This window comes from Dechloromonas aromatica RCB (assembly GCF_000012425.1).
Genome location: NC_007298.1, coordinates 138765 through 254107, shown reverse-complemented (window position 1 = coordinate 254107; position 115343 = coordinate 138765). Strand labels below are relative to the sequence as shown.

General features: G+C 60.1%; 108 protein-coding genes, 3 tRNA genes and 3 riboswitches (2 of these 114 cut by a window edge). Of the genes, 42 read left to right on the top strand and 69 right to left on the bottom strand.

Going from position 1 to position 115343, the window contains the following annotated elements; genetic code table 11:
• Positions 1–928: the 5' portion of an acyl-CoA dehydrogenase C-terminal domain-containing protein gene (locus tag DARO_RS01215; RefSeq protein WP_011285996.1), read on the bottom strand. 851 nt of this gene lie to the left of the window's left edge; the window shows 928 of its 1779 coding nt (coding positions 1–928); it begins with the start codon at positions 926–928; its stop codon lies beyond the left edge, outside the window.
• A gap of 90 nt (positions 929–1018) precedes the next feature.
• Positions 1019–2656 (bottom strand): acyl-CoA synthetase, encoded by a 1638-nt coding sequence (locus tag DARO_RS01210; RefSeq protein ID WP_011285995.1) that lies wholly within the window; start codon positions 2654–2656, stop codon positions 1019–1021.
• 162 nt (positions 2657–2818) lie between these two features.
• On the opposite strand from DARO_RS01210, the gene DARO_RS01205 reads away from it, so the two are divergent.
• The 3 genes from DARO_RS01205 to DARO_RS21440 all read left to right on the top strand — a co-directional run bounded on the left by DARO_RS01205 (position 2819) and on the right by DARO_RS21440 (position 9535).
• Positions 2819–4840, top strand: a complete 2022-nt coding sequence (locus DARO_RS01205; RefSeq protein ID WP_011285994.1) for a PAS-domain containing protein — start codon at positions 2819–2821, stop codon at positions 4838–4840.
• A complete protein-coding gene (locus DARO_RS01200) occupies positions 4837–5568 on the top strand; it encodes a response regulator transcription factor (RefSeq protein ID WP_011285993.1) in 732 nt (243 codons plus the stop codon). The genes DARO_RS01205 and DARO_RS01200 overlap by 4 nt, the downstream gene beginning before the upstream one ends.
• Positions 5569–5890: 322 nt before the next feature.
• A complete protein-coding gene (locus DARO_RS21440) occupies positions 5891–9535 on the top strand; it encodes a response regulator (RefSeq protein ID WP_011285992.1) in 3645 nt (1214 codons plus the stop codon).
• Between the two features lie 101 nt (positions 9536–9636).
• On the opposite strand, the gene fusA is transcribed toward DARO_RS21440, so the two are convergent.
• The 13 genes from fusA to DARO_RS01130 form a co-directional block, all read right to left on the bottom strand.
• Positions 9637–11688, bottom strand: coding sequence for an elongation factor G (gene fusA / locus DARO_RS01190; protein ID WP_011285991.1), 2052 nt, complete (start codon positions 11686–11688; stop codon positions 9637–9639).
• Between the two features lie 36 nt (positions 11689–11724).
• Positions 11725–12048 (bottom strand): hypothetical protein, encoded by a 324-nt coding sequence (locus tag DARO_RS01185; protein ID WP_011285990.1) that lies wholly within the window; start codon positions 12046–12048, stop codon positions 11725–11727.
• Positions 12048–13406 carry a bifunctional UDP-N-acetylglucosamine diphosphorylase/glucosamine-1-phosphate N-acetyltransferase GlmU gene (gene glmU / locus DARO_RS01180; RefSeq protein ID WP_011285989.1) on the bottom strand — a complete coding sequence of 453 codons (1359 nt, stop codon included), beginning with the start codon at positions 13404–13406 and terminating at the stop codon, positions 12048–12050. Before glmU ends, DARO_RS01185 begins: the two co-directional genes overlap by 1 nt.
• A 40-nt stretch (positions 13407–13446) precedes the next feature.
• Positions 13447–14181: a YEATS-associated helix-containing protein gene (locus DARO_RS01175; RefSeq protein ID WP_011285988.1), complete on the bottom strand. Its 735-nt coding sequence runs from the start codon at positions 14179–14181 to the stop codon at positions 13447–13449.
• 190 nt (positions 14182–14371) lie between these two features.
• Positions 14372–15838 carry a glutamate synthase subunit beta gene (locus DARO_RS01170; RefSeq protein ID WP_011285987.1) on the bottom strand — a complete coding sequence of 489 codons (1467 nt, stop codon included), beginning with the start codon at positions 15836–15838 and terminating at the stop codon, positions 14372–14374.
• Positions 15838–20472: a glutamate synthase subunit alpha gene (locus tag DARO_RS01165; protein ID WP_011285986.1), complete on the bottom strand. Its 4635-nt coding sequence runs from the start codon at positions 20470–20472 to the stop codon at positions 15838–15840. The genes DARO_RS01170 and DARO_RS01165 overlap by 1 nt, the downstream gene beginning before the upstream one ends.
• Positions 20473–20659: 187 nt before the next feature.
• On the bottom strand, positions 20660–21754 hold the full coding sequence (gene aroB, locus DARO_RS01160) for a 3-dehydroquinate synthase (RefSeq protein ID WP_011285985.1): 1095 nt from the start codon (positions 21752–21754) through the stop codon (positions 20660–20662).
• Complete coding sequence (locus DARO_RS22070; RefSeq protein WP_011285984.1) at positions 21751–22269, bottom strand: shikimate kinase; 519 nt, start codon at positions 22267–22269, stop codon at positions 21751–21753. Before DARO_RS22070 ends, aroB begins: the two co-directional genes overlap by 4 nt.
• An 81-nt stretch (positions 22270–22350) precedes the next feature.
• Positions 22351–24498 (bottom strand): type IV pilus secretin family protein, encoded by a 2148-nt coding sequence (locus tag DARO_RS01150; RefSeq protein ID WP_011285983.1) that lies wholly within the window; start codon positions 24496–24498, stop codon positions 22351–22353.
• On the bottom strand, positions 24495–25040 hold the full coding sequence (locus tag DARO_RS01145; protein WP_011285982.1) for a pilus assembly protein PilP: 546 nt from the start codon (positions 25038–25040) through the stop codon (positions 24495–24497). Before DARO_RS01145 ends, DARO_RS01150 begins: the two co-directional genes overlap by 4 nt.
• Entirely contained in the window at positions 25037–25720 is a 684-nt protein-coding gene (locus tag DARO_RS01140) for a type IV pilus inner membrane component PilO (RefSeq protein WP_011285981.1), read from the bottom strand. The genes DARO_RS01145 and DARO_RS01140 overlap by 4 nt, the downstream gene beginning before the upstream one ends.
• The gene (locus tag DARO_RS01135; RefSeq protein ID WP_011285980.1) at positions 25717–26286 is read right to left on the bottom strand and encodes a PilN domain-containing protein; all 570 of its coding nucleotides are present in this window, start codon (positions 26284–26286) and stop codon (positions 25717–25719) included. The genes DARO_RS01140 and DARO_RS01135 overlap by 4 nt, the downstream gene beginning before the upstream one ends.
• A complete protein-coding gene (locus DARO_RS01130) occupies positions 26283–27368 on the bottom strand; it encodes a pilus assembly protein PilM (RefSeq protein ID WP_011285979.1) in 1086 nt (361 codons plus the stop codon). Before DARO_RS01130 ends, DARO_RS01135 begins: the two co-directional genes overlap by 4 nt.
• A gap of 160 nt (positions 27369–27528) precedes the next feature.
• Here DARO_RS01130 and DARO_RS01125 point away from each other — a divergent pair, with 160 nt between their 5' ends.
• Positions 27529–29844 (top strand): PBP1A family penicillin-binding protein, encoded by a 2316-nt coding sequence (locus DARO_RS01125; protein ID WP_011285978.1) that lies wholly within the window; start codon positions 27529–27531, stop codon positions 29842–29844.
• Here DARO_RS01125 and cyaY read toward each other — a convergent pair whose 3' ends face one another.
• The gene (cyaY, locus tag DARO_RS01120; protein WP_011285977.1) at positions 29845–30162 is read right to left on the bottom strand and encodes an iron donor protein CyaY; all 318 of its coding nucleotides are present in this window, start codon (positions 30160–30162) and stop codon (positions 29845–29847) included. It lies immediately after the preceding gene.
• 41 nt (positions 30163–30203) lie between these two features.
• Here cyaY and lptM point away from each other — a divergent pair, with 41 nt between their 5' ends.
• Genes lptM through DARO_RS01110 form a run of 3 tightly spaced genes read left to right on the top strand, consistent with a single transcriptional unit; the run spans position 30204 to position 31998 of the window.
• A complete protein-coding gene (gene lptM, locus DARO_RS22700; RefSeq protein WP_157037118.1) occupies positions 30204–30365 on the top strand; it encodes an LPS translocon maturation chaperone LptM in 162 nt (53 codons plus the stop codon).
• Positions 30362–31624 (top strand): diaminopimelate decarboxylase, encoded by a 1263-nt coding sequence (gene lysA / locus DARO_RS01115; RefSeq protein WP_011285976.1) that lies wholly within the window; start codon positions 30362–30364, stop codon positions 31622–31624. Before lptM ends, lysA begins: the two co-directional genes overlap by 4 nt.
• A 5-nt stretch (positions 31625–31629) precedes the next feature.
• Positions 31630–31998: an RNA-binding S4 domain-containing protein gene (locus tag DARO_RS01110; protein WP_011285975.1), complete on the top strand. Its 369-nt coding sequence runs from the start codon at positions 31630–31632 to the stop codon at positions 31996–31998.
• Here the strand turns inward: DARO_RS01110 and DARO_RS01105 are convergent.
• From DARO_RS01105 to DARO_RS01020, 17 genes are all read right to left on the bottom strand, one after another.
• Positions 31993–32880, bottom strand: a complete 888-nt coding sequence (locus DARO_RS01105) for an AEC family transporter (RefSeq protein WP_011285974.1) — start codon at positions 32878–32880, stop codon at positions 31993–31995. The genes DARO_RS01110 and DARO_RS01105 overlap by 6 nt on opposite strands.
• A gap of 104 nt (positions 32881–32984) precedes the next feature.
• A complete protein-coding gene (gene hslU / locus DARO_RS01100; RefSeq protein WP_011285973.1) occupies positions 32985–34325 on the bottom strand; it encodes an ATP-dependent protease ATPase subunit HslU in 1341 nt (446 codons plus the stop codon).
• Positions 34322–34858 (bottom strand): ATP-dependent protease subunit HslV, encoded by a 537-nt coding sequence (hslV, locus tag DARO_RS01095; protein WP_011285972.1) that lies wholly within the window; start codon positions 34856–34858, stop codon positions 34322–34324. The genes hslU and hslV overlap by 4 nt, the downstream gene beginning before the upstream one ends.
• Before the next feature lie 13 nt (positions 34859–34871).
• A complete protein-coding gene (locus DARO_RS01090) occupies positions 34872–36182 on the bottom strand; it encodes a hypothetical protein (RefSeq protein ID WP_011285971.1) in 1311 nt (436 codons plus the stop codon).
• Positions 36183–36227: 45 nt separating this feature from the next.
• Entirely contained in the window at positions 36228–36992 is a 765-nt protein-coding gene (locus tag DARO_RS01080) for a metal ABC transporter permease (RefSeq protein ID WP_011285970.1), read from the bottom strand.
• Positions 36982–37551: an ATP-binding cassette domain-containing protein gene (locus DARO_RS01075; RefSeq protein ID WP_011285969.1), complete on the bottom strand. Its 570-nt coding sequence runs from the start codon at positions 37549–37551 to the stop codon at positions 36982–36984. The genes DARO_RS01080 and DARO_RS01075 overlap by 11 nt, the downstream gene beginning before the upstream one ends.
• 1 nt (position 37552) lies before the next feature.
• Positions 37553–38449 carry a metal ABC transporter solute-binding protein, Zn/Mn family gene (locus DARO_RS01070; RefSeq protein WP_011285968.1) on the bottom strand — a complete coding sequence of 299 codons (897 nt, stop codon included), beginning with the start codon at positions 38447–38449 and terminating at the stop codon, positions 37553–37555.
• A gap of 9 nt (positions 38450–38458) precedes the next feature.
• Positions 38459–39820, bottom strand: coding sequence for a carbohydrate porin (locus DARO_RS01065; protein WP_011285967.1), 1362 nt, complete (start codon positions 39818–39820; stop codon positions 38459–38461).
• Between the two features lie 74 nt (positions 39821–39894).
• Positions 39895–40176 carry a hypothetical protein gene (locus tag DARO_RS01060; protein WP_011285966.1) on the bottom strand — a complete coding sequence of 94 codons (282 nt, stop codon included), beginning with the start codon at positions 40174–40176 and terminating at the stop codon, positions 39895–39897.
• 50 nt (positions 40177–40226) lie between these two features.
• Positions 40227–41417 (bottom strand): class I SAM-dependent rRNA methyltransferase, encoded by a 1191-nt coding sequence (locus DARO_RS01055; protein ID WP_011285965.1) that lies wholly within the window; start codon positions 41415–41417, stop codon positions 40227–40229.
• 73 nt (positions 41418–41490) lie between these two features.
• Positions 41491–41643 (bottom strand): hypothetical protein, encoded by a 153-nt coding sequence (locus DARO_RS22985; RefSeq protein ID WP_198134085.1) that lies wholly within the window; start codon positions 41641–41643, stop codon positions 41491–41493.
• Between the two features lie 137 nt (positions 41644–41780).
• Entirely contained in the window at positions 41781–42668 is an 888-nt protein-coding gene (gene xerC, locus DARO_RS01045; RefSeq protein ID WP_011285963.1) for a tyrosine recombinase XerC, read from the bottom strand.
• A 5-nt stretch (positions 42669–42673) separates the two neighbouring features.
• Positions 42674–43345, bottom strand: coding sequence for a DUF484 family protein (locus DARO_RS01040; protein ID WP_011285962.1), 672 nt, complete (start codon positions 43343–43345; stop codon positions 42674–42676).
• Positions 43342–44172 (bottom strand): diaminopimelate epimerase, encoded by an 831-nt coding sequence (gene dapF / locus DARO_RS01035; protein ID WP_011285961.1) that lies wholly within the window; start codon positions 44170–44172, stop codon positions 43342–43344. The genes DARO_RS01040 and dapF overlap by 4 nt, the downstream gene beginning before the upstream one ends.
• A 60-nt stretch (positions 44173–44232) precedes the next feature.
• The gene (locus tag DARO_RS01030; protein ID WP_011285960.1) at positions 44233–44739 is read right to left on the bottom strand and encodes a GNAT family N-acetyltransferase; all 507 of its coding nucleotides are present in this window, start codon (positions 44737–44739) and stop codon (positions 44233–44235) included.
• Positions 44736–45611 (bottom strand): lysophospholipid acyltransferase family protein, encoded by an 876-nt coding sequence (locus tag DARO_RS01025; protein ID WP_011285959.1) that lies wholly within the window; start codon positions 45609–45611, stop codon positions 44736–44738. The genes DARO_RS01030 and DARO_RS01025 overlap by 4 nt, the downstream gene beginning before the upstream one ends.
• 6 nt (positions 45612–45617) lie before the next feature.
• On the bottom strand, positions 45618–46460 hold the full coding sequence (locus DARO_RS01020; protein ID WP_011285958.1) for a lysophospholipid acyltransferase family protein: 843 nt from the start codon (positions 46458–46460) through the stop codon (positions 45618–45620).
• Between the two features lie 159 nt (positions 46461–46619).
• Here DARO_RS01020 and metK point away from each other — a divergent pair, with 159 nt between their 5' ends.
• The 9 genes from metK to DARO_RS00975 all read left to right on the top strand — a co-directional run bounded on the left by metK (position 46620) and on the right by DARO_RS00975 (position 53122).
• Positions 46620–47783: a methionine adenosyltransferase gene (gene metK / locus DARO_RS01015; protein WP_011285957.1), complete on the top strand. Its 1164-nt coding sequence runs from the start codon at positions 46620–46622 to the stop codon at positions 47781–47783.
• Between the two features lie 64 nt (positions 47784–47847).
• Positions 47848–49053 carry an HD-GYP domain-containing protein gene (locus DARO_RS01010; protein WP_011285956.1) on the top strand — a complete coding sequence of 402 codons (1206 nt, stop codon included), beginning with the start codon at positions 47848–47850 and terminating at the stop codon, positions 49051–49053.
• Positions 49054–49074: 21 nt separating this feature from the next.
• A riboswitch (S-adenosyl-L-homocysteine riboswitch) is annotated at positions 49075–49136 on the top strand.
• An 81-nt stretch (positions 49137–49217) separates the two neighbouring features.
• Positions 49218–50630 (top strand): adenosylhomocysteinase, encoded by a 1413-nt coding sequence (gene ahcY / locus DARO_RS01005; RefSeq protein WP_011285955.1) that lies wholly within the window; start codon positions 49218–49220, stop codon positions 50628–50630.
• Between the two features lie 9 nt (positions 50631–50639).
• Complete coding sequence (locus tag DARO_RS01000; protein WP_011285954.1) at positions 50640–50987, top strand: phage holin family protein; 348 nt, start codon at positions 50640–50642, stop codon at positions 50985–50987.
• A 15-nt stretch (positions 50988–51002) separates the two neighbouring features.
• Positions 51003–51818: a TlyA family RNA methyltransferase gene (locus DARO_RS00995; RefSeq protein ID WP_497463017.1), complete on the top strand. Its 816-nt coding sequence runs from the start codon at positions 51003–51005 to the stop codon at positions 51816–51818.
• Complete coding sequence (gene metF / locus DARO_RS00990) at positions 51815–52639, top strand: methylenetetrahydrofolate reductase [NAD(P)H] (protein ID WP_011285952.1); 825 nt, start codon at positions 51815–51817, stop codon at positions 52637–52639. The genes DARO_RS00995 and metF overlap by 4 nt, the downstream gene beginning before the upstream one ends.
• 145 nt (positions 52640–52784) lie before the next feature.
• Positions 52785–52860: transfer RNA gene (locus tag DARO_RS00985), tRNA-Lys, on the top strand.
• 18 nt (positions 52861–52878) lie between these two features.
• Positions 52879–52954, top strand: a tRNA-Lys gene (locus DARO_RS00980).
• Between the two features lie 92 nt (positions 52955–53046).
• Positions 53047–53122, top strand: a tRNA-Met gene (locus DARO_RS00975).
• A gap of 62 nt (positions 53123–53184) precedes the next feature.
• On the opposite strand, the gene DARO_RS00970 is transcribed toward DARO_RS00975, so the two are convergent.
• From DARO_RS00970 to rng, 3 genes are all read right to left on the bottom strand, one after another.
• Complete coding sequence (locus tag DARO_RS00970) at positions 53185–53601, bottom strand: ProQ/FINO family protein (protein ID WP_011285951.1); 417 nt, start codon at positions 53599–53601, stop codon at positions 53185–53187.
• A gap of 71 nt (positions 53602–53672) precedes the next feature.
• A complete protein-coding gene (locus tag DARO_RS00965) occupies positions 53673–54548 on the bottom strand; it encodes a dienelactone hydrolase family protein (RefSeq protein ID WP_011285950.1) in 876 nt (291 codons plus the stop codon).
• Positions 54549–54569: 21 nt separating this feature from the next.
• Entirely contained in the window at positions 54570–56021 is a 1452-nt protein-coding gene (gene rng, locus DARO_RS00960) for a ribonuclease G (protein WP_011285949.1), read from the bottom strand.
• Positions 56022–56056: 35 nt separating this feature from the next.
• Here rng and trhP point away from each other — a divergent pair, with 35 nt between their 5' ends.
• Positions 56057–57328, top strand: a complete 1272-nt coding sequence (gene trhP / locus DARO_RS00955; protein WP_011285948.1) for a prephenate-dependent tRNA uridine(34) hydroxylase TrhP — start codon at positions 56057–56059, stop codon at positions 57326–57328.
• Between the two features lie 67 nt (positions 57329–57395).
• A complete protein-coding gene (locus tag DARO_RS00950) occupies positions 57396–58505 on the top strand; it encodes an acyltransferase family protein (RefSeq protein ID WP_011285947.1) in 1110 nt (369 codons plus the stop codon).
• A gap of 23 nt (positions 58506–58528) precedes the next feature.
• On the opposite strand, the gene DARO_RS00945 is transcribed toward DARO_RS00950, so the two are convergent.
• Positions 58529–60484 (bottom strand): acetoacetate--CoA ligase, encoded by a 1956-nt coding sequence (locus DARO_RS00945; RefSeq protein WP_011285946.1) that lies wholly within the window; start codon positions 60482–60484, stop codon positions 58529–58531.
• A 147-nt stretch (positions 60485–60631) separates the two neighbouring features.
• Between DARO_RS00945 and DARO_RS00940 the strand changes: the two genes are divergently transcribed.
• The 4 genes from DARO_RS00940 to DARO_RS00925 are packed head-to-tail and all read left to right on the top strand — an operon-like array spanning position 60632 to position 67115.
• Positions 60632–61405 carry an enoyl-CoA hydratase gene (locus DARO_RS00940; RefSeq protein WP_011285945.1) on the top strand — a complete coding sequence of 258 codons (774 nt, stop codon included), beginning with the start codon at positions 60632–60634 and terminating at the stop codon, positions 61403–61405.
• 27 nt (positions 61406–61432) lie between these two features.
• Entirely contained in the window at positions 61433–62509 is a 1077-nt protein-coding gene (locus tag DARO_RS00935; RefSeq protein ID WP_011285944.1) for a hypothetical protein, read from the top strand.
• Positions 62510–62545: 36 nt separating this feature from the next.
• Positions 62546–66544, top strand: coding sequence for a Pls/PosA family non-ribosomal peptide synthetase (locus DARO_RS00930; RefSeq protein WP_011285943.1), 3999 nt, complete (start codon positions 62546–62548; stop codon positions 66542–66544).
• A 4-nt stretch (positions 66545–66548) separates the two neighbouring features.
• Entirely contained in the window at positions 66549–67115 is a 567-nt protein-coding gene (locus DARO_RS00925; RefSeq protein ID WP_011285942.1) for a 4'-phosphopantetheinyl transferase superfamily protein, read from the top strand.
• Here the strand turns inward: DARO_RS00925 and DARO_RS00920 are convergent.
• Genes DARO_RS00920 through DARO_RS00880 form a run of 9 tightly spaced genes read right to left on the bottom strand, consistent with a single transcriptional unit; the run spans position 67102 to position 72735 of the window.
• Positions 67102–67707, bottom strand: a complete 606-nt coding sequence (locus DARO_RS00920) for a Maf family protein (protein WP_011285941.1) — start codon at positions 67705–67707, stop codon at positions 67102–67104. The two genes, DARO_RS00925 and DARO_RS00920, sit on opposite strands and share 14 nt — an antisense overlap.
• Positions 67707–68177, bottom strand: a complete 471-nt coding sequence (rlmH, locus tag DARO_RS00915) for a 23S rRNA (pseudouridine(1915)-N(3))-methyltransferase RlmH (protein WP_011285940.1) — start codon at positions 68175–68177, stop codon at positions 67707–67709. Before rlmH ends, DARO_RS00920 begins: the two co-directional genes overlap by 1 nt.
• The gene (rsfS, locus tag DARO_RS00910) at positions 68174–68539 is read right to left on the bottom strand and encodes a ribosome silencing factor (protein WP_011285939.1); all 366 of its coding nucleotides are present in this window, start codon (positions 68537–68539) and stop codon (positions 68174–68176) included. Before rsfS ends, rlmH begins: the two co-directional genes overlap by 4 nt.
• Positions 68539–69192 (bottom strand): nicotinate-nucleotide adenylyltransferase, encoded by a 654-nt coding sequence (gene nadD / locus DARO_RS00905; protein WP_011285938.1) that lies wholly within the window; start codon positions 69190–69192, stop codon positions 68539–68541. The genes rsfS and nadD overlap by 1 nt, the downstream gene beginning before the upstream one ends.
• Entirely contained in the window at positions 69185–69958 is a 774-nt protein-coding gene (locus tag DARO_RS00900; RefSeq protein WP_011285937.1) for a BPSS1780 family membrane protein, read from the bottom strand. The genes nadD and DARO_RS00900 overlap by 8 nt, the downstream gene beginning before the upstream one ends.
• Positions 69959–69960: 2 nt before the next feature.
• Positions 69961–70707, bottom strand: coding sequence for a BPSS1780 family membrane protein (locus DARO_RS00895; RefSeq protein WP_011285936.1), 747 nt, complete (start codon positions 70705–70707; stop codon positions 69961–69963).
• A gap of 9 nt (positions 70708–70716) precedes the next feature.
• Positions 70717–71643 carry a homoserine kinase gene (locus tag DARO_RS00890; RefSeq protein WP_011285935.1) on the bottom strand — a complete coding sequence of 309 codons (927 nt, stop codon included), beginning with the start codon at positions 71641–71643 and terminating at the stop codon, positions 70717–70719.
• A 3-nt stretch (positions 71644–71646) separates the two neighbouring features.
• Positions 71647–71976 (bottom strand): DUF2782 domain-containing protein, encoded by a 330-nt coding sequence (locus tag DARO_RS00885; protein ID WP_011285934.1) that lies wholly within the window; start codon positions 71974–71976, stop codon positions 71647–71649.
• Between the two features lie 30 nt (positions 71977–72006).
• A complete protein-coding gene (locus tag DARO_RS00880) occupies positions 72007–72735 on the bottom strand; it encodes an LOG family protein (protein WP_011285933.1) in 729 nt (242 codons plus the stop codon).
• Between the two features lie 5 nt (positions 72736–72740).
• Between DARO_RS00880 and polA the strand changes: the two genes are divergently transcribed.
• Positions 72741–75461 carry a DNA polymerase I gene (gene polA / locus DARO_RS00875; protein ID WP_011285932.1) on the top strand — a complete coding sequence of 907 codons (2721 nt, stop codon included), beginning with the start codon at positions 72741–72743 and terminating at the stop codon, positions 75459–75461.
• Between the two features lie 5 nt (positions 75462–75466).
• Here polA and DARO_RS00870 read toward each other — a convergent pair whose 3' ends face one another.
• Genes DARO_RS00870 through cobC form a run of 12 tightly spaced genes read right to left on the bottom strand, consistent with a single transcriptional unit; the run spans position 75467 to position 88838 of the window.
• A complete protein-coding gene (locus tag DARO_RS00870) occupies positions 75467–76426 on the bottom strand; it encodes a glycosyltransferase family 9 protein (RefSeq protein WP_011285931.1) in 960 nt (319 codons plus the stop codon).
• Positions 76423–77745 (bottom strand): O-antigen ligase family protein, encoded by a 1323-nt coding sequence (locus DARO_RS00865; RefSeq protein WP_011285930.1) that lies wholly within the window; start codon positions 77743–77745, stop codon positions 76423–76425. Before DARO_RS00865 ends, DARO_RS00870 begins: the two co-directional genes overlap by 4 nt.
• Positions 77742–78881 carry a glycosyltransferase family 4 protein gene (locus tag DARO_RS21435; RefSeq protein ID WP_011285929.1) on the bottom strand — a complete coding sequence of 380 codons (1140 nt, stop codon included), beginning with the start codon at positions 78879–78881 and terminating at the stop codon, positions 77742–77744. Before DARO_RS21435 ends, DARO_RS00865 begins: the two co-directional genes overlap by 4 nt.
• Positions 78878–80023 (bottom strand): glycosyltransferase family 9 protein, encoded by a 1146-nt coding sequence (locus DARO_RS00855; protein WP_011285928.1) that lies wholly within the window; start codon positions 80021–80023, stop codon positions 78878–78880. Before DARO_RS00855 ends, DARO_RS21435 begins: the two co-directional genes overlap by 4 nt.
• A complete protein-coding gene (locus tag DARO_RS00850; RefSeq protein ID WP_011285927.1) occupies positions 80020–81216 on the bottom strand; it encodes a glycosyltransferase family 4 protein in 1197 nt (398 codons plus the stop codon). The genes DARO_RS00855 and DARO_RS00850 overlap by 4 nt, the downstream gene beginning before the upstream one ends.
• Positions 81213–82361 (bottom strand): glycosyltransferase family 9 protein, encoded by a 1149-nt coding sequence (locus DARO_RS00845; RefSeq protein ID WP_011285926.1) that lies wholly within the window; start codon positions 82359–82361, stop codon positions 81213–81215. The genes DARO_RS00850 and DARO_RS00845 overlap by 4 nt, the downstream gene beginning before the upstream one ends.
• A complete protein-coding gene (locus DARO_RS00840; RefSeq protein WP_011285925.1) occupies positions 82361–83191 on the bottom strand; it encodes a polysaccharide deacetylase family protein in 831 nt (276 codons plus the stop codon). The genes DARO_RS00845 and DARO_RS00840 overlap by 1 nt, the downstream gene beginning before the upstream one ends.
• Complete coding sequence (locus DARO_RS00835; RefSeq protein WP_011285924.1) at positions 83188–84273, bottom strand: glycosyltransferase; 1086 nt, start codon at positions 84271–84273, stop codon at positions 83188–83190. The genes DARO_RS00840 and DARO_RS00835 overlap by 4 nt, the downstream gene beginning before the upstream one ends.
• A complete protein-coding gene (msbA, locus tag DARO_RS00830) occupies positions 84273–86018 on the bottom strand; it encodes a lipid A export permease/ATP-binding protein MsbA (RefSeq protein WP_497463016.1) in 1746 nt (581 codons plus the stop codon). The genes DARO_RS00835 and msbA overlap by 1 nt, the downstream gene beginning before the upstream one ends.
• A gap of 60 nt (positions 86019–86078) precedes the next feature.
• Entirely contained in the window at positions 86079–87224 is a 1146-nt protein-coding gene (locus tag DARO_RS00825; RefSeq protein ID WP_011285922.1) for a glycosyltransferase family 4 protein, read from the bottom strand.
• Entirely contained in the window at positions 87221–88315 is a 1095-nt protein-coding gene (gene rfaQ, locus DARO_RS00820; RefSeq protein WP_041224614.1) for a putative lipopolysaccharide heptosyltransferase III, read from the bottom strand. Before rfaQ ends, DARO_RS00825 begins: the two co-directional genes overlap by 4 nt.
• Positions 88316–88325: 10 nt before the next feature.
• On the bottom strand, positions 88326–88838 hold the full coding sequence (gene cobC, locus DARO_RS00815; protein ID WP_041224146.1) for an alpha-ribazole phosphatase: 513 nt from the start codon (positions 88836–88838) through the stop codon (positions 88326–88328).
• A gap of 100 nt (positions 88839–88938) precedes the next feature.
• On the opposite strand from cobC, the gene DARO_RS00810 reads away from it, so the two are divergent.
• Positions 88939–90051, top strand: a complete 1113-nt coding sequence (locus tag DARO_RS00810; protein WP_011285919.1) for a hypothetical protein — start codon at positions 88939–88941, stop codon at positions 90049–90051.
• Positions 90052–90084: 33 nt separating this feature from the next.
• Here DARO_RS00810 and DARO_RS00805 read toward each other — a convergent pair whose 3' ends face one another.
• Together DARO_RS00805 and cobT are read right to left on the bottom strand one after the other, a co-directional pair.
• Positions 90085–90855 carry an adenosylcobinamide-GDP ribazoletransferase gene (locus tag DARO_RS00805; RefSeq protein ID WP_011285918.1) on the bottom strand — a complete coding sequence of 257 codons (771 nt, stop codon included), beginning with the start codon at positions 90853–90855 and terminating at the stop codon, positions 90085–90087.
• Positions 90852–91898: a nicotinate-nucleotide--dimethylbenzimidazole phosphoribosyltransferase gene (cobT, locus tag DARO_RS00800; RefSeq protein ID WP_011285917.1), complete on the bottom strand. Its 1047-nt coding sequence runs from the start codon at positions 91896–91898 to the stop codon at positions 90852–90854. The genes DARO_RS00805 and cobT overlap by 4 nt, the downstream gene beginning before the upstream one ends.
• Before the next feature lie 71 nt (positions 91899–91969).
• A riboswitch (cobalamin riboswitch) is annotated at positions 91970–92199 on the bottom strand.
• Between cobT and cobU the strand changes: the two genes are divergently transcribed.
• From cobU to DARO_RS00785, 3 genes are all read left to right on the top strand, one after another.
• The gene (gene cobU / locus DARO_RS00795) at positions 92186–92752 is read left to right on the top strand and encodes a bifunctional adenosylcobinamide kinase/adenosylcobinamide-phosphate guanylyltransferase (protein ID WP_011285916.1); all 567 of its coding nucleotides are present in this window, start codon (positions 92186–92188) and stop codon (positions 92750–92752) included. (Overlaps the previous riboswitch by 14 nt.)
• A 108-nt stretch (positions 92753–92860) precedes the next feature.
• Entirely contained in the window at positions 92861–93469 is a 609-nt protein-coding gene (locus DARO_RS00790) for an ATP-binding protein (RefSeq protein ID WP_011285915.1), read from the top strand.
• Positions 93469–94818 (top strand): tetratricopeptide repeat-containing response regulator, encoded by a 1350-nt coding sequence (locus tag DARO_RS00785; protein WP_011285914.1) that lies wholly within the window; start codon positions 93469–93471, stop codon positions 94816–94818. The genes DARO_RS00790 and DARO_RS00785 overlap by 1 nt, the downstream gene beginning before the upstream one ends.
• A 5-nt stretch (positions 94819–94823) precedes the next feature.
• Here the strand turns inward: DARO_RS00785 and DARO_RS00780 are convergent, their stop codons facing one another.
• Positions 94824–96287 carry a cobyric acid synthase gene (locus DARO_RS00780; RefSeq protein WP_011285913.1) on the bottom strand — a complete coding sequence of 488 codons (1464 nt, stop codon included), beginning with the start codon at positions 96285–96287 and terminating at the stop codon, positions 94824–94826.
• A 265-nt stretch (positions 96288–96552) separates the two neighbouring features.
• Here DARO_RS00780 and DARO_RS00775 point away from each other — a divergent pair, with 265 nt between their 5' ends.
• The 11 genes from DARO_RS00775 (at position 96553) to DARO_RS21430 (ending at position 106909) form a co-directional block, all read left to right on the top strand.
• The gene (locus tag DARO_RS00775) at positions 96553–97245 is read left to right on the top strand and encodes a hypothetical protein (RefSeq protein ID WP_011285912.1); all 693 of its coding nucleotides are present in this window, start codon (positions 96553–96555) and stop codon (positions 97243–97245) included.
• Positions 97246–97259: 14 nt separating this feature from the next.
• Positions 97260–98249 (top strand): DUF6976 family protein, encoded by a 990-nt coding sequence (locus DARO_RS00770; RefSeq protein WP_011285911.1) that lies wholly within the window; start codon positions 97260–97262, stop codon positions 98247–98249.
• A 75-nt stretch (positions 98250–98324) separates the two neighbouring features.
• A riboswitch (cobalamin riboswitch) is annotated at positions 98325–98520 on the top strand.
• A gap of 41 nt (positions 98521–98561) precedes the next feature.
• Positions 98562–99308, top strand: a complete 747-nt coding sequence (gene bluB, locus DARO_RS00765; RefSeq protein ID WP_041224610.1) for a 5,6-dimethylbenzimidazole synthase — start codon at positions 98562–98564, stop codon at positions 99306–99308.
• On the top strand, positions 99305–100219 hold the full coding sequence (gene cbiB, locus DARO_RS00760; protein ID WP_011285909.1) for an adenosylcobinamide-phosphate synthase CbiB: 915 nt from the start codon (positions 99305–99307) through the stop codon (positions 100217–100219). Before bluB ends, cbiB begins: the two co-directional genes overlap by 4 nt.
• Positions 100212–101204, top strand: coding sequence for a threonine-phosphate decarboxylase CobD (cobD, locus tag DARO_RS00755; protein WP_011285908.1), 993 nt, complete (start codon positions 100212–100214; stop codon positions 101202–101204). The genes cbiB and cobD overlap by 8 nt, the downstream gene beginning before the upstream one ends.
• Complete coding sequence (locus tag DARO_RS00750) at positions 101201–102091, top strand: cobalamin-binding protein (RefSeq protein ID WP_157037115.1); 891 nt, start codon at positions 101201–101203, stop codon at positions 102089–102091. Before cobD ends, DARO_RS00750 begins: the two co-directional genes overlap by 4 nt.
• A 4-nt stretch (positions 102092–102095) precedes the next feature.
• Positions 102096–102887 (top strand): cobalamin-binding protein, encoded by a 792-nt coding sequence (locus DARO_RS00745; RefSeq protein WP_011285906.1) that lies wholly within the window; start codon positions 102096–102098, stop codon positions 102885–102887.
• A 57-nt stretch (positions 102888–102944) separates the two neighbouring features.
• Positions 102945–103280 (top strand): hypothetical protein, encoded by a 336-nt coding sequence (locus tag DARO_RS00740; RefSeq protein WP_011285905.1) that lies wholly within the window; start codon positions 102945–102947, stop codon positions 103278–103280.
• Entirely contained in the window at positions 103277–103870 is a 594-nt protein-coding gene (locus DARO_RS00735; protein ID WP_011285904.1) for an SCO family protein, read from the top strand. The genes DARO_RS00740 and DARO_RS00735 overlap by 4 nt, the downstream gene beginning before the upstream one ends.
• A gap of 52 nt (positions 103871–103922) precedes the next feature.
• On the top strand, positions 103923–104828 hold the full coding sequence (locus DARO_RS00730) for an ABC transporter substrate binding protein (RefSeq protein WP_011285903.1): 906 nt from the start codon (positions 103923–103925) through the stop codon (positions 104826–104828).
• Entirely contained in the window at positions 104825–106909 is a 2085-nt protein-coding gene (locus DARO_RS21430; RefSeq protein ID WP_011285902.1) for a diguanylate cyclase, read from the top strand. The genes DARO_RS00730 and DARO_RS21430 overlap by 4 nt, the downstream gene beginning before the upstream one ends.
• A gap of 15 nt (positions 106910–106924) precedes the next feature.
• Here DARO_RS21430 and DARO_RS00720 read toward each other — a convergent pair whose 3' ends face one another.
• From DARO_RS00720 to DARO_RS22690, 3 genes are read right to left on the bottom strand one after another with little or no spacing between them, the layout of a single operon-like run.
• Positions 106925–108964 (bottom strand): TonB-dependent receptor domain-containing protein, encoded by a 2040-nt coding sequence (locus DARO_RS00720; protein ID WP_011285901.1) that lies wholly within the window; start codon positions 108962–108964, stop codon positions 106925–106927.
• Positions 108945–109565, bottom strand: a complete 621-nt coding sequence (locus DARO_RS00715) for a PilZ domain-containing protein (RefSeq protein WP_011285900.1) — start codon at positions 109563–109565, stop codon at positions 108945–108947. Before DARO_RS00715 ends, DARO_RS00720 begins: the two co-directional genes overlap by 20 nt.
• A gap of 38 nt (positions 109566–109603) precedes the next feature.
• Entirely contained in the window at positions 109604–109813 is a 210-nt protein-coding gene (locus DARO_RS22690; RefSeq protein ID WP_157037114.1) for a hypothetical protein, read from the bottom strand.
• On the opposite strand from DARO_RS22690, the gene metX reads away from it, so the two are divergent.
• Genes metX through DARO_RS00700 form a run of 3 tightly spaced genes read left to right on the top strand, consistent with a single transcriptional unit; the run spans position 109812 to position 112812 of the window.
• A complete protein-coding gene (gene metX, locus DARO_RS00710) occupies positions 109812–110936 on the top strand; it encodes a homoserine O-succinyltransferase MetX (protein WP_011285899.1) in 1125 nt (374 codons plus the stop codon). The two genes, DARO_RS22690 and metX, sit on opposite strands and share 2 nt — an antisense overlap.
• On the top strand, positions 110933–111544 hold the full coding sequence (gene metW / locus DARO_RS00705; RefSeq protein ID WP_011285898.1) for a methionine biosynthesis protein MetW: 612 nt from the start codon (positions 110933–110935) through the stop codon (positions 111542–111544). The genes metX and metW overlap by 4 nt, the downstream gene beginning before the upstream one ends.
• A complete protein-coding gene (locus DARO_RS00700; RefSeq protein ID WP_011285897.1) occupies positions 111544–112812 on the top strand; it encodes an AmpG family muropeptide MFS transporter in 1269 nt (422 codons plus the stop codon). Before metW ends, DARO_RS00700 begins: the two co-directional genes overlap by 1 nt.
• Here the strand turns inward: DARO_RS00700 and DARO_RS00695 are convergent.
• From DARO_RS00695 to DARO_RS00675, 5 genes are all read right to left on the bottom strand, one after another.
• A complete protein-coding gene (locus DARO_RS00695) occupies positions 112796–113104 on the bottom strand; it encodes a hypothetical protein (protein ID WP_011285896.1) in 309 nt (102 codons plus the stop codon). The genes DARO_RS00700 and DARO_RS00695 overlap by 17 nt on opposite strands.
• Positions 113105–113106: 2 nt before the next feature.
• Positions 113107–113400 carry a YqjK-like family protein gene (locus tag DARO_RS00690; RefSeq protein ID WP_011285895.1) on the bottom strand — a complete coding sequence of 98 codons (294 nt, stop codon included), beginning with the start codon at positions 113398–113400 and terminating at the stop codon, positions 113107–113109.
• Positions 113397–113804 carry a phage holin family protein gene (locus DARO_RS00685; protein ID WP_011285894.1) on the bottom strand — a complete coding sequence of 136 codons (408 nt, stop codon included), beginning with the start codon at positions 113802–113804 and terminating at the stop codon, positions 113397–113399. The genes DARO_RS00690 and DARO_RS00685 overlap by 4 nt, the downstream gene beginning before the upstream one ends.
• 4 nt (positions 113805–113808) lie before the next feature.
• Positions 113809–114123: a DUF883 family protein gene (locus DARO_RS00680; protein WP_011285893.1), complete on the bottom strand. Its 315-nt coding sequence runs from the start codon at positions 114121–114123 to the stop codon at positions 113809–113811.
• A gap of 77 nt (positions 114124–114200) precedes the next feature.
• Complete coding sequence (locus tag DARO_RS00675) at positions 114201–114980, bottom strand: exodeoxyribonuclease III (RefSeq protein ID WP_011285892.1); 780 nt, start codon at positions 114978–114980, stop codon at positions 114201–114203.
• A gap of 47 nt (positions 114981–115027) precedes the next feature.
• On the opposite strand from DARO_RS00675, the gene pyrE reads away from it, so the two are divergent.
• Positions 115028–115343 carry the start of an orotate phosphoribosyltransferase gene (pyrE, locus tag DARO_RS00670; RefSeq protein WP_011285891.1) on the top strand. 326 nt of this gene lie beyond the right edge of the window, so 316 of the gene's 642 nt are visible here — the first part of the coding sequence; its start codon is at positions 115028–115030; its stop codon lies off the right edge, out of view.

Genomic DNA, 115343 nt, shown 5'->3' with positions numbered 1-115343 from the left:
CGGCGATGCCAACGCCTTCCAGACCAACATTGACGCGGGCGTGGTTCATCATCGTGAACATGTAGCCAATGCCCTTGTTCTCTTCGCCGACCAGGTAGCCGATGGCGCCTTCCTTCTCGCCGTAGGACATGACGGCGGTCGGGCTGCCGTGGATGCCCAGCTTGTGTTCGATCGAGGCGCAGATCAGGTCGTTGCGGGCGCCAAGGGAACCGTCGTCATTGACCAGGAACTTCGGCACCAGGAACAGCGAGATGCCCTTCAGTCCCGGCGGTGCGTCCGGCAGGCGGGCCAGCACGAGGTGGATGATGTTCTCGGCGACATCATGCTCGCCCCAGGTGATGAAGATCTTGGTACCGCTCACCAGATAGGTGCCGTCACCAACGGCCTTGGCCTTGGAGGAGATGGCGGCCAGATCGGAACCGGCGTTCGGCTCGGTCAGGTTCATCGTGCCGGTCCAGGTGCCTTCGACCATCTTCGGCAGGTACTTCTGCTTCAGTTCGTCGGACGCGTGGTGAGCGATGGCTTCGATGGCACCGCCAGTCAGCATCGGGCACAGGCCGAAGGCCATGTTGGCGCCCTTCCACATTTCATTGACGGCCATCGAAACGACGGCCGGCAGACCCTGGCCACCGAATTCCGGATCGAACGGCATGGACATCCAGCCGGTCTCGGCGAACAGCTTGTAGGCTTCCTTGAAGCCTGGCGCCGTGGTGACGACGCCGTCCTTGCAGACGTGACCGGTGCGGTCACCGACCTTGTTGATCGGGTCGAGCACGCCGGTGGCGAACTTGGAAGCTTCGTCGAGAATGGATTCGACCAGTTCGACCGAACATTCCTCATTACCGGGCAGGGCACAGATTTCTTCCAGGCCGGCCACTTCGTTGAGGACGAACTGCATGTCGCGAATCGGGGCGATGTAGGTACTCATAGATTTATTCCTTTGAAAAACCAGGGGGCATCACCCCGCCTCGACGGGGTGCGGCGAAGCCTCCCGCCAAGGCGGGAAGCGCAGCAAGACTTACTCGATGGCCAGCGCCGAATTGGCGTGCTGACGCAGGACGTACTTCTGGATTTTACCGGTCGAGGTCTTCGGCAGTTCACCGAACACCACCTGCTTGGGCACCTTGAAGCGAGCCAGGTGAGCGCGGCAGTGCTCAATGATCTCGGCTTCGGTGCACTTGGCATCGGTCTTCAATTCGATGAAGGCCGCCGGCACCTCTCCCCATTTCTCGTCGGGCTTGGCCACCACGGCAGCGGCGATCACGGCCGGGTGTCGGTAGAGCACGTCCTCGACCTCCAGCGAAGAAATGTTCTCGCCACCGGAGATGATCACATCCTTGGAGCGATCCTTGATCTTGACGTAGCCATCGCTATGCACGACGGCCAGGTCGCCAGTATGGAACCACCCTCCCGCAAAGGCCTCTTCGGAAGCCTTCTCGTTCTTCAGGTAGCCCTTCATGACCAGGTTGCCGCGGAACATGATTTCGCCCATGGTTTCACCGTCCCAGGGCACTGGCTCCATGGAAACCGGATCGAGCACGGCGATGGCTTCCTGCATGTGATAGCGCACACCCTGACGGCCGTTGCGGGCAGCCTGCAGGTCAATCGGCAAACGATCCCATTCCGGTTGCTTGGCACAGACCGAGGCCGGGCCGTAGGTTTCGGTCAGGCCATAAACGTGGGTAATGTTGAAGCCCATGCGCTGGGCGCCTTCGATAATGGCAGCCGGAGGCGCAGCACCGGCGATCAGGCCATTGACGGTGTGGGCGATGCCTTCGCGCAGCGTTTCCGGCGCGTTGATCATCATGCCGTACACAATTGGCGCACCGCACATGTGACTGACCTTGTGCTCCTTGATCAGACCGAAGATCAGCACCGGGTCGACGCGGCGCAGACAAACGCTGGTCCCGGCATTGGCCGCCAGCGTCCATGGGAAGCACCAGCCGTTGCAGTGGAACATCGGCAGCGTCCACAGATAAACCGAGTGCGGCGGCATGCCCCAGGAAATGATGTTCGACGCCGAATTCAGGTAGGCGCCGCGATGGTGATAAACGACACCTTTCGGGTTGCCGGTGGTGCCGGAGGTGTAGTTCAGCGCGATGGCATCCCACTCGTCTTCCGGCAGTTGCCAGGCAAAGTCAGGCTCGCCTTCGTTGAGGAAGGACTCGTAGTCCTTTTCACCCAGGGACTCGCCTTCGGTGTAGTCGGGATCGAGGCTATCGATGACCAGTGGCTTCGGCCCTTCAAGCAGTTCCAGCGCGGGCTTCACCACCTTGGAAAACTCGGGATCGGTGATCAATACTTTGGCTTCGCCGTGGGCCAGCATGAAGGCAATGGCTTCGGCGTCAAGGCGGGTATTCAGCGTATTGAGCACGGCGCCGATCATCGGGATGCCGAAGTGACACTCGAACATCGAAGCCGTATTCGGCAACATCACGGCCACCGTATCGCCCTTGCCAATGCCACGACTCTTCAGCGCTGAAGCCAGCTGGCGAGCGCGGTCGTAGCTTTCCTTCCAGGTATATTGGCGGGCACCCTGGATAACCGAAATACGCTTGGGATAGATGAATGCCGAGCGTTCAAGGAACGACAGCGGCGACAGCGGAACATAGTTGGCCGGATTACGCTCCAGCCCAACGGTATACGGATTTACCACAGTGAATCTCCTCACGTTTCTTGCCGAATGTGCTGTTCTCGTTGGGGCAAGGTTTTTATATTTTTCTTGAGAATGACAAAATACTTTTGCTGAACTATTGGCAGAATGTAACGAATCGTTACACCATGAAGTCAGCCGTGCCGCCTGAACTAGAATCGCCCGATGCTTCTTGAAGACGCCTCTTCACCCACCACACCGCGCCACGAAATGTTGCAGGCCGGGCTGGACCTTCTCGACCAGGGCATTACCGTATTCGATGCCGATTTGCGGCTGGTCGCCTGGAACCGCAACTTCCTCAAGCTGCTCGATTTTCCGGAATCGCTGGCCTACATCGGCGCCCCTTTCGAGAGCTTTATCCGTTACAACGCCGAACGCGGCGAGTATGGTCCCGGCGATATCGAGTCCCAGATTACCGAGCGCGTGGCAGCCGCCCGGAATTTCACCCCCCACCTCACCGAGCGCCAGCGTCCGAATGGCCGGGTCCTGCTGCTGCGCGGCGAACCCTTGCCGCACAAGGGGCTGGTCACCCTGTACAGCGATATCACCGAACAACGCTATATCGAGCACCTGACCGAACATCAGAACATGCAGCTCGAGGAGCGCGTGCTCCGGCGTACCGCCCAGCTCGAGAACGCCAATGCCAACCTGCGCCTGGCCAACGAAGACAACGTCCGCATTGCCGCCGCACTGGGTCGCAGCGAGGCCCGCCTGCGGCTGATCAACGACACCATCCCCATCCTGATCGGCTACGTGGACCAGCATGAGGTTTACCAGTACGCCAACAAGGGTTATGCGGACTGGTATGGCCATCCGGAAGGCGGGGTCACCGGTCGGGGCGTACTCGATGTGATCGGCCCGCAGGTCTACGCCCAGGTTCGCGACTTCGTGCACCGGGCCTTGGCCGGTCAGCAGGTCACTTACGAATACGAGATGGAACGCCAGGGCCAGAGCGTTTTTGCCCGCAGCACGCTGGTTCCGGAAATCAGCAGCGATGGCGAAACGCTGGGTTTCTTTGTCTTCTCGCACGAAATCACCGAACAGAAACGCATGCAGGCCGCGCTGGTCCAGGCCCAGAAAATGGAAGCCATCGGCCAACTGACCGGCGGCCTGGCCCACGACTTCAACAACCTGCTGACCGTCATCATCGGCAACCTGGCTGCCTTGCAGGATCACCGGCCGGACGATGCCGGCGTCAATGAGTTCGTCGAACCGGCCCTGCAATCGGCCCGGCGCGGCGTACAGCTGATCAAGCGCCTGCTCACCTTCTCGCGTCAACAGCCGCTGGAACCGCAGGCCGTCGACATTGGCCGCCTGATTGGCAGCCTGGCCAAGCTGGTCCGTCGCTCGCTACCAGAATCGATTGCCGTGTCGACCGATCTGGCCGGCGCCTCGATCCATGCCCTGGTTGATCCGGGACAGCTGGAAAGCGCCCTGCTCAACTTTGCCCTGAACTCGCGCGATGCCATGCCTGACGGTGGCCGACTGCACATCGCGGCGCGCGCCGTCGAGCTAACGACCGACGCCACCGCTTTCGATGTCTCGCCCGGCCATTACGTGCTGATCGAAGTCGCCGACAACGGTTGCGGCATGGATGCCGCCACCCTCTCCCGTGCCTGCGAACCCTTCTTCACGACCAAGCGCTTCGGGCTGGGCAGCGGCCTTGGCCTAGCCATGGCCTACGGCTTCGCCAAGCAGTCAGGCGGCGGCATTTCGATCCAGAGCCAGCCCGACCAGGGAACCTCGGTACTGATGGCGCTGCCGCTGGCTGCCCGGGAACCGGACATCGACCTGCCGGGCGAAGAGGCTGCCCTGCCTCACGGCGGCGAGCTGGTCCTGCTCGTCGAGGATGATCCGAATGTCCGCCGCGTCGTTCGCCAGCAACTGATCGACCTGGGCCACCCGGTCATCGAGGCAGAAGATGGCTCCCAGGCGCTCGACATGATCGATCAGATCCACGATATCGCCGTCGTCGTCAGCGATGTAATCATGCCCGGCGGCCTCAATGGCCGGCAACTGGCGGAACAAACGCTGGCCCGGCGTCCGGAAATGCGCATCGTGCTGATGAGCGGTTATACCGATGAAGCCGAAACAGATGGCACCAGTGCGCTGCCCATTCTCGCCAAACCATTCGACCGCCAGGATCTGGCTCGCGCCCTGCAAAGCGCACACCGAGGCACGCCATGAAAGACAACGAATCCGCCAAGCTGATCGCCATTGTCGAGGACGATCCCGATGTCGCCAAGATCATTGAGCAGGTGCTCGGCGACTTCGGTTTCCGCACCTGCTGGTGTCGCAGCGCCGGCGACCTGCTGCGCCGCCTGCGCACCCTGGCGCCGGACTTGTGCATTATCGATCTCGGACTGCCGGACATGGATGGCCTCGAAGCCATGCAGCGGGTACGCGCCCAGTCTGGCTGCGGCATCCTGATCCTGACCGGACGGGCCCACGTCAGCGACCGCGTCATGGGCCTTGAACTCGGGGCTGACGATTACGTTCTGAAACCGTTCGAGCCGCGCGAACTGGTCGCCCGGGTGCGCAGCATCGTACGCCGGCGTGAGAGCAGCGAAACACCCGCCCGCCAGATTGCCGAGTTCGGCGGCTGGCGCTTCAACCTGAGCAACAATCGGCTCACCGCACCAAACGGCGACGAACTTGCCCTCAGCACGGCCGAATCCGAATTGCTGAAGGTCTTCGTCAGCCATCCGAACCGCATCCTGCAACGCGAAAAACTGATGGGATCGCGCGACCTTGCCCCCAGCGACCGCGCCATCGATGTCCGCATCTCGCGCCTGCGCCGCAAGCTCGAACCCGATCCGCAAAGCCCGGCTTTTCTCAAGACGGTCTACGGCGCTGGCTATCTGTTTCTGGCCGCGGTCTCCTGGTCCGGTGAACCCGGCGCTAGCCAGCACTGAGTACCCGCAACGCGCCTTTCCTCGGTTTTCTGTCTGCACTTTTTCCCGACAAAGTATTGAAGCCCCCTGTCGCAATAAAACATTGATATATTTGTGTTTTCTGATATATTTAACCAAGACCTTTCGAAGATAGGGGTCACGAAGCATTAACTTCAACGGCAGACCTGTGTAGTCTTGTTTCTGTCACGAAACTGGACAGCAAAAACACGGTCAGTTCTATCTGTGACGGGGTGAGCCTCCTCCCAATTGAAGCTCACTTTTGTAATCATTGATTGATCGGCCACCTTGGAAACTAGGTTGGACGCTCTCGGATTTGGGTCGAATGCGCAATAACGGTGCGGTAAGCGGCAAAGAGATCGAACTACGGGATGATCAACTGATCATTTCCCGGACGGACAATCAAGGCCGCATCGTTTACGTCAATCCCGACTTCATCGAAATCAGTGGCTTCTCCGAGGCGGAACTCATCGGTCAGCCCCACAATATGATTCGGCATCCTGACATGCCGCCCGAAGTCTTTGCCGATCTGTGGCGAGACCTCAGGGCGGGGCGCCCCTGGATCGGCCTGATCAAAAATCGCTGCAAGAATGGCGATGCCTACTGGGTCGAAGCCCATGTTTCCCCAATATGGGACAAGGATGAAATATCCGGCTACATGTCCATGCGCCGAAAGGCCAGCAGAGGCGAGATTCAGGCGGCTGAACAGACCTATGCGGCAATGCAAAAGGATGCCGACAATGCACCGATTTTTGAACACGGCGCAGCGAGCCAGCGCAAACCCTGGCGATCCCTGCACAACGCTTTCAGCAATGCCCCGCTCGCCATCAAGTTCATCCTCGCGTCGCTGACCGCAGCGGCGCTGGTTCTTGGCCTGACCACTTATTTCCTGGCCAGCCATGTCTCCCGTACGCTGGATGAAAATGCCCGAAATCAGCTGAAACACGACGTCAGCCTGCTTCGTGCGGCAGTTTCCGCTCGCGTTGAAGGCGCCAATATAGAAGCCGTTGAATACTCCAAGGTGCTGGCCAAACGAGTCTACGCCGCCATCGGTGGCCAGAAGAATGCCAGTCGCCAGTCCCTCGAGGCCATGATCGAGAAAATGAGCGCCTCCCCCGGCAATCCGATTGATATCTTCCTGCACGACTTGCGCGGTGTCGGCACCATCTTCATCCTGACCCCAGAGGGCTTCCAGCGTCGCATGACAACCGCGGTTGACGACCATGGCGGCTCCCCGGTTGGCTCCTACCTCACCACCGACCACCCAGCCTATCTGCAGCTGTCTGCTGGCCAAACCTTTGTCGGTCCGGCCCGGGTTTTTAACCGCCAGTATGTCACCCGCTACACGCCCATCCTCGATGCCCAAGGGACAGTGGTGGGCGCCACCGTCATCGGTATCGACATCGGTGAGCAACTGGACACCCTGAAGCGACAAATACGCTCGATGCAGGTGGGTGAAACCGGTTATTACTACATTGTCGATACCACGCCGGGAGCAAATTTCGGCACTCTGATCCTCCACCCTTACAAGGAAGGGCAAGGCCTCGCGAATTTCCGCATGGATAACGGCAAGGGACTGATTGAGGAAATGGCCAGAATCGGCACCGGCGAAATTTCGTACCGCTGGAAAAATGAAGAGGCGGGAGAGGTCGTTGCCCGAAAGAAACTGGTCATCTTCGAAACCCTGGATGAGCCCAAGTGGACCGTTGCTGGTGGCACTTCCGTCGATGAGTTCACCGCCCTGTCCGACCGTATCGTCTGGCTGGTCATCGCTGGAGGACTGGCCATGGCCACCACTATTTTCGTCATTATCCTGATTTTGCTCCGCAAGTTGATTCTGAACCCGCTGAACAGCCAGGTACTACCCACATTTCACGCCATTTCAGCCGGGCATTTCGACACCGCGCTCGATGTTCGTGGCAATGATGAAATGGCCCAGGTTGTCCAGGGGCTGGAATCCCTGCGCAACCGCCTGGCCTACAACAACGAACGTGAGCGCACACTCTCTGCCATGCGCGAACTTGCTCGCCAGGAAGCAGAAGGCCTTGCCCGGGCCCGAGCAGAATTCCTGGCCAACATGAGCCACGAAATCCGCACGCCGTTGAACGCCGTGATCGGACTTGCCTATCTGCTGCTGCAGAACAAATTGGGCGAGCGCGAGATGGAGTACGTCAAACGCATTGAAGGGGCTGGCAAACTGCTGCTGGCCATCGTCAATGACGTGCTGGATTTCTCAAAAATCGACGCCGGTAAAATGCAGTTGGAGGAAAGCTCATTCCAACTCGATGACTTGCTCGACAACCTGTCGAGCCTGGTCCGTACCCGAGCCCAGGAAAAAAATCTGGTCCTCGAATATGTCGTTGCCCCTGACGCCACACAGAATCTCCGTGGCGATGCCCTTCGTCTGTCGCAGATACTGATTAACCTGGTCAGCAACGCCATCAAGTTCACGGCCGAAGGTTCGATCACCGTATTCATTGATGTCGCATCGAATAAGGACAACCGGATTGAACTCGAGTTCCGCATCCAGGATACCGGCATCGGCATGTCGGCCGAACAAACTGATAACCTGTTCCGGGCTTTTTCGCAGGCGGATAGTTCCGTTACCCGAAAATTTGGCGGTACCGGGCTTGGCTTGGCCATCAGCAAGCGACTGATCGAAATGATGGGTGGCACCATCTGGGCCCACAGCGTCCCGCAAGTTGGCTCCACTTTCTCGTTCCGCGTCTGGCTGGGGATCGATGAAACGAAACCGGAAGTACTCCGAAAAGTCGGCTATCACGTCCTGGTCGTCGACGACAACAACCTGGCGAGGAGCGTCCTGAGCAGCCTGCTGAAAAAACATGGCTGCACCGTTCTGGCTGCGGAATCTGGAGAAGCAGCCCTCGCCGCGCTTCATGCATCGGCCATGACATCGTTCGACTGCATCATGGTCGATCTGAACATGCCGGATATGGACGGCCTGGCTCTAGCCCAGCACATCCGCTCTGAACGAGGGCAATCGACAAAGCTGATCATGGTCACCGGAGAAAACGTACACAGCTCCCGTTATCGCCATGCTCTGGGAGATTTTGACGCCATTGTTGAAAAACCGGTCACCGCCGCGCGGATCGGCGAAGTGCTGGCCCATCTGGAAGACGACGCACCACCCCGGCGACCAGCCACACTGCTTCCGGTCCCTGCCGCACCACTCTCCGGCTTGCGCATTCTGGTCGCCGAAGACGTGCCGACCAACCAGTTGATCATGCGCGACCTGCTCGAATCACTGGGCGCCACTGTCGAGATGGCAGACAATGGCGAACAGGCCATCGAGCAGCTTGCTGCAGCGGGCGACGACATCGACCTGATCCTGATGGATATCCAGATGCCGGAAATGGACGGCCTGGAAGCCACCCACCGCATCCGGACCGGGCAGAAACGCGCCAACATTCCGATTATCGCCCTGACCGCGCACGCCCTTGAAGAAGAACGACAACGCGCCGCCGCCTCGGGTATGAACGACTTCCTGACCAAACCCATAGAGCCAGCCAACCTGATCAATGTGATCCAGCGCTGGCGACCAACGCCGGTCAGGGCTGAAACAACCGCTCCCGCTCCGCTCCAGGCGGTGAAGCCGATCCAGATTCCGGACATTCCCGGCATAGATGTGACGGCCGGCCTGCACCGCATGCTCAATCGGCCAGCCTTGTACGAAAAAGTGCTGCGCGACTTCCATACCCGCTTCATCGGCGAGGCTGATCGCATACGCTCCGCACTGGCTTCAGAAGAAACGGTCAGCGCCGCCCGCGGCGCACATAGCCTGAAGGGCACCGGCGGCATGATAGGCGCCAATACGCTGGCCGCCATTGCAGCAGAACTGGAACAGGCCATCACGACGGGCAGCCCTGATATCTCAGCGGACCTGGAGCGCTTCGAGAAAGAACTGAACCGCGTCCTCGACGGGGTCAAGTCGGCATTCAATATTGCTTAGCACGGCGTTCTCTCGGCCAATCACCGAAGAAAAAAGGGGCTGAAAATCAGCCCCTTTTGCTACCTACGTCGCGCCCGGGAAAACTCGCCCGAGCAACAGGATCATTCGTCTTCGTCGTGCAACTGGAACTTGCTCGCCAACTGCTGCTGGATGTTCGGCGGCACGGCAGCGTAGCGTGCGAACTCGATGGTGTAGCTGCCCTGGCCGCCGGTCAGCGACTTCAGGCGTGACTGGTAGTCGTTCAACTCAGCCAGCGGCACTTCGCCACTGATCGCCGCCAGCCCATGACCACGGCCATCGGTGCCGGTAATATGGCCGCGACGCCCCGAAAGATCGCCGGTCAGATCGCCGATCGCGTTCTCCGGAACCACGATCTCAATATTGACGATGGGCTCCAGAACAATCGGCTTGGCGGCGCGAATGGCTTCAATCACCGCCTTGCGCCCGGCCACCACGAAGGCGACTTCCTTGCCGTCAACGGCGTGGGTCTTGCCATCGAATACCGTCACTTTCAGGTCATCAACTGCGTAACCCGCTACCACGCCACCTTCCAGGCCCTGACGAATGCCCTTTTCGACCGCCGCCATGAAGACACCGGGGATGACGCCGCCCTTGACCGCATCGACAAACTCGAAGCCCTCGCCCCGGCCTTTCGGCTCGATGCGCAGATGCACTTCGCCGAACTGCCCGGCGCCACCGGACTGCTTCTTGTGGCGGTACATCGCCTCGGCGGAGCCGGTAATGGTTTCGCAGTAAGGAATGCGCGGCGGCTTGGTATCGACTTCCAGCTTGTACTGACCAGACATGCGCGCCAGCTTGGCTTTCAGATGGATTTCGCCCAGACCACGAATCACGGTTTCGTTGCTGGTCGGATGACGCTCGACGACGAAGGTCGGATCTTCCATGGCCAGCTTGGCCAGCGTTTCGAACAAACGCTGCTCGTCGCCCTTCTTCTTGGTTTCGACCGCCAGACCAGCCATCGGCTTCGGAAATTCGAGTGGCACCAGATGAATATGGTCCTCATCGTGCGAGTCGTGCAGCACGCAGTCGAAATCGATTTCATCGACCTTGGCGATGGCGCCAATATCGCCCGGCAGCAGTTCATCGACCTCGACGCTGTCCTTGCCCTGCAACTGGTACAGGTGCGCGACCTTGAATGGGCGCTTGCTGTCGCCGACGAAGAGCTGCATGTCCTTTTTCATCGTTCCCTGATGCACGCGGAAGACCCCGATCTTGCCCATGTAGGGATCGGCCACGATCTTGAAAACGTGGGCCAGCACATGCTTGGCGGCATCCGGCTCGGCATGGAAGGGCTCGGTCACGTCGCCCGGTTCGCCCTTGTAGAACGGCGGCGGGTTGCCTTCAGCCGGGTTCGGCGCCAGCGAGGCCAGCACATGCAGCAATTCCTTGATACCGGCGCCCGTCTTGGCCGAGGTGAACAGGATAGGGATCAGATGCCCTTCGCGCAGCGCCTTCTCGAACGGCGCATGCAAGGCAGCGCTACTCGGATCGGCACCATCTTCGAGGTATTGGGCGAGCAGGTTCTCGTCTTCCTCGACGACCTGGTCGATCAGCGCGCGGTGAGCGGCGGCGACGGATTCGAAATCGGCATCGCCAGCCTCGTGCTCCAGCACCTCCACGACATCGGCGGCGCCATGCGCGGGCAGATCGAGCAGCATGCATTGCTTGCCGAAACGCTCACGGATATCCGCGACCAGGCCGGGCAAATCGAGGTTATCGGCATCAATCTTGTTGATGACGATCATCCGGCACAGCTTGCGGTCGGCAGCGTAGCGCATCATGCGCTCGGTCATCAATTCGACACCGGTCTGCGCGTTGACCACGATCAGCGCCGTATCGACGCCAGCCAACGCGGCAATCGCCTGCCCGGAGAAGTCCGGGTAACCCGGGGTATCGATCAGGTGAACGTGCGTGTCCTCGTAGCCGAAATTGACCACGGCAGAAGTCAGGGAATGGCCGGCTTCCTTTTCTTGGGCATCGAAGTCGGCAACGGTACTGCCCTTGTCGACACTGCCCTTGGCAGCGATTGCTCCGGTAGCAAACAGCAAGGCCTCGGCCAGGCTGGTCTTGCCGGCAGCACCGTGACCGACCAGGGCGACAGAACGAAGGGAATCAGTTGTGTATCTGGACATCTTTTTCTCCCTGAACAAATAAAAATCAACGGCGAATCAGCGGTTCTTGGCCGCCTCAACCATTTCGCCAACCAGCTTGTCGGCAAAGTACGGACCCAGCCCCATGATCAGGGCGGTCGCCAGCGCCAGCAGCGCAACGCCGACGATCAGCTGAATCGCCGGACGACGGAACTCGGCCCCGCGGCTCAAAGCAAACCAGACCGGGCCGATCACTGGCAGCAGCAATACGGGCAAACCGGTCTTCCAGCCGAAACTGAAGGAGGCTGGCAAGGTACCAATGTAGCCAACGAGCAGGAGCAACCCGCCCGCCGCCAGCGATAGCGTCGAGCCGATGGCAAAGGCAGTAAATCCCCAATCCATTATTTCTTCACCTTTTTCGGACGCTCCCAACCCGGCAGTGTCATCTGCCTGGGGCGCGAGAAGGTCAAGGCATCGGGCGGGGCATCCTTGGTCAGCGTCGTGCCAGCCCCCAGCGTTGCCCCGCGACCCACAGTAACAGGAGCGACCAGTTGGGTATCGGAACCAATGAAGACATCGTCTTCGATAACGGTCTTGAACTTGTTGGCCCCATCGTAATTACAGGTAATGGTCCCGGCACCAACATTGACACGCTGACCGATCTCGGCATCGCCGATATAGGCCAGATGGTTCGCCTTGGACTGGGCACCGATGATGCTCTTCTTGACCTCGACGAAGTTGCCGATGTGCACTTCCGGGCCAAGTTCGGTACCCGGCCGCAGGCGGGCATAAGGACCGAGCACGCCATCCGGACCAATGACCGCATCCTCGAAATGGCAAAACGCCGCAATCCTCGTTCCGGCGCCAACCTTGACGTTCTTCAGCACGCAGTAAGGACCGACCTCGACAGCGTCAGCCAGTTCAACCTTGCCTTCGAAGACGCAACCGACATCGATCGCCACATCGCGACCGTGCGTCAGTTCGCCGCGGATATCGATACGGGCCGGATCGGCCAGTCTGACGCCAGCGACCAGTAACTCACCGGCCAGATTGAGCTGATGCTGGCGCTCCAGTTCGGCCAACTGGACCTTGCTATTGACGCCGAGCACTTCCCATTCGCCCTCCGGCTGCGCCGTGCGCACAGGCATGCCCTCGGCCACCGCCAGCGCGATGATGTCGGTCAGGTAATACTCGCCCTGCGCATTGTCATTCTTCAACTTGCCCAACCAGTCGGCGAGACGGGCCGTCGGCACGGCCATGATCCCGGTGTTCACTTCTCGAATCGCCTTCTGCTCGGCACTCGCATCCTTTTCCTCGACGATGCTGATCATGTTGCCGGCGCCATCGCGCACGATACGGCCATAGCCGCTCGGATTGGCAAGATCGACGGTCAGCACCGACAAGGCATCCTTGCCTGCCTGCAGCAGACGTTTCAGTGTCGCCACCGTGGTCAACGGCACATCGCCGTAAAGTACCAGCGTCTGGGCGGCACTACCCAATTCGGACAAGGCCTGCGCCACCGCATGGCCGGTGCCCAGTTGCTGTGCCTGCTCGGCCCAGGAAAGATCAGGGGCAGCCAGCGTGGAGCGAACCACTTCGCCGCCATGACCATAGACCACAATCAGCTTTTCCGGTGACAACTGGCGCGCCGTATCGATCACATGCTGGGCCAGCGGCTTGCCAGCGATCGGATGCAACACTTTGGGGAGGTTGGAATGCATGCGCTTGCCTTGACCGGCAGCGAGAATAACGATGTTCATGTTTTTTCTTCGGATAATGGCCGGCAAGCACCGGCGAAATTCATGCGGTCTTCTTCTGTTCCTGTCCGCCCAGGATGTCGCCCAGCACCGCCTTGCCGCGAGCCGAAACAAACCAGTGCAGGACATTCTTGTCGTTGATCCGTGTTTCGATAACCCCCAGCGCCTTCATGACCGTCAATCGCTGACTGACAAAATCCCTGGCCAGTCCGGTGCTGTCACAGATGGCGGCAAGGTTGCCGTAAACAAAACTCTCTTCGGACAAGGCGCGCAGAATTTCCACGTCATTGTAGGAAAGGACTTCCTTGGGATCGGGTTCCGCCACCTTGGCTGGCTCTGCCTCAAACCTGGTCGGCGCCATGATCGGCTCGTCTCGCCTCTGCTGCTTGATTTGACCAACATCGCGACGAACCTGATCTATCTGCCCCATCAGCAGTTGCACCATGTTTTCGAATAGGCGACGAGAGGCCACCACGTAAATCAGGCAAAAGCCGGCAAAAACGTAGAAATCAATCGGTTTCGTCCGCGCGCCCTCAAGCAGGGTGCTGGAAATCATGTTCAGGAAGAGTGGCACGGTCAGTGCCGCCACGACACCGAAAACCGGATATTTCAGCCAGTCGCGGCGTGCCGGTTCGCCATGGCGGTCAGCCAGGAAATAATTCGCGGCACCGCCCAAAATGCCGGCCACGACCATGATGGCCAGAATGAGCAGCATGTGCCCGTCAAGCGCTCCACTTGGAGCCGTCACCTGCAGGGCAGGTTGCAGTTCAGCCGACATGTATCCCCCTTATGTTTGTTCATCATTTTCACACGATTGTAGCGGGCTGTCGAAGTCTGTCAGCCCGGACAGCCGAAGTTTTCACACGATCACAGTCCGCCTTTGGCCATCGCGCTCCGACATCGTCAACCAGCAATAAAAAGCCCCGCGATCTTTTCAGATGGCGGGGCTTTTCGGGACCTGCTTCGGCTTAACGCGGCAGCGTCGTCGAACCCATCAGGAATGCGTCGACCTCACGAGCCGCCTGACGACCTTCGCGAATTGCCCAAACCACCAGCGACTGGCCGCGGCGCACGTCACCAGCGGCGTAAACCTTGTCGACGTTGGTCTTGTAGCAACCCTCGCCATCGGTCGTTGCCTTGGCATTCTGGCGCGCATCCTTCTCGACGCCAAAGGCATCCAGCAGACCGCCAACCGGATTGGTGAAGCCCATGGCCAGGAAGGCGTTGTCGCACGGCAGCTCGAATTCCGAACCGGCAACTTCGCTCATCTTGCCGTCCTTCCAGTCCAGACGAACGGCCTTCAGCGCCTTGACGTTACCCTTGCCATCATCGATAAAACCCTTGGTCGCAACAGCAAAGTCACGGCTGCAGCCTTCGTCGTGCGAAGAAGAGGTACGCAACTTGTACGGCCAGTATGGCCAAGTCAGCGCCTTGTTCTCTTCTTCCGGCGGCATCGGCATCAGTTCGAACTGGGTGACTGAGGCAGCACCATGGCGGTTTGAGGTTCCGACACAGTCAGAGCCAGTGTCGCCGCCACCGATAACGATGACGTGCTTGCCCTTGACGTTGATCGGGTTGGCCTTGCCCTGCTGGACTTCCTTGTTCTGCGGAATCAGGAATTCCAGCGCAGCGTAGATGCCCTTCAGCTCACGGCCCGGCACCGGCAGATCGCGCGGCACTTCGGAACCTGCAGCCAGAATCACCGCATCGAAATCCTTCTTCAACTGGTCAGCTGAAACGAACTCGATCGCGTCGTTGTTGATGCCGGCCGGCACGGCCTTGTCGCCAACCACGACCTTCGTCTTGAAGGTAACGCCTTCGGCTTCCATCTGGGCAACACGGCGATCAATCACCGTCTTTTCCAGCTTGAAGTCAGGAATGCCGTAACCGAGCAAGCCGCCGATGCGGTCGCTCTTCTCGAAAACCGTCACATCATGACCAACACGCGCCAGTTGCTGAGCGGCTGCCAGACCCGCCGGGCCGGAACCCACGACGGCAACCTTCTTGCCGGTCTTGGCTTTCGGCGGCTGCGGCACGACCCAGCCAGATTCCCAGCCCTTGTCGATGATGAAATGCTCAATCGACTTGATACCGACCGGTGCTGCGTTGATGCCCAGCGTACAAGCAGCTTCGCAGGGCGCCGGACAGATGCGGCCAGTGAAATCCGGGAAGTTGTTGGTGGAGTGCAGCACATCCAGCGCCTGCTTCCAGTTACCGCGGTAAACCAGGTCATTCCAGTCCGGAATGATGTTGTTCACCGGGCAGCCGTTGTTGCAGAACGGAATGCCACAGTCCATGCAGCGGGCGCCCTGAATCTTTGCATCCTCGTCGTTCAGCGTATGCACGAACTCCTTGTAATGCTTCAGGCGTTGTTCAACCGGGTCGTAGCTCTCGTTGAGACGCTCGAACTCCATGAATCCAGTCGGCTTGCCCATTATGCGGCCTCCTTCTGTGCAGCAGCCATCTCGGTGAGGGCGCGCTTGTACTCGTGCGGATAGACTTTGACAAACTTCTCGCGGCAGGCATCCCAGTTGGCCAGGATGGCCTTGGCGGTCGCGCTGCCGGTAAATTCGGCGTGACGAGTCACCAGTTCCTTGAGTTGCGTTTCGTCGGCGATACCACGGTGCAGCGGCTCACTGGCCGCTTGACGCGTTGCTGGCAACACTTTCTCCAGAGCCACCTGAGCCAGGTTGCAACGGTTCTTGAAGCTGCCATCCTCGTCCAGCACGTAGGCAATGCCGCCCGACATACCGGCCGCAAAGTTGCGTCCGGTCATACCCAGCACCGCGACCGTACCGCCGGTCATGTATTCGCAGCCATGGTCGCCGACGCCTTCGACAACCGCCGTGGCACCGGAGTTGCGGACGCAGAAGCGCTCGCCACCGACGCCAGCCAGGTAGGCTTCGCCATCGGTTGCACCGTACATGACGGTATTGCCGCAAATGATGTTCTGCTGCGTATCGCCACGGAAATCGGGGCTCGGCTTGATGATCAGACGACCGCCCGACAAGCCCTTGCCAACGTAGTCATTGCCTTCGCCGGTCAATTCCAGCGTCACGCCCTTGGCCAGGAAAGCACCGAAGGCCTGGCCGGCAGTACCGGTCAGCTTGACGTGAATGGTGTCGTCCGGCAGGCCGTCATTGCCATAGCGGCGGGCAACCTCACCTGACAGCATGGTGCCGCAGGTGCGGTTCACGTTGATGATCTTGGTCTCGATCTGGACCTTCTGGCCCTTTTCGAGGGCCGGCTTGGCCTGCTCGATCAACTTGTGATCAAGCGCCTTTTCCAGACCGTGATCCTGAGTCTCGGTATGACGGCGCGAAACTTCGGCCGGAACGCTCGGCTGATAGAACACTTTGGAGAAGTCCAGGCCCTTGGCCTTCCAGTGCTCGATACCGGCGCGGGTGTCGAGCAGATCGGCACGACCGACCAGATCGTCAAACTTGCGGATACCCAGCTGAGCCATGATTTCCCGTACTTCTTCGGCGACGAAGAAGAAGAAGTTGACCACGTGCTCCGGCTGGCCGGAGAAGCGCTGACGGAGCACCGGATCCTGGGTGGCGACGCCAACCGGGCAGGTATTCAGATGGCACTTGCGCATCATGATGCAGCCTTCGACCACCAGCGGTGCGGTGGCGAAGCCGAACTCGTCGGCGCCAAGCAGCGCACCGACGACGACGTCGCGACCGGTCTTCATCTGACCATCGACCTGAACACGAATGCGCGAACGCAGACGGTTCAGCACCAACGTCTGCTGCGTCTCGGACAGGCCGAGTTCCCACGGCGTACCGGCATGCTTGATCGAAGATTGCGGCGAAGCACCCGTGCCGCCGTCGAAACCGGCGATCACGACGTGGTCAGCCTTGGCCTTGGCCACACCGGCAGCCACGGTACCAACTCCGACTTCGGAAACCAGCTTGACGGAGATCGAAGCACGCGAGTTGGCGTTCTTCAGGTCGTGAATCAGCTGTGCCAGATCCTCAATCGAGTAGATGTCGTGGTGCGGTGGCGGTGAAATCAGGCCGACGCCCGGTACGGAGTGACGCAGGAAGCCAATGTACTCGGACACCTTGTGACCTGGCAGCTGACCACCTTCACCTGGCTTGGCGCCCTGGGCCATCTTGATCTGGATCTGGTCAGCATTGACCAGATACTCGGCAGTAACGCCGAAACGACCGGAGGCCACCTGCTTGATCGCCGAACGCAGTGAATCACCGTCCTTGAATTCATAGTCGCGCTCGATACGCGAGGCACCGATGACTTCGGACAGTTTCTGACCGGCTTTCAGCGGCAGGAAACGCTTGGCATCCTCGCCACCTTCGCCGGTATTCGACTTGCCGCCGATCCGGTTCATGGCAATTGCCAGCGTGGTGTGCGCTTCGGTCGAGATCGAACCGAGCGACATGGCGCCCGTGGCAAAACGCTTGACGATTTCCTTGGCCGGCTCGACTTCTTCCAGCGGAATTGCCGTGCCTTGCGGCTTGAATTCGAACAGGCCGCGCAAGGTCAGATGACGCTTGGTCTGATCGTTGATCAGCTTGGCGTACTCCTTGTACGTCTCGTACTTGCCGGAGCGGGTCGAATGCTGCAGCTTGGCGATGGAGTCCGGGGTCCACACGTGCTCTTCACCACGGATACGGTAAGCGTATTCGCCACCGGCGTCCAGCATGTTGGCCAGCACGGGGTCCGAGGAAAACGCTTCGTCGTGCAGACGAATGGACTCTTCAGCCACCTCGAAAACCCCAATACCTTCGATATTGGACGGCGTCCCGGTGAAGTACTTTTCGACAAATGCCTTCTGCAGACCGATTGCTTCGAAAATCTGGGCACCGGTATAGGACATGTAGGTCGAAATGCCCATCTTGGACATGACCTTGTTCAGGCCCTTGCCAATTGCCTTGATGAAGTTCTTGGTGAACTTCTCGGCTTTCTCGGCATCGCCCTTGGCGAAACTTTCGATGGTTTCGAGGGCCAGATACGGGTGAACCGCTTCGGCGCCGTAACCACCCAGCAAGGCAAAGTGATGCGTCTCGCGGGCCGAACCGGTCTCGACAACCAAACCGGCGCTGGTGCGCAGGCCCTTCTTGACCAGATGCTGATGAATCGCGGAAGTCGCGAGCAGCGCCGGAATGGCGACATGCCCGGCATCAACCTTGCGATCGGAGACGATCAGGATATTGGCACCAGAGCGAACAGCATCCTCGGCATCCGCCGCCAGCGAAGCCAGACGCGCTTCAATGCCGTCCTTGCCCCAGGCGACCGGGTAGCAGATATCCAGTTCGAGAGAGCGGAACTTGCCGGACGTGTACTTCTCGATGTTGCGCAGCTTTTCCATGTCGGCGAAGGACAGGACCGGTTGCGACACTTCAAGACGGATCGGCGGGTTGATGTCGTTGGTATTCAGCAGGTTCGGCTTCGGACCGATGAAGGACACCAGGGACATGACCAGCTCTTCGCGGATCGGATCGATCGGCGGGTTGGTCACCTGGGCAAACAACTGCTTGAAATAGGTGTAGAGCGTCTTGTTCTTGCTGGACAGGACCGGCAAAGCCGAATCGGTACCCATCGAACCAGTCGCCTCTTCGCCGTTCTGCACCATCGGCTCAAGAATGACCTTGACGTCTTCCTGCGTGTAACCAAAGGCTTGCTGACGATCGAGCAGGGAAGCAGCGGACTCGGCACACTTTTCGGCAGCGGCCGGCACTTCGTCGAGCTTGATGCGAATCTTTTCGATCCACTCGCGGTAAGGCTTGGCGTTGGCCAGCGAGTTCTTCAACTCCTGGTCATCGATGATGCGGCCCTGCTCCATGTCGATCAGGAACATCTTGCCCGGTTGCAGGCGCCACTTCTTGACAATCTTCTTTTCCGGAATCGGCAGCACGCCGGATTCGGAAGCCATGACGACGAGGTCATCGTCGGTCACCAGGTAGCGGGCCGGACGCAGACCGTTACGATCCAGCGTCGCGCCAATCTGACGGCCATCGGTGAAGGCCACGGCGGCGGGGCCGTCCCACGGCTCCATCATCGCAGCGTGATATTCGTAGAAGGCACGACGGTTTTCGTCCATCGTCGTGTGCTTTTCCCAGGCTTCCGGAATCATCAGCATGACGGCTTGGGCCAGCGAGTAGCCGCCGCCCATGACCAGCAATTCGAGCGCATTGTCGAAAGAAGCAGAGTCAGACTGGCCTGGGTAATGCAGCGGCCAGACCTTCTTCAGGTCATCACCGAGAATCGGCGAGGAAATCGCCTGTTCACGAGCCTTGAACCAATTGACGTTACCGCGGACCGTATTGATTTCGCCATTGTGGGCGATATAGCGGAACGGGTGTGCCAAGTCCCAAGTCGGGAATGTATTGGTCGAGAATCGCTGGTGCACAAGCGCAAGCGCGGAAACAGTGCGCTTGTCCTGCAAGTCGGCGTAGTACACACCGACTTGGTCGGCCAGCAGCAAACCTTTGTAGTTGACCGTGCGCGCCGAGAAAGACGGCACATAGAATTCCTGGCCATGCTTCAGCTTCAGCGATTTGATGGCGTTGGCGGCACGACGGCGAATGATGTACAGCTTGCGTTCGAGCGCGTCGGTCACGAAGACGTCCGGACCACGACCAACGAAGATCTGGCGAATCACCGGTTCCTTGGCCTTGACGGTCGGCGACATTGGCATGTCGGCGTTGACCGGCACATCGCGCCAGCCGAGAACGACTTGCCCCTCAGCCTTGACGGAACGCTCAATCTCTTCGACGCAGGCGTGGCGCGAAGCGGCTTCCTGCGGCAGGAAAACCATGCCGACACCGTATTCGCCATTTGGCGGCAGCTCAACGCCCTGCTTGGCCATCTCCTCGCGATAGAACTGATCCGGAATCTGAATCAGAATACCGGCACCGTCACCTTGCAAAGGATCGGCACCAACGGCACCGCGGTGATCCAGATTCTTCAGGATCAACAAACCCTGCTCGACGATGCTATGACTTTTCTGGCCTTTAAAGTGGGCAACAAAGCCCACGCCGCAAGCGTCGTGCTCGTTGGCTGGGTCGTACAAACCCTGCCGCTCAGGTACTGCCGGTTCCATCACACGCGTTCCTTCAAATAACTTGGCCGGTGAATAAAGGCCAATGATGAAAAAAGCCGAACGTCATATTTAACGCTGCGGCCTGTACGAAAATTAGAGGCAACCATCAAATATACTGGTAAACCCCTGTCAATTCAAGATGCTGCGACGCACCAATCCCGCCCCTCAACGGTCACGTTTTCCCAGTTTAGGTGCATCGCGCCTCAATTGCATCAACCATCTGCGCCGTCGTGGCCGCATCTGAAACCACCGCCTTGCCGATCTCCCGAAGCAGAACCAGGCGCAATTTTCCATCCTGCACCTTCTTGTCGTGGCTCATCAGTTCGAGATAACGAGCAGCGCCAAGATCAGGAGCCTTTACCGGCAGACCCGAGCGGACGAAAATTTTTTCTATCCGCGCCACCGAATCAGCATCAATCCAGCCCAACCGGCAAGACAGTTCAGCAGCAATTAATGTGCCGGCAGCAACAGCCTCGCCATGCAACCACTCGCCGTAGCCCAATCCGGTCTCAATGGCATGACCAAAGGTATGCCCCAGATTCAGCAAAGCGCGCTCGCCACTCTCACGCTCGTCGGCTGCAACAACCTCCGCCTTATTGGCACAAGAGCGATGTACCGCGTAGGCCAAGGCAGACTTATCCCGGACCAGTAATTTTTCCAGGTTAGCTTCCAGCCACACAAAGAAATCCGGATCGCGAATCAGACCATATTTGATGACTTCAGCCAGACCGGCTTTCAATTCCCGGTCAGGCAAAGTATCGAGCGTCGACAGATCGGCCAGTACAAGCCTGGGCTGATAGAACGCACCGACCATGTTTTTGCCCATCGGATGATTAATAGCGGTCTTGCCGCCCACCGAAGAATCCACTTGTGACAAAAGCGTGGTTGGAACCTGAATAAATGGCATTCCTCGCTGATAGCAAGCCGCAGCAAATCCGCCCATATCACCGATAACCCCACCACCAAGAGCAATCAACGTGGTGTTACGCTCGCACCTGGCGGCAAGCAAAGCGTCAAAGATCAGATTAAGCGTTTCCCACGTCTTGTACTGCTCTCCGTCAGGCAGCACAACCGGTAGTGTTTCTATTCCGCATTTTTCCAACCCGGAACGAAGCTCGTCGAGATAGAGCGGCGCGACACTCGTGTTAGTTACCACAACCACTCTTTTCTGGGAGAGAAAGGGCAGAATCAATTCCGGCCGGGACAAGACATCCGTTCCGATATGTATTGGATAAGAACGCTCACCCAACGCAACATTGAGCGTTTGAGTCACGGTTTTCATAAACGGTTGAACTCCCTCAACAGATACTGAACGATGCCCGAGGCAACCAAATGGGAGCCATCAACCACAATGTGAGCCACCTCCCGATACAGAGGGTCCCGGATCGAATGAAGTTCCTCCAACTTTGCCAAAGGGTCTTCGACGCGAAGCAGAGGGCGGTTTCGATCATGGCGTGTACGTTCATACAACAACACCGGCGATACATTCAGATATACAACCCAGCCGGTATCGTGCAATCGCCGACGATTCTCAGGGTTGATCACCACGCCGCCGCCAGTTGCCAAAACAATATTATTCTCGGCCGTAAGATCATAAATCGTCTGCGCTTCTCGGCGCCGGAATCCCTCTTCCCCCTCAATTTCGAAAATTGTCGGGATCGGCACGCCCGTTCGTTCAACGATCTCATGATCGGTATCGAAAAATGGGCGGGAGAGTCGCCTCGCCAGTTGGCGCCCGACAGTAGTTTTACCTGCCCCCATCAGACCGACAAGATATATGTTTCGACGATGTTCCACGGTCGTGATTTTAGCTGAGTCTTGAGTTGACACAAAAAAAGGGCCGGCATCGCCGGCCCTTCATCAATCGATTACGTCGCATCAATCAAAACGCATCTTGTCTGAAATGACTCGCGGCGTAATGAACACCAACAACTCGCGGCGTTTGCCAATATCATTTTTATACTTGAATAGCCAGCCAAAGAACGGGATGTCACCCAACAGAGGCACTTTTTCAACCGAGTTCTGCGTATCTGTAATGAACACACCACCGATGACAACGGTACCACCATTCTCAACTACAACGTTGGTTTCAACCACTGAACTCTTGATTGGAGGATTGGCATAACCGTTCAGCACGACAGCCTTGGTCCAGTCAGCCTCCTCTTTCTTGACAACCAAGTTCATCCGCACAGTCCCCTCCGGGGTAATCTGCGGAGTCACTTCCAAAGAAAGCTTTGCCGGCTTGAAGCTAACGGTTGCAGTGGTGGTACCACCACTGCTCTGGGTCGTTACGTAGGGAATTTCCGTCCCGTCCTCAATCTTAGCCTTGACGTTGTTCGCAGTAATCACTCGCGGACTAGAAACAATCTTGCCCAAGCCGTCAGACTCAAGCGCCGCAAGTTCAAGGTTTAGAATGCGTGAGAACGATGCGGTGAATAAAGATAATGCAAGCGACCCTCCTGTCGACGGGGAGGGCAGATTGACCCCCACCATCGGGGTCGATGTCGATTGCCCAGCAGTTGTTGAACTACCGCCAGCAACATTAATTCCACTTCCTGCTGGCTGAACCGCTTGCTTATTAAGGAATCCAAACTTTCCACCAAGAGCACGATTAAAGCTATCTTGCGCTTCCACCACTCGGGCTTCGATCAAGACCTGACGAGCACCGGTATCGATCGCAGCAATGAATGAACGGATTTCTTCCAGCTTTGATGGAATATCGTTAATGAAAATAATGTTGGATTGAGGATCGGCCACGGCACTGCCACGTTTGCTCAGAATCCTTTGTGCTGCAACATTTGTCCCTGGCGCCGGAGCTGCAGCAGCTCCCGCAGCGCCCAGTGGCGGCAAGCCAGCCAGCAAACGCGCAACATCAGCCGCCTTCTGGTAATTCAACTGAAACTGCTCGAGTTTGAGCGGCTCCAACTCGCTTATCTGCTGCTTCGATTCAAACTCAAGCTTTTCGCGAGTGGCTATCTCATCGCGCGGGGCAATCATGATGATGTTGCCCTTCTTCCGCATGTCCAACCCTTTTTGCTGGAAGATGATGTCAATTACCTGATCCGCAGGAACATCCTTCAACACCAAGGTCGTGGTTCCAGTAACAGTTTCACTGATTACCGCGTTAAGCCCTAGTTCCTCTGCCATCAGGCGCAACAGGGCACGGACATCACCATTTTGATAGTTGATACTAACTCTGGGACCTTGGTAGCCAATCTTTGAGCCCTGTACCAGCTTATTGGGATCCTCAACGACTCGTTTCACTTCAACGATGAATTGGTTGTCGCTTTGATAGGCATTGTGCTCCCACAAACCCATCGGCGTAATGACCATCCGTACATTATCGCCAAAGGCCTTGGTCTCAACGCTGGTCACCGGAGTAGCGAAATCTGTGACGTCCAGTTTCCGACGCAAACGATCAGGAACCGTGGTTTTCATAAAGTCGACGATCAGGTTCGATCCTTGTTGTCGAATATCGATACCTGTCCCTGTATCACTTAGATCGACTACTATCCGGCCCTCCCCGCCCTTACCACGACGAAACACGACATCATTGACCGCGTGCTTGCCACCAACCAAGCTTTCTTCCGCAAATCGAGTGGTACGTTGGGCGGACGATTCAGCCAAGCGCTCAATCGGAGTAAGCGTCACATAGAGCGCTTTTCCATCCAGACGAGTCTTGTAATTCATGTTCCGGACGAGGTTAAGGACCACACGCGTGCGGTCACCTACCTGAACGACGTTCATGCTACGCAGATCACCTTGGTTAAAAGCCTGACTATTTTTACCCAAGCCGTTTGCAGTCGACTGAAAATCCAAGGCAATTTTCGCTGGATTGGCAACACTAAACCCTGGCGGAGGGGAAGCAAGTGCTTCTTTCAAGTCAATTCGAAGTGCTATTTCATTACCCTGTTGCGCAACATTAACCGCCTCGATCGCATTTGACGGCAATGTTTCCGCGCGAGCAGAAGACACTACAGCAAGGCAGGTTAAGGCAGCAGCCATCGCATAGTTAATAAATTTCATTTCTTGCTTCCCTCCTTGCTCTGCAGGTAGAGAGAACTCTTGCGTTCAGTCCAATCCCCTGCAGAATCCTGAATCAATTCGCGCAATTGCACTTCCGTATCGGAAATCTGCGTCACCATACCGAAATCAAGCCCCATATAGTCCCCAACCTTTACTTGCTTGACCTTATCTTCAACTTGTATCACCGCCATTGGGTGCTTATTGACATTCATGTAGCCAATCATTTTCAAGGACTCGACCGGATATTTCTCAAGTAGGCTGTTACGCACTTCGCGCGCTTCAAAATCAGGCTGGAAAGCGCCACCTTTTCCAGCCACCTGTTTGTACTTGGATTCCGGCTCAATCTTGCTGGGTTTAAATGGGTCAAGCGTTCCCTCCACATCGTAGGGAACGGGCTCATAGGGCTTCACCTCAGGCAGCTTGGGGATATTGCCCCGCATATCCTTGGAGTTTTCTGCCATCCATTGCTTCAAATCTTCATGGTCTGCCCCGGAGCATGCCCCGAGGATGCCACACAGGGCGATGAGCAATATCCGTTTCACTTCTTCGCTCCTTGCTCGGCCTTCTTCTGCTGCTCGGCTTTTTTCTGCTTGGCGATTTCTTCGTCGTCCAGATAGCGGAATGTCTTGGTTGTAGCATCAAGGGAGAGTTGACCGCCGTCTTTGGCCGAGGTAATCGAGATATTGTTCAATGTAACGATGCGAGGCAGCTTCGCAATATCAGCAGCAAACGCCCCGAAATCGTGATAACCGCCATTGATTTTCACGGTAATCGGCAACTCGGCATAAAAATCCTTGACCTGCTCCTGGCCCGGTTTAAACAGCTCAAACTGCAGACCACGACCCAAACCAGCTTGATTGACCTCAATCAACAACGCCTCAATCTCTGACTTATCCGGCAACTGCTTCAACAAGGCGCCAAATGATCGGTCTATTTCTGCCAACTGCTGGACATAAAGATCCAGATTTACGGCTTGACGCTTCTTATCCAGAAACTGCTGTTTCAAAGATTGTTCTTCTCGCTCTTTGGAGTCCAATTCAGTCAATTGGTCGTTCCAGACAAACCACCATCCAGCCAGAAGAATTGCCGCAAACAAGCCAACAAGCGCAGTTGCTTTAGGAATCAGCGGCCATGAACCTGGATCATTCGGATTAATGAAGCGGAAATCATCAGCTATTGATTGAAAATCAAATTTTGGGAGGGATATGGATTTGGCGTTCATTTTTTACCCTTCCCTTCGTCAGGCTTCACTCGGGTCAAGATGAAATTCATCCCAAACTCATAAACCCTGCGTCCATTGACGACCACGGCCTTGCTTTCGACCAGTTGGGGCTGCTCCAGCCACGGGGAGGCTTCCAGATTGCGCATCAGCGCTGAAATCCGGGCATTCGACTGGGCATTACCAGTGATATTGATTTTCAGGCCATCCTGCTTGACTGCTTTGAGATAAATCCCCTCTGGAACCTGCTTGACGAGTTCACTGAGAAGATAAACAGTCTCACCGCGATCACGTTGCAAGTTTTCAATAACCTGCTTACGAGACAACAACGCCTGCGTCTGTTCCTTGAGTCGCTTGATCTGATCCAGCTGCTTGTCGAGAACCGCTATTTCCTTCTTGAGAAAGTCATTTGCGCTCTCTTGATTAGTGATCGCACCACCAATCAGGGTGTAGCCCGCAAATACGATCAGAGCCCCCAAGACCGAAACCAATCCGACCAATACAAAAAACTGTTCGCGCCGAGCTTTTTTCGCCTCTTCGCGATGAGGCAGAAGATTGATGCGAATCATGATGGATCAAACCTCCGCAAAGCCAAGCCACAGGCCACCATCAAGGATGATGCATCAGCCAAAAGGCTCTTCGCTCGCACACGATCGGAGAGCACCATGTTGGCAAACGGATTGGCAATAAGGGTATTGACCTGCGTACGGGTAGCGACGACTTCGTCAATCCCGGGGATCACCGCACATCCCCCAGCAAGGACAATGTGGTCGACTTGATTGTATTGGGTCGAAGTAAAGAAGAACTGCAAGGCGCGCGAGACTTCAAGCGCCAAATTCTCCATAAACGGGTTCAACAACTCCACCTCGTAACCTTCCGGCAGGTTTCCCGCTCTTTTGGCCGCCTCGGCGTCTTCAAAGCTCATTCCGTAGTGACGCGCAATATCTTGTGTTAATTGACCGCCGCCAAAAGCTTGTTCGCGAGCATATACCTGCTGGCCATTTCTAAGCACAGTCAAGTTCATCACATTGGCGCCGGCATCGATCATGGCCACAACCTGATTTTTACCGGAATCCGGCAATTGACGCTCAATCAGCTCAAATGCGGCCAGCACGGCAAAAGACTCGACATCCACGACGAGCGCCTTGAGGCCAGCTGCATCGGCAACTGCGACACGATCCTCGACACGTTCTTTTTTCGACGCAGCAATCAAAACCTCAAGCTCATCCGGCACAGCTGGCGCCGGCCCGATTACTTGATAATCCAAGTTCACTTCATCGATCGAAAACGGAATGTACTGATTAGCCTCCGTTTCGACCTGAGCCTCAAGCTCGTCGTCCCTCAAACCTGCCGGAACGATGATTTTCTTGGTGATAACCGCAGAACCTGGCAAAGCCATGGCGACATTACGTGTCGACGTACCCATGCGCTTCCACGCACGCTTTACGCAATCGACAACGCCATCCAAGTTGGCGATATTGCCATCGGACACCGCATCCTTCGGCAACACCTCAATGGTGTAGCGCTCAACGCGATAGCCGTCTTTCCCATTTGCGGTCAGCTCAACCATTTTTACGGCGGACGAACTTATGTCCAACCCGAACAAGGGACGCGCCTTGGGATTTAACAACGCTGAGATATCGAAGCCCACCAGACCCCCAAAAAGTCCTTACAGATTACTAAGTTACGAAAATAACCAATAATTCACTTCAGATGCTAACAACAACCTATAGGCATGTAAAGCAATTTCACGAGCGAAAAATTGCCCGGCGTATAATCTGCGCAACTTCAATTTCACCTCCCCGCTCCCCGTGCCTTCAACCCACTCAGCGCTGCGTCTGATCCTTTACCCTGTCATTTTTCTGCTCGGACTTCTGGCCATCGGAATAGCGATAGCATTGATTGTCCTCGTTCTGGCCTACCCGAACCTCCCCTCGCTTGAGGTGCTGACCGACTATCGCCCAAAGATACCTTTACGCGTGTATACCGCTGACGGCTTCCTGATTGGCGAATACGGCGAAGAGCGTCGCGCCGTGGTTGCGATCAAGGACGTTCCGCCGATCATGAAGCAGGCCATTCTCGCCGCTGAAGACGATCGCTTCTATCAACACGGCGGTATCGACTACACCGGGATACTGCGTGCGGCGGGAGCCAACCTGATTGGCGGCGGAAAACGCCAAGGCGCATCGACTATCACTCAACAAGTTGCCAGGAACTTCTTTCTGACCGGAGAGAAAACCTACACGCGCAAACTTTATGAGGCTCTTCTCTCTTTCAAGATAGAAAGCAATCTGACGAAAGACCAGATTTTCGAGTTATACATCAATCAGATATTCCTCGGCCAGCGCGCCTATGGATTTGCTGCGGCCGCCCAGATTTATTTCGGCAAGCCGCTAAAAGACATCTCGATTGCCGAAGCCGCCATGCTGGCCGGCCTGCCAAAAGCACCATCGGCCTACAACCCGGTCGTGAACCCGACTCGCGCCAAGCAACGCCAACAGTACGTACTGCGCCGTATGCATGAATTGGGGCATATCTCGGATACCCAATATGCCGCAGCCCTGAAGGAACCTCTGATCGTCAAGCGCGAACTGGCTGGCTATGCCGTTCATGCCGAGTATGTGGCCGAAATGGCGCGCCAGATCACCGCCGAACGCTTTCCGGAAGAAGTTTATTCACGCGGCATGAAGGTTTATACGACACTGATCAAGGCCGAACAGGAAGCCGCCTATATCAGCCTGCGCAAAGGCGTCATGGACTATGACCGACGGCATGGTTATCGAGGCGCCGAATCCTATCTGGACATGAAGGACATCAAGTCCGATCAGGACGAAGCTATCGACGAAGCCCTTCAGGACATTCCCGATACCGGCGATCTTATTCCGGCTTTGGTCCTGTCGGCAGATCCAAAACAGATCAAGGTCTACCGCAAGGGTGGCGAAGTGGTGACGCTGACCGGTGATGCCATGAAATTTGCGGCCAAGATGCTCGACGACAAGGCACCGCCAAACAAACGCCTGAAGCGCAGCGCCATCGTTCGCCTGCAGAAGGACGACAAGGGCAACTGGCAGATCAGCCAACTGCCAGAGGTTGAATCCGCATTTGTCGCGGTAGACCCGAAGGACGGCGCCATTCGCGCCTTGGTTGGCGGTTTCGATTTCAATCGCAACAAGTTCAACCATGTCACGCAGGCCTGGCGGCAACCGGGTTCCAGCTTTAAACCATTCATCTACTCCGCATCGCTGGAAAAAGGTTTCAGCCCGAACAGCGTGATCGCCGACGAACCAATCGTCATTCCGGCCAGCCAGACCGGCACCCAGGCTTGGGAGCCGCACAACTACGATGGCAAGTATGAAGGCCCGATGAAGATGCGTACCGCGCTGGCCAAGTCCAAGAACATGGTATCGATCCGCATTCTGCAGGCTATCGGGACGCAATATGCTCAGGACTACGCCGGGCGCTTCGGTTTTGATCCCGCCAAGCACCCGCCTTACCTGACCATGGCCCTCGGCGCCGGTTCGGTCACCCCGTGGCAAATGGTTACCGCGTACTCCGTGTTCGCCAACGGTGGTTTCAAGGTCAGCCCATTCGTCGTCCGCGAAATTCGTGACGAACGCGAGCAGATATTGGCCCACTCTGCGGAGATCGAAGCCGGCAGTGACAATATCCGGGTCATCGACCCGCGCAACGCCTTCATGATGGACACCATGTTGCGCGACGTCGCCATCTACGGCACGGCGGCCAAGGCATCGGCAATCCTGAAACGTCAGGATCTGGCCGGGAAGACGGGTACGACAAACGAGTATGTCGACGCCTGGTTCTGCGGCTACCAAATGACGGTTGCCGGCTGTGCCTGGATTGGCTTCGACCAACCGAGAAAACTGGGCGACAAGGAAACCGGTGGCGCGGCCGCACTGCCGATCTGGATTGGCTACATGGCCCGTGCCCTGAAGGATGTACCGATGCAGGTGCCGCAAGCACCGGAAGGCCTCATCGCCTATGGCGAAGGTCGTGACCGGAGCTATATCTATGCCGAGAATGCCGCCAAGGAACGTACGCCTGAAGAAGAAAGCCAGGATGCGACGCCTCTGCCCAAACCGGACCTGAGTACGCCACCCAGCGACTAATCAGCGCAGAACGATAGCCTCGCCAGCCTGCTGACTGGCGAGCGTCGATAATTTTTCCATCAATTCGGCGTTATCGCGAGTATCGCGCCAACTGGCACCATCCCAGCGGAAATGGAAGCCACCGGCGCGGGCAGCCACCCAGATTTCCTTGGCAATGCTGTGGCGATTGACGATGATCTTGCTGCGATCTGCAAACTCGATTTCCAGCACGCCACCCGGCGCCAATTCGAAATCGAGATCGGCATCGCAAGCCTCAAGAGCTGCATCGATCCGGGCTAATGCCTGTTCGGCCAATGCGTTGAATTCGCTGTCATCCATCGTGTGCTACCATCCCGTTCTTCGCTGACAGCGCCCCAAACATGTCCAGAATCGCTGCCTTACTGATCATCCTGAGCCTCACTGCCTGCGGCATGAAAGGCCAACTAGAACGGCCTTCCGGCCCGGCGCCGGAACCGCTGCTCGGCAGCGGAAAAACAACGCCCAAGGATGTTAGCACGACCACCAGCCCCAAAGCCCAATGACCCACTTTGCCCTGAATAACGGCGTCCTGCACGCCGAATCCGTTGCCCTGCCCGCTATCGCCGACCAGTTCGGCACTCCGGCCTACGTTTACTCCCGCGCTGCGCTGGAAGCTTCGTTGCGCGAATTCCACGATGTCCTCGGCGGCCACGTCGCCGGCCAGGGAGCCTTGGTTTGCTATGCAGTTAAAGCCAATTCCAATTTAGCCATCCTGAACGTTTTCGCCCGCCTTGGCGCTGGTTTCGATATTGTCTCCGGCGGCGAACTGCAGCGCGTGCTGGCTGCTGGTGCCGATCCGAAGAAGGTCGTTTTCTCCGGCGTCGGCAAGACGGCTGATGAAATGAAGCTGGCACTGGACGTCGGCATTTTTTGCTTCAATGTCGAATCTGCCGCCGAACTGGAACGGCTGAATGAGGTCGCCAGCCAGTGCGGCAAGAAGGCGCCGATCAGTCTGCGCGTCAATCCAAACGTCGATCCGAAAACCCACCCCTACATTTCGACGGGTCTCAAGGGTGCCAAGTTCGGCGTGGCCTACGACAATGCGCTAGACTTGTACCGCCGCGCTGCTGCGCTACCGAGCATAGAAGTCACTGGCATCGACTGCCATATCGGCTCGCAATTGCTCGACCCGTCGCCTTTCGTCGAAGCGCTCGATCGCATTCTGGCCCTGGTCGATCAGATGGCTGCCGAAGGCATCCACATTCATCACCTCGACCTCGGCGGCGGCCTTGGCATCAAGTACAACGCCGAACAGGCGCAACCAACTGTCGCCTCCTACCTGACGCCGCTGCTCGACAAGCTCGCCGGTCGCGGCCTGCAGGTCGTTCTCGAACCGGGTCGCCGGCTGGTTGGTAATGCTGGCCTGCTGCTCACCCGCATCGAATACCTCAAGCAGGGCGAGGCCAAGAATTTTGCCATCATCGACGCCGCCATGAACGACCTGATGCGCCCTGCGCTCTATGAAGCGTGGCACGACATCAATCCGGTAGTGCCACGCTCAGGTGTGGCCACGGAGTACGACGTCGTTGGTCCGGTCTGCGAAACCGGCGATTTTCTCGGCCAGGCCCGCCCGCTGGTGGTTGAAGCAGGGGATTTGCTGGCTGTGATGTCAGCCGGCGCTTATGGCATGGCCATGGCCTCGAACTACAACACCCGGCCACGGGCGGTTGAAGTGATGGTCGATGGCGACAAGATTCACGTCATCCGCCAGCGTGAAACCGTCGAACAGCTGTACGCCGGTGAGTCCATCCTGCCGCAGTGAACGGTTTGCGCGTCGATAAATGGCTGTGGGCAGCGCGATTCTTCAAGACGCGCTCCCTGGCCAGCGATGCCGTCAGTGGCGGCAAGGTGAAGGTCAATGGCGCTACGATCAAACCAGCCCGCGACATCAAGATCGGTGACCGACTCAACATCATTAACAGTGAAACGCGCTGGGAAGTGACCGTCCAAGCCCCGTCGGACAAGCGCGGCCCGGCACCGGAAGCCCGCCTGCTCTACGAGGAAACACCCGAAAGCATCGCTGCCCGTGAAGCCGCGAGAGATAGCCGACAGTTCGTGCAAGATCCAGCAGCGGACATCCACGGCCGACCGACCAAGCGCGACCGCCGCCAGCTTGGCCGCTTCAGCGGCTCATAACACCCAGACCAGCGCCAGCGGAAGGTAGACCAGCGCCGCCAAATTGCCGATCAGCACAATCGAGGCAACGCGTTGCGGCTCCTGCTTGTAGCGCTCGGCAAACAGGAAATTCAGCACCGCCGGAGGCAGAGCACCGAAGACGAACAGCATCGCCGCATCTCGGCCCTGCAAGCCAAGCAGTTGAATGACACCTGCGGCGATCAGCATGCCGGCCAGTGGCCGTAGCACAGCACTGCCGACCGCCACCTTCCATTCGCTGAAATTCACATCCGTCATCCGCACGCCGAGTGAAAAGAGCAACAGCGGCACCGACACGTCGCCAAGCATCTTGATCGCGATAACCAATGGCGTCCAGATGGGAATTTTGACCAGCGCCACGGTCAAACCGGCGATGGCGGCGAAAAGCACGGGGATACGCCACAGCGTCAACAGCCGCGTCTTTGGGTCAAGCAGACGGGCACCGAAGGAGAAATGCAGCGTGTTTTCAACCATGAACAGGATCACCGCTGCCGGCAGAGCGCTTTCGCCCCAAGCCAAAACGGCGAGCGGCAGGCCGATGTTGCCAGAGTTATTGAACAGCATGGGCGGAACCAGCGTTCTCGGCTGGATGCCAGCCAGGCGGGCAATTGGCCAGGCAAGCAGCCCACAGGCGGCAAGGACCAGAAAACCGCCCACTGCCAGCGGGGCGTAGGCGGCCAGATCGAAGGACTTGCCGGCCATCGCGGCAAAGACCAGGGCCGGCACGAAGACATCCATGTTCAGCCGGTTGGCGACAGCCATCTCCGGCTTGTGCTTGCGTCCATAGAAATAGCCGGCCGCCACGATCCCGAAAATGGGGAACAGGATGGCCAACAGGCGAAAACTCAGGCTTTGGTCTTCCAATCAGAACCCCGGGGAATGGTCTGCAACGTGGCAGACATTGTGCGTGGCTGGCCGATCAGGGCGCAATAGGGAAAGTCCCTGAGGCCTGCTGGCCAGCCGTACTTTTACAGAACGTAACGCGACAGGTCTTCGTCGGCAGCCAGTTCGCCCAGCTTGGTATTGACGTAGGCTGCATCGATCAGAACCTTGTCGAGGCCTACCTTGCCTGCATCGAAGGACACCTCTTCAAGCAGCTTTTCCATGACCGTATGCAGACGACGGGCACCGATGTTCTCGGTTTTTTCATTCACCTGGAAGGCGATTTCAGCGAGACGCCGGATACCGTCCTCAACAAACTCAAGCTGGACTCCCTCCGTCTCGAGCAGCGCCTGGTATTGACGCGTCAGACAGGCATCAGTCTGCGTCAGGATGCACTCAAAATCGGCTACTGACAGCGAATCCAGCTCGACCCGAATCGGAAAGCGGCCCTGCAGTTCGGGAATCAGGTCGGACGGTTTGGATAGGTGGAAGGCACCGGAGGCAATAAACAGGATGTGGTCGGTCTTGATCATCCCGTACTTGGTCGACACCGTCGTCCCTTCGACCAGCGGCAGCAAGTCGCGCTGCACGCCTTGGCGCGAAACATCGGCGCCGTGCATCTCGGAGCGACTGGCGATCTTGTCCAGCTCGTCGAGAAAAACGATGCCGTTCTGCTCGACCGCCTTGACCGCCTCCTGCTTGACGTCGTCATCATTGACCAACTTGGCAGCTTCCTCGTCGGTCAGCAGCTTTAATGCCTCCTTGATCGACAGCTTGCGTGACTTTTTCTTGCCGCCGCCGACGCTTTGAAACATGCCCTGGATCTGCTGGGTCAGCTCTTCCATCCCCGGCGGGGCAAATATCTCGGCCTGGAGACTTGGCGCAGCCACTTCAATGTCAACTTCCTTGTCGTCCAGTTCGCCTTCGCGCAGTTTTTTGCGGAATTTCTGGCGCGTCGTGTTTTCCGCTGCGGTCGACTCGGAATTCTCGGCAAAAAAGTTTGGACCGCGCACCGTTGGCAGCAACACATCGAGAATGCGCTCCTCGGCCGCGTCTTCGGCCCGAGCACGCATTGCCTTCATGGCCCGTTCGCGATGCGATTTGATGGCCATTTCGACCAAATCGCGGATGATCGTCTCGACGTCACGACCGACGTAGCCGACTTCGGTAAACTTGGTCGCCTCGATCTTGATGAACGGCGCATTGGCCAGACGGGCCAGGCGGCGAGCAATCTCGGTCTTGCCGACACCTGTCGGGCCGATCATCAGGATATTCTTCGGCGTAATTTCCTGGCGCAAGGGCTCGGCCACTTGCGAACGGCGCCAACGATTACGCAAGGCAATGGCAACAGCCTTCTTGGCATTTTTCTGGCCGACGATGTGCTTGTCGAGTTCGGAAACGATTTCCTGCGGCGTCATCGTCGTCATTCCAGCACCTCCAGCGTGAAATTACGGTTGGTGTAAATGCAGATGTCGCCAGCGATTTCCAGTGATTTGGTAACGATGTCGCGCGGCGCCAACTCGGTATTTTCCAGCAAGGCACGCGCCGCACTCTGGGCATAGGAACCGCCAGAGCCGATGGCGACGATACCCTGCTCGGGCTCCAGCACATCACCGTTGCCGGTAATGATCAGCGATACCTCGCGATCAGCCACCGAAAGCATTGCCTCCAGCCGGCGCAGGGCGCGGTCAGAACGCCAGTCCTTGGCCAGTTCGACGGCTGAGCGCAGCAGGTTGCCCTGATGTTTATCCAGCTTGGCCTCGAAACGCTCGAACAGCGTGAAGGCATCGGCCGTGCCGCCGGCAAAACCGGCCAGGATGCGGCCGTTGTAGAGGCGACGCACCTTTCTGGCGGTGGCCTTGATGACGATATTGCCCAGCGTGACCTGTCCGTCGCCGCCCATGGCAACGGAATTGCCCCGGCGCACCGACAAGATCGTCGTGCCGTGATATTGCTCCATGATTTTTCCTGAATTAAGACTTGGGAACGACGATGCGTGCCTGTTTATTGAGTCCAACCACAGCCATTAGTTCGGCGACGAGGTGATTCGGGCTGCGGATGATGATGTCCCGCCCGGCCGCCTTGTAGGGCGCAAGACGGTTAACCAGTTGCCCGGCCGACACGAAGTCCAGCCGACTGACGCCGGAAAAATCCAGGATCGGTTGCTCGTGGGCTTCGATGACCTGGCCCAGATCTTCAAAACGACATCCCTTCAGGTCGCCGCTCAGATAATGGGCATCGTCACTCGTTTTCGGCGTCATGGCTGAAGCCTGGACGCTAGGCGCCAAGGGCTCCCAGGAGGGCGGCGACAACTCGAAGGTGATCGCGTAATCGACTGCTCTTTCCTCAAATTTATCCTGGGTGCCGTGTCGCTGCAGCAACTCGAGCAAAAGCCGCCACGCCGACTCATGCTCAGCAACGCCAGCCACCAGCCGGTCATTCAAGCGGTCCATAAAGGCCTCGGGACCAAGCAGTGTTACCGCCAGTCGCATCTTGCGAGCCCGGCTCAACAGATCAGCCAGTTCGCTGGCGATCTCATCATCACAACCGATCAACTTGCCACAATCAACCGTAGCCGCTTCTTTCTGCCCGATGATCTTGGCCAACTCGGTAACCGGCAAAGCGCCTTCCGTGGTCAATACGCCCTGCAGAAATACCTTGCGCGGCCCGACACTACCGGTGGGCTGTTGCGCAATCGAAGATTTCTGGCACCAGGTTGGTGGCGATGTCTCACAAGCCTCAGCATAGTCCGCCCCCAGTTTTTCGAATGCTGCCCGGTCGCCGCTGATCTGCAGCAGGTCGAACAAAAGCAGCCAGAATCGCTTGCCCTCGGTGCCATGATAAGAGCGGACAAAGGTCTCAAGTAGCGAACGTGCAGCCCCCTCCTGGCCATTGGCATAGAGCACGACCACCTGCTCGACACAGGCTTGCAGTGGGTCGACATCTTGGTCGACATCGATCCCCATCACGCTGGAGTCGGTAAAGTCGCGGTCAAAATCGTCAAAGCTGAAATCTGTCTCTTCTACCGGCGGCTTGATCTGGCTGGACGAAAGATTCGCAGTCTCCACTGCAGCCTTGGGCTTTGCAGCGACGCCAGCAGCAGGCGCTGATGATTTACCCGAGGTAAATTCCAGATCAGGCAATGGTTGCGGAAGCGGCCTAGGCGCCTCACCGACAACAGGCTTGGGCAGATCGGGCTCAGGTAGCGGTTCCGCCACGCGTGGACGCGCGGCCGGACGCTCCGGCATCTTGTTAGGCTGCTTCTTGAAAAACGAAAAGACCATGACAACTCCGCATGCAGAATGCGAGTTTTAGCACGGCGCCTGCGTTCATGCAACGACCAACCCAACAGCGACCAGCAGAATTGCCAGCACCGGACCGAACGGTTGATCCAGCCCAAGCGCCAGCAAGAAAGCGCCGACGTAGCCCAGAACGCCAAGAACCAAGGCCCAGCGCAGGCCGGAATACCAATTTCCGGCCCGCCGAAAGGCCAGCCACGGCGGAATGAAAACCAGGGCAAAGGCTCCCATCACCCCCAGACTCATCGTCGCCAGCGCCAGGCTCAAGGCGGCAAGAAGATCGAAGCCGATCTGCGTCGGCCATGCCTTCAGCCCTCGGATGCGAAACAGGTCCGGATAGGTGTGCGCCAGCAGCAGGTGGCGAGACAACAGGCGAAGAATGATCATGGCCACCGGAACACCGGCCGCGACGAGCCAAAGTTCATCTGGACCTGCGAAATAGAGCTGCCCGTCAAATAATGCATGGCCAAGACGCTCCGCCATCGGCTGGTTGGCCGCCATCAGCACGGCCACGGCCCAGCCGCCGAGCAACAGCATTGCGTAGCTGGCCCCGCCGACCAGACGGCGGGCAAACAAGCGTTTGCCCGCCCCGGCCAGACCTGCTGCGCTGATGCCGCCAATAACAGGCGGCAGACCACCGACCAGTGCCAGCAAGGCGCCTGCTGCCGCGACGTGCGAATAGGCCAGTGCCGCCAGCCACTCGTCACGCAACCTGAGGTAGCAACCGAGCAGCGGCAGCAAAACGGCCAGGCCCAAACCGGTCAGAAACGGGATCAGAAAAAGCTCATTCCCCATCACACGCCTCCAGAACGACGACACGGTCACAGGCAGCTTCAACAAAAGCCGCATCGTGACTGACCACGATGATGCCCGTTCCGCCTTTCGAACGCTCGTGCAGATGCGCCGTCAGGTGCCGGACACCAGCGGCATCGAGATTGTTGGTCGGTTCATCGAGCAGGATCAGATCGGCCGGCGCCTGCAGGACCGCCCATAGCGCCAAATAGTGCCGCTGGCCGCCGGACAGGCGGTCCAGCCGGATGTCGATGCGCTCGGCTAGCCAAGGGGGCAAGCCTTTCGGGCTGGCGCCGGTCAGCGCCAACAGTTCGCGACCGGACAGCGGCAGGCCGTCGACCGGCGGCACATCCTGCGTCTGCAAGGCCAGGCGCAACCCCGGTTGCAGTTGGATGCGGCCGGAAAAAATCCGGGCCCGCCCGGCCAGGGCGGCGAGCAAGGTGCTCTTTCCGACGCCGTTGGGACCGGTCAGGCCAACAATTTCACCAGCCGCCAGTGACAGATCGATGGCTTGGGTCGCCGGCTTTTGCCAGCCAGCGACGAGCGCTTCAGTCCGCAGCATTTCAGCGTATCCCCTTGAGCAAACGCTGGATCGTGTCATCGTACAGTCCGAACAGATCCTTGGCCTCCGGCGTCCCGCCCACGGTATAAGGCAGCAGCACCGCGGGAATCCCCGTTTTGCCGGCAATCCACTGACTCGGCCCTTCCTGCTGATAGGCACCCCGCAGCACCATCCTGGCGGGAACAGTTTGCTGACGGGTCAGAAGGCCTGTCAAATGGCCACTGGTCGGCTCAATACCGGGCTTCGGCTCGAGCGAGCCAATTTCCTTCAAGCCCAGCCAATTATCGAGATAGACGAAGGATTGGTGATGCACCAGTACCGGCAGTCCTCTGAGCGGCGCCGCCTCTTTTTCCCAACGGGCGATGGCCACCTGCCACTTGCTAGCAAAGGCCTTGAAAGTCGCCTGATAGCTGGCCGCATTGGCCGCATCCAGTTCGGCCATGCGTGCCGTCAGCGCTTCGCCAACCTTCAGCACATTGCGCGGATCAAGGTGAATATGCGGGTTGCCTGCCGCATGGATATCGCCGTGGGAGCGATCCAGCGTGGTTGGCACATCCAATCGATTGACGAAGGCGGAGGCCTCGAAATATCCAGGCCGGCCGGTCTGAATGGCCGAATTCCCGGAGTCACGCAGGACCAAGGGCAACCAGCCGATTTCCAGATCGGCCCCGGCCGCGATAACCAGCTGTGCCTGCCGTGCCTGAGCGAGCAACGACGGCTTGGCCTCGATGCGATGCGGATCCTGGAAGGCGTTGGTGGCGGTATAGACGCGCACCTTGTCGCCCCCAATCTCCTTGGCCAGGGCGCCCCACTCCGGCACCGTCGCGAAGATATTGAGATTGGCCCAGGCTGGCAGCGAGGCCAGCGTCAGCAGCACCGTTGAAATGATCTTGTTCATCGTCTGCTCCTAGAACTTGTGGGCGCCGTGAGCCCCCAGGCTCATGACGTACTGCAAGGTCAACTGATGGTCGGTAATGCCCGGCATCGACTTGTCCTGCGCCAACTGCAGGCGAACGCGCGAAAACTCGCTCCAACTGTAATCGATCATCGCCGTCGCCTTCTTCGGACGATAGTTGTCGATCACCAGATTGGCGGCATTGGCACCGAAATCGCGGACACCACTGTCGAGCTGCTCATAGCGCAAGCCCGCCCGCCAGTTGGCCATCAACTGATAGACGCCCTGCATGTACCAGCCGGACTGTCGGGTTCGGTAACTGCTGTCTGCCGGCATGCCGCACAGGCTGGTCGCATCGTCCGAGCTACAACTCAGATTCCCCTTTTCCTCGCGCACAAAATACTCGCTCTGGAACTTGAAACTCTGCTGCGTCGAATTGCCATTCGGCGCCCACTTCCAGACGAAATCAGCCAGCCAGGTCGTCGAATCGCCAGCAAACCTGCCCTGCGCCGCCACTCCACCAAGATCAACAAAATCCGCACTACGCTCGCTGGCTCTCGTTTTCAGCCAGGATGCCCCAAGTCGCCAGCTGTTGGAAAAACCGACATCGTCGCCGACATGGACATACAGTGCGCCCCCCCCCGCCCCGTTACGATTGCGGTCGGTTCCGGGAAAGTTGGCGCCACGCCCGACTTCGCCACCCAGTTCAACAAATAGCGGCGTCGGCGCCAGCCATTTCAACTGCACACCATCCTGAGCATAGCTGTCACCGAACATGGCCTGATACATCAATGGCGCATCGGAAAAGTCACGAGCATGCGGATGCTGTTCGTTGAGGTAGCCAATACCCGAACGGAAGCGGCCAATTTTCAGGCCGACGCCTTGGCCAATGGCCAGCGACTGGAACCACGCCTCTTCGATATTGGCCTGACCATCGGCCATGGCGACAATCGCCTGACCACGCCAGTAGGGATCGATATTGGCCGCCAGCACCAGCTCGGTTTCATCGACGGAGAAACCTCGGTTATTAAGGCCCTCCCCGCCGGCCGAAACGAACCCGCCGATGACGCGCCCCGGAATATCCTTCATGTTCCGGTACTGCCCCTGCAGGATCAAAGATACCTCGGGATTGAAACCATTGGCAGCGGCCGATGGCGACGAGCTGGCGACCGGCGCGGAGGCTACTTGCTGCGGCTCTTGCCGTGACTTCGTCTCGGCCTGGGCCAGTTTCTGCTCGAGCGCGGCAATACGCTGCTCGTAGGTTTTTTTCATCTCATCGATCTGACTGCGGATGGCAGCAAGGTCGGCATCGGTGGCGGCCTGAACGCCGCACGAGGCGGCCAGCAAGGCCGCCATGGCAAATGATTTTTGCATGGAATTTCCCTGAAAATGCGTAGAAATCGACCATCAGCATGAACGCGGCGGTCGACCGTCAAATACGGCAAATTTCAGAGAAGAGGTGGACCGCGCTGCGTTGCGAGCGGTGCCGGGAAAGCGCTGCGGCCATGAGCCGACAAGGCTTCCGGAACAGACTGGACAGCCACCACCGGCGGCAAAGCCACCAGCGATGGCAGCGCTGCGCCAAGATCATGTGCCGCCAGGCAAAGCTGGCAGGCATGGGTCGGCAAGCCTTTCTCGTCGCCAGCCGCATGCTCGACCGCATGCGCCCCCGTCGCCAGCTGGGCGAAGAAGAGGATGGCAACGAGAAGGAAGTGACGCAACTGAAGCATCTGTTCAGTCTATCAGGGCTGCATTACGTTCAGATGGCAAAGATACTGGCTCAGTCTACCTGGACCAGCAGGCCCTTCAAATACTCGCCTTCCGGAAAGTTCAGTGCCACCGGATGGTCGGCAGCACCCGACAGCCGACGCACGATGCGCGCACTGCGTTCCGCGTCCAGCGCCGAATCGGCAATGATTTTCTGGAACATTTCCAGGCCAACACCGCCCGAACACGAATAGGTCATCAGCAGACCACCCGGCTTAAGCAGACGGCAACCGAGAATATTGATGTCCTTGTAGGCCTTGGCTGCCCGATCGGCATGAGCGGCAGAAGGTGCGAACTTGGGCGGATCGAGCACGATCAGGTCGAACAACTTGCCGGCCTTGCGGAAATCGCGCAGCGCCTGGAATACATCAGCCTCTTGCCATTCGGCACGATCTGCCGGCAGTTGTGGATTGAGCGCCAGATTGGCCTTGGCCTGCGCCAACGCCGGACCGGAGGAGTCAATCGACAATACACTCTTCGCGCCGCCAGCCATGGCCTGCAGGGAAAAACCGCCGGTGTAGCAGAAGCAGTTCAGGACATCCTTGCCGGCCGACAATTGGCCGAGCAAAGCGCGGTTCTCGCGCTGGTCGAGATAGAAACCGGTCTTGTGCCCACCGGCGATATCAATCGCCAGACGAACGCCGTTCTCATCAATCGACAACGGCGTTGCCGGCGCCTCGCCGTGCAGCCAGCCAGTCGTCGGACCGAGTCCTTCCAATCCGCGAACATCGGAATCTGAACGCTCATAGACCCGAGCACAACCAGTCGCCTTGACCAGCCCTGCAACGATGGCATTGCGCCACTTGTCGGCACCGGCCGAAGTCAGCTGAATGACCACCGTATCGCCATACTGATCGGCAATGACCCCCGGCAAACCATCCGACTCAGCATGAATCAGGCGCAGCCCCTGCTGACCACGGAGCTCCGGCAGGGCCTGGCGAAGCGCCACGGCAGCAGCGATGCGGCGCTTGAAAAAGGCGTCATCGATCGACTCTTCGGCATCGAAGGTCCAGAACCTGGCGCGAATCTGCGATTTAGGACTGTAGGCAGCCCGCCCCAGCGGACGCAGATTGTCGGCCAGGACCTCGACGGTATCGCCCGGCCGGGCCCGACCCTCCAGACGACCGACCGAACCGGCGAACAACCAGGGGTGATGCTTGAAAGCAGAACGCTCCTTGCCCGGAAGCAGAATCAGCTGAGCCATGTTTTTCCCGATCTATAAAGCAAGAAGCCCCGGTCACCTTGCGGCAACCGGGGCTCAGAATACTGGCGAAAACTTAAGCGCCCAGAGCCTTGCGGTTACGCTGATGGCACTCGGCAGCGTACATGACCTTGAACATGGTCTTGCCGGTGCTCTTGAACAGACGCTTGGTGGACTTGGAAACGCAGCGGCGCTCCAGGGACGAACGGCGATTACGGTTGATGGCCATGAATAACTCCTTGATTCCGGCTATTTTTCGAAACCGCCAATCATAGAGGCTGGTAGGAGAATCGTCAACGAAGCCTTGATTTTTCGCCAATTTCGACGGCCAGTCGTTCAGACCATGGCGCATCTGCCAATATTGGATTACTTGCTCTTCGCCCTTGGGTGAGCTGCGTCGTAAACCTTCGCCAGATGCTGGAAATCAAGATGCGTATAGACCTGCGTTGATGCGATGCTGGCATGTCCGAGCATCTCCTGCACCGCCCGCAAGTCACCCGACGATTGCAGGACATGCGAGGCGAAGGAATGCCGCAGCATATGGGGATGCACGTGCGTCGGCAAACCCAGCAGCACAGCTCGGCGCGCCAGTCGGGCCTCGACCATGCGCGGGCTGATGCGCCCCCCCCGCTGGCCGACGAACAAGGCCTTTTCCTCGGGCTTAGCCAGCTCATTTCGCACTGCCGCCCATGCGGCAAGCGCTTCCCGCGCCTTGCTGCCAACCGGCACCAAGCGCAACTTGTTGCGCTTGCCCAATACACGAACCTCACTTTCGTGGGCAATGTCGTCCAGTGCCTCGCAATCAAGGGCAACCAGTTCGGCCAGGCGCAAACCTGATGAATAGAATAGTTCGAACATCGCCAGGTCGCGGGCCGCCTGGACGGGATCATCGTCGTCGACAGGCATCAGCAGGCGTGAGGTTTCGTCGACCGACAAGGCCTTGGGCAGCATCCGGGGCGATTTGGGCGGGCGGATACCGTCGCAGGGATTGGCCTTCACCATGCCCCGCTCGCCCAACCAGTGAAAGAAACCACGCCAGGCCGACAAGGCCCGCGCCAAAGAACGACCGGCCAGCCCCTGACCATGCAGTTGCGCGACGAAGCGGCGGAGGTGATGCACCTGCAGGCTGGCGAGCGGTATATCTCCCGCTGCTGCCAGCAGCTTCTGCAGATCACGCCGATAGTTGGAAACGGTGTGCGCCGATAGGCGTCGCTGGTCCGAAAGTTCGGCCAGCCACGTGTCGACGGCAAGCACCGGGGTCACAGCACGCTCTTGGTCACCCGGGCCAGCGCGGCAGAAACCATTTCGCCAAGACGCTCAAGATAGAGCGTACCCATATCGGCGTAGAAACGCTGCGCGTCCTCGCTGCCCAGCGCGATCATGCCGATCGTGCCACCGCCATTGCGCAACGCGATCAAGGCCTGCGAACGAATATGCGAGGCATGCTCGCCAAACCAGGAAGCCGTACCGAAGCCGGCGGTCGAACCACAATAAGGCCGGGCCAGCGTTTCGGCAAAAACCTGCAACTCTTCGCTGACTGCCGCAAATTCCGGCAAGCCTTCGATTTCTTCCGGCTTGTCCCACAGGCGCAGTGCCACATGCGGCACGGAGAAGTCATCGCGCAGATGGAAGTTGAGCAGATGGATCACGGCCTGGAAGGTTTCAGCGGCAATCAGCGCCACCGAAAGACGGTGCACCTTCTCGCTGATCTGGTCGTTTTCTTCGCCAAAGGCGATCAACTCGGCCAGCTTGCTTTCGGTGCTCCGGTTTTTTTCGCGCAACGTCAGCATCTGGCGTTCGGCCAGCGACACGGCGCGACCACCGTGCGGGTGCGGCACGAAAATCTGCGCCATCAAGTCCGCGTACTGCTCGAAGAAACTCGGATTGTTCTTCAGATACTCCGCGATTTCCTCGGGGAACATGGCGCTCATAATTCGATTTCTCCAGTAAATACCGTCACTGCCGGGCCGGTCATCAGCACCGGCCGCTCGTCGCCACCCCAGGCAATCGTCAGATCGCCGCCACGGGTGGTCACCCGCACCGGCGAATCGAGCAACCCGCGACGAATGCCGGCCACCACGGCCGCACAGGCGCCCGTGCCACAAGCCATCGTTTCGCCCGAACCTCGTTCGTAAACACGCAGCTTGATGGCATGCCGGTCGACAATCTGCATGAAGCCAGCGTTGACCCGCAGCGGGAAGCGCGGATGCTTTTCGATCAATGGCCCGTGCTCACCGACCGGTGCCGTATCGACACTATCCACCACCTGCACGGCGTGCGGATTACCCATCGAGACGACACTGGTTTCCAGCGTTTCGTCGGCGACGTCAAGCAGGTGAATGATCACGTCGTCTTCGGCCAGGAAGGGAATTTCAGCCGGTAAAAACCGGGGAATGCCCATGTCGACCGTGACATTGCCATCGCCTTCAAGGCGCGGCGAAATGATGCCTCGCATCGTCTCGACGCGAATCTCGCGTTTGTCGGTCAGGCCTTCGTCATGAACAAAGCGGACGAAACAGCGAGCCCCGTTGCCACATTGCTCGACCTCTCCGCCATCGGCGTTGAAAATCCGATAGCGAAAATCGATCCCCGGCTGGCTCGCCTTTTCGACCAGCAGAATCTGGTCACAGCCGACGCCAAAGTGACGATCGGCCAGGTAGCACAACTGTTCCGGGGACAGGGAAACCGACTGGCGAACACCGTCAAGGACAACGAAATCGTTGCCCAGACCGTGCATCTTGGAGAATTTGAGTTTCACGCACTGCTCCGCTGAATGGTTAGGAAAAGCATAGCAGAGACAGGGGCTTGCCTCAAATTGTTAAAGTTTCTTCTCCATCACGAAATCGTCCATCACGTAGCCGTGACCGATGTCGTCTACCGTCGCCGTGCGGACCACAAAACCGTACTTCTTGTACGAATTGATGGCATTCACGTTGCGCTTGTTCACTTGCAGGATCACACAAGGGTAGCCCTGTTTTTTGGCGCGCTCAGCGACATGGGCGATCAACTGACCGCCAACCCCCTGGCGCTGCACGTCGGGGTGAATGTAGAGCTTGTCCAGCTTGAACTCGTCGTTGTAAATCTCGCTGAACGCAAAGCCGACACGACGATCGCCATGGAACGCCTGATCCAGCCACTTGTGCAGGTCTTCCAGGTCATCGTAAAGACGCTCATGGCCGTAACGTTGCTCGAGCATGAAATCGATCTGTTCCTGCGTGATGATGCCAGGATAGGTCGCCTGCCAGATTTCACGAGCGAGGGCCGCGATCGCCGGCACATCGGGCGGCGTCACGGGGCGGATTTCCACTTTCAGGCTGCTGTTCATTTATAAAACCTCTGCTCTCCGGGTGGCCGGGTTTTGAAGCGTTTGTGCAACCAGAAATACTGCTCCGGCATGCGCAGCACCTGGCTTTCGATAAACTTGTTCATGAATTCGGTATCGGCTTCGACGCTCTCGCCGGGGAAGTTTTCCCAGGGCGGCATGACTTCGACCTCATAGCCGTCCGGAACCTGCCGGGCGATACACGGGACGACCCGCGCACCAGTCAAACGCACTAGCCGGGACAAGGCGGGAATCGTTGCCGCCTGGACACCAAAAAAAGGCACGAAGATCGACTCCTTGGGACCGAAATCCATATCGGGCAGGTAGTAAAAGCGGTAACCATCTTTCATGGCCTTGATGATCTTGCGCATGCCGTCCTGCCGGGAGAGCAGGACCGCATCCCTGAAACGCACCCGGCCATCATAAAGGAGTTTATTGAGGACCGGATTCTTCTGGTTGGAATAGACGCTGCAACCCGGCACGTACATCGAGATGCGGGTCGCCTGGGCATCCAGCCCGACGAAGTGAGGCGAGAGGAGGATCACCGGGCGACCTTCTGGATCGGTCAGGTGTTCGACGCCATGAATACGAAACAAACGCTCCAGACGCTCCCGGGACCCCCACCAGCAGAGCGTACGGTCGAGCACAGCCTGGGCGAAGGCGACGAAATGCCGCTTAGCCAGTTCCTCTCGCTCCGCTTCCGTTTTTTCCGGAAAGCACAAACGCAGGTTGATCAGCGCAACCTTCCGCCGCTCCCGGCCAACGGCGTAAAGCAAACGCCCAAGGCCGGCGCCAAGGGCACGCAGAATGGGTAGCGGCAGCCAGTGCAGCAGCCACAGAAATCCGACCAGAATCCAGGTGAGAAATATCTTCACGACACCTTACTCCGCCGGCGGTGGCTCAGCGCCACCCGGTCGCTTGTATCGGTTGTAGCCCCAGAGGTATTGAGCCGGACATTGGCGGATCAGGGCTTCGACCTCATCATTGATTTGCTGCGCCCGTTCGACGGTGGAACCACTCAGGGGATTGTGCGGCAGCTGGAAATGTACACGGTAACCGCGCCCGCCGGGAAGACGCTCCCCCCAGGTCAGCAGCGAGACAGCGCCAGTCTCGGTCAGGCGTGCCGCCAGGGTCATGGTGTAGGCGTAGCGCCCGAAGAACTTGAGCCAGACGCCCTCTCCGGTCTTGGGTGCCTGATCCGGCAACATGCCAACCATCTCGCCCTTCTTCAGCGCCTTGATCAATGCCCGAACGCCAGAGAGGTCGGCCGGAGCCAGATGCAGGTGCTCACGTTTGCGGCCCATCAGGATCAACTCCTGAGCGGAGGCAGACTTGGGGGCACGATAGAGCACCGTGATATCACCGAAAGAGGAGAGGTACTGGGCAGTAATCTCGAAGCAACCGAGATGCGGCGTCAGAAAGACGATGCCCTTGCCGGCCTGCCGCGCTGCCTCGACATGCTCCCAGCCAACGACCTCGGCGACCAGTGGCACGGCCTCTTCCAGCGGACGCATCCAGATTCGTGCCAGCTCAATCATCTGCTTGCCGGTTTCGGCCGCGACAGCACCGCGCAGCGATGGGTCAATCCCGGCCTGTGCCAGGTTTTCCTGCAGGTGATGCCGATAGGTCGGCGAAAGCCAGTAGATCAGGCGGCCGAATCCACCGCCCAGCACATGCAGCAAGCCCAGCGGCAAAAAGGAAAAAATGCGAAAAAGAAAAACCATGACGCCCCGGGGGTTGAATCCCCCTGAGAAAAGTTTAATATTATCCGTTCGCCGAGTTAAACAGACAACTTGCGGGGCGACTAATAAATTCTGCTAAAGCGTCACCTGCTCGTGGTCCAAAGCTGGTAGCGCCGGATCAAAGGACCACTGGAGCACTCCATGAGCGATTACCTCTTCACTTCGGAATCTGTCGGCGAAGGCCATCCCGACAAGGTTGCCGACCAGATTTCCGATGCTATCCTCGACGCCATCCTGGCGCAGGACAAGCATTCCCGCGTTGCCGCCGAAACCCTGTGCAATACCGGTCTCGTTGTGCTGGCCGGTGAAATCACCACCAACGCCAATGTCGACTACATCCAAGTCGCCCGCGACACCATCAAGCGCATCGGCTACGACAACACCGAATACGGCATCGACTACAAAGGCTGTGCCGTGCTCGTCGCCTACGACAAGCAGAGCCCGGATATCGCCCAGGGCGTCAATGCCGCCTATGACGACAACCTCGGACAGGGCGCCGGCGACCAGGGCCTGATGTTCGGCTACGCCTGCGATGAAACCCCGTCGCTGATGCCGCTGCCAATCTACCTGTCGCACCGTATGGTCGAGCGCCAGGCCATGCTGCGCAAGGACGGCCGTCTGCCGTGGGCTCGCCCGGACGCCAAGTCGCAGGTCACCATCCGCTACGTCGATGGCAAGCCGCACTCGATCGACACCGTCGTGCTGTCCACCCAGCACTCGCCGGACATCAGCCTGGAAGACCTGCGCGAAGCCACCATCGAGCAGATCATCAAACCGGTGCTGCCGAAGGAACTGATCAAGGGCGACATCAAGTACCTGGTCAACCCGACCGGCCGCTTCGTCGTCGGCGGCCCGCAGGGCGACTGTGGCCTGACCGGCCGCAAGATCATCGTCGACACCTACGGTGGTGCCGCGCCGCACGGCGGTGGCGCCTTCTCCGGCAAGGATCCCTCCAAGGTCGACCGTTCGGCTGCCTACGCCACCCGTTACGTCGCCAAGAACATTGTCGCCGCCGGTCTGGCCTCACGCTGCCTGGTCCAGGTTTCCTACGCCATCGGCGTCGCTGAGCCAACCTCGATCATGGTCGAGACCTACGGCACCGGCAAGGTCAGCAACGAAACCCTGACGGCGCTCGTTCGCAAGCACTTCGACCTGCGTCCGAAGGGCATCGTCAACATGCTCGACCTGCTCCGTCCGATCTACCAGAAGACCGCCGCCTACGGCCATTTCGGTCGCGACGAGCCGGAATTCACCTGGGAAGCGACCGACCGTGCCAACCTGCTGAAGAGTGACGCCGGCCTGTAAATCCTACATTTCTTCGCATTAAACAAGGGGGCGCGCAGCCCCCTTTTTGTTAGAATTGCGAAATATGTTGAAGAAAATACCAGTCGAAAAACTGACGCTCGGCATGCACCTCCAGGCTTTCTGCGGCGCCTGGCTGGATCATCCGTTCTGGCGGACCAAGTTCGTCCTGACCGACCCAAACGATCTGTGCCTGATCAAGGAAAGCTCGATCAGGGAAGTCTGGATCGACGCGTCCAAAGGTAGCGACGTAGCAACAGATGAGGTTGCCGGCACGACAGAAATCGTCACCGCAGAGGAAATTCCCGAACCACCTCCCGTTGTGCAGGAAAAGGCTTCGTTCAACGACGAAGTCAAACGCGCCGCCAAGATTTGCGCCAAAGGCAAGGAAGCCGTCGTTTCGATGTTCCAGGAAGCGCGCATGGGAAAGGCCATCGAGGCCGAAGCCGCCGCACCGCTGGTCGAGGAAATTTCCAACTCCGTAATGCGCAATCCGGGTGCCCTGATCAGCCTGGCCCGCCTGAAGACGGCTGACGACTACACCTTCATGCATTCGGTGGCCGTCTGCGCCCTGATGATCGCCCTCGCCCGCCAGCTTGGCCTCGATGATCGACAGGTCCGCGATGCCGGCATGGCCGGACTGCTGCACGACCTGGGCAAGGCGATGATTCCGCTTGAAGTGCTGAACAAGCCCAGCAAGCTGACCGACGAGGAATTCGACTTGGTCAAAACCCACCCTGAAGCGGGCTACAAGTTGCTGCTCGAGGGCAACGGCATCAGCGAAATGACCAAGGATGTCTGCCTGCACCACCATGAAAAAATCGATGGCAGCGGCTACCCGAAAGGACTGAACAGCGACACGATGAGTCTGTTCGCCAAGATGGGGGCTGTCTGCGACGTTTACGACGCGGTCACCTCCAACCGTCCCTACAAGGCGGGCTGGGATCCGGCTGAGTCGATCAAACGGATGGCGGAATGGAAGGGGCATTTCGACCCATCCGTCTTCCAGGCCTTCGTCAAGAGCCTGGGCATCTACCCGATCGGCTCCTTCGTTCGCCTGGAGTCTGGCAAGCTCGGCGTGGTCATCGAACAAGGCGAGCAATCGCTGCTCAAACCCAAGGTCAAAGTCTTTTTCTCGACCAAATCGCAAGCCTACATCCGCCCGGAAACCATCGATCTCGCCCGCAGCCCCGAGAAAATTGCCGGCCGCGAAGATGCCGCCAAATGGGGCATCAAGGATGTCGACCGCTACTGGGCTGGCGACAAGGCTTGAAAACGCATTTATAATCCGTCACCTACCGAGGGGCGCTGCAGGAGATTCCTCCCAGGCTCGGTTTAAAACGGCGCTCACTGATCAACCCTGCCGGGCGCAGGGGGCCGCCGGTGAGCAACAACGCCGTTATTCCCCTCCCCGTCACAGTTATTTAGGAGCTTACTGTGGCTGAATTCAAAGACTACGTTATCGCCGATCTTTCCCTTGCCGACTGGGGTCGCAAGGAAATCCTCATTGCCGAAACCGAAATGCCGGGCCTGATGGCCATTCGCGAAGAGTTCGCGAAGACCCAGCCGCTCAAGGGCGCCCGCATCACCGGTTCGCTGCACATGACCATCCAGACCGCCGTGCTGATCGAGACGCTGACCGCGCTCGGCGCCGAAGTCCGCTGGGCCTCGTGCAACATCTTCTCGACCCAGGACCACGCAGCCGCCGCCATCGCCGCGCAGAACATCCCGGTCTTCGCCGTCAAGGGCGAAACTCTGGTCGATTACTGGGATTACACCCACCGCATCTTCGAATGGGCTGACGGCGGTTATTCGAACATGATTCTCGACGACGGCGGCGATGCCACCCTGCTGCTGCACCTCGGCGCCCGTGCCGAAAAGGACATCTCCCTGCTGGCCAAGCCGGGCTCCGAAGAAGAAACCATCCTCTTCGCCGCCATCAAGGCCAAGCTGGCCGTCGATCCGACCTGGTACTCCGTGCGCCTGGCCCAGATCAAGGGCGTCACCGAGGAAACCACCACCGGCGTGCATCGCCTGTACCAGATGCATCAGCGTGGCGAGCTCAAGTTCCCGGGCATCAACGTTAACGATTCCGTCACCAAGTCCAAATTCGACAACCTTTACGGCTGCCGCGAATCGCTGGTCGATGGCATTAAGCGCGCCACCGACGTGATGATCGCCGGCAAGGTTGCCGTCATCGCCGGTTACGGCGACGTGGGCAAGGGTTCGGCCCAAGCCATGCGCGCCCTGTCGGCACAAGTCTGGGTCACCGAAATCGACCCGATCTGCGCCCTGCAGGCCGCGATGGAAGGCTATCGCGTCGTCACCATGGAATACGCCGCCGACAAGGCCGACATCTTCGTCACCACGACCGGCAACTTCCACGTCATCACCCATGACCACATGGCTGCGATGAAGAACAACGCCATCGTCTGCAACATCGGTCACTTCGACAACGAAATCGACGTCGCCTCGATCGAGAAGTACCAGTGGGAAGAGATCAAGCCGCAAGTCGATCACGTCATCTTCCCGGACGGCAAGCGCATCATCCTGCTCGCCAAGGGCCGTCTGGTGAACCTCGGCTGCGGCACGGGCCACCCGTCCTACGTGATGTCGTCGTCCTTCGCCAACCAGACCATCGCCCAGATCGAGCTGTGGACGGAGGCAGTCAAGGGTTCCAACAAGTACCCGGTCGGCGTCTACACGCTTCCCAAGCACCTGGACGAAAAGGTAGCCCGTCTGCAACTGAAGACGCTGAACGCCCAATTGTCCGAGCTGACCGACGAACAGGCCGCCTACATCAGCGTGCCGAAGGAAGGCCCGTACAAGGCCGACCACTACCGCTACTAAGCGATCACCATGCTGAACCTGCTCGCTGTCTGGATCGTCAATGCGCTAGCCCTGCTGGCGCTACCCTATGTCGTTCCGTCGGTCCAGATAGCCGGGTTTGGCACCGCCCTGCTGGTCGCCGTCGTGCTGGGCCTGATCAACACGCTGCTCAAGCCGCTGCTGATCCTGCTCACGCTGCCGGTCACACTGCTGACGCTGGGTCTGTTCATTTTCGTGATAAATGCCCTGCTGTTCATGCTGGCCGATAACCTGGTTGACGGCTTTCAGGTCGCTGGATTCTGGTCGGCGCTATTCGGTTCGATTGGCTACAGTCTGATTTCCTGGGCACTTAGTGTGATCTTCCTGCGCAAAAGCTAGGCTTCCACGATGAGCATGAACTCCTTCCACGCGCGGCAAAAAAAGCCGCGCCCAACCCCTCAGCCAGCCCACGAACGGCCGGCCGGGGTGTTGCGGGCGGATGCCCTGCTCGTCGCCCAGAAACTGGCCCCCTCCCGCACCGCGGCGCAATGGATGATCAAATCCGGACGCGTCAGCTGGGCTGGTGGCGCAATCAGCAAGCCTGCGCTGGAATTACCCGAAGATACACCGCTGACCGTCACCGCCGACCCCGAAGCTCATTACGTCTCGCGCGGCGGCAACAAGCTGGCCGGCGCTTTATCTGAAACCGGCCTCACGGTCGCAGGCAAGGTCTGCCTTGATGTTGGCCAATCAACGGGCGGTTTCACCGACTGCCTGCTGCAGGCCGGTGCCAAACACGTCGTTGGCGTCGATGTCGGCCACGGCCAACTGCACTCGCAATTGCGTCATGACTCTGCGGTCACGGCCATCGAAGGCGTTAACTGCCGCGCCCTGACGGCCGCCGATCTCGGCAAGGCTTTTCCCGAAAGCGGTTTCGAGCTGATCGTTGGCGACGTTTCCTTCATCTCCATGACCCTGGTTCTGCCGCAATTGCCTGCGTTACTCGCAGAACACGGCGACCTGCTGCTGCTCGTCAAGCCTCAGTTCGAAGTCGGCCCCGACAACATTGGCAAGGGTGGGATTGTGCGTGACATAGCGCTTTACAAGGACGTAGAGACAAAGTTCCGAACCTGCGCCGCAAGCCTTGGCCTGAAAGTCCGCGCCTGGCTGGATAGTCCGATTACCGGCGGTGATGGCAACCGCGAATTCTTCATCTGGTTGAACAAATGAAACCTGAAATCTCCATCGAGTTTTTCCCGCCCCAAACACCGGAAGGCATCGAAAAGCTGCGAACCGTTCGGGCCGAACTGGCCAAGCTGAACCCGCATTTCTTCTCGGTCACCTACGGCGCCGGTGGCTCGACCCGCGAACGCACCTTCGCCGTGGTCAAGGAAATCGCGGCCGAAGGCTTCGACGCGGCACCACACCTGTCATGTATCGGATCGACCCGTGAGTCGATCCGCGAAATCCTCGCCGAATACAAGTCCGCCGGCATCAAACGCACCGTCGCCCTGCGCGGCGATCTGCCTTCCGGCATGGCCGAGGCCGGCGAATTCCGCTACGCCAACGAACTCGTCGAATTCATCCGGGCCGAAACCGGCGACTGGTTCAGCATCGAAGTGGCCGCCTACCCGGAATGGCATCCGCAGGCCCGTAGTCCAAAGGACGACCTCGAAGCTTTCGCCCGCAAGGTCAAGGCTGGCGCCAATTCGGCCATCACTCAGTACTTCTACAACGCCGATGCCTACTTCCACTTTGTTGATGAAGCCAAGGCCCTCGGCGTCGATGTACCCATCATCCCCGGCATCATGCCGATCGCTGGCTTCACCAAACTGGCCCGCTTCTCGGATGCCTGCGGCGCCGACATTCCGCGCTGGATGCGCAAGAAATTTGAGAGTTTCGGCGACGATGCCGACTCCATTCGCGCCTTCGGCCTCGATGTCGTCACTGAACTGTGCGAACGCCTGCTCAAAGGCGGGGCCCCCGGTCTGCATTTCTATGCCATGAATCAGAGCGCGCTAACCACGGAAATCTGCCGCCGGCTGGGCTAAATCTGCCTCTCTCCATCGTCGATCAAGCCTGCTTTCGTGGACTTGGTCGACGGTGGAGCTCCACTGAACAACATATATTGTCAAATCGCTTCTGTTCGTTGACGCTCCTGAGCTGTCTCTATATAATGCGCGCTCCCTTTAAGTCGGGTCGGTAGCTCAGTCGGTAGAGCAGCGGACTTTTAATCCGTTGGTCCCGAGTTCGAATCTCGGCCGACCCACCAGTCATTTTCGGGGAATGTGGGGCGCTAGCTCAGTTGGTAGAGCAGCGGACTCTTAATCCGTAGGTCGACAGTTCGAATCTGTCGCGCCCCACCAGAATTACCAAAACACTGAGCCTCGGCCTAGCGTCGAGGTTTTTTGTTTCAAGAGTTGTCGTAGCAAATCTCAGGTGAAATCGCCTGATCGGACGCGGGGTGGAGCAGTTGGCAGCTCGTCGGGCTCATAACCCGAAGGTCGCAGGTTCAAGTCCTGCCCCCGCAACCACCGGATTCCAGCAAAAAGGCCAGTCAATCGACTGGCCTTTTTCATTACAGCCTGTTCGAAGCTTATTTGCGTCCGAACTTCTCAGCCAGTTGATTCAGCTTTTCGACGCGACGCTGCTCTGCCTTGGCTTCCGCCTCAGCTGCCTTGCGCTGCTCAGCCTGTTTCTTGAAGCGCTCACGCAACAGTTCAGCCGCATGCTGCCGGTTTTCATCGGTGACTTCACCGGCTGGCGTGCCATCGAGATTCAGGCGTACCGTGCCTTTTTCCATTTCCTTCAGATAGCGCGTTGAAATGGTGTGGCTACGCATGGCCAGACGTAGTGCCTTCTTGCTGACCTCAGGCAACTGGGCGAAGACCTGTTTATCAATGCCGATGGCCAGCGGGCTGAAATTGCGGAATACATCGAATTGCGTCTGCAAGCCCTTGAGCAGGGCTCGCGCGTCAATCGGCTTTTCGGTAATGGCTTCGGTAGTCGTCATGATGTAACAGGATCTGGTTAAGGCGCGAAGGTTAGCACGAAGGCACGCCCTTGCAGGCGCGAAATCGGTTTTCAGACACCGTTTTTGCGGAACCAGGCCAGCATGCGTTTCCAGCCATCCTCGGCCTCCTCCTTGCGGTAACTGGGGCGGTAGTCAGCATGGAAGGCATGCGGCGCATTGTCGTAAACGTGGATTTCCGACGCCTTGGCCGCTGAACTACCTTGCTGCAAGGCCTTTTCCATGGCTTCGACGGTTTCCAGCGGAATGCCGGCGTCCAGACCGCCATAGAGACCAAGCACCGGGGCCTTGAGCTGCCCCACCAAATCGGTCGGGTGTTTGGGTGTGATCTCGTTGGCGGGACCAACCAGTTTTCCGTACCAGGCCACGCCCGCTTTGACGCTCGGGTTGTGGGCACTGTACAACCAGGCGATACGACCGCCCCAGCAGAAACCGGTGACCGCCAAACGGTTCGTATCCGCCCCCTTCGCAGCGGCCCATGCCACGCAGGCATCGAGGTCGCTCAACACCTGGGCGTCCGGTGTCTTGCTGGTAATCTTTTCGAGAATTTCGGGAATGCTGGCAATCTGCCGGGGATCCCCCCGGCGAGCAAAGAGGTCGGGGCCGATGGCGCAATAGCCGAGCTTGGCTAGGCGGCGACAGGTATCGCGGATGTATTCGTGGGCACCAAAAATCTCGGACACCACCAACACCACAGGCGGCTTGGTCAAACCACCCGGCACAGCGCGGTAGGCGACCATCTCGCCATCCTTGACCGGGACTTTGATTTCGCCGGCAATCAAACCAACTTCGTCGGTCTTGATCGCGGTTTGCGCCATAACCGGCTGAGTGGCGAGGGCGAAACCAGCCCCCAGACTGGTCACCAGAAAGCTGCGGCGATCAAAGGTCTGCGGCGGAACAAGACTGTCGAACTCGGGTTCGGTTTTCATGATGGATCTCCTCGGTGGGCATTACATCAGGACAATGTCGTACTGCTCTGGTGAATAGCTGGGTTCGGATTGTAATGAAACAGATTTGCCGATGAAGTCGGAAAGCATGGCCAGCGCCTGAGACTCTTCGTCGAGAAACAGATCGACGACATCAGGACCGGCCAGGATGCGGTATTCACGGGCATTGAACTGGCGCGCTTCACGCAGCAGCTCACGGAGGATTTCGTAGGCCACGGTGCGGGCCGTCTTGACTTCGCCACGCCCAGTGCAGGTTGGACAGGGGTGGCATAGCACGTGAGCCAGTGACTCGCGAGTGCGCTTGCGAGTCATCTCGACCAAGCCCAGTTGAGTGAAGCCGTTGACCGTCAGTCGCGTATGGTCATGCGCCAGCGCCCGGTTGAATTCGTCCAACACGGCCTTTTTGTGCTCCTCGTTCTCCATGTCGATGAAGTCGACAATGATGATGCCGCCAAGGTTCCGCAGGCGCAGCTGACGAGCGATGGTGACCGCCGCCTCGAGGTTGGTCTTGAAGATGGTGTCGTCGAAATTGCGCACACCAACGAAACCGCCAGTATTGACGTCGATGGTCGTCATCGCCTCGGTCTGGTCAATGATCAGGTAGCCACCGGATTTCAGATCGACACGACGGGCCAGTGCTTTCTGGATTTCCTCCTCGACACCATGCAGATCGAACAAGGGACGCTGGCCGGTGTAGTGCTCGAGCAACGGCAGGACGGCTGGCGTGTATTCCTCGGCGAAACCGGTCAGCTTCTGGAAATTCTCCCGCGAGTCGATGAAAATGCGCGTCGTTTCCGGATTGACGAAATCGCGCAGCACCCGCTGCCCGAGCGAGAGTTCCTGATAGAGCAGGGTCGGCGGCCCTGAGGTCCGGGCCTTGTCGCGGATATCGGCCCAGGTCTTGCGCAGATAGGCGATGTCGGTGGCGAATTCTTCGTCGCTGGCGCTCTCCGCCATGGTCCGGACGATGAAACCGCCCGGTTCGTCACTGGGCACCAGCCGGGTGATCTTTTCGCGCAGAACTTCGCGCTCGGCCTCGGACTCGATGCGCTGCGAGATGCCGATATGTTTTTCCTGCGGCAAATAAACCAGCATGCGGCCGGCGATGGACACCTGCGTCGACAGCCGGGCGCCCTTGGTACCGATTGGATCCTTGACGACCTGGACGAGAATGCTTTGCCCGTCGTGCAGAATCTTCTCGATTGGCCGTTCGGTGGCCGTTTCGCGCGGCTGCCAGATATCGGCGACATGCAGGAAGGCGGTGCGATCCAGTCCGACGTCGATGAACGCCGACTGCATGCCAGGCAGGATGCGGACGACACGCCCGAGATAGACGTTACCGACCAGCCCGCGGCTCGCCGTCCGTTCGATGTGCAGTTCCTGGACGACCCCTTGTTGCATGACAGCAACGCGAGTCTCCTGCGGCGTGAAATTGATCAGTATCTCTTCGGTCATGGGGCGTAGAATGCACGGTTTTGCTGCATTCTACTATGCCCAAAGCTCCCGAACTCCTCGCGCCTGCCGGCTCACTCGACATGATGCGCACCGCCTTCGATTTTGGCGCCGATGCGATCTATGCCGGTCAACCACGCTACAGCCTGCGCGTCCGCAACAACGAGTTCGGCAGCATGGAGAAACTGGGCGAAGGCATCGACGAAGCGCATGCCCGCGGCAAGCAGTTTTTCGTCGTCAGCAACATCATTCCGCACAACGCCAAGCTGACCACCTATCTAGCCGACATGGCGCCGGTCATCGCCCTGAAGCCGGACGCCCTGATCATGTCCGACCCGGGCCTGATCGACATGGTGCGCGAAACCTGGCCGGAACAGGTCATCCATCTGTCGGTGCAGGCCAACACGGTCAACTGGGCTTCGGTGCGTTTCTGGCAGAAGATGGGCGTCCAGCGCATCATCCTGTCGCGCGAACTGTCGCTTGATGAAGTCGCCGAAATCCGCCAGCGCTGCCCGGATATCGAACTCGAAGTCTTCGTTCATGGCGCGCTGTGCATCGCCTATTCCGGCCGTTGCCTGCTGTCCGGCTACTTCAATCACCGCGACCCGAACCAGGGCACCTGCACCAACTCCTGCCGCTGGGATTACAAGGTCAGCACCTCCGACGGGCAGCCGGCGCAAATGATCCGGCAGGAGCAGGAAATCCTGATCGAGGAGAAGATGCGGCCCGGCGAGTTGATGCCGATCGAAGAAGACGAGCACGGCACCTACATCCTGAACTCCAAGGACCTGCGCGCCATCGAACACGTGCATCGACTGGTCGAGATCGGTGTTGACTCCCTGAAGATCGAAGGCCGCACCAAGAGCCCCTACTACGTTGCCCGGACCAGCCAGGCCTACCGCCAGGCCATCGACGATGCCGTCGCCGGAAAACCGCTCGACCCGGCCCTGTTGCGCGAACTGGAAGGCCTGGCTAACCGTGGCTATACCGACGGCTTCCTGCAGCGCCACCACGATGCCGATTATCAGAACTACCTGCGCGGCAGTTCCGAGTCGGACCGCAGCCTGTACGTCGGCGATGCCGTAGGTTTCGATACGGCGCGCGGCCTGATGGAAATCGAGGTCAAGAACCGCTTCTCGGTGGGCGACCGCCTGGAATGCGTCCACCCCTCCGGCAACTATGTTTTGTCGCTGGACCGCATGGAAGACAAGGCCGGCCAGCCCGTCACTGTCGCCCCCGGCAGCGGCCACCGGGTCTGGATTAATTTGCCGGCCATGTACACCAATTCCTTTGTCGCGCGTTTTGTCTAACAAACGCCATACAAATCAACAACAAATCATCTTTGTGCACCGCAGCAAAACGTGTAACATTCAAGTCATGAGCCAAAACGCCTCCCGCATGCCGCTAATCGACGCCTTGAAGGCGGTTGCGGCACTGCTCGTCCTGATGAATCACTTTTCATCCTATGGACCGCTGGCTGAGGCTGCGCGCGAGGCATTCCCGGGGATTTTTGGCTGGTTTTTTGAATATGGCCGCATGGCCGTTCAGGTTTTCCTGGTCATTGCCGGCTTCCTCGCGGCGCGCGGCCTGTCGTCCGAAGGGCAGGCACTCGGCATTTCGCCCTTGCCGCTGATCTGGAAACGCTATCTGCGGCTGGTCGTGCCTTATCTGGCCGCCATTGGCCTGGCAATTATCGCCGCCGCCATCGCCAACCAGTGGCTGGATGACGAGGCCATTCCGGCCCGCGCCACCTTCTCGCAGTGGCTGGCCCATGCCTTCCTGGTCCATAGCCTGCTGGGTTTCGACGCACTGTCCGCTGGTGTCTGGTACATCGCCATCGATTTTCAGCTCTTCGCGCTGATGGTCATCCTGCTCTGGTCTGGCCGGGCGCGCCTGATTGCACCGGCGCTGGTCCTGGCCGTAGCCACGGCCTCGCTATTCTGGTTCAACCGTGATGCCAGCTGGGATAACTGGGCGATTTACTTCTTCGGCTCCTATGGCCTCGGCGCTGCCGCCTGGTGGGCCTCCGACCGCAAGCAGATGTCGGCCTGGCTGGGTGTCATGCTGACCATCGCGGTGGCTGCACTGATCGTCGACTTCCGCCTGCGCATCGCACTGGCCCTATCGGTCGCCCTGTTGCTTGGTTTCGGCCGCCGCACCGGCCTGCTGGCGCAATGGCCGAACGCTAAACCTTTGGCCTTCCTCGGCCAGATTTCCTACTCGATTTTCCTGGTGCATTTTCCGGTCTTGCTGATTGCCAACAGCCTGTATGCCCGGTTCAATCTGGATTCAACCCTGTCGGCCATGATCGCGCTGGTACTGGCCTGGGCAACCAGCATTGCCGCAGCGACCTTGTTCTATCGCTGGATCGAAAGTCCGGAAGCCAGCCGACGCATCACCAGTGCCCTTGGCTGGCTGCTTGGCAATACCCTTGAGATTGCCCGCAAGGTGCCTGTCATCGGCACCCTGCTGCCACGCCGCACCTAGTACCGCAGACCCAAAGGCTGGCCCTAGTCCGCAAGTTCCGGGCGCCCCCGAAAGAATTCCAGCGCCTCGGGGTTAGCCAATGCCTCGACATTCTTGACCGGCTGCTCGCTCACCACGTTGCGCACCGCGAGTTCGACGATCTTGCCCGACTTGGTGCGCGGAATGTCCTGCACCTGAACCACCTTGGCCGGTACGTGGCGCGGCGTGGTGTTATCCCTGATCTGCCGCTTGATGCGGTCGACCAGTGAAGCATCCAGCACATCACCTTCCCGTAGCCTGACAAAGAGCACGACGCGCACGTCGTCATTTCGACCGGGGGGCCACTCCTGGCCGATGACCAATGACTCCAGGACTTCCGGCAGCTGCTCGACCTGGCGGTAGATTTCCGCCGTACCGATCCGCACGCCGCCGGGATTCAACGTGGCATCAGAGCGGCCATAGATGATCATGCCGTCGTGAGCGGTCAGTTCCGAAAAATCGCCATGGCACCAGATGTTGTCGAAGCGCTCGAAATAAGCTGCCTTGTACTTCTCCCCCGCCGGATCGTTCCAGAAACCGACCGGCATCACCGGGAAAGGCTTGGTACAAACCAGTTCACCCTTTTCGCCGCGCACCGGTTGACCGGCATCGTCGAAGACATCGACCGCCATGCCCAGACCGCGACACTGGATTTCGCCGCGATAAACCGGCAGCACGGGATTGCCCAGCACAAAGCAGGAAACGATATCGGTACCACCGGATATTGAGGCGAGCAGGATGTCCTGCTTGATTTCGCGATAAACCCAGTCAAAGCCTTCCGGCGACAGGGGGCTACCTGTCGAAAACATGGCGCGCAAGGCCGTCAGGTCGTGCGTCTTGCCCGGCGTCAGACCGAGCTTGGCAGCGGCATCGATGAATTTGGCCGAGGTGCCGAAGTGGGTCATCTTTTCAGTGGCCGCATAGTCGAACAACACCGTGCCCTTCGCGGCAAATGGCGAGCCGTCGTAAAGCAACAGCGTCGCGCCACAGGCCAGACCGGACACCAGCCAGTTCCACATCATCCAGCCGCAGGTGGTGAAGTAGAACAGCCGGTCGCCCGGCCGGACATCGCTGTGCAGCTGATGCTCTTTCAGGTGCTGCAACAGCACGCCACCGTGGCAATGGACGATGCACTTCGGTACGCCGGTCGTCCCCGAGGAGAACATGATGAACAGCGGGTGGTCGAAAGCAACGCGATTGAAAACGACTTCCTTGCCCTCGGCAGGCAGAATATCGTTCCAGCCAACCGCGTTGGAAATGTTGCCAAGCGCCGGCCTAGCGTTCAGGTAGGGAACCACCACCGCCTTGAGTAGCGATGGCATTTTGCTCACCACCTCGGCATTCTTCTCCAGGCAATCCACCGGTTTGCCGTTGTACCAGTAGCCATCGACACAGATCAGCACCTTGGGCTCGATCTGGCCGAAACGGTCGAGCACGCCCTGTACGCCGAAGTCCGGCGAAGCGGAAGACCAGATGGCACCGAGCGACGTTGCAGCCAGCATGGCGACCAAGGTTTCCGGCAGATTGGGCAGATAACCCGCCACCCGATCGCCTTCGCCCACCCCGGCCGCAATCAGGAATTGCTGGAAGCGGGCCACTTCGGCATACAGTTCGCCGCGGCTCATCCGCCGCTTGACCTTGTCTTCGCCCCAGAAGACCAGTGCCTCACCGGCATCGCGTTGCTGCAGCAGGTTCTCGGCGTAATTCAGGCGCGCCTCAGGAAACCAGCGAGCCCCCGGCATCCGGTCTCGGTCGACGAGGATTTTCGTGCCTTTCTCACCGACCACGCCGCAGTAGTTCCACAGCGAAGACCAAAAGACTTCCGGCATATCAATCGACCACTGCCACAGGTCGGCATAGCTTTCGTAGCCTTCCGAGCGCATGAATTGCGCCATGCGAGTCTTGTCCACGGTTTGCGGATTGGGTTGCCAGAGCGGCTTCGCTTCGATCGCGTAGGTCATGTGGTCTCCGTTTTATGGTGTTCAACGTAAAGGTTAACAGCTTAGCGGCGGCCAAGACTGTCGTCAGGCGGACAAACCGGGATTTAGCTGCTGCTAATATCGTGGTTTGTCGCCATCAATAAAATCCCACAGGCAAGGAGAGCCAGCATGACCCAAGTAGTCCTCACCGAAGTGATCGGCAAGGTCGGCCTGATCCGCATCAACCGTCCGGAAGCGATGAACGCACTGAACAACGACGTCGTCGACGGCATCGGTGCCGCCATCGACATCTACGAAGCCGACGAGAACATCGGCTGCATCGTCATCACCGGCAATGAGAAAGCCTTCGCCGCCGGAGCCGACATCGGCTTCATGAAGGATTTCGACTACATGCACGCCTACAAGACCGACTTCATCACCCGCAACTGGGAACGCATCAAGACCACCCGCAAGCCGGTCATCGCCGCAGTGTCCGGCTTTGCCCTCGGTGGTGGCTGCGAAATGGCGATGATGTGCGACATGATCTTCGCCGCCGATACCGCCAAGTTCGGCCAACCGGAAATTCGCCTTGGCACCATGCCCGGGGCCGGTGGCACCCAGAGATTGCCCCGCGCCGTCGGCAAGGCCAAGGCGATGGACATGTGCCTGACGGCCCGCATGATGGATGCGGCCGAAGCTGAAAAGGCCGGCCTGGTCGCCCGCATCATCCCGGCCGACCAATTGCTCGACGAAACCCTGAAAGCCGCCCAGACCATTGCCGGCTATTCGCTGCCGGTGGTCATGATGATCAAGGAGTCGGTCAATCGCGCCTATGAATCCTCGCTGAACGAAGGCCTGCTCTTTGAGCGCCGCGTCTTCCATTCGGCCTTCGCCCTCGAGGACCAGAAGGAAGGCATGGCTGCCTTTGTCGAGAAGCGCAAGCCCGTATTCAAGAACCGCTGAGATCAGCCTTCCCAAGAAATCCGGCCGATGCATCTATTCGTCGACATTTCCAGCCACGGCTTCGGGCACCTCGCCATCACGGCGCCGGTGCTCAACGCCCTGGCGGAAATCGCTCCGAATTTCCGGCTGACCATCAGAAGCGCGCTGCCTCCAGCCAAACTGCAGCAGCGGATCAAGCCACCCTATATGCTGATCGCCGAAGCCAGCGATTTTGGCTATGCCATGATCGATGCCACCCGCGTTGATCTGGCGGCCAGCGCTTCCGCCTATCGCCTGGCGCACGACAACTGGGCAAGCCGCGTCACCCAGGAAGCCCGCTTTCTGGCCGGCCTCAAGCCTGACCTGGTGCTCACCAACGTCAGCTACCTGCCACTGGCCGGCGCGGCGGCGGCAGGCATTCCGGCCATCAGCCTGTGCTCACTGAACTGGGCGGACCTGTTTGATCACTTCTTCGGCAACCAGACCTGGGCCCGGCCCATTCACTCAGAAATCCTCGCCGCCTACCGCTCGGCACAGGCCTTTCTACGGGTCACGCCGGGCATGGCGATGGGTGCGCTGGGCAATGTCCAGCTGGTCGGCCCGATCGCTGCCCTTGGTACGCAACACGATCTTGGCCTGAATGGCGACAAAGCCATTCTGATCGCCATGGGCGGCATCGCCCACCGCCTGCCAGTAGAAAACTGGCCCCGGCTACCTGGCGTGCGCTGGTTGACTCCCGCCAATTGGAACTGCCAGCATCCCGATGCCATTGCCAACGAATCCTTTGGCCTCAGCTTCACCGATCTGCTGTGCTCCGTCGATGCGATTATCACCAAGCCCGGCTACGGCACCTTTACCGAAGCCGCCTGCAACGGCACGCCGGTCATCTACCAGCGGCGCGAAGACTGGCCGGAGCAGGATTGCCTGATCGAATGGCTGACAGGCAACGCCCGTTGCCTTGAGATCAACGCGGAAGCACTGGAACGCGGGAGGCTTGCCGATGTCATTAAAGACGTTCTGCCCCCAAAGCCATCCGCCGTTCCGGTAGCGGACGGCATTATCCAGGCGGCAAAAGCCATCATTCACCACGCCAGTGCACAAATCTTTGCCTTAAAAGGCGCCTAAACACCCCATTTTTCGCGGGATTTGGCACAATTCGGCATGCTCGAAACCAGCCCCCCGTCCTGCCCGACCAGCCGCCTGTGCGGCCCGGAATCCCCTGAACTGATTCGCCAGGAAATCCTGGCTGACCTTTTCGAGGCCACGGCAGCGCGAACACCGGAAAATATCGCACTGATTTTCGCAGAGCGCGAGCTCAGTTACGGCGAGCTGAATGCCGCGGCCGACCGTGTTGCCTCGCGCCTGATCGCGGATGGCGTGCGCCCCGGACAAATCGTCGGCCTCTGGCTGCCGCGTGGCATCGACCTGCTCATCATGCAACTCGGCATCGCCAAGACCGGTGCTGCCTGGCTGCCTTTTGACGCCGATACACCGATTGACCGGATCAAAGTCTGCCTCGATGACGCCGAAAGCGCCGGCCTCATCACGACTGTCGACATCGCCGATCTCGGCCGCCGCTGCTGGCTGGCCGACGACCTGCAAACCGGCCACCCTGGCCCGCTCAATCACCGCCACGACGCCCGCCCAAGCGACCCGGCCTATGTCATCTACACCTCCGGTTCAACCGGTAAGCCCAAGGGCATCCTGATCAACCAAGGCGCCATCTGCCATTTCCTGCGCAGTGAAAATGCCATTCTCGGCATCCGCGAGCACGACCGTGTTTATCAGGGGTTCTCGGTCGCTTTCGACATGTCCTTCGAGGAAATCTGGATCAGCTACCTGGTCGGCGCCACGCTGTGGATCGCCCCCAAGGAGGTGGCGACCGATCCAGAAGCCCTGCCCATCGCGCTGATCGACAACCGGATCAGCGTCCTGCATGCCGTACCGACGCTGCTCGCGCTGTTCAACTGCGATGTGCCCGGCCTGCGCCTGATCAACCTGGGCGGCGAAGCTTGTCCGCAAGCCATCGTCGAGCGCTGGGCCCGCCTGGGCCGCCAGGTATTCAACACCTATGGCCCAACCGAAGCGACGGTGTCGGCCAGCTTGGCTGAACTGCATCCCGGCCAGCCGGTCACCATCGGTCGCCCGCTGCCCAACTACGGCCTGTTGGTCATCGACGCCGCCGTCGAAAACGGCTTGCGCCTACTGCCGCAAGGCGAAACGGGGGAACTCTGCATCACCGGCCCCGGCGTGGCCGCTGGCTACCTCGGCCGGCCGGATCTGACAGCAGAGAAATTCCTCGCCAATCCGTGGGCCACCAATGAACATGAAGGCCGCCTGTACCGCACCGGCGACCTCGCCCGCATCGATGAAGCCGGGCAAATCCACTGCCTGGGCCGTACCGACGATCAGGTCAAGATTCGTGGCTTCCGCGTTGAGCTGGGCGAGATCGAGGCCGCCTTGACCCGCCAGCCCGGGGTTGGCACCGCCGCTGTCATCCTGCGTCAGGACGAAGGCATCGAGCGACTGGTTGCCTACCTGATCGTCGACGACGCCGAAGCAACCACTGGCGCCGCGCTGCGTGCCACGCTGGCCACCAGCTTGCCGCCCTACATGGTGCCGTCGCATGTCGAAATGCTGGACGAAATGCCGCGCCTGACCTCGGGCAAGATCGACCGCAAGGCCCTACGTGCCCGGCCGCTGGAACTGCCTGCCGGCGCCCCCGGCGACTCGGACACACCGGAAAACCCGGCCGAGGAAATTCTCTTCGCCGCCCTCGCCCGCCTCTTCCCGGGCCAGGCCATCAAGCGTGAAGCCGACTTCTTTGCCGATCTTGGCGGTCATTCCCTGTTCGCCGCCCGGCTCGCCTCGTTGCTGCGCCAGGAGGCACGCTTTGCCGGTTTCTCGGTGCGCGACATCTATATCCATCGTCGCGTCGGCCTGATTGCCAACGCGCTGAGTGCCACCGTCGAAGTTGCCATCGACGCCAGCGCCACGGAATGGACGCCACCGCCAGCCCATCGCCGCTGGTTATGCGCCATCGCCCAAGGCTGCGTCCTGCCGCCACTGGTCGGCCTGCGCATGGGGCAATGGCTGGCCCCCTTCTTCACTTATCACTTTTTCACCGGCGACCCCGGCGACTCGATCACCCTCGCCGTCGCCATCTCGGTGGGCGTTTTCCTGATCGCCACCGTGCTCAGTTTCGTCTTCGCCATTGTCGGCAAATGGCTGATTGCCGGGCGTCTGAAAGCCGGCAGCTACCCGCTGTGGGGGCTGACCTATTTTCGCTGGTGGTGCGCCAACCGACTGATCGAAGGCGCACCGGTCTACATGCTGAGCAGTTCGCCGCTCAATATCTGGTGGCTGCGGGCGCTCGGTGCGCGGATCGGCAACGAAGCGATCATCGGCAACATTACCTTGCGCGCCCACGATTTGCTGCAGGTTGGTGACGGCGTCAGCATCGGCAATGCCGCGAATCTGGAAAATGCCCGGGTCGAACGCGGCCAGCTTCATCTCGGCACCATCTCCATCGAGGACAACGCCTGTATCGGCTCCTATGCGGTCATCGAAGGCAACACCAAAATTGGCGCCTACGCTCATCTGGAAGGCCAATCTGCCCTGGGTGAAGGGCAAGCGCTTCCGGCAGGACGGATCTGGCTCGGCTCACCGGCCCGCGACATTGGCGAGTTTGACCCGGCATCGCTCCCGCCCCGCCCGGATGTCTCCGAAACAGGCCTGGCCCGCGAAGGCGCGTTCTACATGCTGGGCATGCTGGCCACTGCCGCACTCTTCTTCATGCCGGTCTTTCCCAGTTTCATGCTGGTGGACTGGCTGGACGGCGACCCAAGCCCGGAAATTCTGAATATTCCGCTCGCGCTTCAGCTTTTCAAGTACTTCGCCCTCGCGTTTCCGGGAACTGCCGTGCTGATCGTCGGCACCGTCCTCAGCTCGGCCATCTTGCGCTGGACGCTGATGCCCAGGCTGCAGGCGGGCAGTTGGCCGATCCACAGCCGCGTTTATTGCAGCCGCTGGTTGGTGAACCAGATTCAGGAATCCAGCCTGAACATCCTGCATGGCATCTACGCCACGGTTTATGCGCCCTTCTGGTATCGCCTGCTCGGTGCCAAGGTCGGCCGTGACGCTGAAATTTCCACCGCCCAGGGACTGGTCCCCGACCTGCTGACGCTGGGCGACGAAACCTTCATCGCCGATGCAGTGATGCTGGGGGATGAGGAGGTCGATGGCGGCTGGCTAACCCTGAAGCCAACCGTCATCTCAAGGCGCAGCTTCGTCGGTAATGGCGCCTACATCCCGGATGGCACCGTGCTGCCGGAAAATGTGCTGATCGGCGTCCAGTCCCGCGCCCCGGCCAATGAACGCATGCAGCCCGGCGACACCTGGCTCGGGTCACCACCGATCAACCTGCCGGCCCGTGAACAGACGGCCGGCTATCCGGAGGCACTCACCTTCCACCCCTCCAAACTGCGCCGGCTGGGCCGGGCACTGGTTGAAGCCTTCCGCATCATCTCGCCGCACGCCTTGGTCATTGCCGTCGGCTACACCGTCGTCCTCAACGTCATGCCACTGGCCGAAGCCGGCCGCTGGCGCGAAGTTTTTGCCGCGCTGACGGTGGCCGGGGTGCTGTTCGGCCTGAGCACCATTCTCTTTGTCGCCGCCCTCAAATGGCTGTGCATCTGGCGCTACAAAAAGCACTCGGTGCCGATGTGGACACCCTTCGTGTGGACTTCCGAAGCGATCACCAGCCTGTATGTCGGCATGGCAGTACCCAATCTGATGAACTACCTGCGCGGCACGCCCTGGCTGCCGCTGGCCCTCAATCTGCTGGGTTGCCGCATCGGTCGCGGCGTCTATCTCGACACCACCGACGTGACGGAATTTGATTGTGTTGAAATTGGCGACTACAGCGAACTGAATGGTCTGGCCTGCCCGCAAACCCACCTCTTTGAAGATCGTGTCATGAAAATCGACCTGGTCAGCATCGGCCGGCGGGTTTACATCGGCCCACGCACTACCGTTTTGTATGGTGCCGTGGTTGGTGACAACGTTCGCCTCGGTCCACTTTCGCTGGTCATGAAGGGCGAAAGCCTGCCGGCCGGATCAAGCTGGAGCGGGTGTCCCGCTGCTCCGGCCAGTCGGTGAAATGATGGATAGGCCGCCGGCTGTCCTGCGCTGGCCGGCATCGTTCGATAAAGCGCAAAATCTGCTGATTTTTGCGCTGGCCACGCCACCCACGCCAATTCGCGACACGGCCCGCCAACTTGTCCGTCGCGTACTGCGCGAAATATTGGGCAACGTCGAACTGATCTCCGTCCCCGGCCAGGCAATCCGCCTCGCCCGGCCAGACGGCCGGGTCGGTATTTCAGTCAGCCATGAAAGCGGGCTATCGCTGCTTGCCATCAACTTTTCCGGCCCGGTCGGTATCGACCTGCTAAAAACGCCGGACAGTCGGGACTGGGAGTCACAAATTCCGGCACTGGCCAGCGACTATCTCGGCCCAACGATTGCCCGACAACTCGCCGATCAAGCACCGCAGGAACGGATGGCAAGTTTCGCTCAAGCCTGGACCGCGCAGGAAGCCCGCCTGAAATGCCAGGGCTTGGCTTTGGTAGAGTGGAGTTCGGCGCTGGAAGTATCTTTGGCCGAATGCTGCGCTCAGCCGCTAACCCTGCCCGCCGGCTACGTTGGTGCCGTAGCGACTAAAGCGGCCTGAAGCCGAGGCGCTTGAGCAGTTCGCCCGTTTCACAGACCGGCAGACCCATGACGCCAGTAAAACTGCCGGCCAGATGCTTGACGAACAACCCGGCCCGCCCCTGGATACCGTAGGCGCCAGCCTTGTCCATCGGCTCGCCACTCATCACGTAGTGACGGATCTCTTCATCATCAATCTCGCGAAAAGTGACTTCGCTGGACGACAGCACGTATTCGGTGTGGCCCATGTGATTGATCGCAACGCCGGTCAGCACCCGGTGCGTTTGTCCGGAAAGGCGGCGCAGGATGGCGGCGGCATCGGCCCGATCGACCGGTTTGCCGATAATCTCGCCATTGAATTCCAGTGTCGTGTCGGCCGACAGTACCGGACGCATCGGCAGCTTGCGCTCCTCGACGATCTTCAGGCCATGGATTGCCTTGGCCCGGGCCACCCGTTCGACATAGGCGACCGGTTTCTCACCGGGCAGCGGCGTTTCGTCGGTTTCACTATCCGCCCGCATGCCATCGCGAAAAACGACGGTATCGAAATCGATACCGATCTGGTTCAGCAATTCGCGCCGGCGCGGACTGCGCGAGGCAAGATAGAGACGCATTATCCCTCCCGGTGATAAGGATGATTTTTCAGAACGCTAACCGCACGATAAAGCTGTTCGCATAATAGCAGGCGTGCCATGCCATGCGGCAGCGTCAGACTGGACAAGCGCAGCCGGTCATCAGCCTGCTGCTTGAATTCCTCATCCAGCCCGTCAGCACCACCGATCAGCAGCGCCACATCGCGACCATCCTGCATCCAGGTTTCCAGCCGCTTGGCCAGTTTCAGCGTAGTCAGGTCGTCGCCCTTCTCGTCGAGCACGACAAGACGGCTGCCAGCGGCCATGGCATCGCGAATTCGCGACTTCTCGGCCGCCAGCAATTGCTCCCGGGTCTTGGAGCCGCGGGCTTCAGGCTTGATTTCGGTCACGCTGGCCGCCAGTTCGCGCGGCATGCGCTTGAGGTACTCGGCACAGCCTTCGTTGACCCAGTCGGGCTGGCGATGACCGACGGCGAGTACGGCAAGTTTCATCCTTCCCGAACCTGCTCCACGGCCTTGCGACGCTGGGCAGGGGTGGCTGACCAGAGTTCTTCGAGGTTGTAGTACTGGCGCACGTTGGCCTGCATGACATGGACAACGATGTCACCCAGGTCGACCAGCACCCATTCACCGCCATCTTCACCTTCGGTCGAGATCACCTCGGCGCCGGCTTCCTTGACCTTTTCCTGGACGTTATTGGCCAGCGATTTGACCTGGCGATTGGAATCACCAGTTGCGATGATGATTCGATCAAACATCGAAGTCAGCTTGCTGGTGTTGATGACTTCGATATCCTTGCCTTTGATGTCTTCGAGGGCGGAAACGACGATTTTTTGCAGCTTGCGGATGTCCATCAGGAGTTTCTATAAAGAGAATGGGTTTGAATATAGTCGAGAACACTATCCGGCAGCAAATAGCGGGCCGATAGTTCGTTGGCCAGCAACTTGCGGATTTGCGTCGCCGAAATGGCCAGCTGGGTCATCGCAAAAGTCACGATTCCGCCAGCTGGTGAGGCTTTCAGGCCCCTCACATCGGCCCGCCGACGATCGGTGAATTCACTGGCCAGTTCGTGCGGCAGGCTGGAAATTTCCACCGGAAATCCCGGCCGATGTGAAACAGCAACATGGGCCAGCGCAAAAATGTCCCGCCAGCGGTGCCAGGTGGCCAGCCCGGCAAAGGCATCGGCACCGACCAGCAGGACCAGCGATTGCAGCGGGCCCAGTTCCCGGCGCAGGCGTTCCAGCGTATGAACGGTGTAACTCGGTGCCTCGGCCTCGACTTCGCTGGGGTCCAGCGAAAATCGGGCATTGTTGGCCATCGCCAGACGCACCATTTCCAGACGCTGCTGCGCCGTTACCTGCGGGACACCACGATGCGGCGGCTGGCCAGCCGGAATCCAGCGCACACCGCCGAGACCGAGATGGGCAATGGACTCCTCGGCCAGGCGCAGGTGGCCAAAATGAACCGGATCGAAAGTGCCGCCAAACAGGCCAAGCGGTTCAGACAATTTCGGAAATGCCGAAGATGTCACGATAGCAGGCGTAGAAGCTGGCGAAAATGGTTGGCGCAATGACCAGCACCATCGGGATGATCACGATGCCAGTGATGAAACTCGCCGCACCGGGAAAGAGCAGCAGCAACAGGCCGAGCACAACGCCGGGCAGAATGCCGGCGACCACCACCAGCCCGATGCCATAGGCCACAAAAGGTCGCCAGTTCATCCAGCACGCAACAAAGCTGAAAAACAGTGAGCGACCAAGCGTCAACCGATGCCAGGCCGCCAACACCGGAGCGAACCAGTAAGCCATCAGCACCGGCGTCATCAGGATGGTGATGAACAGGGCCGGCAAGATGAAATCGGCATCTTCGACAGCCGCCCTTTCGGCGCGACTGCTCGACAGCATGAACTTCAGAAAATCTCCACCATCAACCAGCGATGAGAGGCCAAGGATACCCAGCGTGCAGGCCAGATAGAGCGCACCAAGCGCGAGCAGCGTCCTGGCGTTTTCCTTCAGGCTGCCATAAAGGGTTTGTAGCCCGATGGGCTGTCCGCGTTCCAGATTGCGCGCTGCCTGCATCAGACCAACCGAGAGACCAGGAATGGCCAGCGATGCAACAACGACACCAATCACCGGCACGACATTGAGGAAGAGCACGGTAAACCAGTAGGAAACGACGAGCATCCCCAGCATCAGTGGGTTGCGCCGGAAGATGACAAAGCCACCGAGGATCCATTGCCAACCTGCTGCGGCCGGCAGAGTTTGGGCACGCACGCTCAGCTACCCGAGAAAATATCGCGGTAGGAAGCGTAGACCGCGCCGGAAAAGACCGGCAACAGCAACAACAGCCCCATACCAACCGGCAACATGGCAAAAAACAGCGCGACGACCAGAAACACGCCGAAGATCGCCATCGGCAGGAAATTTTTGGCCCCCGCGGCGAAACTCGCCTTCATCGCATCGAGCGGCTTCATGTCATGGAAAAACACCAGCGCCGGGGCAAACCAGGTGGCCATGATGACTGGCACCGACAGCACCATGACCAGCAGTCCAGCCAGCATGACACCGCCGAGCGCGATGCCGAAACCGGCGACCTTGCCGGTGACGCCGCCGCCAAGAATGCCACCACTGACCAGCAGAAAGGCCAGGAAGGCGATACCGAAAATGCCAGCGGCAAAGAAAACGCCGACCATGACCAGTTGCCCGGCGTTATGGTGGAACCCCGCAAAGAGATCGGCAATTTCCGGCTCTTCACCCTCCCCCAGGCGACGGCAGAGTTTGATCATGCCGGCGCCGAACAGGGGCACGAGCAGGTGGGCGGCAATTTGCCCAAACAGGGGAACGATGGAAATAGCCATCAGGATGACCAGCAGCAGAACCGTACTACCGATCCAGACGCCAGGATTGACGAGAAACATCGCCCACCCTTGGCGCAGCCAGTCAAAGCAGGCACCGGGATCGACTTCGCGGCTTTCGCCGGTAAACCGGGCTGGCGCCATCGGAAAAACAGGAGTTTCGTTCATGCGCGGATGCTAACGGGGGAGGGCTTCTGGAGCAAGGCGAAAACGGGCCAGCAGGTGCCGAAAGTCATCCGGATTCTTGATCGTTACCACTTCTCCGGCCCGTGGCTGGTGCCTCACCTCCAAACGGAGCAGCCAGAAACGCAAGGCGGCTGCCCGCCGCATGGCGGGCCAGGCGGCCCTTTCTGCCTCGATCAAGGGGCGCTGGGTGGTATAACCCGCCAGCAATGTGGCCAGTGTCGTTTCGTCAAAACACCAGTCGTTGGCCACGACGGCCAGATCAAACAGCCAGGCGTCCTCGCCGGCAAAATAAAAATCCAGCACGCCGGTCAGTCGGCCCGTCGAGTCCCAGAGCACGTTGTCGCGGAAAAGGTCGGCGTGAATGACACCCCTTGGCAGCTTCGACCAGTCCTGCAACGCCTGATAGGCCAGCTCATCGGCCAGCAGGTCATGCTCTTCAGCCGATACTAGCGGCAACAAGGCTGCGCCGACGGTCTGGCGCCAATTGGCGCCGCAGGGGTTGGGCAGTGGATTTGGCATGTTGGCCGCCGCCAGATGCAAGTGGGCCAGCATTGCGCCGACGGCGTGACAATGGGCGGCGCCGGGTGTTTCAAGTGCCGCGCCTGACAAACAGGTGAGCAGGGCGGCGGGCTTGTCGCACAGCATTCGCCAGTAACGCCCACCACCATCGGCCAGCGGCTGCGGACAAGGGATGCCGCGCTGGGCCAGCGTGTCCTGCAAGGCCAGATAAAAATCCAGCGCCGAGAGGTCGACACGTTCGAACAGCGTGAGCACGAAACGACCGCTGGTGGTCGTCACGAAGTAATTGGAGTTCTGCATGCCGGCGGCAATGCCGGCATGGTCGATCAACTCGCCCAGCCCTAGCGGCTGGAGCCAGGCGGCGAGTTCATCCCGCCCGACCTTGGTATAGACGGACAAGGCTTACCAGCTATGAATGACCCACATCGGCGGCTTGACCGGCTTCTGGTTGATATCCGCCTCGATGAACTGGCCGTCACCCTGGCGATCGACCAGATAGTAGGCTGGGCCAACGGCCGGCGTCACCTTGACCATGTAGAGCTTGCCCTTGACCCGGAATTCCTCGCGGGTTTCCGTGTCTTTCTTGACAATGGTCACTTGCGGCTCAAGCGCTTCGTCAAAGGCTTCCATGCCCGGCGGCGGTGGCGGTACGGCCGGCAGGGGCTGGAGATCGCCCTTCTGCGCCCAGACAGGCAGGGCAGCAAAAAGCAGAATGGGTAGAAGGCGGCGCATGGTCAAATCCTCGGGTTCGATGACCTGATTTTACAGGTTGAGCAGCATCTCGTGTTCGTTCGGCAAGGGGCCGAACGGGCGAGATTCGTAATGCTTGAAGATGGCTTCGACGACCTTTTCCGGTTCGTCGATCAACTGGATCAGGTTCATGTCTTCCGGGTCGACCATACCCTCAGCCACCAGACGGTCCTTGAACCAGGCAATCATGCCGCCCCAGAAGGCCGAACCGACCAGAATCAGCGGTATCTTGCGGCCCTTGCCGGTCTGGATCAGCGTCAGCGCCTCCATCAGCTCGTCCAGTGTGCCGAAGCCGCCCGGCATCACCACATAGGCGCTGGCGAAGCGGACGAACATGTATTTGCGGGCAAAAAAGTGCCGGAAAGTCTGCGAGATGTCCTGATACGGGTTGTTCTTTTGCTCGTGTGGCAACTGGATATTCAGGCCGACCGACGGCGACTTGCCAAAGAAGGCTCCCTTGTTGGCCGCTTCCATGATGCCGGGACCGCCACCAGAAATGACCGAAAAGCCGGAGTCGGACAGCAACCGGGCCGTTTGCTCGGTCAGCATGTAATAGGGAGACTCCGGGCGAACGCGGGCGCTGCCGAAAATGGTCACCGCCGGCTTGATGGCCGCCAGGCGCTCTGTCGCCTCGACGAACTCTGACATAATGCCGAAAATCCGCCACGACTCGCGGGCCGTCGTACTTTTCAGGATGGCCTCAGTCTCCACCCCTGTTACCAATTTATCGCTTTCCGTCACTTCTCATGCCTCTCTTGTTGTTAGTGGACGGTTCGTCCTATCTCTACCGCGCTTTCCATGCCCTGCCCGACCTGCGCAACAAGGCCGGCGAGCCGACGGGCGCCATCTACGGCGTTCTGAACATGCTACGTCGTCTCGAGAGCGACTACAAGGCAGAGTACAAGGCCGTCGTCTTCGACGCCAAGGGCAAGACTTTCCGTGACGACTGGTATCCCGAATACAAGGCGCATCGCCCGCCGATGCCCGACGACCTGGTCCAGCAGATCGAACCTCTGCATGCGGCGATCAAGGCGGCTGGGTGGCCGCTGCTGATGGTCGATGGCGTCGAAGCCGACGACGTGATCGGCACGCTGGCCACCAACGCCACTGCCGACGGGATCGAGACGCTGATATCCACCGGCGACAAGGATCTGACCCAACTGGTCAGCTCGCATGTCCGCTGGTACAACACGATGAGCAATGAACTGCTCGACGAAGCCGGCGTTGAAGCCAAGTTCGGCGTGCCGCCAGGCAAGATCGTCGATTATCTGGCGCTGGTCGGCGATACCGTCGACGGCGTACCGGGTGTCGCCAAATGCGGCCCGAAGACCGCTCTGAAATGGCTGGCGCAATATGGCTCGCTCGATGAAGTCGTCGCCCATGCCAACGAGATCGGCGGCGTGGTCGGCCAGAACCTGCGCGATCACCTCGGTTTCCTGCCGCTCGGCAAGCGGCTGGTCACCGTGGCTTGTGACCTCAGCAACCTGCCGGCGCCGAGCACCTTGACCACCACCGCGCGAGACACGGCAACCTTGCGCGAACTCTATACCCGCTACCAGTTCCGTACCTGGCTGGGCGAAATCGACGGGCCGGAAGCGGCGGCGGCCGTGCCGGCGCGCGAAGTATCGGAGACACCCGCCGCAGCACCGACCGCTGCCATCGCAGTCCATTACGAAACCGTGTTGAGCTGGCCGCAATTTGATGCCTGGCTCGCGAAGATCGAAGCGGCGGAACTGACGGCGCTCGATACCGAAACGACCAGCCTCGACTCCTTCGCCGCCCGCATCGTCGGCATCTCGCTGTCGGTCACGCCTGGCGAAGCCTGCTACATCCCGCTCGCTCACACCGCCCCCGGGGTCGCCGACCAGCTGCCACGCGAGGAAGTGCTGGCCAGACTGAAATCCTGGCTGGAGTCAGCCGCACACAAGAAGGTGCTGCAGAACGCCAAGTACGACCAGCACGTCTTCGCCAACCATGGCATCGCGCTGTCCGGCATCGCCCACGACACCATGCTGCAAAGCTACGTCATCGAGTCCGACAAGGGCCACGACCTCGGCCAGCTATGCACCCGCCACCTCGGGCTCGCCACTATCGCTTACGAAGACCTGTGCGGCAAGGGCGCCAAGCAGATCACCTTCGATCAGGTCGACATCGAACGCGCTGCCACTTACGCTGCCGAAGATTCCGACGTCACGCTGCGCGTGCACAACGTACTGCATCCGCAGTTCGCCAGCGAACCCGGGCTGTCACGCATCTACCACGAGATCGAAATGCCGGCCCGTCAGGTCATCTGGCAGATCGAGCGCAACGGCATTCTGATCGACAGCGACGTTCTAAGCCGACAAAGTCACGAGATGGGCCAGAAGATCATGGCCCTCGAAGCGCAGGCCTACGAACTGGCCGGCCAGCCATTCAACCTCGCCTCACCCAAGCAACTGGCCGACATCCTGTTCGAGAAGCAGGGCCTGCCGGTCAAGAAGAAAACCCCCTCCGGCGGCCCGTCGACCGACGAGGAAGTGCTCTCCGAACTGGCCCTCGACTACCCGCTGCCCAAGCTGCTGCTCGAACACCGCAGCCTGTCCAAGCTGAAAGGGACCTACACCGACAAGCTGCCGCGCATGGTCAATCCGCAGACAGGAAGAGTGCATACTCACTTCTCCCAGGCAGCTGTTGTGACTGGCCGGCTCGCTTCCAGCGACCCCAATCTGCAGAACATCCCGGTACGCAGCGAGGAAGGCCGGAAGATTCGTACGGCATTCATTGCCCCGGCGGGTAGCAGCATCGTCTCGGCCGACTATTCGCAGATCGAACTGCGCATCATGGCCCATCTGTCGGGCGACGAACGCCTGCTCGACGCCTTCGCCCACGGCGAGGACGTGCACAAGGCCACAGCCGGCGAAATCTTCGGCGTCACGCCGCTTGAAGTCGGCCCCGACCAGCGCCGTGTCGCCAAGAGCATCAACTTCGGGCTGATCTACGGCATGAGCGCCTTCGGCCTGGCCCGCCAGCTCGGGCTGGAACGCAGCGCGGCGCAGACCTACATCGACCGCTACTTCGCCCGCTACCCCGGCGTGGCCCGTTACATGGAAGAAGCCCGCGAATCAGCCCGCCAGCACGGCTACGTCGAAACCGCCTTCGGCCGCCGCCTGTGGTTCCCGGATATCCGCTCGAGCAACGGCAACCGCCGCCAGGGCGCCGAGCGCGCCGCGATCAACGCGCCAATGCAGGGTACGGCCGCCGACCTGATCAAGCTGGCCATGATCGCCGTGCAAAACTGGCTGGAAAAATCAGCGCTGAAATCACGTCTCATCCTGCAGGTACACGACGAACTGCTGCTCGAAGTACCGGACGGCGAACTGATGGACGTCCGCACCCACCTGCCGCGCCTGATGGGACAAGTGGCCGAACTGAAGGTACCGCTGGTCGTCGAAGTCGGCGTCGGGCCGAACTGGGAAGCGGCGCACTAGTCGGACTAGTCGCCTTCCAGCGCCCGCACGGCGGCTTCCACCGCATCAACTGAGATATCGGCCACCGCAAAGGTCGAAGGCTGCAACAGCACATGCCGCGCGCCCCACGGATACCAACGGGTGCGCTTGGCTTCGGAGTTTTCGAACAGCGCGGCCGTCTTCAAATTGAGCGCTGCCGCGAGGTGCATGGCGCCGCCATCGGCACCGACGAACCCGTCGCACAGCGACAGCGCGGCAATCAGTTCCTCCAGGCGCTCGGTGACGACAGGTACCGCCCCCTTGTCCTTGCAGGCGGCCAGCACCTGTGCCGCCTTCTCGTCATCGCCCGGATGCGCCGGGTGATCAGCTGCGCCCGGTGACCAGAACAAGGCAAAACCCCGCTCCGGAGAAGCCAGGCGCTCGATCAGCTCGATATATTTTCCGGCCGGCCAGCGCCGGCTTTTTTCGCGAGCACTGAGGTGGATGGCCCAGATCTTCCGGCCGGCCAGTTCGGCCAGTTTCGGGCGCATGGCGCTTACGACTTCAGGCAACGGGCTCAGCTGCAACGGGCCAAGTTCAGGCTGGATACCTAGCGGCGCCAACAGCTTGCCGACCGCCTCGACCTCATGAAAAGGTGCGCCTGGCTTGTCGGCAATGATCCGACGAGCGCCAACCAGGCGCGCGTAACGATCCCCACCCGGCGACGCCACGATCGCCACATCAATGCCCTTGCGGCGCAGTTTCCACAGCAGCCCGGCCGTCTCCAGCCAGATCGCCAGCTTGCTCTCGCCCGGGCCACGGTGCTTGGCCTTGCGGTAGGCAAATACTTCATCGACATCCGGATTGCCGCGCATCACGGCAACGTTGTACTGATTGACCAGCACGCCGATCCAGGCGTCGGGCATCGCCCGGCGCAAGGCTGCGAGCATCGGGGTGGTACACACCAGGTCGCCGATGTTGTCGCGACGAATGACCAGGATATTCATTGCTTCTCCACGGCAGGGGCAGGTTGTTCCGAAATGGCCAGGCCGACCAGAATGCCGACCAGCGCACAGGCCATGTTGGCCAGCCCGCCGACCCAGAAGCCGTTGGCCAGATTGCTCAGCAGGTAGGCGAGCAGCGTCGTCAGGATAACCACCCGCAAGCGCCGATACTCGACCGGTCCGCGCACCAGGCCTTTCAAACCCTGCCAGAAGACGGCCAGCCAGAAAGCCAGCACCAGCAACAGGCCGGGAATGCCGATCTCGAAGGCCACCTGCAGGAAATAGTTGTGCGGATTGACCTTGCCATAACTGGCCTGCTCCTCTTCGCCGAGGAAATAAGCCGCCTTGCCCGGATCGTTCGCCTTCCAGCGTTCGGCGTAACCGCCATCGTTGATCGCCCAGGCCAGCTTTTTCCAGCCATAGCCGTAGCCGAGCAGCGGCCGGGCTTCGATCAGTTCGACGACACCGGACCAGACATCAAGTCGCAGGCTCAAACCCTGGTTAGTCACATACGTATCGGTTTGCGCCAGAGAGCGGTATTTTTCGAGATAGCCGAGATTGCTCTGCGAGGCGACCCAGCCAGCACCGAGCGCCATGACCAGGAACACGGCGGCCAGCGCTTTCCAGGCACGCAGCAGAGCGAACAGGACGATCACCGAGATGGCGACGACCAGCAACGGACTACGCGACCCGTACAAGCCGGTCAGCACCACGCCAAGTACGACGAGCACGCCGAGCAGCAGTCGTTGCCGCAGGTCGGCTGCAGTCGATACCGCAAACGCGATGATCAATGGCAGGCAAAAACTGGCCATGGTCGCGTAGCCACCCCAGAACGAGCGGTGGGAGCGCGGAATCTGTCCCTCGCTCAGTGCATGCCCCGCCAGATAGGAGCCAACTTCGAATCCGGACAGCACACTGACCGCCGCGAAACCGGCCATGATCATCCACAAGGCCGTTCGTGCCTGGCTGGCGCTATTCACCAGCAGGCAACCGACCAGCAGCAACTCGGCCTGCAACAGCAGGTCGCGCGACAGTGAATGCAAGCTGTCGGCGGCATAGGGGCTGGCCGCTGATACCGTCATGCACCAGATGACGATGGCCATCCCCAAACCGAGCAAGATGTTCCGGCTGCGCAAGCGCTGGCGAATCTCGGCGCGCAGGGCAAGCGGAATCGCCAGCACGATCAGGCCAACCATCAGCAAGTACTTCACAGCCACGAATTTCTCGAAAGGCTGGATGAAAAGCAGCCCCCACCACATGCCCAAGGCCAGTTGCACCAGCCGGTCCGGCTTGCCAGCGATCGTTTCTGCAGCGCCGCTCATTGCCCCTGCTCCATCTTTTCCAGCACCGCCTTCAGCGCCAGTCCATTCTGGCGCGCATCGTAATGGGTCCGCGCGTGGTTCAGGCAATGCGCCCCCAGCTCGGCCGCCAGTTCGCGCGAGGCGTGGATGGCCCGCAGCTTGGCGGCCAGATCCCAAAAATCGCCCGGCGTGAAAATCAGCTCGTCGCGTTCGCCGACGACCTCGGGCAAACCGCCAACTCGCGACACCACGGTGGGCAGCCCGCAGGCCATCGCCTCGGCGACGACGAAGCCGAACTGCTCGGCCAGGTTGATCGCCGGCAACGCCGGCAGCACGAAGGCATCGGATTGCGCGTAGATGTCGGGCAAGGCGTCGTATTTCAGGAAACCGGTGAACTTCACCCGGTCCTTGATGCCGAGCAGTTCGGCCGCCTGCTCCAACCCCTGGCGCTGGGCGCCCTGGCCAACGAACATCAGTTCCAGATTGGGAATTTCCGAAAGAAGCTCCTTGGCCGCGTAGAGCAAGGTGTAGCAACCCTTCCAACTGACCAGCTTGCCGACGAACAGGATACGGAACACATCATCCTTCGCCGGCGGCGGACGCGGCTGGAAGACCTCGGTATCGACGCCGGGATAGACGTGGACGATCTTCTCTGCGGGTATCCCTTCGAGCAGCAGCACGCGGCGGCAGGTATCGGTGATCGCCACGAACAGGTCGACCTGCGGAAAGGCCGCCTGGCGGATGGCCAGCGAACGCGGATCGAACATGTCGACGAAGGGGATGGTGAAGGGAATCCAGTACACCAGCTTGAACTGGTGGCCCTTGGCCTTCAGCGAAGCCAGCGTGTGCAACGAGCGATCCGACCCGGTCAGCGCGACATCGAACTCGCCGCCGGCGGCCGAGCGTTCGACTTCCAGGTAGAAGAAATCGCGTTTCTTGTCGTTGTCGTTTTCCTTCAGGCGGCGCCAGGCCTTGAGCGGCGACTTCAGGTAGTCGCGCAGCTGCTGTTTCTTGGTCAGCAGATGCACCCGGTGCGGCGTGATGTTGAGTCCGGACTTGTTCTTTTCGGACAGGAAGAAGGTCGTATTCGGGATCGAATCGAACAACTGGGCAAAATAGCGCCCTACCCCATAGTCCTTGAATACGGCTAGTTTCATTGTCGATGCTCGGCAACGGAATTTCGGGAAACCAATATCGTCTCGACCGCCTGTACGACGGCCGCAATTGGCATATTGGCAATGCACGCCCGGGTACCCAGATGGCAGGAATAAGGCGCATCGAAGGCGTGCGAACAGGGGGCGCAGGGTTCGGCGCTGCGAATCACGACCGCCCGACGACCGATCGGCCGCTGGTCTTCGGCATCGGCCGGGCCCATGAAATCGACGACCGGCACGCCCAGCGCATCGGCCATGTAGGTGGCGCCGGAGTCGACGCCGACGAAGCAATCGAGGGCGCCGAGCAGCACTGGCAACTCGTCGAGCCCCCATTGGCCGGTGGTATCGATGGCACGCCCCGCGGGCAGTTGGGCCAGCACGGTTTCGGCAGCAGCCCGGTCGGCATCGGTACCGATCAAGACTAGCGTGGCCGGAGTATGGTTGACGATCTGGCCGGCCAGCGCAGCCACTTGCGCCGCATCGAGCGCCTTCATGCGGTTACCGGCGCCCAGCCCGAAACCGACCAGCGGGCGCTGACAAATTGGCGACCAGGCGTTCAGCTTGGCTTGTCCACTCTCCGCCCCGCGGACCTCGTTGGGCAAGGCGAGCAAAACAGCATCCACCTTGATTCCCAAACCGGCGATGGCTCGCAGGGCCGTCTCGCGGAACAGCTGTCCCCGTCGGTGCGGCTCGCCATAGGTCAGGAAGGGCCAGGCCAGGCGGGAACTTCCCTGGCGCCGGTCGGCGAGCACCGACACCCGCTTTGGCACACCAGCCCAGAACGGGACCAGCAGATTGCTCAGATTCGGGCTGAGGATCAGCACCCCATCGTAGCCTTCGGCCAGCAGGTCGAGCAGCCAGCGCTTGCCGGCCCAGCCCTTGAAGCCTTGCTTGGGCAAGACGATGATCCGATCGATGCTGTCCAGCCCCTTGGCCAGCGGCACATTGACCGGATGCAGCAAAGCAACAATCTCGACTTCCGGCAAGCGGCGGCGCAAGGCACGGAAGACCGGTGTCGTTGCCACGAAATCGCCGATCTTGGCAGTCTGGATGACCAGGATGCGGTTATTGACGGACGAACGGCGCAGGGCGGCCCGCAACCAAAGCAACGGCGAAGCCAGCCAGGTCAGCAGCAGGTAGATCACCGGGCCGCCTCGTCCAGAACCTGCATCACGCCGGCCACGTAGGCCTCGATCGAATAGCGTTCGGCCACCCGCTGGCAACCCGCCGCGCCCATTCTCCGGCGCAGTTCGGCATCGGACAACAGCCGGCGCAATGATGCGGTCAGCGCCGCCACGTCGCCATAGGCGTAGAGCAAACCGGTTTCCTCGTGAACGATCAGTTCGCGGGTGCCGGTCACGTCGGAGCCGACCACCGGCTTGCCCGCCAACATGGCTTCGAGCACGACGCGTGGCAGGCCTTCCTTGCTCGAACAGAGGACACAGACGTCCATTACCTGCACCCAGGCCAGCGGCACGGACTGGAAGCCGACAAAACTGACCTGATCGAGCAGCCCCAGACGACCGACGGCACTTTCCAGTTCAGTCCGCTGTGGCCCCTCGCCCAGAATCAGGCAAGTCACCGGCAAGCCTTCTGCCTTCAGGTTGGCCACGGCCTGCAGCAGGTGCAGCACACCCTTGCGCGCCGTCAACTGGCCGACCGTACCAATGACCAGGTCCTTGGTCGTCGGCGGCAGTCTGACCGGGGCGGGCAAGGCAATGCGGCTGTCGATGGCGTTATAGACCACGCGCAGCCGGTTTTCAGCGACATGCTGTGCCGCCAGCACATCGGCCACCCCCTGCGAGACGCAGATGATGCGCGTCGCCGTGCGGTTGACCACGGCGGCCTCGTTGGCCTGCAGGGTCGGCTCGATGCGGCAGTGCTGGACGACCGGCAGGCTGGCTGCCTCGGCAGCGAGATAGCCCTCCAGGTTCGACGACGGCTGGTTGTTCATGTACAGCAGATCGTAAGCGCCTTCTTGGAGTAGCAGCTTCAGCGCGGCAACGCGCGGTTTGATGCGCCACTGCATTTCGATGGCCAGCACCGCCCGCTTCTTCAGCCGGCCGGACCACGACAACAGGCCGCGCGCGATCTCCTTCGCCAGCTTGGCCCACAGCGGCTGCTTGCGGCTGGGCAGCACGATCAGCGGAATACCGATATCGGCCAACTCCTCGGAGAGCAGCCGGCCGTGCCTGCCCTTGCGATAATCCTTGTAGAAGCAGCAGGTGACGGCAAAGCGCGAGTGGTCGATGCGCTTCAGCAGTTCAAACATGCTGTTGGTGCCGCCGCCCCATTCGTTACCGGTATCGAGCAGCAGGACGCGCTTGGGGGAAGTCATGCTTGCCCCCGACTCAGGATTGTATTGACGGCTGAAACCACTTCATCGACCGCGATGTTGTCCATGCAGATCGGCTCGGCATAGGGACAGTTTTTCGAGAAGCAGGGGTCGCAGGTCCGCCACTTGCGAATGATGATGTGCTTGTCCAGATCGTAACCCGGGCCGGATCGGGCCGGATCGGACACCGCGAACAGCGCGACGACGGGCGTCTCGACCGTCACCGCCAGGTGCATCGGCCCGGTATCGCCGGTCACCAGCAGGCTGGCACGGCGCAACAGGTCGGGCAAGGCGATCAGCGGCAACTGTCCGGCCGAGGCCCAGGCCCGCGACCCGCCGGCGAACGGCGCCGCCGCCTCGATGCCGGCTGCCACTTCCTGGCACAGCGCCGCTTCGGCCGGCGAACCGGTGACGACGAAACGCAAATCTGGCCGCGCCTTGAGCATTTCAACTGCCGCCGCAATGAAGCGCGAACGCGGCCAGCGCCGGCTCATCGTCGACGCGCCAGGCTGGAAGGCGACGATGGTCGCCTCCTGCCAGCCGCGATCAGCCAGCGCCTTGTCCACGGCGGCCCGGCCTTTGGCGTGGGCCGGCACGCTCATGCGGCGGTCGAATTCGCCCGTTGCACCGGCCAGTTTGGCCACCGCCAGACGCTGCCCGATGCCATGCCCGAGATCGTCCCAGCCGAACACTGGCTCATGGTTGCTGAGCAGGAAATTCCAGCAGTTGTTGTTGGGCAGTTTGAAGATGTGGCGGGCCCCGGACAGATAGGCCAGCGGCGTCGCCTGCGGCTCGTTGCCGTGCAGGATGACGGCCAGGTCGTAACCCTTGAGCTGGCTGGCCGCACGGCGGAAGCCACGCCATTTGCCGTCGTAGGGAATCAGCTCGTCGACATCGGCCAGGCCGGTAAAGAGCTGTTGCAGCGATGGATGCACCAGCAGCGTGATGTAGGCTTGCGGATAGGTCTGGCGCAACGCCCGCAGACCGGGTGTGGACAGCAGCGTATCGCCGAGCGCCGTACAGGAAATGGCGAGAATTCGATGGATGGCCGGCGTCCCGAGCTCTTCGGCCGGCCGCGACCGCTTGTCGAGCGCCCGCTTCAGGCGCAGCCAGCGGTAGAGCAGCGGTTCGCGCAGGCGCAGACGCATCAGTGGCCTTTCCCGCCCGACTTCAGGCCGAGATAGAGCGCCGACAGCAGCGGCCGGCCGTAGATGCCCATGCGCCCGCCGAACCACTTGGCCGGCTTGTCCTTGATGACCAGACGCGGAATCCGCCCCGGATCAACTTCTCGGCGCACCACACCATGCTCGGTGGTGTAAAGATGGGTGAAACCTGCCGCCCGCGCCACGCGCTGGTAGGCAGCATCAAAATAGCCCTGCGGCCAGCACAGATGCGGGCTGTCCACGCCAAGCCGGGCGGCCAGCGTGGCACGCGAGGCCGCCAGATCGTCGGCCAGCGCCTGATCGCGCGCGGACTGATCGGCAATCGTGCGATCCCAACGAGTATGGGTGTGGGTGTGCGAGTGGAAATCGAAGGTGCCAGCATCCCGCATGGCCTCAACTTCCGACCAGCGCAGAAAGGCGTCATCCAGCTTGCCCTCGGCGGCGGCAGCCATCGCCTGAGCATGGGTCGGCACGTCCGGCACGTCGGGTTGGCCAGCATGCGGACGGACCTCGCCTTCGCCCATCCAGCCAGTGATCAGGAACAACGTGGCGCGCTGGCCAAACTCCTTGAGTACTGGGTGGGCGTAGACCCAGTTGTCGAGATAGCCGTCGTCGAAGGTGACCAGCACGCTTTTCTTTGGCACCTCGCCGGTCGCCAGAATCCGGGTGAATTCATCGGTAGACAGGGTTTTCCAGCCATTTTCGGCCAGCCACTGCATGTGCGCCCGGAAATTTTCCGGCGAGCAGGTCACCAGCCCGGGTTTCGGGCTGATGTGGTGGTACATCAGCACGGGCAGCGGCTGCCCGAAGCTCATTTCGCCCCCAACAGGCGCTGGTACAAAGCTTCCATACCTTGCGCCATCACTTCGCGGGCGAACTTGCGGCGCACGAATTCGGTAGCGTTGGCGCCCATCGACTGGCGCAGCACCGGGTCGGCGAGCAGGCGGCTGATCGGTTCGATCAATGCCTTGCCATCGTGCGCCGGCACCAGATAGCCGGTTTTTCCGTCGAGGATGACCTCGGGCACGCCATCGACGTTCGACGCCACGGCCGGCAGGCCCATGGCACCGGCCTCGATGAAAGCGGTGCCCAGTGCTTCCTGATGCGTCGGCAGGACGAAAACATCGAGCGAGGCGAGCACGTTGGTCACGTCGCGGCGCAGGCCGAGCAGGTGGATGCGTCCTTGCAGCCCATCGGCGGCAATGCGCGCCTTCAGGTTGTCGGTCTGCGGCCCATCGCCGGCAAAGACAAAATGGGCATTCGGGAAGCGCTTCAGCACTTCCGGTGCCGCATCAAGAATATCGGCATGCCCCTTCTTGGCGCGCAGGATGGCAACCGTGCCGACCAGCAGCGACTCGGCCGGCAGCCCCAGTTCCTGGCGCAGGTTGCCCTGCACGGTGCTCCGGTCGTAGCGGGAGAAATCAACACCGGTCGGGATGGTCGTAATCCCCTCACGCGGCACGCCGGCCTCGACCAGGTAGTTCTCGACGTACTTGCTGACCGTCACGACATGGTCGGGCAGCACGCTGTAGGTAAATCGCGAGGTGATCGGCAACGCCAGGTGGCGGGTGCGAACAATGCGCGGGCGCTTGAACATCGTCCGTGCGGCCATGCCGGCCAACTGCGTGTCGCGGCCGCTGTGGGTATTGACGACATCGGCCTGGAAACGCTTGATGACGCTACGCAACCGGAACACGGCAGGAAAGTCGATCGCGCCACGCATGTCGACGACGAAAGTCTCGAACCCGGCTTCCTTGGCCCGGTCGAGAATGCGAGCCCCGGGCCGGCCGACAACGGCCAGCACATGCCCCCGGTCGCGCATGGTGACCAGTTCGTTCAGCGTGCGGTTTTCCTGGCCGCCCCAACCTTTGGACGATTCGGTGTGCAGGATACGCATCAGACCGCGACCTCTTCCGCCTTCTGCATGCGGTACAGGCGGGCGTACAGGCCATCGTGGGCGAGCAGTTCGGCATGCGAGCCCTCTTCCTGCTTGTGGCCGTGGGCCAAGGCGATAATGCGGTCGGCGCGTTCGATGGTCGACAACCGGTGCGCAATGACCAAGGTGCTGCGGCCACGCATCAGTTCGTCGAGAGCGGCCTGGACATGGCGTTCGGATTCGGTATCGAGGGCCGAGGTTGCTTCGTCGAGAATCAGGATCGGCGCGTCCTTCAGAATGGCACGGGCAATAGCCAGACGCTGGCGCTGGCCGCCGGAAAGCTTGACGCCATTTTCGCCGATCATGGTGTTCAAACCCTCTGGCAGGGCATCGATGAATTCCAGCGCATGCGCTGCCTTGGCCGCCGCGCGGATTTCGTCGAGGGTCGCGTCGCGCTTGCCACCGTAGGCGATGTTGGCGCCAATAGTGTCGTTGAACAGCACGACATCCTGGCTGACCAGCGCGATGTTGTCGCGCAGGCTGTTCAGGCGGATGTTCGGCAGCGCATGGCCGTCGACCCGGATTTCGCCGGCGTCGAGGGCGTAGAAACGGGGCAACAGATTGGCCGCCGTCGTCTTGCCACTGCCTGAGGGGCCGACCAGCGCCACGCACTCGCCGGGCCGCACGGTCAGCGACACACTGTCGAGCGCCGGACGTTCTGACCCCGGATAGGTGAAGGTCACCCCGTCGAATTCGACCAGCCCCTGGGCGCGACCCAGCTCTTCCTTGCCGCTATCCGGCTCGGTCTCTTCATCGACCAGCGAAAAGACGCTTTCCGCTGCGGCCAGACCACGCTGGATCGGCGCGTTGACGTCAGTGACCCGCTTCAGCGGCGCCATCAGCATCAGCATGGCGGTAACGAAGGAAACGAAACTGCCGACCGTCGTCTGGTCGCTGGAGGCCTGCTTGAGCGCAACGCCCATGATGATCGCCACACCGGAAGCGGCAAAGAACTGGACCAGCGGGCTTTGTGCGGCAGAAGCCAGCGTCGCGCGCATGGCCAAGCGGCGCTGCTCGCGGATCGATTCATAGAAACGATCTTCTTCGTAGGACTGACCGCCGAAAATCTTGACGACCTTGTGGCCCTCAATGGCCTCCTGCAGCACCTGGGTAATCTTGCCCATCGACTCCTGCTGCCCCCGGGCCACGCTGCGCAGGCGCTTGCTGAAGACACGCACGACGATGGCGATGAATGGCACGACGCTCAGGGTGATCAGCGTCAGCTGCCAATTCAGCCAGAGCAGCCAGACGAGCAGGCCGACAATGGATAGCGAATCCTTGATCAGCGAGGTCAGCGCATTGGTCGCCGCACCGGCCACGCCGGTCACGTCGTAGGCAATGCGCGACATCAGACGACCGGACAGGTTGTCGCTGTAGTAGCGGGTCGGCAGGCGGACCATGCGGGCAAACATGGCCTGGCGCAATTCAGCCACGACGTTGTTCGACACCCAGCTCATCAGGTAATCGCCAAGGAAGCCAAAAATGGCGCGGACCAGGAAGATGCCCATGATGGCCAGCGGATAGAACAACCAGTCCCATGGGCCATTTGCCTTGGAAAATCCGTCGTCGAGCAGCGATTTCATGATCGCCGGAAAGACCGGCTCCGCCAGCGAGGCCACCCCCATGCACGCCAGCGCGGCGAGAAAGGCCTTCCAGTATGGGCGGACATAAGTCAGCAGCCGGAGGTACAGCTCACGGCTGGTCATGTCATGAGACATGCAAATCCTTGAAGCGAAAAGTAGAACCCGAGATTATACCCGCGAGCGTCAACGGCGGCCGAGTGAGCGGTAGAGCGCCAGCAGGCGGTCGGCCATGGCAGGCAGCGTCAGCGGTTCGGCAACCGCCCGCGCCGCTTCCCGGGCCTTAACATTCCCGGCGAGACCGGCCAGATCGTCCAGCCGGCGGGCCAGACCATTGATATCGACCGCATCGACCACCCAGCCGTTTTCGCCGGAGCGCACCCATTCCTGCGCCCCGCAGGTCGTCGAAGTCACCACCGGCAGGCCGCAGGCAAAAGCCTCGAGCGCCGCATTCGGGCAAGGATCGTACAGCGTCGGCAGCACGAAGCCGTCGGCCGCCCCGTACCAGGGACGAACATCCTTGAGCGGCCCGGTGAAGAGCACGCGCCTGGTCAGTCTGAGCAGCTCGGACAACTTCTGCATCGCCTTCAGCTTGCGGTCGGCACCGACGATGACGATCCGCGCATCGGTCCGCTGCATGCGCGCCACCGCCCGCAGCAGCTGGGGGATTCCCTTGCGTTCGAAGCCGCTGCCGACGAAGAGCAGCAGCGGCGCATTTTCGGAAATGCCGTTGGCAGCCCGCATTGAGGCCCGGAATTCATCGGCCAGCCCGGGGTGGAAAACCTCGGTATCAACCCCGTTATAGATCACCTGCAATTTGCTGCGCGCGACTCCGTAATAGCGCTCGACTTCGTCGGCCACCATCTGCGAGTTGCAGATCACTGCCTGCAGGGCCGGGTCGGCGAACATCGCCTTTTCCGCCCCCAGCACGTAGCGGTGATACGGCGACCAGCGCTGCGTCAGCCGCTGCAGTGGGCCGAGAATGCGGGCGCGATGGTCGAGCCAGGCGGCATGCACACCGTCGCCAGCCCGGAAAATCATGCAGCCGGGAATCCGTTCGTGTGACTGCGTGATATCAAACTCACCCCTGGCCATTTCGGCCTGCGCCGCTTCGGCAAAACTGCGGTCACGCGCCGCCCGGCCGCCCAGTAGCCGGGAATAAGCCGGGTCGCAGGTAATCTGCCGGAAACCCTCGCGCGGTGCGCCATCCCAGTTGCGGGTAATCAGCGTGACCTCGGCCCCTTCGCCGGCCAGCGCCCCAAGCGCGCGCTCGACAAAACGCTCGGCACCGCCGAACGGGTTGTAGCGCTGACGGATGATCGCGATCTTCACGCGCCGAGCAATTCCTGCGCCGCGGCCATCACTTCGTCGACCGCGATACTCACCAGGCAATCGCTGACCTTGCCGCCGCCGCAACCATCGGCGCCGCAAGGCCGGCACGGATGCACCGTACTGGCCACGACGCGGCTGGGCACGCCCCACGGCCCCCACTGCTTGTCGCCGGAAGGTCCGAACAAGGCCACCGTCGGCGTACCGACGGCCGCCGCGATATGCATGGGCGCCGAATCGACGCCGATGAACAGCTTCGAGGCCTGCGTCAAAGCCGCCAGTTCCTTCAGCGACAGCTGGCCGGACAGACTGAACGCCGGCTTGGCCAGACGCGCCTGAATGGCCGCCAGCATGTTCTTTTCATCCTGACTCGGCGCGGCCGTCAGCACCACGACATGTCCGGCAGCCTGCAGGCGATCGACCAGCGCCGCCATGCGTTCGACCGGCCAGCACTTGAAGAACCAACGCGAGGCCGGATGGACATGAATGAAATCCTTGCCGCGCAAGCCAAAGCCAGCCAGATGGGCTGCCACAGCCCCCTCGGCAGCCGCCCCCGGCACCAGCGTCAGGCGCCGCTCGTCCGGGCCTGGTTGAATGCCGATGCGGCGCAGCGAGTCCAGATTGCTCTCCGCCATATGGCGCAAGGGATTATGCATGGTCTGGATATGGGTAAAACTCTGCTTCCAGCGCTTGCTCCGCCCGCGCACGGCCGGACCGACCGCCCAGCGCGGCTTCAACAGCCGGCACAGCCAGGCGCCGCGCCAATGCTCGGTCAGATGGATGATCAGGTCGTAGCCGCGCGCCTTCAGAGTGTTGTAGAGCGCCAGTTCAGCCTTGAGCTGGCCGACGGCACCCAACTGCTTCCACTTGCGGTCGATGGTGTGCACCTCGGCGATGGCCGGATGCAGCGTCACCATCTCGGCCGTATCGGCATAGACCAGCGCATCGATCTCGATCTGCGGCGCATGCGCCTTGAGCACCGAAAAGACCGGCGAACTGACCAGCACATCGCCATGGTGGCGCAGCTTGATGACCAGCGCCCGCTTGATTTCACCGAGCGGCACCGCGTCGCGCAGAGGATTGAAAGTTTCCATGCCCGGCATTTTACCGGGGGATGTCGATCACCGTGCAGGAACCATAAGCGAAGTTCAGTTCCGTCCAGCGCTCCGGCGGCAACCCCTGCCAGTGCGCCAGCAAGGTGCGGATCACCCCGGCATGGGTGACGATCACCACCTCAGGCACAGCCAGCGAATCAACCAAGCCCAGGGCCCGCTGCTGCAACTGACGTGGTGATTCCCCGCCCGGCGGAGCATAGCCGGCCACATCGGCGGCCCAGGCATCCAGTTCGGCCCGTGGGATATCGTCCCAGCGCCGTCCCTCCCAGCGGCCGAAATCCATCTCGGCCAAGCGCTCGTCGATGATCGGCCGCGCGTGCAGTTGCTCCGCCAAGGCTCGACAGCGGCGCAAGGGACTGCTCCACACTGGCAACCCGGACGGCAGTTCGCGCAGCAAGGCAGCGGCCACTGACAGCACATCCAGGGCCGGGCAATCATGTCGGCCATAGCAGATGCCGGCGTCGATCATGGGCTTGGGATGTCGAATCAGATGAAGGCGCATTGTGATTTTCGAAACGAATGGACTATCGTGAGGATGGTGGAGCATAGCTTCAAAATTTTGCTTCAAGCAGCATTCAAGAGCACCTGATCATTGATAAACCATGTCTTTTGCCACCAGTCTGCGCATCCTTGGCCTCATTTTGATGCTTGGTCTGACCGGATGTGCCGTTCAGGAGCGATCTCCCCCCACTTCTCCGGCGCCTCCGGTCTCGGCGAACACGTGGCAGCAAGTCGACCGTGACATTGTTAGCGGATCGTTGGCAGCCAAGGGGGCAGCGAAAAGTTTCGTGCGCCACCAAATGGAGCATTGGCGCTCACTGGTTACTGAAAAAGCCGAGGCAGATTTCATTCCGTGGTTTTCAAGCTATGTGACCCAGCAGTGGCTGACCGTCAAAGTGGCCTGGTACCACCTGAGCGCCGAAGAAGAGAACGCCCTTCCCGCCGACCGGCTGGCCGCCTACATGCAAGAGCAATATTACGATCGCGTGCTGGCGCCGGTCGCCCGGGAAATTGACCCTGCGTCCCTCGCCGAACAAGCGGTACAGCACTACATCCGCGGCCTGCGCGGGTACCTTCGGCAAATTCCTCAACGCCATGACGTTCCTGAAGATCAGTTCAAGCGACGGCTTGCCAGCATCCCGGCGATCAAGCTCGCTCCCCCGGCCACCCACGACGCTTCCCTTGAGCAGATTGCCTATCACGATCAGATTGAGGCATTACCGGCCTACAGCGCCTTGCTTCAAAGCATTCGGGATGAGGGAGGAAATGACGGCGTTGGATTATCGAAAACGCGAATCTCCCCGGTAGCCAGAAATATCAGTGAAAAACTGTTGAATAAACTGGCCATCAGCGGTGGCACGAGTGCAGCATCGGCGCTGGTCGGGGGAATTACTGGATCGGTGATTTCACTGGGCGCAGCCGCTGTTGGCATGATCTGGCATGAGGCCGGGCGTAAGGAAATCGAGACGGAACTCCGAGCAACCTTGACCGACTCAGTCGCCGACATGTGGACGTCCTTGATGGACGATCCCGATACAGGCGTGGCGGCAGGCATTCATCACATCTCCGATCAGATCGAAAATCACCTCCCGCAAACCTTCACCAAACCGGTCCCGCTGGATAACCCGCCGCCCGAAATACCCCTGCCGGAAAAGTCCCCCGCTTCGGAAACCAGCGATATCGAGGCGCAGTTCGACAATGGCGGGGATGAATAACCGAGCTTTATTCGGTCGGCGATTCCGCCCGCATCAAGGATTCTGTGCGAATAGATTCGCCATCAATCCCAGATAGAACACAATCTCGGCAAACTGTTGCGTTGCGCCCAAACAATCCCCGGTATAACCACCCAGCCAGCGCTGGAATTTGCGGGCAAGCCACAGGGTGGCCAAGGCAGCCAGCGCCAAGCCCGCGGCAGCCTTGAACCAGGGCAGTGCCAGCAGCGGCGCGACGGCGAAGCACAGCGCCACCACTATGGCTCCGGCGGACATGCGGTTGGCGAGCGGCTTGGCCTTGCTCAGCTGATCGTCACGAACGTAGTCCATGGTCGCCAGCAAGACCGTCGCGCAGAAGCGGGAAACAGCATGTCCGGCGAGCAGCGCGAATGGAACGAGCGCCGGCGCCAGCGACGAGAGCAGCACGAACTTGCCGAGCAGCGCCAGCACCATGGCGACGACGCCGTAGCTACCGACGCGCGAGTCCTTCATGATGTCGAGAATGCGCGCCTTTTCCCAGCCACCGCCGAGGCCGTCGACCGTATCGGAAAGGCCGTCCTCGTGGAAGGCACCGGTGGCGTAGATGGTGGCTGCCATCGAGAGCAGGACGGCGACCGGCTGCGGCCACAGGTACAGGGCCAGCCAATAGACCAGCGCCCCGATGCCGCCAACCAGCAGGCCGACGGCGGGGAAATATCGAGCCGAGTGATTCAGCGCCTCGGCCGAATGCCCGACCCAGCCGGGCACCGGCAGCCGCGTGAAGAAGCGGATCGCGCCGAAGAAGTACTCGAGCTCGCGGCGGATCATTCTTTATCTGACACGCCGGCCGATTCGAAGCTGGCCATCTCGTTGAGGAAGCTCACCGCCGACTGGACCAGCGGGTAGGCCAGCGCGGCGCCGGTGCCTTCGCCAAGGCGCAACCCGAGGTCGAGCAGCGGTTCGGCGCCCATGGCGAGCAATTGGGTGCGATGGCCGGCCTCGGCGGAACGGTGGCAGAAGACGCAGTAGTCGAGCAGCGCTGGCGCCAGACGGGAAGCGATCAGGGCGGCCGAACCGACAATGAAACCATCGATCAGCAGCACCATCTTCGCTTCGGCTGCCGCCAGCATGGCGCCAACCATGGTGGCGATTTCAAAGCCGCCGAATTCGGCCAGCACAGCGCCGGCATCGTTGTTGCCACCGGCGTTACGGTAGCGGATCAGGGCCTGTTCGAGCAGATCCTGCTTGCGGGCCAGGCCGGCATCATCCAGCCCGGTGCCGCGACCGACACATTCGGCCAGCGGCAGGCCGGTCAGACAGTGCGTCAGCAACGAAGCGGAGGCGGTATTGCCGATGCCCATTTCACCGAAACCGACGACATTGCAGCCCTTTGCTGCCAGCTGGCGGACGATGGCGGCGCCATTCTGGATTGCCTGCGCGCACTGGGCAGGCGTCATCGCTGCCTGCTCGATGTAATTGGCCGTGCCAGCCGCGACCTTGGCATCGATCAAGCCGGTGCGCTGGCCGAAATCGTGAGCGACGCCGGCATCGACAACCGACAGGCCGAGGCCGTTCTGCCGGGCGAAGACGTTGATCGCGGCGCCGCCGGCCAGGAAGTTCTCGACCATCTGCCAGGTTACGTCCTGCGGGTAGGCCGATACACCGGCCTTGGCTGCGCCATGGTCGCCGGCGAAGACGAGCATTTGCGGATTGTTCAGTTGCGGGGTCAGCGTTTGCTGGACCAGGCCGATTTTTTTGGCGGTCTTTTCGAGCAGCCCGAGCGCTCCGAGCGGCTTGGTCTTGCGGTCGATCTTGTTTTGCAGGGCGGTTTCAAGTCCGCTGTCCGGGATAGAAATTTCAAACGAATGCATCCGATTCTCCAAAAGTAAAAGGGCCTCGCGGCAACGTTTGGCCAACGCTGCCGCGAAACCCTGTCCACAGGCTTCGAAATGAAGTTTCGACACGTCTTCTGGCTTCCGGATCGTCCCTTGGCCGCGCCTTCCCGCCGGGTCTGTTTCCCCGTTTGCAGTGGCTGTTGCGGCATCGGTCCCCGGTTACAGCGGCGGGCCCGCCCCGGAATTGAGTCAGACTCGCACCGGGTTCCGTATTGTCGAAGGCGAAATTATACCGGTTGCCGCCGGGCCGGCCTTCACCCAAAATGCCGCCCATGAAAGAACTGATTCTCGGCGGTGCCCGGTCGGGCAAGAGCCTGCTGGCCGAACAACGCGCCCACGACTCCGGACTGAAGGTGACCTACCTCGCCACGGCCCAGGCGCTCGATGGCGAAATGGCCCGCCGCGTGGCCCATCATCGCGAACGCCGGCCGGTCGAGTGGGGCTGCATCGAAGAAACACTGCATCTGGCGGCCTGCCTGCGCGAGTTGGCAGCGGCGGATACCTGCGTGCTGGTCGACTGCCTGACCCTGTGGCTGTCCAACCTGTTGTTCGCCGGCCAGGCCGCGGCACAGGCTGAAGCAGGCGAAGCCATCGACTGCCCGCTGTTCCGCGCGGAAACCAGCGCGCTGATCGAACTGCTGCCGCAGCTGCCCGGCCGCATCATTCTGGTTTCCAATGAGGTCGGCTGGGGCATCGTGCCGATGCATCCGGTATCGCGCCTCTTCGCCGATGAACAGGGACGCCTGAACCAGCGCGTCGCCGCCGTTTGCGACCAGGTCACGCTGGTCGCCGCCGGACTGCCACTCAGCCTCAAGTCCACCGCGGGCTGATCGGACTGCCAATTCGGAATGCATTTCTCCGAAGGCAGGCATCTCGACAAAAAGATCGGTATCCTTGTTGCAGATAGACACGCAAGATGTCTTTGGAGGGGACTAAACATGCATAAATTGCTCGACATCCTGGCTTCAGGCGTACATGACGCGAAGAACCAGCTGTTCATCGCCGAATCGCTGATTGCCGCCGCCGAAGCAAAACATGGCCTGAAAATGAGCGAAGCCCGTTACGCCATCGAAGCGGCAGGCAACCGCCTGTCCCGCACCTTGGCGGCTTACGGCATTCTTCGCCACGACGCCGCACTGGGTGTCACCCCGGTGCTCGTTGGCGACCTCTGCGAAGAAGTGGTACTTGCCCAGAAAAGCCATCTAGCCGGCCAGGATATCGCCTTGACGGTCGATTGCCAGGTGTTCGACGAATGGCCGCTGGATCGCGACCTGGTCACTGACATGCTGAACAATGCCGTGCAAAACGCCGGACGCTTTGCCCGCAGCCGGATCAGCCTCAGCGCCAGGGAAGATGGCGGCTGGCTCGTCCTCAGCGTCGAGGACGACGGCCCCGGTTTTGCCACGCTGCCCCCGACGCACGGCACCGGCCTGATGGTCGCCGACCGACTGGCCGCGCTACACGCCCGCAAGGGGCAACAGGGCAGCCTGCACTTAAGCAACGGCAGCAGCCTCGGCGGCGCCCGTTTTGAATTGCGCCTGCCCTGATGAGCGAATACAACAAAAAGCGTTTTCTCGTCATCGACGACCAGCCGCAGGCGCGCGATGCGCTGCGCACCATCGCCCAGACCATCGGTGCCTTCGCCGTCGAATTTGCCTCCAATTATCAGGATGCCATCTATCGCATCCGCAACAATTCACCGGACATCATCCTCTGCGACTACGTGCTGGGCGAAGGCCGCTCCGGGCAGCAGTTGCTGGAGGAGTTGCGGCGCTTCAACCTGCTGCCGGACGAGACCATTTTCATGATGGTCACCGGCGAACAATCCTACGAGCAGGTGGTTTCAGCCGTCGAACTGGTCCCGGACGACTACATCATCAAGCCGTTCTCGCCAGACAAGCTGGTCCTGCGACTGGATCGGATCATCGCCAAGAAAAATTTCTTCGCTGCTTATTATCAGGAAAAGCGCAAGCAGGAGTACGCCAGAGCGCTGGCCATCCTTGAGGCACAACGCACCAGCGAGACGGGACGGCCGTATCGTTTCGAGATTCAGCGCCAGCAAGCGGAAGTGCTGCTCGCCAGCGGCGACGCCGAGGCCTCTGAAAAGGCCTATCGCAGCATCCTTGAAAATTACGAATTCCCCTGGGCCAGGGCCGGTGTTGCCCGCTCCCTGCACAAGCAGAACCGCCTGACCGAAGCCCGCGCCGAAATCGACAAGGTGGTAGACAGCACGCCGCATTTCTTCGATGCCTCCGACCTCAAAGCCAGCATCTGCATGGCGCAGGGTGAGCACGCCGAAGCCCAGAAAGTGCTCGACGAAGTGGCCAAGAAAACCCCCCGCAACTATCTACGCAAGCGGATGCTGGCCGAAGCCGCCACCTTGAACGGCGACAGTGAAACGGCGCGTGCCACGATGGCCGACGTCATTGCCAACGACACGATGCCCGGCGCCATATCGCCGGAAGACCGGCTGACCATGGCGCGCAGCCACCTTGATGGCAACGACAAGATCTCGGCCGAAAAAGTCCTGGTCGGCCTGCGCGATGTCGAAATCCAGGCCATGAATCTGGCCGAGCAGGCCAGTTTTGCCGCCCTGCTCGCCATCAGCTCACCGGAAAAGGGCAAGGCCCGCTTTGCCGGCCTGCGCCCCGCCCTGTTGGCCAGCGAATTGGGCCCAACCACCAGCCTCGACGTGATGCGGGCGGCTCTTTCGGTCAGCGATCATGAACTGGCCGATCTGCATGCCGAACAGTTGATGGCCGGCATCGAGGCCAAGAAGGTTTTTGGCGCTATCCGCAAGCAATATGCGCTGTACGGCCGCGAGACCGACTTCCGCGAAATCCAGAAACAGGTGGCGCTCAAGCGCATCCACCACGAAGAGAAACCGCCGGCCTGAAACACTCAGCCCGGCAGCAGCGCCGACAGTTTTTCCCAGTCCAGTGCGGCTTCGACCGAATCGGCCAGACGATCCAGGTCCGCCTCGCGGCGCGCCGCGAAATCGACCTGTTCGCTCTCGCTCATGCCGGCCCAGGCCAGCAGCGCAGTCAGTGCTTCGGGATGATCCAAAACACCATGGCAGTAAGTCGCGAAGACCTGATCGTCGGCTGAAATGGCACCATCGTGAACGCCATCCGCCAGTTCGACGGCCCCCTTGGCCAAGCCCTCGCCGCGTGTCACGCCAAGATGGATCTCGTAACCGGTCATCGCCGGCCGGCCAGGCAGCGACAAGTGACCACTCACATTCCGCAGCTGCTTCTCGGCTTCCAGCGTCGTTTCCACCGCCAGAACGCCGAGCCCCGGCGTACTGCCAGGCTGCCCCTCCAGCCCCTGCGGGTCGTGAATCATCCGGCCCAGCATCTGGTAGCCGCCACACAGGCCGATGAGCTTGCCGCCATAGCGCAGGTGCTTGTGGATTGCCTTATCCCAGCCTTGGGCACGCAACCAGTCGAGGTCGGCCCGCACCGCCTTGGAACCCGGCAGCACGATCAGATCGGCCGCCGGCGGGGTTTCGCCCGGCCCGATCCAGCGAAAATCGACTTCCGGATGCAGGCGTAGCGGATCGAGATCGTTGTGGTTGGAAACACGAGGATAGGCCGGGGCCACGACTTTCAGTTTTGCGGCCTTCTTGCCACCCACTGCCGCCGTCGCAATGGCGTCCTCGGCATCGAGCATCAGGCCATGCAGATAGGGCAGAACACCGAGCACCGGCTTGCCGGTGCGCGCTTCCAGCCAGGTCAGGCCCGATTCAAGCAGGCCGATGTCGCCACGAAAACGATTGATGACGAAACCCTTGACCCGGTTTTTCTCGGATGGCGACAGCAACTCCAGCGTGCCGACCAGATGCGCGAAAACCCCACCCCGGTCGATGTCGGCGACAATGATCACCGGACAATCCACCGCCTCGGCAAAGCCCATGTTGGCGATATCGCGATCGCGCAGGTTGATTTCGGCCGGTGACCCGGCGCCTTCGACCACCACGCACTCGTACTCTGCCGTCAGCCGCGCCCAGGATTCGAGTACCGCCCCCATCGCCCGCGGTTTGTAGGCGTGATAGGCCTTGGCGTCGAGATCGATCGCCACCTTGCCGTGGATGATGACCTGCGCCTTCTTGTCAGTGGTCGGCTTGAGCAGCACCGGATTGAAGTCGGTATGCGGCGCCAGCCCACAGGCCAGCGCCTGCAGGGCCTGCGCCCGGCCAATCTCGCCGCCATCCACGGTCACCGCCGAATTCAGCGCCATGTTCTGCGGCTTGAACGGCGCCACGCGCACCCCCCGGCGCTTCAGGATGCGGCACAGCGCCGCGACCAGTGTCGATTTACCGGCATCGGAGGTGGTGCCTTGGACCATCAGGGAATAGCAGGGCATGGCTGAAAACTCGGGAAAACCTCAATTATCCCGGAGGCCGGGGTGCAAGAAACAGCCACGACCTCGAAATAAGCCAATCACGAATCTTCCGGCAGCCACGTTTGGTGGCCCAGCCCAGCGCTGCTGAGCTGTCGCGAATTGAAGCAGGCGCTCTGTTTTCGCACAGCCGATGAAGCAATTCCCCGGCATTTCCCTATTGAAATGGCATTGCACGTTCCTTGCTGTGTCGCCCCGGACCTATTTCAACGAACATCAAGGAGACACCATGAACCCCGAGGACTGGCTGCACAAGGCGCTTGGCATCAACCCTCCGTGGCAAATCAGCCATCTGATCGAAAACCTTTCCACCAGCCGTCTCGATGTCTGGGTCTCGCTGGAGCGCCCGAAGAGCGGGTGGTTTTTCAGCCAGCGCCCCAGTGCGCCGGACCATACCCTGCCGGTCTGGCGCCACCTGAATATCGGCAACTTCAAATGCCATATCCATGCCAACCCGCTCGAAGCCGGTCGCCACAACAATCTGGGCTGGATCGGTGACGACGGGCAGCCCTTTACCCGCGCCATGGTGCAACTGATTGGCGCCCATTTCCTGGCCGGCCTGAGCATCCAGGCCGTTTGCCCGCTGCTCGACATCCCGGCGGCGGACGTCTGGAAACTCAAGCACAACCTGGACAACGGACGGACCAGCCTGAACGCCCCGGCGCCCCTGGGCGACTCCCCGGCGGTCGATCACATCATCCCCGAGGCAAGCCACGCCGTCTGGCAGCAATTGCTCAGCGGGGAATTCAACCTCGACATCCGCGTGCTCAGCCTGAAGCTCCTGATGACCAAGCTGCGCGAGCAGGTACTGCGCATTCAGGACAGCGAAGTGCATGCGCTGAAAGCCCATGAACTGCAGCGCTACTTCGTCCGCCATGCCCATCTGCTGGCTCACGAACTCGAACAAATCAACCGAATCTGACCAGGAGCCCATCAATGAACCCACAAAACGGCCTGCTGACCATCACCGAAGCCAGCGCCCTGATCGAAAGCGGCCATTTCATGAGCATTGCCGGCGATGAAACAGCGCTGCGACAACTGCCACCCGGACACTGGATCGGCGGCACCATCCCCTACTTCATTGGCAGCGAAGGTGGCATCACCACCAAGGATCGCGTTTACGTCCAGCTGATCGAATGCTTTGCCCAGCCACCCCGCCTGTCTTTGCGCGCCACAGATGAGCTACCAGCGATCTGCCACGAGGCGCCCGACAACGGCTACACTTTGCTGATCATCCCGGCCTTCAGCGAGGCCCACCGCCTGTTTGCGGAAAATGCGCCAAACTACGAAGAGATGTACATGAAGCCGCTGGTCGGCTGGATTGCCGGCGTCCATCTGGCCGAACTCGGCACCCGCAAGCCCTTGGTCGTGCTGGGCGAAACCCTGGAGTTTTCCGACGACAAGGCGGCAGTCATCGATGTCGCCCTGCCGGACCATCGCTATGCTCAGGTCGAGATCGTGAATCCGTTCCGGGCGGCGCCCACGCCGATCCTCCGCTTCCCGACGTCAGGATTTTCGGCCGGCGCCTGCGAAATCGACGGCCAAGCCCGGAATTTTGCCGAATACCTGGTCAGCCATCAGCTCGATAGCCGTCTGCCGCTGGTGGCCGACTACTGCGGCGCCCTGATCAACGTCAGCATCCGCAACATCGATCTTGAAAACGGGCAGGTGGACTTCTACGCACCGGTGTTTGCCGGCACCGAATACCGGATGGCCAGCCCACTGACCGACTACGTCCAGACCTTTGCCGCCGCCCTACCCGGCGGCCTTGGCCAACCGGAATTTGCCTGCAACTGCGTGCTCAATTTCCTGTACTCGGAACTGGAGGGCAAGCAGGCCGGTGCGATCGGCGGCCCGATGACGTTTGGCGAAATTGGCTATCAACTGCTCAACCAGACCATGGCGCTTCTGACGATAGGCGAATGAACGGCAGCGGCACTTTCATTGGGAAAGCAGCTCGCTTCTCCATGACTTGCCTGCCAGCCTAGGGTCGCTTAGCATCCGGCCTTTATGTCTCTCGGTGCCCGGCCGATTTATCGGCGGGAGAATCGGGAAGGCGGTGCAAATCCGCCGCGTGCCCAACGCTGTAAGGAGGACGGGCGATGCGAAAAGCCACTGGTCAGGGAAAACCCGGCCGGGAAGGCGCATCGGCCGGGTGAATCCGAGTCAGAAGACCGGCCGGGAGACGAAACCGGGCTGCATGGACAAGCAGTCATCGTTTTTCCACAAGGGGAATTCATGGAAAACCAGATTGACCATTCGTTTTCGGACGCCGAGCGCGCCGCCATCTATCGCACCATTTTCAATCGCCGCGACGTGCGCGGCCAGTTCCTGCCGGATCCGGTGCCGGACGAGGTGCTCAGCCGCGTACTGATGGCCGCCCACCATGCGCCATCGGTCGGTTTCATGCAACCGTGGAACTTTCTGCTCGTCCGCTCGCCCGAGGTCAAGCAGCGGGTCCGCGACATCTTCGCCAAGGCGCATGCGGAAGCCGCGATGATGTTCCCGGAGGGCAAGCGGGAAACCTACAACCAGCTCAAGCTCGAAGGCATCGTCGAATCGCCGATTAACCTGTGCATCACCTGCGACCGCGAACGGACCGGCCCGGTCGTCGTCGGCCGCACCCATATCAAGACGATGGACCTCTACTCCAGCGTCTGCGCCGTGCAAAACCTGTGGCTGGCCGCCCGCGCCGAAGGACTGGGCGTCGGCTGGGTCAGCATTTTCAACCAGCCGGAACTGCAGGCAGCGCTTGGTATCCCGAGCGAGATCGTGCCCATTGCCTACCTGTGCATCGGTTACGTCAGCCATTTCCACGACAAGCCGGAACTGGAAAAGACCGGCTGGCTGCCCCGCCTGCCGATTGCCGATCTGCTCTACTACGACCAGTGGGGCCAGGCCGATGTCGCCCGGAATGAGTCGCTGACCAACACGCTCGCCACCATGCAGGACGATATCCAGCAACGGGGCATCTTCCCGAAATGATGATGCCCGAGGGTGCCCTTGCCATGCCGGCCGCCGCCCTGGTCGCCGTGCTGCTCGACCGCCTGCTCGGCGAAGTGCGCCGTTTCCATCCGCTCGTTGGCTTTGGCAATCTGGCAGCCGCTATCGAAAAGCGCCTGAACAACCACCGTCTTGCCTCCGGCCTGTTTGCCTGGGCGCTGGCTGTCCTGCCGTTTGTCGGACTGGCCTGGCTGGTACGCCCCGTCACTCCCTTGACCGTCGACGTCGTTCTCCTCTACTTCGCACTCGGCGCCCAGAGCCTGTGCGAACACGCTGAAGCCATCGCCAAACCCTTGCGGGAAGGGCATCTTGACGAGGCACGGCAGCGCGTCAGCTGGATTGTTTCTCGCGAGACATCGACGCTGGATGAATCCGGCATCGCCAAGGCCGGCGTCGAGTCGATACTGGAAAATGGCAACGATGCCATCTTCGGCACGCTGTTCTGGTTTGCCCTGCTCGGCGGCCCCGGCGCCCTGCTCTTCCGGCTGGCCAATACGCTGGATGCAATGTGGGGCTACCGCACCGAGCGCTTCAACCTGTTCGGCCGTTTTGCCGCCCGTTTTGACGACGCCTTGAACTGGGTTCCGGCCCGCCTGACGGCCCTGACTTATGCCTTGCTCGGCCAGACCCGCAACGCCCTGGCCTGCTGGCGAACCCAGGCGCCGGGTTGGGACAGTCCGAATGCCGGGCCGGTAATGTCGGCCGGGGCCGGCAGCCTTGGCGTGCAACTCGGCGGGGCGGCGATCTATCACGGGCAAGTGGAAAGCCGCCCACCACTCGGTTCCGGTCCGCCCCCAGCGGCCGCCGACCTTGGCCGGGCGATCTCCCTGATCAGGCACAGCCTGTGGTTATGGTTGGCCGTACTTTTTGCGATTGGACTCCTGCATGCTTGAACACGGCGGCCGCCTGCGTGAAGCCGCGGCACACTACAACATCCCGCTGGAAAACTGGCTCGACTTGTCCACCGGCATCAATCCTGAGGCGTGGCCCGTCCCGGCGCTACCGCCGAGCGTCTGGCACCGCCTGCCGGAAAATCATGATGGACTGGAAGCTGCTGCCGCCGCCTATTACGGCAACGCCAACCTGCTGCCCGTCGCCGGCTCGCAAGCCGCCATCCAGTGGCTGCCGACCCTGCTGCCCCGCGGCGTCGTCGCCTGCATTTCACCGATCTACGCCGAGCATCCGCAAGCCTGGCAGCACGCCGGCCACAAGATTCGTTTCCTGCAAAATGCCCTGTTACCACGCGCACTTGCCGCAGCAACGCCCTACGTGCTGCTGTGCAATCCAAACAATCCGACCGCCGACCGCCATCCGCACGACGTCGCTCTGGATGCGGCCCGGCAACTGAAGAAACGTGGCGGCTGGCTGATTGTCGATGAGGCCTTCATCGACGCGACGCCGGAGGACAGCCTGACCCCGCTGGCCGGTAGCGAAGAAGCGCCGAACCTGATCGTCTTCCGTTCAATTGGCAAATTCTTCGGCCTGGCGGGCATCCGCGTCGGCTTCCTGTTCGCCGCCCCCGAACTGCTCGGTCGGATGAGCGAGGCCATGGGCCCGTGGACGATCAGTGGCCCGTCACGTGAAGCGGCCAAACTGGCCCTGCAGGATATCGCCTGGCAAGACGCTTCCCGCCCCCGCCTGCTGTCCGCCGGCGAGCGTTTGCACCAGATGCTTTCCCCCCTCGGCGAGGTCAAGTTCACTGCCTTGTTCGCGACGCTGACCTCGCACCACGCCAGTGAATTGCACGAAGCCCTCGCCCGCCAAGGCATCCTGACCCGTCGCTTCGACCAGCAGCCACTACTGCGCTTTGGCCTGCCCTGCAGCGAAGACCAATGGCAACGTCTGGGCAAGGCGCTTGCCGAATGGAAACCCGCATGAAAATCCGCTTGCTTTCAGCCTTGGCGACCGCCTTCGTCGTTTCCACCAACGCCCACGCCGACCTCGTCATCAAGGATGACATCGGCCAGGAAATCCGTCTCAAGGCCCCGGCCAAACGCATCGTTGCCCTCGCCCCCCACATCGCCGAGAGCCTGTATGCCGCGGGTGCCGGCGACCGGCTGGTCGGTACCGTCGAATACAGCGACTACCCGCCGGAAGCCAAGAAAGTGCCGCGGGTCGGCGGCTACTCGCGCGTCGACCTTGAGGCCATCGCGGCCCTCAAGCCTGATCTGGTCCTGGCCTGGGAGAGCGGCAACAACATGCCGCAGGTCGACAAACTGAAGGGGCTTGGCCTGACGGTCTATGTCTCACAGCCAAACAAGATCGAAAACGTGGCCGACCAGCTGGTTCGCCTGGGCCAGCTGGCCGGCACCGAGCCCGCCGCCAATGCGGCCGCCGAACGTTTCCGTAAACGGCTGGACGGCCTGCGCGCTGCCAACGTCGGCAAGCCGAAAGTACGCGTCTTTTATCAAATCTGGAAAACCCCGCTGATGACGGTCGGCGGCCCGCAGATCATCAGCGATGCGATCAAGCTATGCGGTGGCGACAATATATTCGGCCACCTCGCCAAGATGGCGCCAACGGTCAGTGTTGAAGCCGTGCTCGAAGCCGACCCCGAGGCCATCATTGCCACCGGCATGGGCGACGCCAAGCCGGAATGGCTGCACGACTGGGATAAATGGACACGGATGACGGCGGTCAAACGCGACAACCTGTTCCACATCAATCCGGACATCATGCAGCGCCATACGCCGCGCATCCTGGACGGCACCGAGAAACTTTGCGCCCACCTCGATGTCGCAAGAAGCCACCGCCCCGCCAAATAAAACCATGCCCCGCCTGCCCCAACGCATCGTCTGCCTGACCACCGAAACTGTCGAAGTGCTCTACGCCCTTGGCGAGCAGGACCGCATCGTCGGCATTTCCGGCTATACCGTTCGACCGCCCGAAGCCCGCAAGGAAAAACCGAAGGTCTTTGCCTTCACCAGCGGCGACATCGACAAGATTCTCGCCACCCAGCCCGATCTGGTGCTGACCTTTTCCGATCTGCAAAGCGAGATTTCGCGCGACCTGATCAAAGCAGGCATCCCGGTCTATGCCTTCAACACCCGCAGCATCGAGGACATCCTCGGCATGGTCGAAACCGTCGGCCGGCTGGTCGGGGCCGAGGCCAAAGCGCTGAAAATCGTCGCCGGACTGGAAGCAGAAATTGAAAAAGCCCGCGCCATCGCCGCCGAACGCTTCGCCCGCACCGGCAAAAAGCCACGCGTCTATTTCGAGGAATGGGACGAGCCGCTGATCAGCAGCATCCGCTGGGCCTCGGAGCTGATCGAAATCGCCGGCGGTGAGGATATTTTCGCCGAACAGGCCCGCTCACCGCTGGCCAAGGATCGCCGCCCAGCGCCTGAAGCGGTCATTGCCGCAGCGCCGGACATCATCATCGGCTCATGGTGCGGCAAGCACTTCCGCCCTGAACGCGTTGCCGCCCGCCCTGGCTGGGAAAGCATTCCGGCCGTCCGCAATGGGAAAATGCACGAAATCAAATCGGCAATTATTCTGACCCCAGGCCCCGTTGCAATCAGCGAAGGCCTGCCGCAATTGCTCGACATTTTTGATCTGTGAAAAGGCCGTGACCGGCCCATTGCCTATAATCGTCGTCCAAACTAAAGGATTCCGACCATGAAGATCGTTGCTCCGCTCCTCGCCCTGATCCTTGCTACTTTTGCCAATACCGGCTCGGCTGCCGATGCCGGTACCGAGGCTGTCGAAGCGCTCGGCCGCCTCAACGGCGTCGCCCTCGCCTGCCAGCAACCAGCCCTGGTCGCCCGCGCCCGCAATGCCGTGATCACCACCGCGCCAAAAACCCGCGGCTACGGTGAAGCCTTTGAGACCGCCACTAACGCTTCCTATCTCGAACAAGGCAAGGGTTCTGCTTGCCCCGATGCGGCAACGCTGGCCAGCAATATGGCCGCGGCTGAACAACGCCTGAAGTCGGCCTTCGCCGGCAGCCAATGATCCGTCTCCTCGCTTTTCTCTTCATCCTTTTAATCACCGGCCCTGCTGCCGCGCAGGCAACCCATAGTCTTGAGTTACTCAAGGAAGGGAGCACCGAGGGGATAAATCCACGCTACCTGCTACAGGACCCGAACGGACGTTCCGTGACCAGCGAGGATTTTCGCGGACGCTATCAACTGATCGCCTTCGGCTACACCTATTGCCCAGACATCTGCCCGACCACACTGGTCGAAATGGCCGAAATCCTGAAACAGCTGGGCAAAGAGGCAAAAAACATCCAGGCCATTTTTATTTCCGTCGACCCGGAACGCGACACCGGCAAGATTCTCAAGACCTATACCGAGTTCTTCGACCCCCGCATTCTCGGCCTCACCGCTTCACCGGCGCTCGTCCGGCGCACTGCCGAGAATTTCAAGGTACGCTACGCCAAAGTTCAGGAACCCGGAGCCACTTCAGACCGTTACGCCGTCGACCATTCTGCCGGCATGATCCTGCTTGGTCCGGATGGCAACTTCATCAAGAAGTTCGCATTTGCCATGCCTGTGTCGGAAATCACGGAACAGATCAGCAATCTGATCAACAATCGTTAACCTGTGTAATACCCTCATTGCATTGGCATAGCCGCCATGCGATATTCCGCTGATGCTCAGGTTGCCCCGCTTTATCCTGATTTTACTGATTGCCCTTGCCACGCCGGCTTGGGGCGGCAGCATTGCGCTCGTTCTCAGCGAAAATGGCGGCATGTATGGCGAATTCGCCAACACCCTTGATGAGTCGCTGAGCGGTACTGCCTGGAATATTGTCTCCACCAGCGCCGGTGATTCGCCAGCAACGGCAGCCAGACCACCCGATCTGGTCGTCACGGTCGGCAGCGAAGCGCTGCGCCGGACATTGAGCCGCGGCGAGAGCACCCCGATCATCGCGACCCTGTTGCCGCGGCAGACTTACGAAAAAATCCTGACCGAGCATCGGCGGACTTCCGGGCGCATCACCGCCATCTATCTCGACCAACCCGCCAACCGCCAGGCCGTTTTCTTGCGCCATCTCCTGCCGGATCAGAAGCGATTCGGCATACTTTTCAGCAGTGAAACAAGAAACTCGGCCAGCCAGTACCGCCAGGCATTCGCGTGGGCCGGCCTGGTGCTGGACAGCGAGGACAGCGATACCGAAAAGACACTCCTGCCGGCCCTGAATGCCCTGCTCACGAGAAGCGGCGCCCTGGTCGCGCTTCCCGATGCCAGCATCTACCATCGCAACAATATCAAGGCCATTCTGATCACCGCGTTCCGCCTCCAGCGACCGGTTATCGGCTACTCCACGGCCTTTGTCACGGCCGGTGCGCTGGCCGCACTGCACAGTACCCCGAGCCAGATAGCCCGCCAGACGGCGGACATGATCGTCAATAGCGGCACCAACCTGACGCCCCCGACCGGGCCGACCCAGTTTGCCATTGCCATCAATCCAAATGTTGCACAGGCACTGGGACTCAACATTCCCGATGAAGCGTCGCTACGACGCGCCATCCTTGCTGACAGGGATGCACGATGAATCGTCTCACCCTCCGCCATCGCCTGCTGTTGCTAACGCTGCTCCCCAGCACGTTAATTGCCATCGCCCTGGTCACTTATTTCACCTTCAGCGGCATCAAGACGCTGGAAGGTGAACTTCGCCTCAAGGGCATGGCCACCGTCCGCTACCTGGCTCCGATCAGCGAATACGGAATCATCGCGGGTCAGGTTGAAGGGCTGCACGGGCTAGCCCAAGCTACCGTCCAGGAATCCGGCGTCAAGGCGGCCATCGTCGTTAATCAGAAAGGCCGCACTATCGCCGTTAGTGGCCGGGTTTCACTGGCGGCTGACGAGCTTCGCCAGATTCTGAGCGAACCCAAGCAAGTCGCCGAAACCGACCAATGGATCGCCTTTGGCGCACCGGTAAAACGCTCGATGAGCGACACCGACCAGCTCTTTGAAACCAATGCCGGCAAGCCCGCCATTCCCGAAGTCATCGGTCACGTCTTTGTCGAGTTCGACAAGACCGAGTTGGCCAACAAGCAACGCCAGCTCCTGCAGCGCGGCTTGGTCATCGTCCTCCTGGGTTTGCTCGTACTCGCTGCCATGGCCATCGCCATGGCGGACAATCTGGCCAAGCCCGTCATGCGCCTGGTTCAGGCCGTGAAAGACATGTCGTCCGGCCGGCTGGACACCCGTGTGCCAGCCAGCTCCAGTGGTGAACTCGGCGTCCTCGAAAATGGCTTCAACGAAATGGCGGCAAAGATCGAGGAAGTGCATCACTCGATGCAGACCCGGATCGAGGAGGCTACCGCCCAACTCGCCTTCCAGGCTCGCCACGACGCACTAACCGGCCTGCTCAACCGGCGAGAATTCGAGCACCGCCTGGAAAAAGCACTGGCCAGCGTTCAGGCCGGCGGTGACGAATTTGCCATCCTGTTCCTCGACCTCGACCGATTCAAGCAGGTCAATGACACCTGTGGCTATCTGGCCGGCGACGAACTGCTACGCCAGATGGCGCTGCTCTTCCAGGGCCGCTTGCGCGAGGAAGACACTTTGGCTCGACTGGGCGGTGACGAATTCAGCATCATGCTGGCCAACTGCACCGGCGCGCGCGCCTTGCAAGTCGCCGATGACATTTGCGGCCTTGCCGCCGCCTATCGCTTTATCTGGCAGGACAAGGTTTTCGCCATCGGCGCCAGCGTTGGCATCACCACGGTCAACCGCAAGGTGCGCAACATCAACGAAATCCTCGCCGCCGGCGATGCCGCCTGCCATCGCGCCAAAGAAAGCGGCCGCAACCGTGTCTGCGAACAAGAAGTGACCTTCAATCAGGAACGCCGCCATGAAGCCAGCAATTGGGCCAGTCGCATTGCCAATGCCCTCTCCGAGGACCGGTTGCTGGTCGAGGCAGTGCCCTTGCGCGCCCTCCAGCACGCTGCCAGCGGACATGTCGTCGAACTGACGGCTCGCCTCAACGAGCCTGGCCAGCCCCCAGTCGCCCTCGCCGCACTGATCGACGCAGCCGAACGCTATGACCTGGCGCCCGCCATCGACCGACGCCTGATCGATACCGCCATCGCGGCGCAGGCGCGCGCCAAACGTCAGCATCGCAACCTGTATTGCCTAGTGCCGCTCTCACGTAGCTCGATCAGCAGCCGGGAAACAATCGACTACATCGCCCGCAGCCTGTCCAGCCAGAACATGGCCGGCAACAAACTCTGCTTCATGTTTTCCGAAGACATCCTGACCCATCTGACCAGTCAGGCCATGGAATTCTCTCGCCAAGTACATACCCTTGGTTGCCAGATTGGTCTGGACGATTTTGGTGGGGGGCTATCGTCTTTCAGCCACCTGCGCAGCATCACCCCCAGCCACGTCAAGCTGAGCCGCAGCCTGACCCGGGATCTTGGTGGCAACCGGGCGTCTACCGCCTTGCTGCGGGCAGTTCAGGAAATTACGGCGGACCAGCACATCCGTTCGATCGCCGAAGACATCGACGATCTGGATACGCTGGAACAACTCAAGGATCTCGGGATCGATTACGCGCAGGGCAAGGCCATCGCGCCCAACGAGCCCTTCGAAGTCTGGTTTGAAGGCGCTGTCATGCGCTCAGGCTAGATCTGACTCAGGCCATCAGAAATCAAGCCGCAGACTGACCCACTGCCGCCGATCAACAATACGGTCAGACGGTTCTGCATTCCATTTGTACTCGTTGTGCGCCCCGTTCAATGACTGGACGGTGTAAGCAACTTCGCCGCCCTGCCCGCTCCAGCGGAACGGGTAGGCCAGACGAGCATCGAAGCGCCGGTATTTCTGCGACCATGAATTCGTCGACCATTTCATCCGGTCTTGCCAATACCCCGCCACCGAAAAATCCAGATTCCAGGGCAGTTTCTGCATCAGGAGCAGCGATGATGAACGGTGCGGCATCGAATACTCGGTCTGTTCACGAATCGCCACACTTTTATCGGCACTTCCCAAAGTGTTATTGGGATTGAGCAGCGCCGATTGCAAATAGCTACTGCCAATATTGGCAAATGTCTGATTCAGCACAATCCGGGTCGAATCGAACGCTTGCCACTTGTATTGATACTCGAAGCCACGAATCCAGACTTTCTGGATCGGCATGATCGTGTCCGGAATCAGATTGTTGCCGATGTTCTGATCAATCGACAGCAGGCGATCACGGATCGTTTCATTGAACACACGTAGATCAAGGCTCATCCGCCTTTCGCGCCAGTCTCCCAGATAACCGATTTCCAGCGTATCCATTCGCTCGGGCGGCATATTCGGGTTCGCCGCAAACTGGTACTTGGGCAAGCCGCCGCTAACGGTCCACCAATCCCCCCGGTAATTCAGGATGCTTCCGGTCCGATAAGCGCGCGAATAGCCGGTACGAATCGTGTTCTCCGGGCTCAGGTGAAAACTGCCGCTGACCCTGGGGGCCGTATGAAAGCCGGCCATCGAATCGTTCTCTCCGGAAATACCTGCATTGCCGGTGAACCAGTGTGCTGGCTTCCATTCAAGATTGCCAAAAATCCGTGCCAGATCCCGCTGCACAGCCCCCTGCCCAGGCAAGGTCCAGTCCGAACGCAAGCTGTCGGTACGCCAGCTTGCCCCCCAGACCAGCCGCGATGTGTCGACCAGCTTCAGGGTATTCTGGATCTCAAGCTCGTGCCTGGCACCTTCGTCACCGGACTGGTTAACCCGGTAGATTCGTCCTCCGAACGGAACGGAGAACTCATCAGACGAGCGGTCCACGACATACGAGTAGCGCAATTGCAGATCCGATGTTGGCGACAACACCCGGCGCCACAAGAACTGAACATAGACATCCGTCTGGCGCATGTCGCGAATCGGATCCTCCGGTTTCTGCTGCCATGTCGTCGTGTTCAACCGGCCCCGCTGCGTCACGCCCTCGACCTGCCCAATGCTGAACTGCAGACTGTCCCGGTCGCTCAACGAGAAATCGGAACGAAAATCGAACAGTCGTGACCGGAACGAATCGATCCAGTCCCAACGGTTATTCAAACCATCATCATTCTGCTGCTTGTAAGTGAAACGGAAATCGCCGACATCCCCGATCCGCCCACCAGCCCGCACAGCGTAATCACGAACATTCTGGCTACCGTAACTGGTGGACATTGAAAAACCGTGAGCCAGCGCCGGGTCAACAGTAATGATATTGACGACCCCGAGGAAGGCATTGCTGCCGTAAGACACCGCATTGGTGCCGCGTACGACCTCTATTCGTTCGATATCCTCGAGCGCCACCGGAATCGTGGCCCAATTGACCCCATTGCTGAACAATGGCGAATGCAACGAGCGTCCATCCACCAGAACCTGCAGGCGTGGCGAATACTCGCCATCCGACATGCCGTGATAAGTAACCTGGGCAGCCTCGGTATTGTTGGGAAAGGTCTGAAAACCCGGAACCAGCCGGAAAACATCACTCAGATCACGCGCCCCGGAAGCCTTGATCAACTCCCGATCAATAACGGTGACCGAAGTAGGCGCATCGGCAATCCGCTGCGGTAAACGACTGACCGAGGCAACTACCGGCAACTCACTGAAATAGACTGTCTCATCATCCGCCCAGGATGCATCGACCCACACCCCGGCCAAGGCCGTGAGCAGAAGGCTGCGCGAAACGCTATTCCAAGGTCTGGCCACGCCCTGGTGTCTCCGGTACCGAATCCCCGGGCACGGCTTGGGCAAACTTCCATGCCTCGGCAAAACACTGCGACTGAGCGCCAATGGTCACGCCATGCCGAGTGGTCGCCACCAGACATAGCGCCAGACCAGCCTGCTCAACAGCTGTCACGCTTTCAACATCGATTTCATCGACGCCCATCCGCGTCAGGGCATGCATGAAATCGTTACGCAATGCGCCGGAAAGCCCACCGGTGATACGCATGATTTTCTTGCCGCCCAATTCGTGGACGGAGAGAATCGACGCATTGCCATCAAGCAGCGCCTGATTGATCGCATCCTCAATCAGAATCTGGCTGATCGGCCCGGGTTGAAAACGCACCCCAAAGACATCACCGACCCGGCTCACTACGGCAGCAGGAACATCAATCAACGGCGACTGGAAAATACGAAACTCGCAGCCGACATTGTGTGAAATTTCCAGGGGCATGGAAGTCCGCACCATCAGCCCGGACAGCGACAGGTTCTCGATCACCCCTTCACCAACCGCCCCGCCGTAACCAAGGCTTATCGTCGGTAATGAAGCAAACCGAATTCGCAGATGCCGTCTTTGATCCAACATTTGGTCCAGATCTTTCTAAAAGTTTGTTTTTTGTGAGTTTAACAAAACTTGAAGCCCCCACCATCATTGCATAAATCATTCGTTTCATTGACTTTTAACGCCCTGCTGGGTATTGTCTGCAGACGCTGAAAGCACTTCAGCGGCGCCGATTTGAGCTCTGATTGCGGGCGCTTATAAATACAGCTAAAACGGGAACCACCCAGTTCGCGTTTTTCAGCCAACTGGGTTTTTGTTTTCAGGAACAGCATGCCAGGACAATCCGTCGGCGCCGTCCAGCCACAGCGCGCCCACTTCGACCAGCCACTGCATTTGCGCAGCGGCGGGGTTCTGCCGGCCTACGATCTGGTCTACGAGACCTACGGCACGCTCAATGCAGCCAAGTCGAATGCCATTCTCGTCTGCCACGCCCTTTCCGGTCATCATCATGTGGCCGGCCACTATGCGGATCAGCCCGACAACATCGGCTGGTGGGACAACATCGTCGGCCCCGGCCGACCACTCGATACCGATAAATTCTTCATTGTCGGCCTGAACAACCTCGGCGGCTGTCATGGCTCGACCGGTCCGTCATCGCTCAATCCAGCGACAGGCAAACCCTGGGGTGCCGACTTCCCGATCGTTGCCGTCAATGACTGGGTCCATGCCCAGGCAAGATTGGCTGACCTGCTCGGCATCGACAGCTGGGCTGCCGTCATGGGTGGCAGTCTGGGCGGCATGCAGGCCCTGCGCTGGAGCATCACCTTCCCGGAGCGGGTGCGCAACGCCATCGTGATTGCCGCTGCCCCCAAGCTCTCGGCGCAGAACATCGCCTTCAATGACGTCGCCCGCCAGGCCATCCTGACCGACCCTGATTTCCACGGCGGCCACTACTACGAACATAACACCCGACCAGTCCGTGGCTTGCGGCTGGCGCGCATGCTCGGCCATATCACCTACCTGTCCGATGACCAGATGGGCGAAAAATTTGGCCGTGAACTGCGCAACAGCGCCTTTTCCTTCGGCTATGGCGTCGAATTCGAGGTCGAATCGTATTTGCGCTACCAGGGCGACAAATTTGCCGGTTACTTCGACGCCAATACCTATCTCTTGATGACCAAGGCACTCGATTACTTCGATCCGTCCCGAGAAGATGATGGCAACCTGACTGCCACCATGGCACGTACGCAGGCCAATTTCCTGATTGCCTCATTCACCACCGACTGGCGATTCACCCCGGCACGCTCCAAGGAAATCGTCGCCGCGCTGCTCGCCAATGGACGCAATGTGTCCTACGCTGAAATTGACCTGAATTTCGGCCACGACTCTTTCCTGATGGAAGATGCCCACTATCACGGCGTCGTCGACGCCTATCTGCGGAACATCAAGCTATGACGCATACCTTGGGCCGCCCCGATTTTGAAGTCATTGCCGGCTGGGTTGAACCGGGCCATCGCGTCCTCGACCTCGGCTGCGGCGATGGCACGCTACTCAAGCACCTGATCGAGACCCGCGGCGTTCATGGCGTCGGCGTTGAAATCGACGACGCCAACATCCTGGCTGCCATCAAGAACGGTATCAACATCATCCAGGGTAATCTGGAGCGCGGCCTCGACGAATTCGCCGACCAGGCCTTCGACCATGTTGTGCTGTCGCGCACCCTGCAAACCGTTCGTCACACCGAAGGCATCCTGCGTGAAATGCTGCGCGTCGGCCGCGAAGCCGTCGTTTCCTTCCCGAACTTCGCTTACTGGAAAAACCTGCGTTCGGTCCTCGACGGCCGCATGCCGGTGTCCGAAGACCTGCCCTATCAATGGTACGACTCGCCCAATGTCCGCTTTTTCACACTGCTCGACTTCGAGGCATTGTGCGAGCAAATGGGACTGATCATCCGCGAACGCCATGTGCTGGATGAAGACGGCAATATCGTCCATAACACCGACAACCGCGAAATCAATTTCCTCGGCAGCCTGGCGGTCTATCGCCTGACGCAAAACCGCTGATGCCGCCCTGGCTTTCGGCCCTGCTCACCCGGAAGATGCTGATCTGCATCTTTACGGGATTTTCGTCCGGCCTGCCGCTCTACCTGCTCCTCAACCTGCTGCCTGCCTGGCTACGTAGCGAGGGCGTGGACCTCAAGACCATCGGCTTCTTCGCGCTGATCCAGTTTCCCTACACCTGGAAATTCCTCTGGTCGCCCCTGCTCGACCGCTACAGCCTGCCAGGCTTCGGCCGCCGCCGCGGCTGGATGCTGATCACGCAAATCGGCCTGCTGTTCTCGATCGGTTTCCTCGGCGGGTTCAATCCGAAGGAAAGCATCTGGCCGATCCTCTGGCTCGCTACCCTGCTTTCGCTGCTTTCAGCCACTCAGGACATCGCCGTGGATGCCTTTCGGCGGGAAATCCTGGGCGACAACGAACTTGGCCTGGGCAATGCCGTGCATGTCAATGCCTACCGGATCGCCGGCCTGATTCCCGGCTCGCTATCGCTGATTATTGCCGATCGCCTACCCTGGAACGAAGTCTTCTGGATTACCGGCGCCTTTATGATTCCGGGCATGGCCATGGCCTGGCTGGTCACGGAACCGACGATCAAGGGCGCACCCAAAACGCTGCGTCAGGCCGTCACCGAGCCTTTCCACGAATTCATAGGCCGCCAGGGCTGGCGGGGTGCCATCACGGTACTCGGCTTCATCTTCCTGTACAAACTGGGCGATAGTCTGAGTACCGCGCTGGCCACCCCGTTCTATCTGGACATGGGCTTCACCAAGACCGACATCGGCCTGATCGCCAAGCATGCGGGGCTATGGCCGGCAGTCATCGGCGCCCTGCTCGGCGGACTGTGGATGGTTCGGCTGGGCATTAACCGAGCCCTATGGCTATTCGGTGTAGTTCAACTGGTATCCATCTTCGGTTTCGCCTGGCTGTCCAGCCAGGGACACTACGACAGCATCGGGGCCAGCGAGCGGATTGCGCTGGCTTTCGTTATCGGCCTTGAGGCCCTTGGCGTCGGATTGGGAACGGCAGCCTTTGTTGCCTTCATTGCGCGTTCGACGCATCCGGCTTACACGGCCACGCAAATGGCCCTATTCACCAGCCTGGCTGCGGTGCCGCGCACCTTCATCAATGCCTCGGCAGGATGGCTGGTTGAAAACCTTGGCTGGTACGGTTTCTTTTGGCTGTGTGCCGGCCTGGCAGTACCGGGGATGGTCCTTCTACTGAAAGTCGCCCCGTGGAACGAGCGTCCAGACTCGGCTACTCGCCCCGTCTAAGACGGCGGCGATCCAACCACCACGCATACACCGGAAGCATCAGGACCGATCCCGGCAGAAGCAGCGCAATCAGATAGGGCGACAGGTGAGCCATCCGTCGAAGATGTGACAGAAGCGCTTCTTTCTCAGTCGGCGTCCAGCCTTCACCATTGCGAGCCTTCATCAACAACGGCATCATGCCGCGCGTCGAAACCAATTCAGCCAGTACTCGCCTTGCTTCGCGCCGTTGCAATGAAATGATTTGCCGCCACCAGCCAGGCAGCACAGCCTCTTCGGATGGGCCTGTGGCCATGCTTACCGCACGCCGGACAAGGAACTCTTGATGGCCTGCCAACCGCGCCACAGGAAAAAGCTGCGCCGAGCCCAGCGCCAGGCACGTTTCGGCCGGGCAATGACCGCGACAGCGACGGCGATCCCGATAGCTGCCGGGTGATGCTTCAGCCAATCAACGCCCTTCAGGACGGTATCGCCCTTGGCCAAGGCCGCCTCAAGAGGCTCGGCATGCCTGGTCAGCTGACGACGCTGCTCGTCGATACGTGCCTTCAGCGCACCATGCCGCGTTGCCAGCTCAAGCAGCTTAGGATTCATTCTGATTTGTTGCGATAGCGGCGCAGTTGCACCATATCTGCTTCCAGTTCGGACAGACTGGATTTGAACATTTTACTCGGCTGACTGGCTTGCCGCTTCAGCGACCCAACAAGGAGCGCACCGCCGCCAATGAACAGGACAGCAAAGATGCCGAAGACGACGACCCTTTGTTCCCAGAACGCCAGCGCAACACAGCAGACCGCCATGACGACACCCAAGGCCAGCAGAAACGCGGCACCGATGGCCTTGGCCCAGAGCGACATGAGGCGTAATTTCTCCTCCTCCAGCTCGGTAACCAGGAGTTCGGCCCGCGTCTTCCCTATCGCAATCAGCGTCGCGAGGATATTCTTCAAGGCGGCAAAGAGACCTTCGCGGCCTCCATCACCGCCTGACTGCTGTGTCATGCGCTTAACGACGACCGATCAGCACACCGAGGGCCAGGCCCAATGCGGCAGCAACGCCGACAGCCTTCCACGGCTCTTCGTGCACGAAATCATCGGTCGCACGGGCAGCAGCCTTGGTCTTGTCAACCAGCGCCACTTCAAGATCGATCACACGCTCTTTGGCATCGCGCAGACGAACACCCAAACGCTCACGCAGTTCGCCCACTTTGTCACCGGCTGCACCGGCAGTGGCACGCAGCAATTCTTCGGTATCGGAAATCACAATCTTGAGATCGGAGACCAGCTTTTCCTTGTTGGCAGCAGCGATTTGTTCAGACATTTTTCAACCTCGTTAGACAAGTAAGCAGAGCTACAGGTTATCCCGACGACGCAGCGAAATCAATGCACTTTGGATGCTTATTTGAAGTCGTAATCGATGATCAGCGGGGCATGATCGGAAAATCGCTCGTCCTTGTAGACCTCGGCCTGCACTGCCATTACTGCGATACCCGGGGTAGCGATCTGGTAGTCGATTCGCCAACCGACGTTCTTGGCCCAGGCCTGGCCGCGATTGCTCCACCACGTGTAGCAGGCATCCGTGGTTTCGGGGTGCAGGCGGCGATAAACATCAACCCAGCCCTGCTCCTCGAACAGCCGGGACAACCAGGCACGTTCTTCAGGCAAGAAACCGGAGTTTTTCTGGTTTGATTTCCAGTTTTTCAGATCGATGGCCTGATGGGCGATATTCCAGTCACCACACAGCACGATTTCACGGCCTTCGGCACGCAACGCCAGCATCTGCGGGAAGAAGACATCGAGAAAGCGAAACTTTGCCTCCTGGCGCTCGGGCGAAGAGGACCCCGAAGGCAGATAAAGAGAAATCACCGACAAATTGCCAAAATCGGCTCGGATGTAGCGCCCCTCGGCATCGAATTCACCGCCATCGAAGCCTTCGATCACCCGATCCGGTTTTTCCCTACTCCAGATACCAACGCCGCTGTAACCCTTCTTTTCGGCACAGTGATAGAAAGCCTGCATGCCATCCGGGGCCATCATTTCTGGCGTCAGGTCGGGTAACTGGGCCTTCAGTTCCTGCAGACAAATGACGTCCGCGTTCTGAGCCGCTACCCACGGCAAGACATTTTTACTCCATGCGGAGCGGATACCATTGAGATTCAGGGAGATGATGCGTAACATTGTGATCGAATCGGTCGTATTTTTCCGACCTGCAGGAATAGAGGATTATGGATTTTCGTCAGGATTTCATCGAATTTGCAGTTGGCTGCCAAGTATTGCGTTTTGGCGAATTCAAAACCAAGGCAGGAAGGCTTTCACCCTACTTTTTCAATGCCGGACTGTTCAACGACGGCAACTCGCTTGGACGTCTGGCCGAATTCTACGCCAAAGCAGCAGAAGCCGGCGGCGTCCAGTTCGACATGCTTTTCGGCCCGGCCTACAAGGGCATTCCGCTGGTGGCTGCCATTGCCATATCGCTTGCTCAGCGCGGCAAGAATTTCCCTTTTGCCTTCAACCGCAAGGAAGCCAAGGACCATGGCGAGG

What these genes read in the sequence shown, in the direction of transcription:
- DARO_RS00780 (WP_011285913.1), bottom strand. Translation starts at nt 96,287, where the DNA reads ATGCCCTGCTATTCCCTGATGGTCCAAGGCACCACCTCCGATGCCGGT.
- cobT (WP_011285917.1), bottom strand. Translation starts at nt 91,898, where the DNA reads ATGCATTCGTTTGAAATTTCTATCCCGGACAGCGGACTTGAAACCGCC.
- DARO_RS01080 (WP_011285970.1), bottom strand. Translation starts at nt 36,992, where the DNA reads ATGGGGAATGAGCTTTTTCTGATCCCGTTTCTGACCGGTTTGGGCCTG.
- DARO_RS00700 (WP_011285897.1), top strand. Translation starts at nt 111,544, where the DNA reads ATGCCGCCCTGGCTTTCGGCCCTGCTCACCCGGAAGATGCTGATCTGC.
- DARO_RS00835 (WP_011285924.1), bottom strand. Translation starts at nt 84,273, where the DNA reads ATGCGTATCCTGCACACCGAATCGTCCAAAGGTTGGGGCGGCCAGGAA.
- DARO_RS00865 (WP_011285930.1), bottom strand. Translation starts at nt 77,745, where the DNA reads ATGAGCGGCGCTGCAGAAACGATCGCTGGCAAGCCGGACCGGCTGGTG.
- DARO_RS01150 (WP_011285983.1), bottom strand. Translation starts at nt 24,498, where the DNA reads ATGAAATTTATTAACTATGCGATGGCTGCTGCCTTAACCTGCCTTGCT.
- lptM (WP_157037118.1), top strand. Translation starts at nt 30,204, where the DNA reads ATGTCCAGAATCGCTGCCTTACTGATCATCCTGAGCCTCACTGCCTGC.
- DARO_RS01185 (WP_011285990.1), bottom strand. Translation starts at nt 12,048, where the DNA reads ATGGATTGGGGATTTACTGCCTTTGCCATCGGCTCGACGCTATCGCTG.
- DARO_RS21430 (WP_011285902.1), top strand. Translation starts at nt 104,825, where the DNA reads ATGAATCGTCTCACCCTCCGCCATCGCCTGCTGTTGCTAACGCTGCTC.
- DARO_RS00810 (WP_011285919.1), top strand. Translation starts at nt 88,939, where the DNA reads ATGTCTTTTGCCACCAGTCTGCGCATCCTTGGCCTCATTTTGATGCTT.
- DARO_RS01060 (WP_011285966.1), bottom strand. Translation starts at nt 40,176, where the DNA reads ATGCTTCAGTTGCGTCACTTCCTTCTCGTTGCCATCCTCTTCTTCGCC.
- DARO_RS00940 (WP_011285945.1), top strand. Translation starts at nt 60,632, where the DNA reads ATGACCCAAGTAGTCCTCACCGAAGTGATCGGCAAGGTCGGCCTGATC.
- DARO_RS00885 (WP_011285934.1), bottom strand. Translation starts at nt 71,976, where the DNA reads ATGCGCCGCCTTCTACCCATTCTGCTTTTTGCTGCCCTGCCTGTCTGG.
- DARO_RS01020 (WP_011285958.1), bottom strand. Translation starts at nt 46,460, where the DNA reads ATGGTTTTTCTTTTTCGCATTTTTTCCTTTTTGCCGCTGGGCTTGCTG.
- DARO_RS00685 (WP_011285894.1), bottom strand. Translation starts at nt 113,804, where the DNA reads ATGACACAGCAGTCAGGCGGTGATGGAGGCCGCGAAGGTCTCTTTGCC.
- DARO_RS00790 (WP_011285915.1), top strand. Translation starts at nt 92,861, where the DNA reads ATGCATAAATTGCTCGACATCCTGGCTTCAGGCGTACATGACGCGAAG.
- cobD (WP_011285908.1), top strand. Translation starts at nt 100,212, where the DNA reads ATGCTTGAACACGGCGGCCGCCTGCGTGAAGCCGCGGCACACTACAAC.
- DARO_RS00950 (WP_011285947.1), top strand. Translation starts at nt 57,396, where the DNA reads ATGAGCCAAAACGCCTCCCGCATGCCGCTAATCGACGCCTTGAAGGCG.
- cobU (WP_011285916.1), top strand. Translation starts at nt 92,186, where the DNA reads ATGCCGCCCATGAAAGAACTGATTCTCGGCGGTGCCCGGTCGGGCAAG.
- DARO_RS00970 (WP_011285951.1), bottom strand. Translation starts at nt 53,601, where the DNA reads ATGACGACTACCGAAGCCATTACCGAAAAGCCGATTGACGCGCGAGCC.
- rlmH (WP_011285940.1), bottom strand. Translation starts at nt 68,177, where the DNA reads ATGAAACTTGCCGTACTCGCCGTCGGTCATCGCCAGCCCGACTGGGTC.
- DARO_RS00935 (WP_011285944.1), top strand. Translation starts at nt 61,433, where the DNA reads ATGCATCTATTCGTCGACATTTCCAGCCACGGCTTCGGGCACCTCGCC.
- metX (WP_011285899.1), top strand. Translation starts at nt 109,812, where the DNA reads ATGCCAGGACAATCCGTCGGCGCCGTCCAGCCACAGCGCGCCCACTTC.
- metW (WP_011285898.1), top strand. Translation starts at nt 110,933, where the DNA reads ATGACGCATACCTTGGGCCGCCCCGATTTTGAAGTCATTGCCGGCTGG.
- bluB (WP_041224610.1), top strand. Translation starts at nt 98,562, where the DNA reads ATGGAAAACCAGATTGACCATTCGTTTTCGGACGCCGAGCGCGCCGCC.
- DARO_RS01175 (WP_011285988.1), bottom strand. Translation starts at nt 14,181, where the DNA reads ATGTCGGCTGAACTGCAACCTGCCCTGCAGGTGACGGCTCCAAGTGGA.
- DARO_RS00895 (WP_011285936.1), bottom strand. Translation starts at nt 70,707, where the DNA reads ATGAACGAAACTCCTGTTTTTCCGATGGCGCCAGCCCGGTTTACCGGC.
- DARO_RS00920 (WP_011285941.1), bottom strand. Translation starts at nt 67,707, where the DNA reads ATGCGTCTCTATCTTGCCTCGCGCAGTCCGCGCCGGCGCGAATTGCTG.
- DARO_RS01070 (WP_011285968.1), bottom strand. Translation starts at nt 38,449, where the DNA reads ATGAACAAGATCATTTCAACGGTGCTGCTGACGCTGGCCTCGCTGCCA.
- DARO_RS01075 (WP_011285969.1), bottom strand. Translation starts at nt 37,551, where the DNA reads ATGCTGCGGACTGAAGCGCTCGTCGCTGGCTGGCAAAAGCCGGCGACC.
- DARO_RS01030 (WP_011285960.1), bottom strand. Translation starts at nt 44,739, where the DNA reads ATGAACAGCAGCCTGAAAGTGGAAATCCGCCCCGTGACGCCGCCCGAT.
- DARO_RS00870 (WP_011285931.1), bottom strand. Translation starts at nt 76,426, where the DNA reads ATGAATATCCTGGTCATTCGTCGCGACAACATCGGCGACCTGGTGTGT.
- cbiB (WP_011285909.1), top strand. Translation starts at nt 99,305, where the DNA reads ATGATGATGCCCGAGGGTGCCCTTGCCATGCCGGCCGCCGCCCTGGTC.
- DARO_RS01090 (WP_011285971.1), bottom strand. Translation starts at nt 36,182, where the DNA reads ATGGTCTTTTCGTTTTTCAAGAAGCAGCCTAACAAGATGCCGGAGCGT.
- DARO_RS01040 (WP_011285962.1), bottom strand. Translation starts at nt 43,345, where the DNA reads ATGAGCGCCATGTTCCCCGAGGAAATCGCGGAGTATCTGAAGAACAAT.
- DARO_RS01000 (WP_011285954.1), top strand. Translation starts at nt 50,640, where the DNA reads ATGCTGAACCTGCTCGCTGTCTGGATCGTCAATGCGCTAGCCCTGCTG.
- DARO_RS00840 (WP_011285925.1), bottom strand. Translation starts at nt 83,191, where the DNA reads ATGAGCTTCGGGCAGCCGCTGCCCGTGCTGATGTACCACCACATCAGC.
- metF (WP_011285952.1), top strand. Translation starts at nt 51,815, where the DNA reads ATGAAACCTGAAATCTCCATCGAGTTTTTCCCGCCCCAAACACCGGAA.
- DARO_RS00745 (WP_011285906.1), top strand. Translation starts at nt 102,096, where the DNA reads ATGCCCCGCCTGCCCCAACGCATCGTCTGCCTGACCACCGAAACTGTC.
- DARO_RS00945 (WP_011285946.1), bottom strand. Translation starts at nt 60,484, where the DNA reads ATGACCTACGCGATCGAAGCGAAGCCGCTCTGGCAACCCAATCCGCAA.
- DARO_RS00930 (WP_011285943.1), top strand. Translation starts at nt 62,546, where the DNA reads ATGCTCGAAACCAGCCCCCCGTCCTGCCCGACCAGCCGCCTGTGCGGC.
- DARO_RS00845 (WP_011285926.1), bottom strand. Translation starts at nt 82,361, where the DNA reads ATGCGTCTGCGCCTGCGCGAACCGCTGCTCTACCGCTGGCTGCGCCTG.
- DARO_RS21440 (WP_011285992.1), top strand. Translation starts at nt 5,891, where the DNA reads ATGCGCAATAACGGTGCGGTAAGCGGCAAAGAGATCGAACTACGGGAT.
- rfaQ (WP_041224614.1), bottom strand. Translation starts at nt 88,315, where the DNA reads ATGGAAACTTTCAATCCTCTGCGCGACGCGGTGCCGCTCGGTGAAATC.
- DARO_RS01055 (WP_011285965.1), bottom strand. Translation starts at nt 41,417, where the DNA reads ATGGCTCAGCTGATTCTGCTTCCGGGCAAGGAGCGTTCTGCTTTCAAG.
- DARO_RS00735 (WP_011285904.1), top strand. Translation starts at nt 103,277, where the DNA reads ATGATCCGTCTCCTCGCTTTTCTCTTCATCCTTTTAATCACCGGCCCT.
- DARO_RS21435 (WP_011285929.1), bottom strand. Translation starts at nt 78,881, where the DNA reads ATGAAACTAGCCGTATTCAAGGACTATGGGGTAGGGCGCTATTTTGCC.
- rng (WP_011285949.1), bottom strand. Translation starts at nt 56,021, where the DNA reads ATGACCGAAGAGATACTGATCAATTTCACGCCGCAGGAGACTCGCGTT.
- DARO_RS00740 (WP_011285905.1), top strand. Translation starts at nt 102,945, where the DNA reads ATGAAGATCGTTGCTCCGCTCCTCGCCCTGATCCTTGCTACTTTTGCC.
- DARO_RS00690 (WP_011285895.1), bottom strand. Translation starts at nt 113,400, where the DNA reads ATGAATCCTAAGCTGCTTGAGCTGGCAACGCGGCATGGTGCGCTGAAG.
- DARO_RS01135 (WP_011285980.1), bottom strand. Translation starts at nt 26,286, where the DNA reads ATGATTCGCATCAATCTTCTGCCTCATCGCGAAGAGGCGAAAAAAGCT.
- metK (WP_011285957.1), top strand. Translation starts at nt 46,620, where the DNA reads ATGAGCGATTACCTCTTCACTTCGGAATCTGTCGGCGAAGGCCATCCC.
- cyaY (WP_011285977.1), bottom strand. Translation starts at nt 30,162, where the DNA reads ATGGATGACAGCGAATTCAACGCATTGGCCGAACAGGCATTAGCCCGG.
- glmU (WP_011285989.1), bottom strand. Translation starts at nt 13,406, where the DNA reads ATGAACATCGTTATTCTCGCTGCCGGTCAAGGCAAGCGCATGCATTCC.
- DARO_RS00730 (WP_011285903.1), top strand. Translation starts at nt 103,923, where the DNA reads ATGCTCAGGTTGCCCCGCTTTATCCTGATTTTACTGATTGCCCTTGCC.
- polA (WP_011285932.1), top strand. Translation starts at nt 72,741, where the DNA reads ATGCCTCTCTTGTTGTTAGTGGACGGTTCGTCCTATCTCTACCGCGCT.
- DARO_RS00995 (WP_497463017.1), top strand. Translation starts at nt 51,003, where the DNA reads ATGAACTCCTTCCACGCGCGGCAAAAAAAGCCGCGCCCAACCCCTCAG.
- DARO_RS00675 (WP_011285892.1), bottom strand. Translation starts at nt 114,980, where the DNA reads ATGTTACGCATCATCTCCCTGAATCTCAATGGTATCCGCTCCGCATGG.
- msbA (WP_497463016.1), bottom strand. Translation starts at nt 86,018, where the DNA reads ATGACCAGCCGTGAGCTGTACCTCCGGCTGCTGACTTATGTCCGCCCA.
- hslU (WP_011285973.1), bottom strand. Translation starts at nt 34,325, where the DNA reads ATGACGACGATGACGCCGCAGGAAATCGTTTCCGAACTCGACAAGCAC.
- DARO_RS00715 (WP_011285900.1), bottom strand. Translation starts at nt 109,565, where the DNA reads ATGTTGGATCAAAGACGGCATCTGCGAATTCGGTTTGCTTCATTACCG.
- DARO_RS00775 (WP_011285912.1), top strand. Translation starts at nt 96,553, where the DNA reads ATGAACCCCGAGGACTGGCTGCACAAGGCGCTTGGCATCAACCCTCCG.
- rsfS (WP_011285939.1), bottom strand. Translation starts at nt 68,539, where the DNA reads ATGGACATCCGCAAGCTGCAAAAAATCGTCGTTTCCGCCCTCGAAGAC.
- DARO_RS00850 (WP_011285927.1), bottom strand. Translation starts at nt 81,216, where the DNA reads ATGACTTCCCCCAAGCGCGTCCTGCTGCTCGATACCGGTAACGAATGG.
- DARO_RS01065 (WP_011285967.1), bottom strand. Translation starts at nt 39,820, where the DNA reads ATGCAAAAATCATTTGCCATGGCGGCCTTGCTGGCCGCCTCGTGCGGC.
- DARO_RS00785 (WP_011285914.1), top strand. Translation starts at nt 93,469, where the DNA reads ATGAGCGAATACAACAAAAAGCGTTTTCTCGTCATCGACGACCAGCCG.
- fusA (WP_011285991.1), bottom strand. Translation starts at nt 11,688, where the DNA reads ATGTCCAGATACACAACTGATTCCCTTCGTTCTGTCGCCCTGGTCGGT.
- DARO_RS00965 (WP_011285950.1), bottom strand. Translation starts at nt 54,548, where the DNA reads ATGAAAACCGAACCCGAGTTCGACAGTCTTGTTCCGCCGCAGACCTTT.
- aroB (WP_011285985.1), bottom strand. Translation starts at nt 21,754, where the DNA reads ATGAAAACCGTGACTCAAACGCTCAATGTTGCGTTGGGTGAGCGTTCT.
- DARO_RS22690 (WP_157037114.1), bottom strand. Translation starts at nt 109,813, where the DNA reads ATGCTGTTCCTGAAAACAAAAACCCAGTTGGCTGAAAAACGCGAACTG.
- DARO_RS01010 (WP_011285956.1), top strand. Translation starts at nt 47,848, where the DNA reads ATGTTGAAGAAAATACCAGTCGAAAAACTGACGCTCGGCATGCACCTC.
- DARO_RS00680 (WP_011285893.1), bottom strand. Translation starts at nt 114,123, where the DNA reads ATGTCTGAACAAATCGCTGCTGCCAACAAGGAAAAGCTGGTCTCCGAT.
- DARO_RS00770 (WP_011285911.1), top strand. Translation starts at nt 97,260, where the DNA reads ATGAACCCACAAAACGGCCTGCTGACCATCACCGAAGCCAGCGCCCTG.
- DARO_RS01205 (WP_011285994.1), top strand. Translation starts at nt 2,819, where the DNA reads ATGCTTCTTGAAGACGCCTCTTCACCCACCACACCGCGCCACGAAATG.
- DARO_RS01200 (WP_011285993.1), top strand. Translation starts at nt 4,837, where the DNA reads ATGAAAGACAACGAATCCGCCAAGCTGATCGCCATTGTCGAGGACGAT.
- DARO_RS00805 (WP_011285918.1), bottom strand. Translation starts at nt 90,855, where the DNA reads ATGATCCGCCGCGAGCTCGAGTACTTCTTCGGCGCGATCCGCTTCTTC.
- hslV (WP_011285972.1), bottom strand. Translation starts at nt 34,858, where the DNA reads ATGGAGCAATATCACGGCACGACGATCTTGTCGGTGCGCCGGGGCAAT.
- DARO_RS22985 (WP_198134085.1), bottom strand. Translation starts at nt 41,643, where the DNA reads ATGGCCATCAACCGTAATCGCCGTTCGTCCCTGGAGCGCCGCTGCGTT.
- DARO_RS00695 (WP_011285896.1), bottom strand. Translation starts at nt 113,104, where the DNA reads ATGGCCACAGGCCCATCCGAAGAGGCTGTGCTGCCTGGCTGGTGGCGG.
- DARO_RS00750 (WP_157037115.1), top strand. Translation starts at nt 101,201, where the DNA reads ATGAAAATCCGCTTGCTTTCAGCCTTGGCGACCGCCTTCGTCGTTTCC.
- trhP (WP_011285948.1), top strand. Translation starts at nt 56,057, where the DNA reads ATGCCCAAAGCTCCCGAACTCCTCGCGCCTGCCGGCTCACTCGACATG.
- cobC (WP_041224146.1), bottom strand. Translation starts at nt 88,838, where the DNA reads ATGCGCCTTCATCTGATTCGACATCCCAAGCCCATGATCGACGCCGGC.
- DARO_RS00925 (WP_011285942.1), top strand. Translation starts at nt 66,549, where the DNA reads ATGGATAGGCCGCCGGCTGTCCTGCGCTGGCCGGCATCGTTCGATAAA.
- DARO_RS01165 (WP_011285986.1), bottom strand. Translation starts at nt 20,472, where the DNA reads ATGGAACCGGCAGTACCTGAGCGGCAGGGTTTGTACGACCCAGCCAAC.
- lysA (WP_011285976.1), top strand. Translation starts at nt 30,362, where the DNA reads ATGACCCACTTTGCCCTGAATAACGGCGTCCTGCACGCCGAATCCGTT.
- DARO_RS01170 (WP_011285987.1), bottom strand. Translation starts at nt 15,838, where the DNA reads ATGGGCAAGCCGACTGGATTCATGGAGTTCGAGCGTCTCAACGAGAGC.
- DARO_RS01140 (WP_011285981.1), bottom strand. Translation starts at nt 25,720, where the DNA reads ATGAACGCCAAATCCATATCCCTCCCAAAATTTGATTTTCAATCAATA.